At 68.4% G+C, this 111272-nt stretch carries 109 protein-coding genes, 4 tRNA genes and 1 pseudogene (1 of these 114 running past the window's edge); 56 read left to right on the forward strand and 58 right to left on the reverse strand.

Going from position 1 to position 111272, the window contains the following annotated elements; translation table 11 throughout:
• Window positions 1-79: 79 nt before the first annotated feature.
• The 6 genes from AC1DSA_RS19820 to AC1DSA_RS19845 all read right to left on the reverse strand — a co-directional run bounded on the left by AC1DSA_RS19820 (window position 80) and on the right by AC1DSA_RS19845 (window position 6409).
• Window positions 80-889, reverse strand: coding sequence for a substrate-binding domain-containing protein (locus tag AC1DSA_RS19820; RefSeq protein WP_477892366.1), 810 nt, complete (start codon window positions 887-889; stop codon window positions 80-82).
• A gap of 19 nt (window positions 890-908) precedes the next feature.
• Window positions 909-1886: a Bug family tripartite tricarboxylate transporter substrate binding protein gene (locus AC1DSA_RS19825; protein ID WP_477892368.1), complete on the reverse strand. Its 978-nt coding sequence runs from the start codon at window positions 1884-1886 to the stop codon at window positions 909-911.
• Between the two features lie 28 nt (window positions 1887-1914).
• Window positions 1915-3087 carry a tricarballylate utilization 4Fe-4S protein TcuB gene (tcuB, locus tag AC1DSA_RS19830; protein ID WP_477892370.1) on the reverse strand — a complete coding sequence of 391 codons (1173 nt, stop codon included), beginning with the start codon at window positions 3085-3087 and terminating at the stop codon, window positions 1915-1917.
• Entirely contained in the window at window positions 3074-4489 is a 1416-nt protein-coding gene (tcuA, locus tag AC1DSA_RS19835) for an FAD-dependent tricarballylate dehydrogenase TcuA (RefSeq protein WP_477892372.1), read from the reverse strand. Before tcuA ends, tcuB begins: the two co-directional genes overlap by 14 nt.
• Window positions 4490-4594: 105 nt before the next feature.
• Window positions 4595-5488: a LysR family transcriptional regulator gene (locus AC1DSA_RS19840; protein WP_477892373.1), complete on the reverse strand. Its 894-nt coding sequence runs from the start codon at window positions 5486-5488 to the stop codon at window positions 4595-4597.
• Window positions 5489-5497: 9 nt separating this feature from the next.
• Window positions 5498-6409 (reverse strand): LysR family transcriptional regulator, encoded by a 912-nt coding sequence (locus AC1DSA_RS19845; protein WP_477892375.1) that lies wholly within the window; start codon window positions 6407-6409, stop codon window positions 5498-5500.
• A gap of 92 nt (window positions 6410-6501) precedes the next feature.
• Between AC1DSA_RS19845 and AC1DSA_RS19850 the strand changes: the two genes are divergently transcribed.
• From AC1DSA_RS19850 to AC1DSA_RS19910, 13 genes and pseudogenes are all read left to right on the forward strand, one after another.
• A complete protein-coding gene (locus AC1DSA_RS19850) occupies window positions 6502-8559 on the forward strand; it encodes a 4-oxalomesaconate tautomerase (protein WP_477892377.1) in 2058 nt (685 codons plus the stop codon).
• Window positions 8560-8577: 18 nt separating this feature from the next.
• Window positions 8578-9438, forward strand: a complete 861-nt coding sequence (locus AC1DSA_RS19855) for an HTD2 family dehydratase (RefSeq protein ID WP_477892379.1) — start codon at window positions 8578-8580, stop codon at window positions 9436-9438.
• A gap of 34 nt (window positions 9439-9472) precedes the next feature.
• On the forward strand, window positions 9473-10663 hold the full coding sequence (locus tag AC1DSA_RS19860) for a CaiB/BaiF CoA transferase family protein (protein ID WP_477892380.1): 1191 nt from the start codon (window positions 9473-9475) through the stop codon (window positions 10661-10663).
• A gap of 13 nt (window positions 10664-10676) precedes the next feature.
• Window positions 10677-11222 (forward strand): annotated as a pseudogene (locus tag AC1DSA_RS19865) (HpcH/HpaI aldolase/citrate lyase family protein); the annotation flags it as partial.
• A 321-nt stretch (window positions 11223-11543) separates the two neighbouring features.
• Window positions 11544-12890, forward strand: a complete 1347-nt coding sequence (locus tag AC1DSA_RS19870; protein ID WP_477892572.1) for a class-II fumarase/aspartase family protein — start codon at window positions 11544-11546, stop codon at window positions 12888-12890.
• An 82-nt stretch (window positions 12891-12972) separates the two neighbouring features.
• Window positions 12973-14289 carry a C4-dicarboxylate transporter DctA gene (gene dctA / locus AC1DSA_RS19875; RefSeq protein ID WP_477892382.1) on the forward strand — a complete coding sequence of 439 codons (1317 nt, stop codon included), beginning with the start codon at window positions 12973-12975 and terminating at the stop codon, window positions 14287-14289.
• Between the two features lie 178 nt (window positions 14290-14467).
• Window positions 14468-15472: a 1,2-phenylacetyl-CoA epoxidase subunit PaaA gene (gene paaA, locus AC1DSA_RS19880; protein WP_477892384.1), complete on the forward strand. Its 1005-nt coding sequence runs from the start codon at window positions 14468-14470 to the stop codon at window positions 15470-15472.
• 176 nt (window positions 15473-15648) lie between these two features.
• Window positions 15649-15942 (forward strand): 1,2-phenylacetyl-CoA epoxidase subunit PaaB, encoded by a 294-nt coding sequence (gene paaB / locus AC1DSA_RS19885; RefSeq protein ID WP_477892386.1) that lies wholly within the window; start codon window positions 15649-15651, stop codon window positions 15940-15942.
• An 8-nt stretch (window positions 15943-15950) separates the two neighbouring features.
• Window positions 15951-16724, forward strand: coding sequence for a 1,2-phenylacetyl-CoA epoxidase subunit PaaC (gene paaC / locus AC1DSA_RS19890; RefSeq protein ID WP_477892388.1), 774 nt, complete (start codon window positions 15951-15953; stop codon window positions 16722-16724).
• Window positions 16721-17218, forward strand: coding sequence for a 1,2-phenylacetyl-CoA epoxidase subunit PaaD (gene paaD, locus AC1DSA_RS19895; RefSeq protein WP_477892390.1), 498 nt, complete (start codon window positions 16721-16723; stop codon window positions 17216-17218). Before paaC ends, paaD begins: the two co-directional genes overlap by 4 nt.
• Window positions 17219-17276: 58 nt before the next feature.
• Window positions 17277-18362 carry a 1,2-phenylacetyl-CoA epoxidase subunit PaaE gene (gene paaE, locus AC1DSA_RS19900; RefSeq protein WP_477892392.1) on the forward strand — a complete coding sequence of 362 codons (1086 nt, stop codon included), beginning with the start codon at window positions 17277-17279 and terminating at the stop codon, window positions 18360-18362.
• An 88-nt stretch (window positions 18363-18450) separates the two neighbouring features.
• Window positions 18451-19074: a TetR/AcrR family transcriptional regulator gene (locus tag AC1DSA_RS19905; protein WP_477892394.1), complete on the forward strand. Its 624-nt coding sequence runs from the start codon at window positions 18451-18453 to the stop codon at window positions 19072-19074.
• 87 nt (window positions 19075-19161) lie between these two features.
• Complete coding sequence (locus AC1DSA_RS19910; protein WP_477892396.1) at window positions 19162-20289, forward strand: NHL repeat-containing protein; 1128 nt, start codon at window positions 19162-19164, stop codon at window positions 20287-20289.
• Here the strand turns inward: AC1DSA_RS19910 and AC1DSA_RS19915 are convergent, their stop codons facing one another.
• Window positions 20290-21006, reverse strand: a complete 717-nt coding sequence (locus AC1DSA_RS19915) for a pseudouridine synthase (RefSeq protein ID WP_477892398.1) — start codon at window positions 21004-21006, stop codon at window positions 20290-20292.
• 166 nt (window positions 21007-21172) lie between these two features.
• On the opposite strand from AC1DSA_RS19915, the gene AC1DSA_RS19920 reads away from it, so the two are divergent.
• Window positions 21173-21664, forward strand: coding sequence for a c-type cytochrome (locus AC1DSA_RS19920; protein WP_477892399.1), 492 nt, complete (start codon window positions 21173-21175; stop codon window positions 21662-21664).
• Between the two features lie 188 nt (window positions 21665-21852).
• Here the strand turns inward: AC1DSA_RS19920 and AC1DSA_RS19925 are convergent, their stop codons facing one another.
• The 19 genes from AC1DSA_RS19925 to AC1DSA_RS20015 all read right to left on the reverse strand — a co-directional run bounded on the left by AC1DSA_RS19925 (window position 21853) and on the right by AC1DSA_RS20015 (window position 39109).
• On the reverse strand, window positions 21853-23394 hold the full coding sequence (locus tag AC1DSA_RS19925; protein ID WP_477892401.1) for a hypothetical protein: 1542 nt from the start codon (window positions 23392-23394) through the stop codon (window positions 21853-21855).
• 8 nt (window positions 23395-23402) lie between these two features.
• Window positions 23403-24920 (reverse strand): hypothetical protein, encoded by a 1518-nt coding sequence (locus AC1DSA_RS19930; RefSeq protein WP_477892403.1) that lies wholly within the window; start codon window positions 24918-24920, stop codon window positions 23403-23405.
• A gap of 22 nt (window positions 24921-24942) precedes the next feature.
• On the reverse strand, window positions 24943-25851 hold the full coding sequence (locus AC1DSA_RS19935; RefSeq protein WP_477892405.1) for a type II secretion system F family protein: 909 nt from the start codon (window positions 25849-25851) through the stop codon (window positions 24943-24945).
• A 12-nt stretch (window positions 25852-25863) separates the two neighbouring features.
• Window positions 25864-26847 (reverse strand): type II secretion system F family protein, encoded by a 984-nt coding sequence (locus AC1DSA_RS19940; RefSeq protein ID WP_477892407.1) that lies wholly within the window; start codon window positions 26845-26847, stop codon window positions 25864-25866.
• 9 nt (window positions 26848-26856) lie between these two features.
• Window positions 26857-28167, reverse strand: a complete 1311-nt coding sequence (locus AC1DSA_RS19945; protein ID WP_477892574.1) for a CpaF family protein — start codon at window positions 28165-28167, stop codon at window positions 26857-26859.
• 85 nt (window positions 28168-28252) lie between these two features.
• A complete protein-coding gene (locus AC1DSA_RS19950; protein WP_477892409.1) occupies window positions 28253-29404 on the reverse strand; it encodes a CpaE/TadZ family protein in 1152 nt (383 codons plus the stop codon).
• A gap of 16 nt (window positions 29405-29420) precedes the next feature.
• Complete coding sequence (locus AC1DSA_RS19955; RefSeq protein ID WP_477892411.1) at window positions 29421-29849, reverse strand: TadE family protein; 429 nt, start codon at window positions 29847-29849, stop codon at window positions 29421-29423.
• Window positions 29846-30280, reverse strand: coding sequence for a TadE/TadG family type IV pilus assembly protein (locus AC1DSA_RS19960; RefSeq protein WP_477892413.1), 435 nt, complete (start codon window positions 30278-30280; stop codon window positions 29846-29848). Before AC1DSA_RS19960 ends, AC1DSA_RS19955 begins: the two co-directional genes overlap by 4 nt.
• An 11-nt stretch (window positions 30281-30291) precedes the next feature.
• Window positions 30292-31581: a pilus assembly protein TadG-related protein gene (locus tag AC1DSA_RS19965; RefSeq protein ID WP_477892415.1), complete on the reverse strand. Its 1290-nt coding sequence runs from the start codon at window positions 31579-31581 to the stop codon at window positions 30292-30294.
• 62 nt (window positions 31582-31643) lie between these two features.
• Complete coding sequence (locus AC1DSA_RS19970; RefSeq protein WP_477892417.1) at window positions 31644-31832, reverse strand: Flp family type IVb pilin; 189 nt, start codon at window positions 31830-31832, stop codon at window positions 31644-31646.
• A gap of 25 nt (window positions 31833-31857) precedes the next feature.
• Window positions 31858-32046 carry a Flp family type IVb pilin gene (locus tag AC1DSA_RS19975; RefSeq protein ID WP_477892419.1) on the reverse strand — a complete coding sequence of 63 codons (189 nt, stop codon included), beginning with the start codon at window positions 32044-32046 and terminating at the stop codon, window positions 31858-31860.
• A gap of 93 nt (window positions 32047-32139) precedes the next feature.
• On the reverse strand, window positions 32140-32412 hold the full coding sequence (locus AC1DSA_RS19980; RefSeq protein WP_477892421.1) for a hypothetical protein: 273 nt from the start codon (window positions 32410-32412) through the stop codon (window positions 32140-32142).
• A 19-nt stretch (window positions 32413-32431) separates the two neighbouring features.
• Window positions 32432-33841 (reverse strand): type II and III secretion system protein family protein, encoded by a 1410-nt coding sequence (locus AC1DSA_RS19985; protein ID WP_477892423.1) that lies wholly within the window; start codon window positions 33839-33841, stop codon window positions 32432-32434.
• A 241-nt stretch (window positions 33842-34082) separates the two neighbouring features.
• Entirely contained in the window at window positions 34083-34955 is an 873-nt protein-coding gene (gene cpaB / locus AC1DSA_RS19990) for a Flp pilus assembly protein CpaB (RefSeq protein WP_477892425.1), read from the reverse strand.
• A 28-nt stretch (window positions 34956-34983) separates the two neighbouring features.
• Window positions 34984-35565 (reverse strand): A24 family peptidase, encoded by a 582-nt coding sequence (locus AC1DSA_RS19995; RefSeq protein ID WP_477892427.1) that lies wholly within the window; start codon window positions 35563-35565, stop codon window positions 34984-34986.
• A 219-nt stretch (window positions 35566-35784) separates the two neighbouring features.
• Window positions 35785-36060, reverse strand: a complete 276-nt coding sequence (locus AC1DSA_RS20000) for a PilZ domain-containing protein (protein ID WP_477892429.1) — start codon at window positions 36058-36060, stop codon at window positions 35785-35787.
• A gap of 125 nt (window positions 36061-36185) precedes the next feature.
• A complete protein-coding gene (locus AC1DSA_RS20005) occupies window positions 36186-36767 on the reverse strand; it encodes a prepilin peptidase (protein ID WP_477892431.1) in 582 nt (193 codons plus the stop codon).
• Between the two features lie 329 nt (window positions 36768-37096).
• A complete protein-coding gene (locus tag AC1DSA_RS20010) occupies window positions 37097-37798 on the reverse strand; it encodes a LuxR C-terminal-related transcriptional regulator (protein WP_477892433.1) in 702 nt (233 codons plus the stop codon).
• A 324-nt stretch (window positions 37799-38122) separates the two neighbouring features.
• Window positions 38123-39109: a DnaJ domain-containing protein gene (locus AC1DSA_RS20015; RefSeq protein WP_477892435.1), complete on the reverse strand. Its 987-nt coding sequence runs from the start codon at window positions 39107-39109 to the stop codon at window positions 38123-38125.
• Between the two features lie 153 nt (window positions 39110-39262).
• Here AC1DSA_RS20015 and AC1DSA_RS20020 point away from each other — a divergent pair, with 153 nt between their 5' ends.
• The gene (locus AC1DSA_RS20020; protein WP_477892437.1) at window positions 39263-39493 is read left to right on the forward strand and encodes a hypothetical protein; all 231 of its coding nucleotides are present in this window, start codon (window positions 39263-39265) and stop codon (window positions 39491-39493) included.
• Between the two features lie 84 nt (window positions 39494-39577).
• Here the strand turns inward: AC1DSA_RS20020 and AC1DSA_RS20025 are convergent, their stop codons facing one another.
• A complete protein-coding gene (locus AC1DSA_RS20025; protein WP_477892439.1) occupies window positions 39578-40735 on the reverse strand; it encodes an ABC transporter substrate-binding protein in 1158 nt (385 codons plus the stop codon).
• A 358-nt stretch (window positions 40736-41093) separates the two neighbouring features.
• Between AC1DSA_RS20025 and AC1DSA_RS20030 the strand changes: the two genes are divergently transcribed.
• The 7 genes from AC1DSA_RS20030 (at window position 41094) to AC1DSA_RS20060 (ending at window position 47906) form a co-directional block, all read left to right on the forward strand.
• The gene (locus tag AC1DSA_RS20030) at window positions 41094-41873 is read left to right on the forward strand and encodes a 1-deoxy-D-xylulose-5-phosphate synthase N-terminal domain-containing protein (protein WP_477892441.1); all 780 of its coding nucleotides are present in this window, start codon (window positions 41094-41096) and stop codon (window positions 41871-41873) included.
• On the forward strand, window positions 41870-42778 hold the full coding sequence (locus tag AC1DSA_RS20035) for a transketolase family protein (protein ID WP_477892443.1): 909 nt from the start codon (window positions 41870-41872) through the stop codon (window positions 42776-42778). The genes AC1DSA_RS20030 and AC1DSA_RS20035 overlap by 4 nt, the downstream gene beginning before the upstream one ends.
• 1 nt (window position 42779) lies before the next feature.
• Window positions 42780-44744 (forward strand): NAD-dependent epimerase/dehydratase family protein, encoded by a 1965-nt coding sequence (locus AC1DSA_RS20040; RefSeq protein ID WP_477892445.1) that lies wholly within the window; start codon window positions 42780-42782, stop codon window positions 44742-44744.
• A 125-nt stretch (window positions 44745-44869) separates the two neighbouring features.
• A complete protein-coding gene (locus AC1DSA_RS20045) occupies window positions 44870-45679 on the forward strand; it encodes a class I SAM-dependent methyltransferase (protein WP_477892447.1) in 810 nt (269 codons plus the stop codon).
• A complete protein-coding gene (locus AC1DSA_RS20050) occupies window positions 45676-46074 on the forward strand; it encodes a GtrA family protein (RefSeq protein WP_477892449.1) in 399 nt (132 codons plus the stop codon). The genes AC1DSA_RS20045 and AC1DSA_RS20050 overlap by 4 nt, the downstream gene beginning before the upstream one ends.
• Before the next feature lie 9 nt (window positions 46075-46083).
• Window positions 46084-46896: a class I SAM-dependent methyltransferase gene (locus AC1DSA_RS20055; protein ID WP_477892451.1), complete on the forward strand. Its 813-nt coding sequence runs from the start codon at window positions 46084-46086 to the stop codon at window positions 46894-46896.
• A gap of 221 nt (window positions 46897-47117) precedes the next feature.
• Window positions 47118-47906 carry an FkbM family methyltransferase gene (locus AC1DSA_RS20060; protein ID WP_477892453.1) on the forward strand — a complete coding sequence of 263 codons (789 nt, stop codon included), beginning with the start codon at window positions 47118-47120 and terminating at the stop codon, window positions 47904-47906.
• Here AC1DSA_RS20060 and AC1DSA_RS20065 read toward each other — a convergent pair.
• Complete coding sequence (locus tag AC1DSA_RS20065) at window positions 47903-48562, reverse strand: GntR family transcriptional regulator (protein ID WP_477892455.1); 660 nt, start codon at window positions 48560-48562, stop codon at window positions 47903-47905. The genes AC1DSA_RS20060 and AC1DSA_RS20065 overlap by 4 nt on opposite strands.
• Before the next feature lie 152 nt (window positions 48563-48714).
• Here AC1DSA_RS20065 and AC1DSA_RS20070 point away from each other — a divergent pair, with 152 nt between their 5' ends.
• From AC1DSA_RS20070 to AC1DSA_RS20090, 5 genes are all read left to right on the forward strand, one after another.
• Window positions 48715-49929 carry a MalY/PatB family protein gene (locus AC1DSA_RS20070; RefSeq protein WP_477892457.1) on the forward strand — a complete coding sequence of 405 codons (1215 nt, stop codon included), beginning with the start codon at window positions 48715-48717 and terminating at the stop codon, window positions 49927-49929.
• A 34-nt stretch (window positions 49930-49963) separates the two neighbouring features.
• Window positions 49964-50989, forward strand: a complete 1026-nt coding sequence (locus AC1DSA_RS20075) for an amino acid ABC transporter substrate-binding protein (protein WP_477892459.1) — start codon at window positions 49964-49966, stop codon at window positions 50987-50989.
• Window positions 50990-51089: 100 nt separating this feature from the next.
• Window positions 51090-52229, forward strand: coding sequence for an amino acid ABC transporter permease (locus AC1DSA_RS20080; RefSeq protein ID WP_477892461.1), 1140 nt, complete (start codon window positions 51090-51092; stop codon window positions 52227-52229).
• Between the two features lies 1 nt (window position 52230).
• Window positions 52231-53322 carry an amino acid ABC transporter permease gene (locus tag AC1DSA_RS20085; protein WP_477892463.1) on the forward strand — a complete coding sequence of 364 codons (1092 nt, stop codon included), beginning with the start codon at window positions 52231-52233 and terminating at the stop codon, window positions 53320-53322.
• Between the two features lie 8 nt (window positions 53323-53330).
• Window positions 53331-54092 (forward strand): amino acid ABC transporter ATP-binding protein, encoded by a 762-nt coding sequence (locus AC1DSA_RS20090; protein ID WP_477892465.1) that lies wholly within the window; start codon window positions 53331-53333, stop codon window positions 54090-54092.
• A 66-nt stretch (window positions 54093-54158) separates the two neighbouring features.
• Here AC1DSA_RS20090 and AC1DSA_RS20095 read toward each other — a convergent pair.
• The 11 genes from AC1DSA_RS20095 to AC1DSA_RS20145 all read right to left on the reverse strand — a co-directional run bounded on the left by AC1DSA_RS20095 (window position 54159) and on the right by AC1DSA_RS20145 (window position 68005).
• Window positions 54159-54234, reverse strand: a tRNA-Thr gene (locus tag AC1DSA_RS20095).
• Between the two features lie 76 nt (window positions 54235-54310).
• Window positions 54311-55312: a class 1 fructose-bisphosphatase gene (locus AC1DSA_RS20100; protein WP_477892467.1), complete on the reverse strand. Its 1002-nt coding sequence runs from the start codon at window positions 55310-55312 to the stop codon at window positions 54311-54313.
• Window positions 55313-55358: 46 nt separating this feature from the next.
• Window positions 55359-58001, reverse strand: a complete 2643-nt coding sequence (pepN, locus tag AC1DSA_RS20105; RefSeq protein WP_477892469.1) for an aminopeptidase N — start codon at window positions 57999-58001, stop codon at window positions 55359-55361.
• A complete protein-coding gene (locus tag AC1DSA_RS20110) occupies window positions 57994-58659 on the reverse strand; it encodes an HAD family hydrolase (RefSeq protein ID WP_477892471.1) in 666 nt (221 codons plus the stop codon). Before AC1DSA_RS20110 ends, pepN begins: the two co-directional genes overlap by 8 nt.
• Window positions 58659-59763 (reverse strand): peptide chain release factor 2 gene (gene prfB / locus AC1DSA_RS20115; RefSeq protein WP_477892472.1). Its coding sequence is split into 2 segments (ribosomal slippage): window positions 58659-59681 and window positions 59683-59763, totalling 1104 coding nucleotides; the frame shifts between segments, so codons are not numbered across the junction. The genes AC1DSA_RS20110 and prfB overlap by 1 nt, the downstream gene beginning before the upstream one ends.
• 42 nt (window positions 59764-59805) lie before the next feature.
• Window positions 59806-60954 carry a hybrid sensor histidine kinase/response regulator gene (locus AC1DSA_RS20120; protein WP_477892474.1) on the reverse strand — a complete coding sequence of 383 codons (1149 nt, stop codon included), beginning with the start codon at window positions 60952-60954 and terminating at the stop codon, window positions 59806-59808.
• Window positions 60951-61553, reverse strand: coding sequence for a chemotaxis protein CheB (locus AC1DSA_RS20125; RefSeq protein WP_477892476.1), 603 nt, complete (start codon window positions 61551-61553; stop codon window positions 60951-60953). The genes AC1DSA_RS20120 and AC1DSA_RS20125 overlap by 4 nt, the downstream gene beginning before the upstream one ends.
• Window positions 61550-62380 carry a CheR family methyltransferase gene (locus AC1DSA_RS20130; RefSeq protein WP_477892478.1) on the reverse strand — a complete coding sequence of 277 codons (831 nt, stop codon included), beginning with the start codon at window positions 62378-62380 and terminating at the stop codon, window positions 61550-61552. Before AC1DSA_RS20130 ends, AC1DSA_RS20125 begins: the two co-directional genes overlap by 4 nt.
• A gap of 35 nt (window positions 62381-62415) precedes the next feature.
• Window positions 62416-65901, reverse strand: a complete 3486-nt coding sequence (locus tag AC1DSA_RS20135; RefSeq protein WP_477892480.1) for a response regulator — start codon at window positions 65899-65901, stop codon at window positions 62416-62418.
• Window positions 65902-66017: 116 nt separating this feature from the next.
• A complete protein-coding gene (locus tag AC1DSA_RS20140) occupies window positions 66018-66902 on the reverse strand; it encodes a hypothetical protein (RefSeq protein ID WP_477892482.1) in 885 nt (294 codons plus the stop codon).
• Between the two features lie 197 nt (window positions 66903-67099).
• Complete coding sequence (locus tag AC1DSA_RS20145) at window positions 67100-68005, reverse strand: alpha/beta fold hydrolase (RefSeq protein ID WP_477892484.1); 906 nt, start codon at window positions 68003-68005, stop codon at window positions 67100-67102.
• A 25-nt stretch (window positions 68006-68030) separates the two neighbouring features.
• On the opposite strand from AC1DSA_RS20145, the gene AC1DSA_RS20150 reads away from it, so the two are divergent.
• Both AC1DSA_RS20150 and AC1DSA_RS20155 read left to right on the forward strand, forming a co-directional pair.
• Entirely contained in the window at window positions 68031-69788 is a 1758-nt protein-coding gene (locus AC1DSA_RS20150) for an acetate--CoA ligase (protein WP_477892486.1), read from the forward strand.
• A gap of 70 nt (window positions 69789-69858) precedes the next feature.
• Window positions 69859-71370 (forward strand): lysozyme inhibitor LprI family protein, encoded by a 1512-nt coding sequence (locus AC1DSA_RS20155; protein ID WP_477892488.1) that lies wholly within the window; start codon window positions 69859-69861, stop codon window positions 71368-71370.
• A gap of 30 nt (window positions 71371-71400) precedes the next feature.
• Here AC1DSA_RS20155 and AC1DSA_RS20160 read toward each other — a convergent pair whose 3' ends face one another.
• Window positions 71401-72135: a DNA-formamidopyrimidine glycosylase family protein gene (locus AC1DSA_RS20160; RefSeq protein ID WP_477892490.1), complete on the reverse strand. Its 735-nt coding sequence runs from the start codon at window positions 72133-72135 to the stop codon at window positions 71401-71403.
• Between the two features lie 49 nt (window positions 72136-72184).
• On the opposite strand from AC1DSA_RS20160, the gene AC1DSA_RS20165 reads away from it, so the two are divergent.
• Window positions 72185-73243, forward strand: coding sequence for an aldo/keto reductase (locus AC1DSA_RS20165; protein ID WP_477892492.1), 1059 nt, complete (start codon window positions 72185-72187; stop codon window positions 73241-73243).
• A 6-nt stretch (window positions 73244-73249) separates the two neighbouring features.
• Window positions 73250-73744, forward strand: a complete 495-nt coding sequence (locus AC1DSA_RS20170) for an aminoacyl-tRNA deacylase (protein WP_477892494.1) — start codon at window positions 73250-73252, stop codon at window positions 73742-73744.
• A gap of 15 nt (window positions 73745-73759) precedes the next feature.
• Here the strand turns inward: AC1DSA_RS20170 and AC1DSA_RS20175 are convergent, their stop codons facing one another.
• Both AC1DSA_RS20175 and AC1DSA_RS20180 read right to left on the reverse strand, forming a co-directional pair.
• On the reverse strand, window positions 73760-74983 hold the full coding sequence (locus AC1DSA_RS20175) for a DUF5666 domain-containing protein (protein WP_477892496.1): 1224 nt from the start codon (window positions 74981-74983) through the stop codon (window positions 73760-73762).
• Between the two features lie 2 nt (window positions 74984-74985).
• Entirely contained in the window at window positions 74986-75903 is a 918-nt protein-coding gene (locus AC1DSA_RS20180) for a DUF6502 family protein (RefSeq protein WP_477892498.1), read from the reverse strand.
• Between the two features lie 209 nt (window positions 75904-76112).
• Here AC1DSA_RS20180 and AC1DSA_RS20185 point away from each other — a divergent pair, with 209 nt between their 5' ends.
• Window positions 76113-77774 (forward strand): L-lactate permease, encoded by a 1662-nt coding sequence (locus tag AC1DSA_RS20185; protein ID WP_477892500.1) that lies wholly within the window; start codon window positions 76113-76115, stop codon window positions 77772-77774.
• Window positions 77775-77843: 69 nt separating this feature from the next.
• Entirely contained in the window at window positions 77844-78476 is a 633-nt protein-coding gene (plsY, locus tag AC1DSA_RS20190) for a glycerol-3-phosphate 1-O-acyltransferase PlsY (protein ID WP_477892502.1), read from the forward strand.
• Window positions 78477-78479: 3 nt separating this feature from the next.
• Here the strand turns inward: plsY and AC1DSA_RS20195 are convergent, their stop codons facing one another.
• The 3 genes from AC1DSA_RS20195 to AC1DSA_RS20205 all read right to left on the reverse strand — a co-directional run bounded on the left by AC1DSA_RS20195 (window position 78480) and on the right by AC1DSA_RS20205 (window position 81224).
• Window positions 78480-80003 (reverse strand): MFS transporter, encoded by a 1524-nt coding sequence (locus tag AC1DSA_RS20195; RefSeq protein ID WP_477892504.1) that lies wholly within the window; start codon window positions 80001-80003, stop codon window positions 78480-78482.
• Between the two features lie 95 nt (window positions 80004-80098).
• On the reverse strand, window positions 80099-80737 hold the full coding sequence (locus AC1DSA_RS20200) for a retropepsin-like aspartic protease family protein (RefSeq protein ID WP_477892506.1): 639 nt from the start codon (window positions 80735-80737) through the stop codon (window positions 80099-80101).
• A 1-nt stretch (window position 80738) separates the two neighbouring features.
• On the reverse strand, window positions 80739-81224 hold the full coding sequence (locus AC1DSA_RS20205; protein WP_477892508.1) for a YajQ family cyclic di-GMP-binding protein: 486 nt from the start codon (window positions 81222-81224) through the stop codon (window positions 80739-80741).
• A 52-nt stretch (window positions 81225-81276) separates the two neighbouring features.
• On the opposite strand from AC1DSA_RS20205, the gene murB reads away from it, so the two are divergent.
• Entirely contained in the window at window positions 81277-82317 is a 1041-nt protein-coding gene (gene murB, locus AC1DSA_RS20210) for a UDP-N-acetylmuramate dehydrogenase (protein ID WP_477892510.1), read from the forward strand.
• Here murB and AC1DSA_RS20215 read toward each other — a convergent pair.
• From AC1DSA_RS20215 to AC1DSA_RS20245, 7 genes are all read right to left on the reverse strand, one after another.
• Entirely contained in the window at window positions 82314-82679 is a 366-nt protein-coding gene (locus AC1DSA_RS20215) for an SPW repeat domain-containing protein (protein WP_477892512.1), read from the reverse strand. The genes murB and AC1DSA_RS20215 overlap by 4 nt on opposite strands.
• 116 nt (window positions 82680-82795) lie before the next feature.
• Entirely contained in the window at window positions 82796-83614 is an 819-nt protein-coding gene (locus tag AC1DSA_RS20220) for a hypothetical protein (protein ID WP_477892514.1), read from the reverse strand.
• 84 nt (window positions 83615-83698) lie between these two features.
• Entirely contained in the window at window positions 83699-84142 is a 444-nt protein-coding gene (locus AC1DSA_RS20225; protein ID WP_477892516.1) for a hypothetical protein, read from the reverse strand.
• A gap of 100 nt (window positions 84143-84242) precedes the next feature.
• Window positions 84243-85571, reverse strand: coding sequence for an argininosuccinate synthase (argG, locus tag AC1DSA_RS20230; RefSeq protein ID WP_477892518.1), 1329 nt, complete (start codon window positions 85569-85571; stop codon window positions 84243-84245).
• 65 nt (window positions 85572-85636) lie between these two features.
• Window positions 85637-85954, reverse strand: coding sequence for a pyrimidine/purine nucleoside phosphorylase (gene ppnP, locus AC1DSA_RS20235; RefSeq protein WP_477892520.1), 318 nt, complete (start codon window positions 85952-85954; stop codon window positions 85637-85639).
• Between the two features lie 108 nt (window positions 85955-86062).
• The gene (locus AC1DSA_RS20240; protein WP_477892522.1) at window positions 86063-86839 is read right to left on the reverse strand and encodes a glycine zipper 2TM domain-containing protein; all 777 of its coding nucleotides are present in this window, start codon (window positions 86837-86839) and stop codon (window positions 86063-86065) included.
• A gap of 109 nt (window positions 86840-86948) precedes the next feature.
• Window positions 86949-87305 carry an arsenate reductase gene (locus AC1DSA_RS20245; RefSeq protein ID WP_477892524.1) on the reverse strand — a complete coding sequence of 119 codons (357 nt, stop codon included), beginning with the start codon at window positions 87303-87305 and terminating at the stop codon, window positions 86949-86951.
• Between the two features lie 49 nt (window positions 87306-87354).
• On the opposite strand from AC1DSA_RS20245, the gene folC reads away from it, so the two are divergent.
• The 10 genes from folC to AC1DSA_RS20295 all read left to right on the forward strand — a co-directional run bounded on the left by folC (window position 87355) and on the right by AC1DSA_RS20295 (window position 94849).
• Window positions 87355-88641: a bifunctional tetrahydrofolate synthase/dihydrofolate synthase gene (gene folC, locus AC1DSA_RS20250; protein WP_477892526.1), complete on the forward strand. Its 1287-nt coding sequence runs from the start codon at window positions 87355-87357 to the stop codon at window positions 88639-88641.
• 10 nt (window positions 88642-88651) lie between these two features.
• A complete protein-coding gene (locus AC1DSA_RS20255; protein ID WP_477892528.1) occupies window positions 88652-89392 on the forward strand; it encodes an SPOR domain-containing protein in 741 nt (246 codons plus the stop codon).
• Window positions 89393-89881, forward strand: a complete 489-nt coding sequence (locus AC1DSA_RS20260) for a CvpA family protein (RefSeq protein WP_477892530.1) — start codon at window positions 89393-89395, stop codon at window positions 89879-89881.
• 16 nt (window positions 89882-89897) lie between these two features.
• The gene (purF, locus tag AC1DSA_RS20265) at window positions 89898-91406 is read left to right on the forward strand and encodes an amidophosphoribosyltransferase (protein ID WP_477892532.1); all 1509 of its coding nucleotides are present in this window, start codon (window positions 89898-89900) and stop codon (window positions 91404-91406) included.
• Window positions 91407-92621, forward strand: coding sequence for an O-succinylhomoserine sulfhydrylase (locus AC1DSA_RS20270; protein WP_477892534.1), 1215 nt, complete (start codon window positions 91407-91409; stop codon window positions 92619-92621).
• Entirely contained in the window at window positions 92618-94000 is a 1383-nt protein-coding gene (gltX, locus tag AC1DSA_RS20275) for a glutamate--tRNA ligase (RefSeq protein ID WP_477892535.1), read from the forward strand. The genes AC1DSA_RS20270 and gltX overlap by 4 nt, the downstream gene beginning before the upstream one ends.
• Window positions 94001-94035: 35 nt before the next feature.
• Window positions 94036-94111 (forward strand) — tRNA-Ala (locus tag AC1DSA_RS20280).
• A 58-nt stretch (window positions 94112-94169) separates the two neighbouring features.
• Window positions 94170-94245: transfer RNA gene (locus AC1DSA_RS20285), tRNA-Glu, on the forward strand.
• 68 nt (window positions 94246-94313) lie between these two features.
• A tRNA-Asp gene (locus AC1DSA_RS20290) sits at window positions 94314-94390 on the forward strand.
• A 183-nt stretch (window positions 94391-94573) separates the two neighbouring features.
• Entirely contained in the window at window positions 94574-94849 is a 276-nt protein-coding gene (locus AC1DSA_RS20295) for a hypothetical protein (RefSeq protein WP_477892537.1), read from the forward strand.
• A 111-nt stretch (window positions 94850-94960) separates the two neighbouring features.
• Here the strand turns inward: AC1DSA_RS20295 and AC1DSA_RS20300 are convergent, their stop codons facing one another.
• Window positions 94961-95614 (reverse strand): 3'-5' exonuclease, encoded by a 654-nt coding sequence (locus AC1DSA_RS20300; protein WP_477892539.1) that lies wholly within the window; start codon window positions 95612-95614, stop codon window positions 94961-94963.
• A 70-nt stretch (window positions 95615-95684) separates the two neighbouring features.
• A complete protein-coding gene (locus tag AC1DSA_RS20305; RefSeq protein ID WP_477892541.1) occupies window positions 95685-97511 on the reverse strand; it encodes a DUF294 nucleotidyltransferase-like domain-containing protein in 1827 nt (608 codons plus the stop codon).
• A 183-nt stretch (window positions 97512-97694) separates the two neighbouring features.
• Between AC1DSA_RS20305 and AC1DSA_RS20310 the strand changes: the two genes are divergently transcribed.
• Both AC1DSA_RS20310 and AC1DSA_RS20315 read left to right on the forward strand, forming a co-directional pair.
• Window positions 97695-98033 (forward strand): DUF485 domain-containing protein, encoded by a 339-nt coding sequence (locus AC1DSA_RS20310; RefSeq protein WP_477892576.1) that lies wholly within the window; start codon window positions 97695-97697, stop codon window positions 98031-98033.
• Window positions 98030-99757, forward strand: coding sequence for a cation acetate symporter (locus tag AC1DSA_RS20315; protein ID WP_477892542.1), 1728 nt, complete (start codon window positions 98030-98032; stop codon window positions 99755-99757). Before AC1DSA_RS20310 ends, AC1DSA_RS20315 begins: the two co-directional genes overlap by 4 nt.
• 61 nt (window positions 99758-99818) lie before the next feature.
• On the opposite strand, the gene AC1DSA_RS20320 is transcribed toward AC1DSA_RS20315, so the two are convergent.
• Window positions 99819-100232 carry a hypothetical protein gene (locus AC1DSA_RS20320; RefSeq protein WP_477892544.1) on the reverse strand — a complete coding sequence of 138 codons (414 nt, stop codon included), beginning with the start codon at window positions 100230-100232 and terminating at the stop codon, window positions 99819-99821.
• A 271-nt stretch (window positions 100233-100503) separates the two neighbouring features.
• Here AC1DSA_RS20320 and AC1DSA_RS20325 point away from each other — a divergent pair, with 271 nt between their 5' ends.
• The 4 genes from AC1DSA_RS20325 to AC1DSA_RS20340 all read left to right on the forward strand — a co-directional run bounded on the left by AC1DSA_RS20325 (window position 100504) and on the right by AC1DSA_RS20340 (window position 104054).
• Entirely contained in the window at window positions 100504-100998 is a 495-nt protein-coding gene (locus AC1DSA_RS20325) for a hypothetical protein (RefSeq protein ID WP_477892546.1), read from the forward strand.
• Window positions 100999-101156: 158 nt separating this feature from the next.
• On the forward strand, window positions 101157-102665 hold the full coding sequence (gene nirK / locus AC1DSA_RS20330) for a copper-containing nitrite reductase (protein WP_477892548.1): 1509 nt from the start codon (window positions 101157-101159) through the stop codon (window positions 102663-102665).
• A gap of 13 nt (window positions 102666-102678) precedes the next feature.
• Entirely contained in the window at window positions 102679-103461 is a 783-nt protein-coding gene (locus AC1DSA_RS20335) for a formylglycine-generating enzyme family protein (RefSeq protein ID WP_477892550.1), read from the forward strand.
• Complete coding sequence (locus AC1DSA_RS20340) at window positions 103458-104054, forward strand: SCO family protein (protein ID WP_477892552.1); 597 nt, start codon at window positions 103458-103460, stop codon at window positions 104052-104054. Before AC1DSA_RS20335 ends, AC1DSA_RS20340 begins: the two co-directional genes overlap by 4 nt.
• Before the next feature lie 33 nt (window positions 104055-104087).
• On the opposite strand, the gene AC1DSA_RS20345 is transcribed toward AC1DSA_RS20340, so the two are convergent.
• Window positions 104088-105065 carry a Bug family tripartite tricarboxylate transporter substrate binding protein gene (locus AC1DSA_RS20345; protein WP_477892554.1) on the reverse strand — a complete coding sequence of 326 codons (978 nt, stop codon included), beginning with the start codon at window positions 105063-105065 and terminating at the stop codon, window positions 104088-104090.
• 172 nt (window positions 105066-105237) lie between these two features.
• Between AC1DSA_RS20345 and AC1DSA_RS20350 the strand changes: the two genes are divergently transcribed.
• The 3 genes from AC1DSA_RS20350 to AC1DSA_RS20360 are packed head-to-tail and all read left to right on the forward strand — an operon-like array spanning window position 105238 to window position 107814.
• Window positions 105238-105990, forward strand: a complete 753-nt coding sequence (locus AC1DSA_RS20350; RefSeq protein ID WP_477892556.1) for a GntR family transcriptional regulator — start codon at window positions 105238-105240, stop codon at window positions 105988-105990.
• Between the two features lie 13 nt (window positions 105991-106003).
• Window positions 106004-107002, forward strand: a complete 999-nt coding sequence (locus tag AC1DSA_RS20355) for a tripartite tricarboxylate transporter substrate binding protein (RefSeq protein ID WP_477892558.1) — start codon at window positions 106004-106006, stop codon at window positions 107000-107002.
• Window positions 106999-107814, forward strand: coding sequence for an amidohydrolase family protein (locus AC1DSA_RS20360; protein ID WP_477892560.1), 816 nt, complete (start codon window positions 106999-107001; stop codon window positions 107812-107814). Before AC1DSA_RS20355 ends, AC1DSA_RS20360 begins: the two co-directional genes overlap by 4 nt.
• A gap of 45 nt (window positions 107815-107859) precedes the next feature.
• On the opposite strand, the gene AC1DSA_RS20365 is transcribed toward AC1DSA_RS20360, so the two are convergent.
• Entirely contained in the window at window positions 107860-108255 is a 396-nt protein-coding gene (locus AC1DSA_RS20365) for a nuclear transport factor 2 family protein (protein ID WP_477892562.1), read from the reverse strand.
• 318 nt (window positions 108256-108573) lie between these two features.
• Between AC1DSA_RS20365 and AC1DSA_RS20370 the strand changes: the two genes are divergently transcribed.
• Window positions 108574-108972, forward strand: coding sequence for a phage holin family protein (locus AC1DSA_RS20370; RefSeq protein WP_477892564.1), 399 nt, complete (start codon window positions 108574-108576; stop codon window positions 108970-108972).
• A gap of 10 nt (window positions 108973-108982) precedes the next feature.
• Here AC1DSA_RS20370 and AC1DSA_RS20375 read toward each other — a convergent pair whose 3' ends face one another.
• Entirely contained in the window at window positions 108983-109813 is an 831-nt protein-coding gene (locus AC1DSA_RS20375; protein WP_477892566.1) for a hypothetical protein, read from the reverse strand.
• A gap of 330 nt (window positions 109814-110143) precedes the next feature.
• Here AC1DSA_RS20375 and AC1DSA_RS20380 point away from each other — a divergent pair, with 330 nt between their 5' ends.
• On the forward strand, window positions 110144-110824 hold the full coding sequence (locus AC1DSA_RS20380) for a phosphatase PAP2 family protein (RefSeq protein WP_477892568.1): 681 nt from the start codon (window positions 110144-110146) through the stop codon (window positions 110822-110824).
• 91 nt (window positions 110825-110915) lie between these two features.
• Window positions 110916-111272, forward strand: partial view of a 3'-5' exonuclease gene (locus AC1DSA_RS20385; RefSeq protein WP_477892570.1) — the 5' portion only. The gene runs 273 nt beyond the window's last position; only the first 357 of its 630 coding nucleotides appear in the window; the start codon lies at window positions 110916-110918; its stop codon lies beyond the right edge, outside the window.

Genomic DNA, 111272 nt, shown 5'->3' on the forward strand with positions numbered 1-111272 from the left:
CCGGCCGCGCCGCGCGCGCGCCGCACCCGCGCCGGCTAAGGCAGCCGCGCCATCTGACACGGCCGGGGCGGGCGGGGCCTTACTTCGCCTTGGCGTCCGGTGGGGCACCGACCGGGTCGAGCCCGGTGGCGCGCACGATCTCCGCGACGGCGGCCGAGCTGAGGAAGCGCACCAGGTGCCGCGCCGCGTCGTTCTGCGTGGAGCCGGCCACCAGGCCCGCAGAGAAGAAGATCGTCTGCTGCACTTCCTGCGGCAGCGTGCCGATGAAGTCCAGCTCCTTGAAGTAGATCAGCTCGCTCACCTGCTGGAAGCCCAGCTCCGCGTCGCCGCGCGCCACCACGGCGCCCACGCGCTCGCTGAGGATCTTCTTGCCGGTGACCTTCAGGCGCTCCTCCACGCCCAGCTTGGGGAACAGCTCCGTGGACAGGTAGGTGCCGCTGGCGCTGGCCGAATAGGCGACCGACTTCGCGTTGAGCAAGGTCTGCTTCAAGGCTTCGACCGTGCTGATGTCCGGCTTGGGCGTGCCCTTGCGCACGGCCGCTCCGATCTGCGAACGCGCCAGGTCCACCCGCGATCCCTGCACCACCTTGCCGTCGCGCACGAGCGCTTCCAGGCCGCCCTCGGAAAGGATCACCAGGTCGAAGCGTTCGCCGCGCGCGAAGCGGCTGGGGATCGAGTCGGGCGCATTGCCGATGGAGGCGCCGAAGGAACTGACCACGGTGTTGCCGCTTGCCTGTTCGTACAGCGGGATCAGCTGCTTGTAGGCCTCGGTGAAGGCGCCGGAGGTGATGACGCGGATCTCCGCCGCGAAGGCCGACGAGGAGGCGAAGGCCAGTCCGGCGAGGATGGCGAGCGCCCAGCGGCGGGTGGTGCGAGGGATGAAGTTCATGGTGCGGGTTCCTTCCGGCTCACTGCATGGTGATCTTGCGTTCGCGGATCACGCGGCCCCAGGTCGCCGTCTCGCGCTCCATCTCCCTGGCCAGTTCCTCGCGCGTGCCCGGCGCCGGCGCCAGCCCGTGGCCGTTGAGCGCATCGGCCACGGCGGGGGTCTTGAGCACCTTCACCAGTTCCGTGTTCAGGCGGTCCAGCGTGGCCTTGGGCACCTTGGACGACGCGACGAAGGCATACCAGTTGGTGGCGCTGTAGCCCGGGTAGCCGGACTCGGCGATCGTGGGCACGTTGGGCAACTGCGGCAGTCGCTTGGGGCCGGTCACCGCCAGCGGGATGAGCTTGCCGCTTTCGATGTGCGGCTGCGCCGTGGCCAGCGTGGAGTAGTAGGAGGCGACGCGGCCCCCCAGCAGGTCCTGCAGGGCCGGCGCGCCGCCCTTGTATGGCACGTGCACGGTCTGCACCTTGGCCATGTCGTCCAGCAGCTCACCAGCCAGGTGCGAGGCCGAGCCGGGACCGGTGGAGGCGTAGTCCAATTTTCCGGGATTCGCTTTCGCGTAGGCGACGTACTCCTGGAAGCTGCGGATCTTCAGGCCCGAATGCACCACCAGCACGTTGGGGAAATTCACGCCCATGGTGATCGGCGCCAGGTCCTTCACCGGGTCGTAGGGCAGCTTCATCAGGTGCGGCGCGATGGTGAGCGGGCCGACCGATCCGAACAGGATCACGCTGCCGTCGGTGGGCGCCGTCTTGGCGACGTACTGATGGGCGATGTTGCCTCCCGCGCCGGGCCGGTTGTCGATCACCACCGGCACCCCCAGGTTTTCGCCGAGCTTCCTGCCGATGATGCGGGCCGCGGAGTCGGCCGCACCGCCGGCGGCGAAGCCGACCACGATGGTGAGGTTGCCGCGCGGGAAGTCCTGCGCCTGCGCGGGCAGGGCGGACAGCAACGGGACTGCGCACAGCGCGGCGAGGCGCAGCAGGTGGCGCTTGTTCATGGGGAAGTCTCCTTGGGTTTCGGGATGTTCAGTCGGCGCCCAGGCCGACCGGATTCGGTTGCCGCTTCTCCACCGCATGCCGCAGCAGCGACGCCGTGCGGAACACGCCGTGGGCGAACTTGCCGTAGGGCAGCGTCGCGAACAGCGCCATCACCGCGCCCAGGTGCAGGCACAGCAGCAGCGGCAGCGCCGGCGTCGCGCGCGCCAGCCACAAGGCCAGCCCGCTCGCACTGGTGAGGAACAGCAGCGCGATGAAGCCGAGGTCCATGGGCTTCTGCGCCAGGTCGCCTTGCAGCGGATGGCGCCGTCGGTTCAGCCGCCAGAGGCCGATCGTTCCTGCGAGCAGGCTCACGCCGCCCACCGCGCCCAGCAGCTTGGGCAGCGAAGGCAGGTCGTAGGGCGCGGCCCAGCCGAAGGAGTAGTGGTAGACCGTCCCCACCGCGGTCGCGGCGAAGCAAAGGAGGAAGCCGTAGAAGGTCAGGTGGTGCGCACGTCGCCGCGACAGCGTGAACGCGTCGTCCTCGTTGTTGCAGCCTTCGCCGTGGCCACCATCGAGGTACTTCAGACGCAGCACGTCGTGCGTGGCTTCCGCCGCCGCGGGCGTGCTCACCGGCGCGCCGCTGGTGGCCGGCTTGATCTCCCGCCAGAACCGCGACACGCCCAGGCCCAGCGCCAGCACCACGAACAGGAACACGGGCGCGAACAGGCCGACCAGCAGGTTGTGCGGGAAGATGGCGTAGAAGTCGCCGCCCGGAACCGCGCCCCACAGCGTGCCCTTCAGCCCCGCGCCGAGCGCGAGGAAGGCCGCCAGCGCGAGCGCCAGCGCGACCGCCAGCGTGAGGCCGTTGCGCTGGTACAGCGCACCGAGCGGCGCCGGCCAAGCGTAGTCCGCATAGGTCTGGCCGCGCACGGTGGCCATGGCCTGGGGCACGTTCACCGCGAATTCGTGCGGCGGTGCGTACTGGCAGGCATGCAGGCAGGCGCCGCAGTTGTGGCACAGGTTGGCCAGGAAGTGGATGTCGGCCTTGCCGAACTCCAGCCGGCGCGTCATGGCGGGAAACACGGCGCAGAAGCCTTCGCAGTAGCGGCAGGCATTGCAGATCTGCATCTGGCGCGCGACTTCGGTTTCGGGTCCGCTCAGCACCAGCGCGCCGTTGGCCAGCGCCCGTGCCTCGCGCGCAAGGACTTCAAGCGCCTGCATGGTGTTCCTCTCCTTGTCGCAGCGCGGCGCGCGCGGCGTTGCTGCCCGCGATGCGGCCGAAGGCCGTGCCGATCGACATGCCCACGCCCGCGGTGTAGCCCTTGCCCAGCACGTTGCCGGCCATCATCTCGCCGGCGACGAACAGGTTGTCGCTGGGTACGTCGCCAAAGCGCACGGCGGCCGTGTCGTCGGTGCGCAGGCCCAGGTAAGTGAACGTGATGCCTGGCTTGACGGCGTAGCCGTAGAAGGGGGCCGTGTCGATGGGCCGCGCCCAATGCGTCTTGGCCGGCAGCACGCCTTCGGTGTGGCAGTCGTCCAGTTGCGTGTGGTCGAAGGTGCCGGGGCGGCAGGCGGCGTTGTAGTCCCGCAGGGTGCGCATGAAGGTGTCGACGTCGAGCTGCAGCTTGCGCGCGAGGTCCGGGAGCGTGTCCGCCTGCACGCCGGGAAACACCGGTGGCATGAAGCGACCGATGGCCTTGCTGTCGATGATCGAATAGCCGACCTGCCCCGGCTGCTGCGCCACCAGCCGGCCCCAGATCGCGTAGCGCTTGGGCCAGAAGTCTTCTCCCTCGTCGTAGAAGCGCCGGGCCTCGCGGTTGACCACCACGCCCAGCGACACGCAGTCGATGCGGGTGCAGATTCCGCCGTCGTACAGCGGCGCCCGGGCGTCGATCGCCACCATGTGCGCCTGCGTCGGATCGCCGATGCGGTCGGCGCCGTGGTCGTCCAGCAGGTGCTTGAGCAGCACGCCCTGGTTGAACCGCGTGCCGCGGATCAGGAAGTTGTCGGCCGGCCATTCGCCGCGATCGTTCTGCCCCCAGGCTTCGCGCAGCCAGGCGATGTTGGATTCGAAGCCGCCGGCAGTCAGCACGCAGCTGCGCGCTTCGATGCGCTCGCCCTTCGCCCAGGCCGCGACGAAGCGGCCGTCCTCGACCTCGATGCGGTCCACCGGCGCCTCATAGCGGATGCGCACGCCCAGCTTCTCTGCACTGCGGTAGTAGGCGTTGACCAGCGCCTTGCCGCCGCCCATGAAGAAGGCATTGGTGCGCGCGACGTGCAGCGCGCCCGACAGCGGAGGCTGGAAGCGCACGCCGTGTTTGCGCATCCAGTCGCGGCAGGTGGAGGAGGCGCGGATCGTCAGCCGTGCCAGGTGTTCGTCGGTGAGGCCGCCGGTGACCTTCAGAAGGTCCTGCCAGTACTCCTCTTCCGGATAGGCGTCGACCAGCACGTCCTGCGGCGCGTCGTGCATGCAGCGCAGGTTGCGCGTGTGCATGGAATTGCCACCGCGCCATTCGCGCGGCGCCGCTTCCAGCAGCAGCACGCTGGCGCCCGCTTCCGCGGCCATGAGGGCCGCGCAGAGTGCGGCGTTGCCGCCGCCGATGACCAGCACGTCTGTGCGCATGGAGAAAAACACCACCTGGGTTGGGAACCGGCGGATTGTGCTGCGCGGGGATTGTTCTGTGAAATGAAAAGAAAGGTGCGACTATTGCGGTTTGCGCATAAGTGCTCAGACCGCGAGCTTCGCCTTGCGGATCAGGGCATGGAACGCCTCGGCCGCCGGCGACAGGCTGCCGTGCCCCGCGCGCAGCAGCACCACCCGGCGCTTCACGGTCGGGCCGCCCAGGGCGATCTTGCGGATGCCGGGCCGGTCGCCTTCGCGGATGGTGGAGGAGGGCAGGATGGCGCTGGCCACGCCGGCCGCCACCAGGTTGACCGCGGTGGCGTGGTGCTGCACCTCGTATTTCACGTGCACGCGGATGTTGCGCTTGGCCAGCTGGTAGTCCATGGTCAGGCGGGTGGCGACGAAGCTGCTCACGCCCACCAGGTCCGTGTCGCGCATGTCCGACCACGTGACAGCCTTGCGCTCCTGCAGCGGATGCGGCGTGCGGCAGACGAACACCAGCGGGTCCGCGAACAGCACCGTCTCCGCCAGGTCCGGATGCTTTTCGCCCTGCACCGCGATGCCGAGTTCGGCCTGGCCGCCCAACACGGCGTTGCGCACTTCGTCGGAAGAACCATCGAGCAGCCGGATGCGGTTGTCGGGGTGTGCCCTGGCGTACTGGCGGATCACGGCCGGCAGCACGTGCGAGGTCATGGACGGAATGCACGCCAGCGTGAAGTTGCCGGTGGCGCGCTGCGACATGTCTTTCAGGCGTTCCACCGCGGAGGTCATCTCGCCGACGATGGAGCGCGCCTGCGGCAGGAATTCGCGGCCCACCACGGTGAGTTCGACCCGGCGCGTGGTGCGGTCGAGCAGCTTCAGGCCCAAGTAGGCCTCCAGCTTCTGGATGCGGCGCGTCAGCGCCGTCTGCGTGATGTGCAGTTCCCGTGCCGCCTTGCTGAAACCGCCGAGCTCGGCGATGACCACGAAAGCCTGCATGCCGTCGAAATCGATCTTCATGGGAGCTTTCTAGATGGCCCCGTGCTTGCCTGCCTTGACCTGCGCGAACAGGTCGTACAGCTGCTGCGCGGCGGGCGACAGCGTGCGTCCCCTGCGGCGGATGAGACCGACCTTTCGGTGGACGATGGGATCCACCAGCGGCACGCTGACCAGGATCGGATGGTCCTTCCCCGGCATCGCCATGGCCGGGACAGCCGCCACGCCGAGCCCGGCTTCCACCAGGCCCAGTGCCGTTGTGACGTGCTGCGCCTCGTAGATGGCCTGCGGCCGCTTGGCGACGCCCGCCAGGGCCTGGTCCAGGACGACCCGGTTGCCTGAAGAACGTCCCACGGACACGTAGTCGTAGTCGCTCAGCTGCGCCCAGCTCACCCGCCGATGCTTCGCCAGGGGATGGTCTCGGCGACACGCTGCGACGAACCGCTCCTCCACCAGCGGCTTGAACTCGAGCTCTCCCTCCTGGGAGCCGATGAAGTTCAGCCCGAAGTCGGCCTCGCTGCGCGCGACCGCGGCCAGCACTTCGTTGGCGCTCGCGTCCAGCACCTTCACGCGCACACGCGGCGATGCCTGGTGGTACAGGCGGATCACGTGCGAGAGGTAGTAGTACACCGTGGATGGAACGCAGGCGACAGTGACCTCGCCCATGCGCGCGGCCGCGCCCCCGCGGATGCCCACCAGCGTGGCATCGAGCTCGTCCAGCAGCTCACGCACCTTGCGCTCGAAGTCGCGGCCCACCGCCGTGAGCGTGACGCGCCGCGTGTTGCGCTCCAGCAGCTTCACGCCCAGCGCCTGCTCCAGCTTGTCGATGCGGCGGCTGAAGGCGGGCTGCGACAGGTGCACCGCCTCGGCCGCCTTGCGGAAATTGCTCAGCTCCGCGACCGTGCGGAAAGCCACCAGGTCGTTCAGGTCGAAGTTCATTGCCACGGCCGGGTTACTCCTCGGTGATGCGCCTGGAACATCAGTTGATCTTAAAGATGCAATTCCCTTGTGCAATGGGGCCGACGATCATTCCGCCCATGCAACGAGTGATCCCCTGTGTCCTGATGCGAGCCGGTACTTCGCGGGGGCCGTTCTTCCTGCGCGAGTGGCTGCCCGCCGAAGAGACGGCCCGCGACGAGGCCCTGATCGGCGCGATCGGCGCATCCGACCTGCTGCAGGTCGACGGCGTCGGCGGCGGCAGCACGCTGACCAGCAAGGTGGCCATCGTCTCGCGCTCCACGCAAACGGGCTGCGACGTCGACTACCTCTTTGCCCAGGTGGGTGTCGGCCAGAAGTCGGTCGACACGCGGCCGAACTGCGGGAACATGCTGTCGGGCGTCGCTCCCTTCGCCATCGAGCAAGGCCTCGTCCGTGCGCGCGAGGGCGAAACGACCGTCCGCGTGTACAACGTGAACACCCGCTCGCGCATCGATGTCACGGTGCAGACGCCCGGCGGCCGCGTGCGCTACGAGGGCGACACCGGCATCGACGGCGTGGCCGGCACGGCCGCCCCGATCCGGCTGAATTTCCTGGACGCCTGGGGTGCCGTGACGGGCGCGCTCTTTCCGACCGGGCACCGCATCGACGTCATCGAAGGCGTCGAGGTGAGCTGCATCGATGCCGCGATGCCGCTGGTGATCCTGCGCGCCCGTGACCTGGGTCTGAGCGGCCGCGAGTCGCCGCCCGCACTCGACGCCGACACCGCGCTGCTGGCCCGGATCGAAGCGATCCGCTGCGCCGCCGGCGAGGCCATGGACCTCGGCGACGTGTCGGGCAGCGTCGTGCCCAAGCCCGTGATCGCCAGCGACGGCGACGATGCGGACAGCGTCACCTCCCGCTATTTCACGCCGCGCCGCTGCCATGCATCGCATGCGGTCACCGGCGCCATCGGCGTGGCCACTGCCTTCGCGCTGCCGGGCACCGTCATCAGCGGCGCCGCGGGACGCGCCGGCGTGCGATCCATCGCCGTCCTGCACCCGCAGGGACGCATCGAAGTCGAAGTCACCGTCGAGGGCGCCGGCGACGACGCCCGTGTGCAGCGCGCCGCGCTGGTGCGCACCGCGCGCAAGATCCTGCAGGGCGACCTGCACCTCCCACCCTATGTGTTCTCGAGAAGTCCAGAAGGAGACAAACCCATGAAACGCCTGCTCGCCCCCGCCGTGGCTGCCGCCCTGGCCACGGCCGCCCCGTTGGCCCTGGCTTACCCGGACAAGCCGATCACGATCGTCGTCCCCACCGCGCCCGGCGGCGGCAACGACGCCATGGCGCGTGTCATCGGCCAGAAGCTCGGCCCGCTGCTGGGCCAGACGGTGATCGTGGACAACCGCGCCGGCGCGAACGGCGCGATTGCCAGCGAGTTCGCCGCGCGCGCACCGGCCGACGGCCACACGCTGATGTTCGGCTACATCGCGACGCATGCCATGAATCCCGCGCTGCAGAAGCTGCGCTACGACCCCGTCGCCGACTTCGCGCCCGTGGGACTCGTCGGCTACTCCCCCACGCTCATGGTCGCCAACACCAGCGTGCAGGTGAAGGACGTCAAGGACCTCGTGGGCCAGCTCAAGGCCAAGCCGGACAAGTACACCTACGCGTCCGCCGGCAATGGCACGGCGCCCCATTTCGCCGCGGAGCTGTTCAAGCTCAACGCCGGCGTCGTGATGCTGGGGGCGCCGTACAAGGGCTCCGCACCGGCGATCACCGACACCATCGGCGGCCAGACGCAGATCATGTTCCCGAGCCTGTACACGGCCTTGCCCCACGTGAAGGCGGGCAAGCTGCGCGCGTTGGCGGTCGCCGGGCCGCAGCGCTCGCCCCTCTTGCCCGACGTGCCCACGCTGAAGGAGGCCGGGATCGACGGCGTCGACGTGCGCCAGTGGTACGGCTTCTTCGTCCCGGCCAAGACGCCCAAGCCGATCGTGGACCAGCTCAACAAGGCCTTGAACCAGGTGCTCTCGGACAAGGAAGTGGTCAAGCGCCTGGCCGAACACGGCGCGGACGTCGAGACCAGCACGCCGGAGCAGTTCGGGGCGCTGGTCAAGAGCGAACTCGCCAAGTGGAAGAGCGTGGTGCAGCGCGCCAAGCTGACCGCCGAGTGAGCCCCCAGGAGCAAGCCCATGACGAATTCACTGGACGACCTGCAGGCCTGGATCGGCCGTACCGAAACGCTGCACGACAGCATCGTCCCGACGCCGGTCAAGGCACTCGACGCCACCCTGGACCATCCCGCACGCAGCATCGATCACGGAACGCCGCTGCCTCCCCTGTGGCATTGGCTGTATTTCCTGCCGCTGCACCGGCAAAGCGAAATCGGTCCCGACGGGCACGCCAGGCGCGGCGGCTTCCTTCCGCCGGTGCCGCTGCCGCGGCGCATGTGGGCCGGCAGCCAGTTCGAATTCCGCTCCCCGGTGCGCGTGGGCGATTCGGTGGTGCGGACCTCGACCATCGCCGACGTGACGCTGAAGGAAGGCCGGACGGGCAAGCTGGCCTTCGTGAAGGTCCGGCACGAGCTGCGCTGCAACCGCGCCACCGATCCCGCGATCGTGGAGTTCCACGACATCGTCTACCGCGAAGCCAAGCAGCCCACTGACGTCGATCCGCCGCCGCAGAAGGCCGACACCAACGCGAGCTGGCGGCGCCAGATCGTGCCCGACGACGTGCTGCTGTTCCGCTACTCGGCGCTCACCTTCAACGGCCACCGCATCCACTACGACCGCAAGTACGTGACCGAGGTCGAAGGCTATCCGGGATTGATCGTGCATGGCCCGCTGATCGCCACGCTGCTGATGGACCTGCTGCGCCGCCAGGCGCCGGACGCCGAGGTCGCCAGCTTCCGCTTCAAGGCGGTGCGGCCGACCTTCGACCTGCACCCGTTCCACGTGAACGGCGAGCCGGCCGCCGATGGCAAGACCGTGCGCCTGTGGGCATCGGACCACGAAGGCTGGCTGACGATGGACGCGAGCGCCGTCCTGCGCTGACGCGCGCAACCGATTTGGAAAGGACACCTCCGCCATGCAACCGCTCAAGGGCTTGACCGTCGTCACCCTGGAACACGCGATCGCGGCGCCGTTCGCGACCCGCCAGCTTGCCGACCTGGGCGCACGCGTCATCAAGATCGAGCGTCCCGGCTCGGGCGACTTCGCCCGCGGCTACGACCAGCGGGTGCGGGGATTGGCCTCGCACTTCGTCTGGACCAACCGCTCCAAGGAGAGCCTCACGCTGGACGTGAAGCATCCCGAGGCGGCCAAGGTGCTGCAGCGGCTCGTGATCGAGAAGGCCGACGTCGTCGTGCAGAACCTCGCCCCCGGGGCCGCTGCGCGGCTCGGGCTAGGGTACCGGCAACTGTCCGCGCGCAAGCCCGGGCTGGTCGTGTGCGACATCTCGGGCTACGGCGACGACCCCGCGCACCCGGGCCCGTACCGGGACAAGAAGGCCTACGACCTGCTGATCCAGAGCGAAGCCGGGTTCGTGTCCGTCACCGGCACCCCGGAAGAGCCCTGCAAGGCCGGCCCGTCGATCGCGGACATTGCCGCGGGCATGTACGCGTACAGCAACATCCTCGCGGCCTTGTTGCAGCGGGCGCAGACCGGCAAGGGCCAGCGCATCGGCATCTCGATGCTGGAGTCGCTGGCCGAGTGGACCAGCTACCCCCTCTACTACGCCTTCGACGGGGCCGAGCCGCCACCGCGCACCGGCGCCAGCCACGCGACGATCTATCCGTACGGCCCGTTCCCGGCCGGCGACGGGGGCGTGGTGATGCTGGGGCTGCAGAACGAGCGTGAATGGGCTGCCTTCTGCGAAAAGGTGCTGCAGCAGCCCGCGCTCGCCAAGGATCCCCGCTTTACCGCCAACTACAAACGGGTGGCCGAGCGCGACGCGCTGCGCCAGATCATCGTCGATGCGTTCGCGTCCCTGACGGTGGGGCAGGTGCTCGAACGGCTGGAGGCCGCGCAGATCGCCAACGCGCAGGTCAACACGATGCGCGACGTGTGGGCACACCCGCAGCTGAAGGCCAGGGGCCGCTGGGTCGAAATCGGCTCGCCGCAGGGACCGCTGCCCGCCATGCTGCCTCCTGGCAGCTGGGACGTCCCGCCCCGCATGGATCCCGTTCCCGCCCTGGGCGAGCACACGGATGCCATTCTGGCGGAACTGGGTTACGGCACCGCGCAGGTCGAGGCGCTGCACGCCGCCGGCGCCGTCTGAAGGCCAGGACGCCATGAGTGCTCACGACCTGCAGCCGCGCACCTACCTGTTCGTCCCGGGCCATCGCACGGACCGGTTCGCCAAGGCCCTGGCGAGCGGCGCCGATTGCGTGGTGTTCGACCTGGAAGACGCGGTCGCGCCTGAGGACAAGCACCGTGCACGCGACGGCGTGTTCGACTGGTTCTCGACGGCCGCCGCGGCCGATCGTGCCCGCGTCGTGGTGCGCATCAACGATGCTGCTTCGCCTTGCTTCGCCGACGACCTGCGTGCGCTGCAGGCCTGCGCTTGCGCCGCCGTGCTGCTGCCCAAAGCCGAGGAGGCTTCACAAGTCGCCGCGGTGACCGCTGCCGTGCCGGGCGCACGGGTGCTGGCGCTCGTCGAGAGCGCGCGCGGGGTGGACGGCGTCCGCGTGATCGCCGGTGCACCCGGCGTCGCGCGGCTGGTGTTCGGCACGCTGGACTTCGCGCTCGACCTGGGCATCGACATCGCCGATGACGCAGCAGGCCTGGCCTACGCCGCAGGCCGCATTGCCATCGCATCCCGCGTCGCCGGACTGCCAGCCCCCGTGGCCGGCGTGACGCCGCAACTCGACGACGCGCAGCGCCTGCTGGCGGACTTCGCGCTGGAGCGCCGCCAGGGCTTGGCGCCAAGCTGTGCATCCACCCGCGCCAGGTGGCACCCGTGCATGCGGCGCTGCAGCCGGGCGCGGAGGCGCTCACGTGGGCGCGCCGCGTCCTCGAGGCCGACGCGGCCTCGCCTGGCGCTGCCCGCGTCGACGGTCGCATGGTCGACCGGCCCGTCGTCGAACAGGCACGCCGCACGCTGGCCCTGGCCCGCGACTGAAGCTTTCCTTTCCTCCGTTCACAGAGAGACCGACACCATGGCTTCCACCATCATCGATTCACGCATCTTCGGCGACATGTTCAGCGACGCGCGCATGCGTTCCGTGTGGTCCGACGAGAACCGCACCGCCAAGTACCTCGACATCGAGCGTGCCCTGGCCAAGGTGCAGGGCGCCCTCGGGATCATCCCGAAGGAGGCCGCTGCCGAAATCGTCCGCAACTGTGAGCTGTCCCAGATCGACTGGGTCAAGCTCAAGGCGAAGACCGAGCAGATCGGCTACCCGATCATCGCGGTGGTCAACCAGATCAACGCCAACTGCAAGGACGGGCTGGGCGAGTTCTGCCACTGGGGCGCGACCACCCAGGACATCACCGACACCGCGACCGTGCTGCAGATCCGGGAAAGCCTGGAGCTCGTCGAGCAGGACCTGGACGACATCGGCGCCGCCCTGGCTGCGCTGGCGCGCAAGTACCGTGACACGCCCATCATCGGGCGGTCCAACCTGCAGCAGGCCACCCCGATCACCTTCGGCTACAAGATGGCTTCCATCCTGGCCGGCATCGACCGGCACCGCGAGCGGCTGCAGCAGCTGAAGCCGCGGGTCCTCGTGGGCGAGTTCGGCGGCGCTTCGGGCACGCTGTCTTCGCTCGAACGCGGCGCGATGGAGACGCAGGCGGCCCTGATGAAGGAACTGGGCCTGGCCCAACCGCTCATCTCGTGGCACACGGTGCGCGACACCATCGCCGAAGTCGGTGCCTTCCTCGGCCTGGTCGGCGGTTCGCTGGGCAAGATCGCCATGGACGTGAAGCTGATGATGCAGACCGAGGTGGCGGAGGTGTTCGAGCCCTTCGCGCCGGGCCGCGGCTCATCGTCCACGATGCCGCAGAAGCGCAACCCGATCTCCTGCCTGTACATCCACGCGAACATCTCGGTGGTGCGCCAGCACGCCGCGGCGCTCATGGATGCGATGGTGGCCGACCACGAACGCTCCACCGGCCCCTGGGAAATCGAGTGGGTGGTGCTGCCGGAGATCTTCTGCCTGCTCTCGGGCGCGCTCAAGCAGGCGAAGTTTGTCGTGCAGGGACTCGAGGTGGACGCGGTGCGCATGCGCGCGAACATCGACATGACGAACGGCCTCGTGATGTCGGAAGCCGTGATGATGGGCCTGGGTCCCTACATCGGCCGGGAGTACGCCCACGACCTGGTGTACGACCTCTGCCGCCAGGCCATCCAGGAGAACCGTCCGCTGATCGACATCCTGGCGGCGCACCCGGAAATCTCGAAGCACGTCACGCGCGCGCAGCTCGAGGTGTTCTGCGACCCCGGAAAGAACCTGGGCCAGGCGGGCGTGATGGTGGACCGCGTGCTTGCCAACCGCGGCTGACGCCGCCCCACCCCCAGACCGGAAGATGCGCGCCCGCCGCGGGCGTGCCGCCTTCGTGCGTGCAAGACCAAGGAGACAAATCGTGAAAGTCGCAAAGCCTTTCAAGCTGCTGTACGTTCAGGTCCTGATCGGCCTGGTGCTCGGCATCGCCGTCGGCCACTACTGGCCGGAGTTCGGCGCTGCGCTCAAGCCGCTGGGCGACGGTTTCGTCAAGCTGGTGAAGATGATGATCGCGCCCGTCGTGTTCTGCACGATCGTGAGCGGCATCACCGTGCTGGGCGACTCCCGGGAGATCGGCAAGGCGCTGCTGAAGGCCATGGGCCTGTTCTACGCGCTGACGATCCTGGCGCTGGTCACCGGACTGGTCGCGGTGGTCCTGCTGCAGCCCGGGGCCGGCATGCACATCGACCCGAGGCAGCTGGATGCATCGGTGGCGAGCCGATTCGCCAACCAGCTGCACATCCACGGCTTCGCCGACTTCGTGCTGCACATCATCCCGAACGCATTCTTCGGTGCCTTCGCCGAAGGGGAGGTGCTGCCCGTGCTGCTGCTGGCCGTGCTGTGCGGCTTCGGGCTCACGCGCTGCGGCAGTTCGGCCCGGCACGTGCTCGAGTCGGTCGACGCCTTCTCGCACATGCTGTTCGCCGCCTTCGGCATCATCATGCGGCTCGCGCCGATCGGCGCCTTCGGGGCCATGGCGTTCACCGTGGGGCGTTACGGCATCAAGTCCATCGGCTCGCTCGGCCTGCTGATCGGAACCTTCTACATCGCCTGCGTCTTCTTCGTCGTCGTGTTCCTCGGCGTGCTGGCGCGCCTGCACGGCTTCCGCCTGTGGCAGGTCATCCGGTACGTGCGGGAGGAACTGCTCGTCGTGCTGGGTACGTCCTCCAGCGAGCCGGTGCTGCCCAGGCTGTTGCTCAAGCTGGAGCGCCTCGGTTGCAAGAAGGGCATCGTCGGCCTGGTGCTGCCCACGGGCTACTCCTTCAACCTGGATGGCACCGCGATCTACCTGACGCTCGCATCCATGTTCATTGCGCAGGCGTGCGACATCCACCTGACCTGGCTCCAGATCGCCAGCATGCTCGGCGTGATGCTGCTCACCTCCAAGGGCGCGGCGGGCGTGACCGGCAGCGGCTTCGTCGCCCTGGTGGCCACGCTGACCGTGATGCCGGACCTCCCGGTGGCCGGCGTGGCCCTGATCGTGGGCATCGACCGGTTCATGTCGGAAGCGCGTGCGCTCACCAGCACGATCAGCAATGTGGTCTGCTGCATCGTGGTCTCGATCTGGGAGCGCGCGTGTGACCGTGACGTGCTGGCGCGCGAGCTTGCGGTGAACTACGCCGGCACGGAGCGCGAACTGGAGCAGGACGCGCAGGAGCTCGCTCCGTTCGCACACTGACTCGCAAGACGCGTCCCGCTGCGTCGGCGGGGCTCCGCCAGTTGCTCGACCGCCCGTATCCAGGCATCCCACACCCTCGAAGTGACCTGCCGCTGACTTGCGTCAAAGACTGCGAATCGTCTATTATCTACCAAGCGGTCGGGAAAAAGACCCGGCCGATTCGAAGGAGACACGCCGCATGTACACGCAGGCCATGGACACCATGGGCAAGGACGCAGCACGCAAGCCGGTCCGCTCCGCCGAGGAACTGCAGCACGAGGAGAAGTTCGAGGCGCGCATCGCGGCCGGCGAATTCATCGAGCCCAAGGACTGGATGCCCGAGCATTACCGCAAGACGCTGGTGCGGCAGATCAGCCAGCACGCGCATTCGGAGATCGTTGGCATGCTGCCCGAGGGCAACTGGATCACGCGCGCGCCCACGCTCAAGCGCAAGGCGATCCTGCTGGCCAAGGTGCAGGACGAGGGCGGGCACGGCCTCTACCTCTATTCGGCGGCCGAGACGCTGGGCACCTCGCGCGACCAGATGCTGGAGGCGCTGCACACCGGCAAGGCCAAGTACAGCTCGATCTTCAACTACCCGACGCTCACCTGGGCCGACGTGGGCGTGATCGGCTGGCTGGTGGACGGGGCGGCGATCATGAACCAGGTGCCGATCTGCCGCTGCTCGTACGGGCCGTACGCGCGCGCCATGATCCGCATCTGCCGCGAGGAGAGCTTCCACCAGCGCCAGGGCTACGAGAGCCTGCTGACCATGATGGAGAAGGGCACCGAGGCGCAGCGCGCGATGGTGCAGGACGCGGTGAACCGCTGGTGGTGGCCCTCGGTCATGATGTTCGGCCCGCCAGACGACCAGTCGCCCAACACCGCGCAGTCCATGCGCTGGGGCATCAAGCGCGTCTCCAACGACGACCTGCGGCAGCGCTTCGTCGACGCCACGGTCGAACAGGCCAAGGTGCTGGGCGTGACGCTGCCCGACCCCGAACTGAGGTGGAACGAGGAGCGCCAGCACCACGACTTTGGAGCGATTGCCTGGGACGAGTTCTGGAAGGTCGTGAACGGCAACGGCCCCTGCAACCGCGAGCGCCTCGCCGCGCGCGTGCAGGCCTGGGACGACGGCGCCTGGGTACGCGAAGCGGCGCTGGCGCATGCGCGCAAGCAGCAGCCTGAATCGAAAGCGGCCTGACGGTATTCCTCCTTCCCCCGCTGGGGGAAGGCCGGGATGGGGGCGCCCGCGGCCCACCACTGAGGCCCAGCGCCCCCACCCCAACCCTCCCCCAGTGGGGGAGGGAGCAACGCAGCGGGGAGCGCCCCCACCCCAACCCTCCCCCGGAAGGGGAGGGAGAAAGACAAGGAGCAGACATGAGCGACGTGAAGCAGGAGTGGCCCCTCTGGGAAGTGTTCGTGCGCAGCCGCAGCGGCCTGGACCACAAGCACTGCGGCAGCCTGCATGCGGCCGATGACAAGATGGCGATCCAGATGGCGCGCGATGTCTACACGCGCCGGCAGGAAGGCGCCAGCATCTGGGTGGTGCGCAGCGACCAGATCGTCGCCAGCGACCCGGGTGAGAAGGGCATGTACTTCGACCCGGCGGAGGACAAGGTGTACCGCCACCCGACCTTCTACAAGCTGCCCGATTCCGTGGACCACATGTGAGCGCGGCGATGCAGGCATCGATCCAGGTCAGCCAGCAGCCGGACGTGCAGTACCTGCTGCGCATCGGCGACACGGCCCTCATCCTCGGGCAGCGCATCGCCGAATGGACCGGCCACGCGCCGGTGCTGGAAGAGGACATTGCGCTCGCCAACATGGCGCTGGACCTGATCGGCCAGAGTCGCGCGTTGCTGACGCATGCGGGCGCGCTCGAAGGCGCGGGCCACGACGAGGACCAGCTGGCCTTCCTGCGCGACGAGCGCGACTACCGCAACGTCACGCTGGTGGAACTGCCGCGCGGCGACTTCGCCGTCACCACCGTGCGCAATGCCATGATGGCCACCTTCTTCAAGCTGCTGTGGGAGCGGCTCGCGGAGTCGAAGGACGCCGAGCTCGCCGCGATCGCCGGCAAGGCGATCAAGGAGGCGCGCTACCACCAGCAGCATGCGGCCGACTGGCTGGTGCGGCTGGCCGGCGGCACCGACGAATCGCGCCGCCGCACAGAGAAGGCGCTGGCCGACCTGTGGATCTACAGCGCGGAGCTGTTCGCCTCCGACGCCGTCGACTCGCAGGCGCAGGCGAGCGGCCTGGGTCCGCGCTGGGGCGACCTGCACGAAGGCTGGCTCGCCGAGATGACCCAGATCCTGGACGAAGCCGGGCTCGCCATCCCCGCGGCCACGCCCTTCCTCAGCACCGGCAAGACCGGCGTGCACAGCGAGCACATGGGCTTCATCCTCGCGGACCTGCAGCACCTGCAGCGCAGCTATCCGGGGGGCGTGTGGTGACGCGCAGCGAACGCGCCTGGGTGGTGCTGGCCGGCGTGCCGGACCCGGAAGTGCCGGCGTTGTCCGTGCGCGACCTGGGCATCGTGCGCGACGTGATCGACCACGGCGACGAACTGGAAGTCGTGCTGACGCCCACGTACTCCGGTTGCCCGGCCACCGAGGTGATCGAGCAGAGCGTGCTGGCCGCGATCGAGGCGGAAGGACTCGGCCCGGCGCGTGCCACGCTGCGCCGCGCGCCGGCGTGGACCACCGAGTGGATCAGCGAAGAGGGCAAGCGCAAGCTCAACGCCTACGGCATCGCGCCGCCCGGCCCGGTGCCGCCGGACGCGGGGGTGCCGATCCGCATCGTCGGCCGCAAGGCCGACATCGTCGCCTGCCCGCACTGCGGCAGCCGGCACACCGAGCGCACCTCCGCTTTCGGTTCCACGGCCTGCAAGGCGCTGTACCGCTGCCTGGCCTGCCGCGAACCGTTCGAATACTTCAAGCCGCTATGAGCCCCGCACGGCCGCCCGAAGGGGCTCGCACCGCAGCGCCCCGCGCGAAGGTATTGCCATGACGACGATCTTCCATCCGCTGCGCGTGCGCGCGGTGCTGCCCGACACCCCCGAAGCGGTGGTGGTGTCCTTCGACGTGCCCGAGGATCTGCGGCCCGTCTTCGGTTTCACGCAGGGACAGTACCTCACGCTGCGCAAGGAGATCGAGGGGCAGGACCTGCGCCGCTCCTATTCCATCTGCGCGGGCGTCGACGACGGCGAGCTGCGCGTGGGCGTGCGCAAGGTGGCGGGCGGTGTCTTCTCCAACTGGATCAACGAGCACCTGAAGCCGGGCGACACGGTCAGCGTGATGGCGCCGCAGGGGCGCTTCTTCGTGCCGATCGAAGCGCAGGCGCAGCGCCACCACCTGGGCATCGCGGGCGGCAGCGGCATTACGCCGATCCTGTCGATCATGAAGACGGTGCTGGCACGCGAGCCGGCCAGCCGCTTCACGCTGATCTACGGCAACCGCAAGCTGCGCTCCACCATGTTCAAGGAGGAGCTGGATGACCTGAAGGACCGGTACATGGCGCGGCTGGTGGTCCACCACGTGTTCTCGGACGAGCACACGGAGATGGACATCCACACGGGCGTGATGAACCGGCAGAAGATCGCCGAGTTCCTGGGCGCGCTGGTCCCGCCGCAGGGCATAGACCACGCCTACATCTGCGGGCCGTTCCAGATGAACGACGAGGCGGAAGCCGCGCTGCTGGCGGCGGGCGTGCCCGAAGAGCGCATCCACATCGAGCGCTTCGGCATCGCGCAGCAGGCCGGCGGCCAGGTCGGCGCCGTGCTGCACCAGGCGCAGGCCGGCGATGCGGTCAAGGCGCGCATCACCATCATCCGCGACGGACTGCAACGCGAGTTCCCCTTCTCGCGCGAGCAACCCAGCATCCTCGATGCCGCATCCGCCGCGGGCCTGGAAGTTCCCTACTCCTGCACCTCCGGCGTCTGCGGCACCTGCCGCGCCAAGCTGGTGGAAGGCAAGGTGCGCATGGAGCGCAACTTCGCGCTGGACAAGAAGGAGGTCGCGGCCGGCTACGTGCTCACCTGCCAGGCGCATCCCACCACCGAGCGAGTCGTGCTGTCCTTCGACGAGCGATGAACATGTCGACCCCCACGCTGGTCACTTCGTGGACTGCGCTGCCCCCAGGGGGGGCTTCAGCCGCCTTGGGGCGGCCCGGCGGCGGCTGATGGGACGCGGACGCCACGCCGGCTACGACGAACAGCGCGAGATGATCCTGGAGCGCGCGGCGGCGCTGTTCGCGCGCGGCGGCTACCCGGGCACCTCGATGAACCAGGTGGCGAAAGCCTGCGGCCTGTCCAAGGCCACGCTGTACCACTACTACCGCGACAAGTACGAACTGCTGGTGAACATCGCGGACGGCCACGTGACCCGCCTGCAGGGCATCGTCGCCGAGGCCCTGGCCGAGGACCAGTCGCCGCAGGGGCAGCTGCGCGCGCTGGTCCGGCGGCTGGTGGAGGAATACGCCAACGCGCAGAACGAACACCGCGTGCTGACCGAGGACGTCAAGTTCCTGCTGGAAGGGGACCGCGAACGCATCCTGGACAAGGAGCGCGAAGTGGTGGCGGCGTTCGCCAAGGTGGTCGCGACGCTGCGGCCGGACCTGAAGAAGGCGGCGCTGAGCAAGCCCCTGACGATGCTCCTGTTCGGCATGGTCAACTGGATGTTCACCTGGATGCAGCCGCAAGGTGCGCTGTCGTACGAGGCCATGGCCCCGGTGGTCAGCGACCTGTTCCTGGGCGGGCTGCAGGCGGTGCAGGCGCCGGCGAAGGAGTCCGCCTCGGCCTCGTGAGCGCGCGTGCCCGGGTCCGTGCCATTGCGCCGACGCGGCGACTTGTCTATGGTGCCTGCTCCGGGCCGCCCGGAGAGGAGACACCCCTTGAAGCTTGCGCGAAGAATGCCGGCCCTCGCGGCCGTGGCCGCCGTCCTCGTCCTTGCCGCCGCCTGTGCCGGTCCGGCGTCGGCTCCTGCGGGCAACTCGCCGCCCCTGTTCCAGGTCGACGCGGCCTGGCCGCAGCCGCTGCCGAACCGCTGGCTGCTCGGACAGGTCAGCGGCGTCGCCGTGGCACCCGACGACCACGTGTGGGTGCTGCAGCGCCCGCGCAGCCTGTCCGAAGACGAAGCCGGCGCCGCCGCCAAGCCGCCGCACGGCGATTGCTGCCTGCCCGCGCCGCCGGTGCTGGAGTTCGCGGCCGACGGCAGGCTGCTGCGCAGCTGGGGCGGCCCGGGCGCGGGCTACGACTGGCCGGGCAACGAGCACGGCATCCACGTCGATGCCAAGGGATTCGTCTGGGTCACCGGCAACGGCGACAACGACGGCCAGGTTCTCAAGTTCACGCAGGACGGCAAGTTCGTGCTGCAGATCGGCAAGGTCGGCCCGCAGACCGGCAGCGCCGACACCACGCGGCTCGGGCGCCCCGCGGGCGTCGAAGTCGACGCGGCCGCGAACGAGATCTACATCGCCGACGGCTACCACAACCGCCGCGTGATCGTGTTCGACGCCGACACCGGCGCCTACAAGCGCCACTGGGGCGCGTTCGGCAAGGCGCCCAGCGACGCGGTCAAGCCCGAGTCGCGCCGCGCGCTGCCGCCCACCCCGGCGCAGCTGGAGCAGTTCGGCACGCCGGTGCACTGCGTCAAGATCGCCCGGGACGGGCTGGTCTACGTCTGCGATCGCCTGAACAACCGCGTGCAGGTGTTCCGCAAGGACGGCCGCTTCGTCAAGGAGTTCATGGTGGAGCCGCGCACGGCGTCCAACGGCTCGGTGTGGGACATCGTGCTGTCGCGCGACCCGCAGCAGAAGTGGCTGCACCTGGCGGATGGCCGCAACAACCACGTCCTCACCCTGGAGCGCGAGACCGGCGTGGTGGTGCAGACGCTGGGCCGCTCCGGCCGCTACGCCGGCGAATTCCACTGGGTGCACGACCTCGCGATCGATTCGCTGGGCAACCTCTACGCGGGCGAGGTCGACAACGGCAAGAGGGTGCAGAAGTTCACGCGCAAGTGATCAGGCGGCCGCGAGCAGCGGCTGCCATTCCGGCCCGCAGGGCGCCGCGATGCGCAGCGGGCGCGGACCATCCTCCAGCGCCAGCGACTCGGCGTGCAGCCACAGTTGCTGCGTGCCCAGGAAGGCTGCCACCGCGCGGTTGTGCGCGCCCTTGCCGTGGGTGGCATCGCCGACCAGGGGATGCGCGATGTGCTTGAAGTGCCGCCGGATCTGGTGGCGCCGGCCGGTGAGTGGTTCCACGCTCACCAGCGCATAGCGGCTGGTCGGGTGGCGGCCGTCGACGCTGAAGGGCCACTCGAAGCAGGCGAGGCGCCGGTAGCGCGTGCACGCTTCCAGCTGCGGCTGGCCGGCCGACGGCAGCTCGGGATCGCGCGCCAGCGGCTGCGTGATCTCGCCGTGTTCCGGCGGCCAGCCGCGCACCAGGGCCAGGTAGCGCTTGTCGACGCGCCCCTGTTCGAAGGCGAGTCCCCACTCGCGTGCGGCCCCTGCATCCTTCGCGAACAGCAGCACGCCGCTGGTGCCCTTGTCCAGGCGGTGCAGCGGCCAGACCCGGGCGCCGAGCTGGTCGCGCAGCAGCTTCAGGGCGGTGCGCTCCTCGTGGGCGTCCAGCGCGCTGGGATGGACGAGCAGGCCGGCCGGCTTGTCGATGCCGACCAGGTGCTCGTCCTGGTGAACAATGCGAAGGGGTGCGACGGACATGCGATGCGTGTCGTACATCGTAGGATGATTCCCACAGAACCGGTGGAGAAGCCTGTGGAAAACGAGGTGACCAAGTCGCCAAGTCCGCGTCACTGCTTGCTTGCGTTACGGTGAGCATTCGGCAGGCACTGCCTGCCACGCGATCGTGTCCGTACCATGACAAACAGCGAGCGATGATTCGATCATGAACAAATGTCGGGTCCTGGGCGTCCTCGGGGTGCTGGGCGTGGCCGCACTGCTGGCCGCGTGCGATCGCGGCGGCGCCAGTCCCGCCACGGTCCGGCTGGACTCCGGCAACGCGCAACTGCTCGCCAAGGGCCAGGCCGTGTACGTCAAACACTGCGCGAGCTGCCATGGCGCCCAGCTCCAGGGCCAGCCGAACTGGCGCGAACGCGACGCCGGCGGACGGCTGCCGGCGCCGCCGCATGATGCGAGCGGCCACACCTGGCACCACCCCGACGAGGTGCTCTTCAACATCACGAAGTTCGGGGTGGCCAAGGCCGCCAACCTCAAGGACTACCAGTCGGCGATGCCGGTGTACGAAGGCGTGCTGACGGATGCGGAGATCATCGCCGTGCTCTCCTGGATCAAGTCGCGCTGGCCGGCGGGCGTGCGCGACAAGCAGGAGCAGGTGAACGCAGCGGCGGAAAAGAACAAGGCGGCGCAGCAGCGCTAGGGTGCGCGTGCGGACGCAGCGGATTTGGCGCGCGCCACGCAGCTGACGCGGGCGCCGCGGAAAGCGATTTGCGAGGAGCCCGAGTAGCCGGTCGCGATGGCCTGGCGCCTCGCAACTGGGGCTGGTGTTCAATACATGGCGTGCCGTGGCCTGACTGTCAGCCCAACTTCATGGCGGGCTCCTTCAAGTCAGGGCTTGGTCGCCGGAACAAGGGGCTGGATGCGGGCATGGACGACAGCGGTCTGGTCGGCGTAGACCCGTCGCCAGCCGGGAGAGAGGTCCAGCAGCGCAATCCCCCCGACGTGGCGGGGCTCCAGAACCGTCCAGGCAATGCGGTGCTTGTCCAGCACCTTGTGCATCGCCTCGGCAGAGGGCGGCTCGATGACCGTCACGTACTCGCGCACGTGCGCGTCTCCGTAGATGTCGGCACGCCCGTCGATGAAGGGGGCGATACCGACATACGTGAGATAGCCGCCCCAGGCGTAGGAATTGAGGACGGGACCAGACAACTGCGCCGCCTTCGCGGCACGAAGGGCTTCCACCGGGCCGGGGGGCTCAAGCGGGCGCACGCGATCGACCACCGCGGTCGCGATCAGCAGGGCGAGGATGGTCACAGTGGCGGCAGCCCTGCCGGCCGGAGCCGCCAGCCGGCCCAGGATGCGGTCGGCGGGTGCGAGCTGCGCGCCTTCCATCCGAGTGTGCTGGCGATGCCGCGCGAGCGCGGGCGCCAGGATCACGGGGCCAAGCAATCCCAGAAGCTCCACGTTGCGGATGTACTTCAGGGAGAAATGCACCAGCAGCAGCACCAGCGCCACCCGCACCGGCGGGAAGCGGATGCCCTGCATCATTGCGAATCCCAGCGCGCCGAGCAGCCAGACTTCGAGCAGTTGCGGCTGGTGGAAATCGGGCGAGCGCCATTCGCCCACGCGATCCAGCGTATAGCTCATGTTGGCCAGCAGGTACCAGGTGGACAGCGGACCTTCCACGCCGTTCGGCGTGAGCAGCGAGGCCACCCCCGCGAGGGCCACGAAGCGGCCCCAGCGAACGGCCGTCGAACGCCTGGCGCCCGCCGGTGCATGGAGCACCGCCTCGGCGGCGAAGGCGCCCGCCAGAAACAGTCCCAGGGTGACGCTGCCGTGCAGGTTCGCCCAGAGGACCATGACGGGGAGTGCCACCAGGCGTGGGCTGCCTCCGTCCGCACGTGCCCGCACCAGCTCCCACGTCCACCACAGCACCAGGGGCATGGCCAGCATGTGCGGCCGCGCCAGAAGATGTCCTGCGGTCATGAGGGCGCTGAACGTGACGAAAAGCAGCACGTAGATCGGCTCGAGCCAGCGGAGCAGGACACGCGCCAGCAGCCCCATGGTCAGCGCAAAGGCGAGCCCCGTGAGCGCCATCAATGCACCGAAGCCACCGGCGTCGTGGGCGACGGCCAGCGCGACCTGCCCCAGCCACTCGTGGGGGATCCACGGTGAGCCGGGGAAAGGATGGAGGAACGGATCCTGGGTCGGGATGGTGCCGTTTTCCAGCATCCAGCGTCCCGCGGCGACGTGCGTCAGCGTGTCCCCGTCCGCCAGTACGTCGCGGCCACGGGCCAGCGTGTAGGCGTACACGGCCGCGCCGCATCCCAGCGGCAGGGACAACTGCCACGGACTGCGCGCCGAGCCGGCACCCGCAGCACTATGGGCCAGAGCTGCAGGAAATGTCGAAGAGTTGGACGGCTCGAACATGGACACTCCTATGGGTGATTGGGGACAGCCGCCTCCGCGCGCGGGCGGGTCCTGACGTGAACGACGGCCTGTGCATCGGTGTGGACCCGCTTCCACCCGGGCGAGAGATCCAGCGCCGCGATGGCCGCCGTGCGCGGCTCCAGCAGCGTCCACTCGATGCCGTACTTGTCCAGCAGCCGGTGCATGTCGGCCGCCGACTGGGGGGCGATGGCGTCGAGGTAGTCCTTCAGCAGCGCATTGCCGTAAACGTCGGCGCGTCCATCGATGAACGGAGGGATGCCGCTGAAAATCAGGTAGCCGCCCCAGTCATAAGTGTTGAGGACGGGGCCCGAGGCGCCCGCACCCTTCGCGGCGAGGACGGCGGCGGCGGCAGGCAGGGCCGGTTCGATTGGTCGCAGCCTTTGGGCCATCACCGTCGCCACCATCAGCGCGGCGAGCGCGGTTGCGACGGCTGCGGAACCGGCAGGCGGGCAGAGCAGCCGCAGCGCCCGGTCGGCCGCATTCAGCTGCGGCTTGGTGCTGCGCCTGCTGTTCCAGTGGTGCGCCAGTGCCGGCGCCAGCAGGACCGGGCTGAGCAAGCCCAGCAGCGCGACGTGCCGCAGGTGCTTGAGGGACAGGTGAATGAGGATCAGCAACAGGACGGCCCGCATCAGCGGCAGGCGGATCCCCTGCACCACGGCCAGGCCGAACAGCCCGAGCAGCCAGACTTCGAGCGGCTGGGCCTGGTGGAAGTCGGGGGAGCGCCACTCCTCGACGAGGTCGAGCACCGGGCCGCTTTCGACCAGGACCTTCCAGGTGAAGGACACACCCTTCCAGCCATTCGGCGTCAGCAGGGCGGCGACGCAAGCCAGCAACAAGAAGCGCCCCCAGGTCCGGGCCACGGCGCGCCGCTGCGCGGCGGGCGCCTCGACCACCGCCTCCAGCGCAAGGAAGCCGGCGAGCGCGAGGGCGAAGGTGAAGCTGCCGTGCAGGTTGGCCCACACGGCCAGCAGCGGCAGCAGCAGCAGCCGCGGCGCCCTGGAGCCGCACCGCGCTTCCACCAGTTCGATGGCCCACAGCAGCAGCAAGGGCATGACCAGCAGGTGCGGCCTCGCAAGCAGGTGGACCGCGGCCATCTTGACGGCCACCACGACGAACAGCAGCACATACGCCGGCTCGAACCAGCGGAGCAGGAAACGCGTCAGCAGGGCGGCCGTGAGCGCGAACGCCGCGGCGGCCAGGGCCACCACGGCGGCAAATCCGCCGCTGCGGTAGGCAGCGGCGAAGACCACTTCGGAAAGCCACTCCTGCGCCGTCCAGGGCGCTCCTCGCATGGTGTGCGAGAACGGATCTGCGACCGGGACGGCGCCGTGCCGCAGGATCCATTCGCCCGCGGCGAGATGCCACAGGGTGTCGCCGTCCAGGAGAAGGCCCTTCGCGTCCGCCAGGCAGTACAGGTACACCAGGGCGCCAGCCAGCAGCGGCCAGGACAGTCGCCACCGCGAGCGCAACGCCGACCTGGCCGGCGCGTACGCCGGAAGTTCCACGGAGTGCACGCCTGCCATTGCCTCAAAGCCCCCCGGACAGCATCGGCAGGACCGTGCGGATGATCAGGATCACCGCCGGCCCGAGGATCACCATGATGATCGACGGGAAGATGCAGCCCACCAGGGGGATCAGCAGCTTGGTCGGGATCTTCGCCGCGCGTTCCTCGGCCCGCATCTGCCGCTTGTGGCGCAGGTCGTCCGAAAAGACGCGCAGCGATTCGCCGATGCTGGTGCCGAAGCGGTCGGCCTGGGTCAGCATGGTCGCGAAGGTGCCGGTTTCTTCCACGCCGGTGCGCAGGGCGAGGTTGCGAAGGGCGGCCTCCCGGCTGGCGCCCGCGCGCATTTCCAGGTTGGTGAGGTGCAGTTCCTCGGCCAGCGCGACGCTCTTGCGCTTGATCTCGTCGGCCACGCGCGTCAGGCCCGCGTCCAGTCCCAGTCCCGCCTCGACGCAGACCAGCATCAGGTCGGCGGCGTCCGGGAAGTTCTCGAAGATTTCGCGCTGGCGGTGCCGCACCCGGAACGACAGCAGCGCGTTCGGCAGGTAGCAGCCGATCAGCGCCGACATCAGCACGGTGAACAGCAGGGTCAGTTGATCGCTGCTGCCCGCCGCCTGCGACAGGGTGAAGGCGAGGGCGGCCAGCAACAGGGGCAGGATCGTCTTGGCCGCGAAGTAATACAGGCGCATTTCGGGGCCCCGCAGTCCCGCGTTCAGGAAGCGGATCCGCAGCGGCGAGTCCTCCCAGCCTTCCTTGGGCGTAGAGAGGTTGGCCAGCGGGCCGGCCAACTTGACGACGGACTCGGTCCAGTCGCCACGGGGAGCGGTCCCCGTCGCGGCCTCGAGCCGCTGTTCCGCCCGCGTGGGCATGAACCAGATCAGGAGGCCGGCGACCATCAGGGTGACGGCGAAGAAGGTGAGGACGGGAATCAGCATGTTCGCTCTCCTTCAGACCCGGATGCGGATGATCTTGCGCATGATCACGATGCCGATCGCCATCAGGACCAGCATGTACTTCACGATCGAGATGCCGATGGGATCGGTCCACAGCGTGCCGATGAACTCCGGGTTCGTCAGCTGCATCAGCCCGGCGAGCGCGAAGGGCATGATCCCGAGGATCCACGCGGACAGGCGCCCCTCGGAGGACAGCACGCGCACGCGCGCCAGCAGCTTGAGCCGTTCGCGGATCAGCCGGCTGAGGTTGCCCAGGATCTCGGTGAGGTTGCCGCCCGACTCGCGCTGGATCAGCACCGCCACCACGAAGTAGCGCAGGTCCGTGATCGGAACGCGCTCGCTCAGGTTGCCGAGCGCCTGCTGCATCGACACGCCGAAATTGATCTCGTCGTGGGTGGTTCGAAATTCGTTGCGGACTGGTTCGGGCAATTCCTCGCCCGCCATCTTGAGCGTGGAGGAAAAGGCGTGTCCCGCGCGCAGGCCCCGCACCAGCAGGTCCAGGGCATCGGGCAGCTGCTGCTCGATCTTCTGCAGCCGCCGCACGCGCTTGTGGTTGACGTACAGCAACGGCAGGGCGCCGGCCGCCAGCGTGGCGCCCAGGCTCACCAGCCAGGGCTGGTGCAGCGACTCCGCGGTCAGGAACCCGGCGACGCCGGCACCTGCCATCCAAGCCAGAAGCTTGCCGGCGGTCCAGCGCAACCCGGATTGCATCAGCATGGCTTCCAGCACGCGCGCGTGCGGCAGGCGCAGCGCCATCCGCTCCAGCGGCGTGACCTCGGACAGCAGCCTTTCCTTCAGGACCCTGGTGCTCTGGGAGTGGTCGTGCACGGCCGCGAGCGACTGCAGGCGCGACTGGATCTTCTTGACCTCCGGGCTCCTGTTGGATCGCCAAAGGAGGTACAGACCTTCCGCCAGCAGCATGAAGGCCACGAAGGTGAGGACCGCCATGATCACGAAATTGTTTGCGGCGAACGGCATGACGGCTCCTTACTGGTAGCGGCGGTCGGGGTTGAACATGGCGTCGGGCAGCACGATGCCGAAGCTGCGCAGCCGATCCGCGAACTTGGGCCGCACGCCCGAAGCCTGGAAGTAGCCCTGGACGGTGCCGTCTTCCTCGATCCCGGTCTGGCGGAAGGAAAAGATCTCCTGCATGGTGATGACGTCGCCCTCCATGCCCGTGATCTCCTGGATGCTGGTCACCTTGCGCTTGCCGTCGATCATCCGCAACACCTGCACCACCACCGTGATGGCCGAGGCGATCTGCTGGCGCGACGCCTTGTGCGGCAGGTTCAGGTTGGCCATGCCGATCATGTTTTCCAGGCGGGCCATGGCATCGCGGGGGGTGTTCGCGTGGATCGTGGTCAGCGAGCCTTCGTGGCCCGTGTTCATGGCCTGCAGCATGTCGAAGGCCTCGGCGCCCCGCACCTCGCCGATCACGATGCGGTCGGGACGCATGCGTAGCGCGTTGCGCACCAGCGACCGCTGGGTGACCTCGCCGCTGCCCTCGATGTTCGGCGGCCGGGTTTCCATCCGCACCACGTGGGGCTGCTGCATCTGCAGTTCCGCCGCGTCCTCGATGGTGACCACGCGTTCCGCCTCCGGGATGTAGCCGGACAGAATGTTGAGCAGCGTGGTCTTGCCGGCGCCGGTGCCGCCGGAGATCAGCATGTTCACCTTGGCGCGCACCAGCCCGTTCAGCAGCTGCGCCATCTCCGGGGTCAGGGTCTTCAGCTGCTCGACCAGGTTCTCCATCTTCAGGGGAACGTGCGCGAAGCGGCGAATGGACATCATCGGTCCGTCGATGGCCACCGGCGGGATCACCGCGTTCACCCGCGACCCGTCCGGCAGGCGGGCGTCCACCATCGGGCTGGATTCGTCGATGCGGCGCCCGACCAGCGACACGATCTTGTCGATGATCCGCAGCAGGTGCTTCTCGTCGGTGAAGGTGACGTTGCTCAGTTCGAGCTTGCCCCGCCGCTCCACGTAGATCTGGCGCCACGAGTTCACCAGGATGTCGGAGACCAGCGGATCGGCCATCAGCAATTCGAGCGGCCCGAAGCCGAGCATCTCGTGCTGGATGTCGCGGATCAGGGTGCTCCGTTCGGCCTCGTTGATGGCCGCCTGGTCCTCCTGCAGCAGGCGCTCGACCAGCACCGCGATCTCGTGGCGCAGCTTCTCGGGCGACAAGGTCTCCAGGACGGAGAGGTCCAGCCGGTCCAGCAGCTTCAGGTGGATCTGGGTCTTGAGCGCCTGATACCCATCGACGGTCACCGGCTGCGCCGGGGCACGCGTTGCCATTTCCACGGTAAGTGTGTTCAGCCGCTCGCGCAGCGACAGTCCGCTCGGCTCCTTCGTCTGTGCCAATGCAGTGGGTGTCGTCATGTCACGTTCTCCTGAACAGGCGGCCGAAGATGCCCCGCTCGTCCTCGCGGCGCGGCTGGATGGCGGTGGCGAACTCCGTGATCTGCCGCGCGAGCGGCGTGTTCCGGGCCGAGGCCACCAGGGGTTCGCCGTGGTTGATCGACGTGTTGACGTCCTTGTAGGCATCCGGCAGGGTCACGATGTCCTTCGTGCGCAGGGACCGGTGGATGTGCTCCAGGTCGATCTCTGAGCTGCGGTCGAAGCGGTTGACGATCCACTGCATCTTCTCGGCGGGATAGCCGAGCGAGCCGAAGACCTGCTGCAGCTTCGATGCATGCCGGATGGCCGGCAGCATCGGCTGCAGCACCGGGTAGATGCGGGTCGCCCGGTCCAGCGCCTTGATGGTCAGGGTATCGAGCGAGCGACCCAGGTCCAGGACGATGTAGTCGTACTGCGTGGCAGCGGTCGAGAGGATCGCGTCCAAGTGCTGCGGATGCACCTCCAGGGCCTGGCCGGGATCGTCGGGAGCGGCCAGGACGCTGAAGCGGGGCAGCACCTTCACCGCGCTGGCGGCCAGCAGCGAAGGATCGAGCCGGTCCATGTTGCCGGACAGGTCGGCGATGGTCGAAGCCGGCCGGCCGTCATGCACGAACGAGAGCGCGTCGCCGAATTGCAGGTTCAGGTCGATCAGCAAGACATTGGCGGTCTGGGACAGCACCCAGCCCACGTTGGCGGCCAGGAAGGTCGCGCCGCTGCCGCCCTTGCAGGGAAGGAAGGCCAGGACCTGGGCCGAACGGGGACCCGCGCCCGCGGCGAGCTTGGCCACGACGCGCTGCACCGCTGCCTTGAGCGCGTCCAGCCCCACCGGCGAGGGCAGCACTTCGCGCACGCCGGCGCGCATCGCGTTGAGCAGGTAGTCGGGCGACTGCGACGAGCACATCAGAACCACGGCCGTGCGCGGGTAGTGGGTGGTGATGTACTCGACCTGGTGCAGGTCCGCCACGTCGCAGCACATGCCGTCGGTCAGCAGCAGGTCCGGATGCTCGCGCTCGGCGACCCCGCGCAGGTGCGTCTTGCCGCCTTCGACGCAGACGGCCTCGTGACCCCACTCCCGCAGAGCAGCACCGATCTCCTCGAGATGCTTCTTGCTCGGCGACACGATGACGATTTTCATGAGGGCTCCCGGTGATTCACGAACAGATGGTTGCGCTGTTGGGGTCCTGGCGCATCACTTCGCGCGTCAGGTAGGTGGAAAATGTGGGCATCGGAATGTTGCGAGACACAAAGCCCGGCACGGGGGAGATCCAGCGAAAATTTAGGCCTGTGATCGTCACCGTGACGCCTTCGCAGGTGGCCGAGGTGCACCCCGCCGGGTTCCATGCGAGCGCCACGCTGGTGATCTGCGGGACCATCTGCTGCATGCGCGCGCGCACGGCGGCGAGGTTGGTCGTGTCGTCGCACACCACGGCGTACCGCGCGCCCGCGCGCGTCGCTTCGGTCGCGCTGTTCCAGGCGAACAGCATGCGGCTGAAGTCCACCACACCCAGCGTCACCATCAGGAACAGGAGGAGCACGAGTGCGAATTCGACGGCCGTGGCGCCGCGCTGCAGCGTTCTCATAGGTGGCTCCTCATCGTGGCCCGGATCGGCGCGAAGGTGTAGGGGCCCAGGGACATGCCGAACACGCTGGCCATCTGCGGCGTGAAGGTGTAGCCGGAGACCTGCACAGTCACGGTCGTGATGATTGGATCGGTGCCGGCCGCTTGCCACGTGGGGTCCGGCACCAGCCCGGTGTTCAGGCCCGCGAGCAGGGGCGAACCCGAGCCGGCGATATTCCCGTACACCACCAGGTTCCTGGCTTCGGTGAACTTAGTGCCTGGCAGCTGGATCGACAGGTAGCGGCTGGCGTCCCGCACGGACTTGGCGACCGTGTTGTATTCCATGAGGGCGCGCCCGAGTTCGACCGCGATGAACAGCAGCAGGAGGAGCATGGGCAGCAACAGGGCGAACTCGACGATCGCAACGCCTCGCTGGAATTTGCGCTTGTTCATGGTGGTTGTCCTCATCGCACCAGGACCGGGACCAGGGGACCCGCGACGCCGCCGGGAAGGCCGGCCGTCGTGCAGGGGCTCCCGGCCGCCCCGGCGTTGCCGCGGTATTCGAGCTGCACTTCCACCAGCGGGATGCTCAGGGGCTGCAGCATGAACATGCAGGCGTAGTCGATCACGCCCATCGCGCCGTTGACGACGGGAACGATGACGATCCTGCGGCTCATGCCGTACTGGCGGTGCCCTCCCGTGGTCATGCCGGGGTTGGCCAGCTTCTGGAAGCTGTTGAGGTCCAGGCCCGTGATGCCCTCGCAGTTCGGAGAGGAGCCGCGAACCGCCGTCCCCGTGTCGGCGCAGGAGGCGAAGGTGCCGCGCTTGGTCTTGAAGTTCGCCGCGGTGGCATGGGCGCCCGCCGGCGTCGTGCCGTCGTAGGCGTTGGCCGGTGGCGCTCCGGCCACCCCGGGCCAGTTCGCACTGGTGTAGGCATAGCCGCTGAAGTCCGGCCGCATGATGGTGTTGCTCGGATCGGCCGCATTCTTGTAGATGCCGAAGCGGTAGTTCCAGTTGTCGGCGACGGTGGCCTGCACGCCGGGCGTCCCCAGGGTGTCGCCCACCTTGGTTCCGCAGTAGCCGTTCATCTCGGCCACCGTCTCGGCTGCATTGGTGGAGCCGTCCAGGTTGGCCCAGCCGATCTGGCCGGCGGTCCCGCCCCCCGGCGACATGATCAGGGTGACCCATTCGCCCACCACGAAGCCGTAGTCGGGGGCGACGCCGCCCGCCTTGGGCTTGAGTGCCAGCGGAACGGGGCAGGTCGTCTGCGCGCTGCCGCGCTTGGCGACCGCCAGCGCACCGACGTCCTGGGTGGTCGGGATGCCGCCCATGAACGCGTTCATGGCCTTGATCAGCCACAGTTCCATGCTGGGATGGGTATGCGCGCACTGCGCGTACTTGGCGGTGACCGGATTGGTGGTGACGGTGTAGGTGCCGTCCCGGAAAATGATGTCGCCCGTCGTCACCTGGCCCTTGCCGGCCCAGGTCATGGACTGGAAGTTGACGCCGTTCCCGTTGCCGGCCGTCAGGCCCGCGCTGACGGCGCGCGTGATGGCGTCGGCGGCGCCGTCGAGTTCCTGCGCCGCTGACAGGGCGCAGCTGTCCATGGCCGTCTGTAGTTCCGTCTTGACCACGAAGGTCCGCGCGAAATCGAGCGCGAACCCGATGAATCCCAGGAGGAACAGCATCAGCAAGGCCACCGTCACGACCACGGCGCCCCGCTGGCGGCGATGAGGATGTGGGGAGTTCTTCATGCTGGTTCCTTTCCTGCTGGAGGACCGTGACGGACCCGGACGGTCGCCCGGGCCCGTCATGGTCACGTGCAGCTGCTCGTGGTCACGCAATTCACGACACGCTGGATGAAGGTGCCGAAGTTGCCGTCGAGGTCGCGCAGGCTGATCACCATCATCAGGGTGATGATGGCGACGATCAGCGCGTACTCGATGATCTCGGCACCGTCCTCGTCGTGCAGGAACGTGTGGCAGGAGTTCAGCAGACTGTCCATGACGCTTTGCTGGAAAAGCCTCGCGTCAGGTGCAGGTGCTCGTCGTCAGGCAGGTGGCCACGCGCTGAATGAACGTGCTGAAGTTGCCGTTCAGGCCGCGCAGGCCGATGACCAGGATGATCGAGATCACGGCGATGATCAGCGCGTACTCGATGACCTGGGCGCCTTCTTCGTCACGGATGAAGGAGCGCAGCGTGTTGATGAATTTGTCCATTTTTGATTCCTTTGAGGATCGGTTGAGAAAAAGAGGCGAAAGTTTGGAAAGAGAAACGGGTCGGGTTCTGTCGATAACGGGTCTCCTTTCCGGCTAGCGGGTGCCGCCCACTGAGCCGCCGATGTTGATGACGTTCACGACGGGCGGCGGCACCTTGAAGGAGTCGTGGTACAGGCGGATGCCTTCCTGGGCAGCCTTGCCGTCGAGGCCCATGACCGGGTCCGGGTTGGCACTCGCGGTGGGGTTGAGCGTCTGGCGCATGCGCGCCTGGCGCACTGCATCCCCGAACCGCAGGTCGTAGTCGGGTGTCGTGGTGGTCGAGCACGCCGCGAGGAGGACGGCCGACAGTGCAATGCATCGCTTCATTCGTGTTCTCCTGGGGCGTTCAACGGGTGGTGCCGGCGGGTGCAGCAGGTGCCGCAGGCGCAGCCGGTTCAGCAGGCGGGGCAGGCGGAGGGACTCCCTCGCCTCGGCCTTCCCACATCACGCCGGTGCGGGTCGGGGCGACGTGGTTCTGCGTGGGCAGCGTCGTCGGCCCGTTCATGGGCTTCACCAGCCGGGGCGTGACGATGAACATCAGCTCGCTCTGGTCGTTCTGGAATTCGGTGGACCGGAACAGCGCGCCCATGACCGGGACCTCCCCCAGGCCGGGGAACTTGTCCAGCGAGGAGGTGAGGTTGTTCTTGATCAGGCCGGCCACCATGAAGCTCTGTCCGTCGCGCAGCTGCACGGTGGTGTCCACGCGCCGGGTCGTCATGGAAGGCAGGATGGCCGTGACGCCGTTGACGGAGGTGAAGGGAGAGCCCGTCTGCTGCAGTTCGGAGGCTTCGGAGACGAACTTCAGGTTGATGCGCGAGCCGTCCAGCACCGTGGGCGTGAACTTCAGGCCGACGCCGAACTCCTTTTCTTCCAGCGTGATGGTCGTGCCCGTCCCGCCGTTCTGGTTCTGCGAGACCGGGATGAAGATCTTGCCGCCCGAGAGGAAGCTGGCCGACTGGCCGCTGATGGCCATGATGTTCGGCTCCGCCAGCACACGAACCAGGCCGTCGCGCTTCTTGGCGTCCACCCCGAGCAGGGTGGAGCCGCGCGACAGCGAGCTCAGCTGCGAGGTCGCCGCCGCCGTGGCGCCGGTGGTCAGACCCGTGGCGTTGTTCGAGATGGCGCCGCCCGCGAGATTCGGGCTGAACCGGCCCAGGGTCGCGGCGCCGCCACCAAAAATCCCCGAGAAGATCCGCGACACGCTGCCGTCGGCCGTGGTGAGCATGCGCGTGAAATCGATGTCGAGGTTGTCCAGCACGGACTTGCCGACCTCGGCGATCGTCACCTCCAGCATCACCTGCTGGGGCGCCCCGACTGCCATGAGGTTGACCACCCGCTTGTTGTCGCCGGCGTAGGCGTAGGCCAACGTCAGGATCTGGTCCAGGCGGAGGTTGTCCGTCGCTGTTCCCTGGAGCACGATGGTGTCCTGGGAGGCGAGGACGGTGACCTCGCGCTCGCCGGGAAAGATCCGGGAGAGAGTGGACTGCAGCGCCGCGGGGTCCACCGTCACGATGATGTCCTTGACCAGGCAGCGGCCGTCGGCCCCCTGCAGGATCAGGTTCATGGAGCCGGGTTTGCGACCCAGGAAGTAGAGCTCCGTCGGGCTGATCAGCGTGATCTCGGTCTCGGCGACGAAATCCGATGTCGGCGTCGGCGCGACGACGGCAGGCGCACCAGGAGGCGCGTTGGCTGGTGCGGGGGCCGGCTGGCCAACCCGCGCGCCGCCCTGCCCGCCGCCGACCACCAGGCGGGACACGGGAAAGGGCAGGGTGACAACGCGCGACTTGCCGAGCGTGAGGTAGGTCGTCTCATCCGTCGTGACCGACTGGCATGGCCGGAGAGGCGGCGTCGCGGGAGCGCGTGCCGCTGCCCGCGGAGCAGGCTGCGTGGGGGGGGCGGATTGCTGCGCGGGGGAAGTCCCCGCAAGCAAGGCCCCCGCGAGTCCGGCCAGGAGTTTCTTGTTATTGCCAGTCACGATGGTGGTCCTCCTCTGTGGATCAGAAGCAATTCATGGCGCGGGTGCCGTTGCGGATCACCTCCACGCAAAGGGGCTGCGACACCGGCTGGTGGTCCGCGACCTGGATCCGGGTCGGCGCCGGGCGGCGGAGCGCGACGGTCTGCACCGGCTTGGGTGCCGGCGCCTCGACGACAACGGGCGCGGTCTCCTTGAACTTGAAGAGTTCCTGCTTGGAGATGCCGGTGGTCGCCAGCTTCGTCTTGTCCAGCTGGTTACGCAGGACCAGCGACAGCGTGCCGACGCTGCGGGCCAGGTCCAGCTTCTCGGCGTCCGCGAGGGACAGCTCCAGCGTGACCGCGCTCACGACCTTGGGCTTGGTGTCGTCACGGCTGGCTTCTTGCGCGATGGCGAGCACCAGAACGTTCTCCAGCACCGTCAGGCTGACGGGGATGGCGGCCTCTCCCTTGGCCCGCTCCTGCTGCGCGTTCACCATCACGTCGACGTAGTTGCCGGGCAGCGCGAAGCCCGCGACCCCGATCACGTCGTTGACGCGAACGGTCATCGCGCGCTTGCCCTCGGCGATGACGGCCGAGAGGCCGCCCTGCGCGCCGACCGGCATCAACTTGCGTTCCAGCAGGGCTTCGCCGCGCCCGACGCTGGTGCGCACCACGCGGTCCTGCAGCTGCTTCATGTCGGTGAAGGCGCCCTGCGGGACCGAGCCCGTGGGCCAGTCGACGCTGGTGAGCATCTGGGGATTGACCTTGCTGCCCAGTTCGATGTCCATGGCCGCGACGACGACCTTGGACGACGCGATGTTGCCCCGCTCGGCCACCCAGCTGGCCGCAAAGACGGCTGCGCCTAGGCCGGCGAGGACTGCCAGCACCATGAGTGCGATTGCCTTGAGGTTCTTCATCGAAGCTCTCCTGTGGAAAAACGAAAAGTCATGCCATGCCGAGTTGCCGCCCCACCACGTACGCGACGGTTCCGAGGCAGATGCTCACGCCGTAGGGAACGCGCCCCGCCGACTGGAAGCCCGCCAGGCCGTTCGCCTGCACGCCGGTCATCGCGGCAAGGGCGACCGACGTGGTGATCTGCTTGAGGTTCGCAAGCACCTGCCGGCCGATCCGGCGGGACAGGGCATACGCAATGGCGACGAGCCCGCCGGTGATCAACACCAGCGCCAGCGCGTGCAGCGTGCCCGGAAGCCCAAGGAACGCTCCGACCATCGCCATGAGCTTCACGTCGCCGGCGCCCAGCACGCGAACCAGGTAGAGCGGAAGCAGCGCAAACAGGCCCAGGGCGACCCCGCCGAAAGCGAGCATCAGGGCCTGCACGGGGTGCGGCACGTTCCACACCGACAGCAGCAAGCCCGCGAGCAGGCCGAAGCCGGTGAGCCAGTTGGGGATGCGGTACGAGCGCACGTCCGTCCAGGCGGCCGTACCGAGTAGCAGCAGCAGGATGCCAGTGCGTGGATCGGTGAGCAGCATCCAGAGCAGTTCGGCGAGTGAGCGCAGTTCGTTCATTGCGTGCATCGTTCAATTGATGGAAGGAATATAGGAGTCACGCGGCGGACTCGCGTGAGCGACGCCTCCCGATTTGCTGCTCCAAATGTCCCGGTTTGCGCGGGACATTGGCTCCTTTCCGCCTGCGATGGAGCCGCAGGCGGGACCTGCATCGGCCATTGGGATGAGGAGTGGAATGAACACCCGGGTGCTGCAACCCGCGGTGACGGGTGACGCCGGTCAGTCCGCGTCGCGCAGCTGCAGGTCGGTGAAGCGGATGGTCGCGCGCATGCCTTGCTCCTGCGTTTCCACGGTGACCACCGTTCCCGTGGCCACGAACGCGAGCACGGAGCCGGGGGGACGCAGTTCGAAGGTGAGCGAGTCGCCGAGCGCGACCGAGGAACTCGTGTCGACGCACATGCCCGAAGCATCGAGCGTCCGCACGATGGCTTCGGTGCCGTCATCGAACCGCACGGGAAGCCGGATGGACTGCGGATCGGTGGACTTGGAGGCCATGCCGGATGGTGCGCCGCGCCGCCGCGCGACACCACCGGAGGAATGAATCAATTTTGACCGGGAGGTTTGTCCAGGATGCCGGGAAGCCGGTGCAGGTTCCGGCATGCGCCGGAGCGGTGTCAAACCTACCAGACGCCCATGAGCGCGCCGGCCAGGAAGACGGTGGTGCCCACGAAGGTGCACAGCGCATACGGCGGCCGGTCGGACGGCACCGTGCGTGGTTCGCCGCCGCGCTGGCGGGAGAATATGCTGAGGGTCGCGGCTCGCGCGACCAACACGATGTTGGACAGCATGAGGGGCAGGGCGCGTCGCGACAGCGCGGTCACCAGGGAGACCAGGCCGGCGGCGCTAAGCACGCAAAGGAGCACCTGCAGGATTTCGTCGTGCCCCACGAAGGCGCCGACCGCTGCCAGCAGCTTCACGTCTGCGGCGGCCAGCACCCTGAGGCCGTACAGGGGAAACACGCTGGCTGCAGCGAGCAGCAGGCCGCCGATGCTGGAGAGCGGGTTCGGGTTCGGGACGGATGCAGCGTCCGGCATGCTGAACGCGAATCCCAGCACCATGCCTCCATAGGTCAGCACGTTGGGAATGCGGTAGGCGCGGCCATCGAGCATGGCTGCGACAGCGAGCAGCAGCAGCAGGGCTGCCGTGCGCGGAGTCGAGGCGAGCACCATCCATGCGGCGGCGGCGGACGAAAGAGTGTGCATGCTGGCTCGCATTGAAAAGTCGTACAGCAATGTACGGGCTGTGCCACGGGATTTCCTGAGCGATGTGTCCCGACTCGGTGGTCGATTGCTCCCGTTGTCTTCCCGATCTCTGCCTGGGCGCGGGCGTCGTTGAACAGCGCAAGCACGCGGGCCTCAGCGGCAACGAGATCGAAGCATCTCGTGCGGCAACCGCGCACGGCGTGCGTCATGTGGAGATCATTGCGCGTGCGGCGGTCGCTGCAGTGCAGCGATGGGCATGCGCCGAGTCCAGGCCGTCGTTCAGTCCTGGCTTGTTTTCGCGGAACGCGACGCGGCGCTGCCCCGGACCTTCAGGCGACAGGCCGTGCGCCGGAGTTCTTGTCTGCCGGCATCGATCCGGCCAGTCCATGTTCGCTGGCATAGGCATACAGCCCCAGCCGGCCGGACACCCCGAGCTTGGAATAGATGGACGTGAGGTGGTTGCGCAAGGTGTGCTCGCTCACGCACAGGCGGCTGGCGATGACCTTGACGGGAGCGGAGGCGTCGGAGGTGACGGCGGCGACCGTCTGGCGCTCGCGCCACGTCAAGGTGGCGGCCCGGTCGGACCTTGCATCGTGCTGCGGAGGCAGGCCCCGCACGGCGGAGACGAACATGCGCTGCGTGGTCTGCGGCGACGCGAAGATCTGGCCGCCGCCCACGGCCTCGATGGCCTTCAGGAGCGCAGCAGGCGCCTCGCGCTTCTGGAGCACGCCGCGCGCGCCGGCTTCGACGACGGAGGCGGGAAAGCCGTCTTCGAAATGGCTGGTGAGGACCAGGATCTTGGTGCGCATGCCCTCGTACAGGCTCTCGACATCCTGCAGCGTGTAGTTGTCGTCGAAGTCCAGCACGACGACGTCGGGCATGTCGCGTTCGAGCTGGGGCAGCGCTTCTTCCAGGGTCGTGGACCAGCCGCTGAGGACCAGGGGTGCACCTGCGGCCTGGATGAGCCGTTGCAGTCCCCAGCACACCAGCGAAGGCGCGACCAGGTGAACTTGGATCGTCGAACGGTTCATTTCTTCTTCCCCAGGCGGTTGGCGGGCTCGACTTCAGCAGCCTCGGCAGGAGAGCCATCTCGGTGACTCTGGTCCGGCAGCGAACGTGTTCTTTGGATTCGGGCGCATCCTTCCGTGGTGCTCGGCTATTGTTGCAGGCTGCTGAGAAAGCTTTTTAACCTGAGTCAAGTGTCCCGGTACCGGGAGATCTCTCCTGTCTTTCTCCTAGCCGGAGGGCGGCAGCGCGGCCGTAGCGGGGATCGAGCGGCTTGCGACCGGAACGCGGTGGCAACAGGGAGGCGCAGAAAATCGCTGCGCTCGCAGGGCGCAGCGAGGGCGTGTCGACTAGCGCCGCTGCCCGACCTGCCAGGCCGCGACGCGCTGCCGCCATTGCGCAAGCTGCGGATCCGCAGCATTGCTGGCGACCAGCCGGTCCACCAGCGCGGCCTGCTGGCTGCTCAACTCCTCGGGAAACCGCGGATCGACGGTCACGATGCAGTCGGCGCGTTCGTCCCCCGCCGGCAGCGGCCAGCCCTGGCCCTTGATGCGGTAGGTGAGGAAGCCGCGGCGCAGGCGCATCTGCTGCAGGCCGCCGGGCGTGGGCACGTCGATCCACCGATTGGCCATCCACGCGAAGCCGTCCACGGGCAGCTGGCATTTGACGGTGCCGTCGGCATCGAGCGTGAAGAACTCGTGCGGCTGCAGGGCGAGGCGCACCCGCAGTGTTTCGCTGCGATCGCCGCCCGTGCCTTGCAGCCGCACCGACACCTTCAGGACGTCGCCTTCGTGGCTGCCCGCCGGGATGTCCACGCGGCAGCGGTACTTGGTCGGGGCCAGGTGGCCCAGTCCCTTGCACGCGGCGCAAGCTTGGCGCGCGGTGCCCGCGCCGTCGCACGCCTCGCAGCGCGCCGTTGGCGTCAGCCAGCCGAACCAGAGATGCTGCCGCACGCGTCCTGTGCCGCTGCAGGCCTGGCAGTTGCTCGGCTCCAGCTCCACGCCGCTGCCCGCGCAGGCATCGCAGTCCTCCACCAGGGTGCCATGCAGGATGCGCGTGCAGCCCGCCAGGGCATCTTCGAGCGCGAGCTCGACGGCATGCTCGGGAACGGGGCGATCGGGCACGTCGGCTTCGTCGCCGCTGTCGGCGAAGCTGGCGCGGGCGCGCCGGATTTCCTCCACGGCGCGGTTGATCCGCTGGATCTTGCGCAGGGCCTGGGGACTCGCGTTGCGGTCGGGATGCCAGCGGGCGGCGAGCCGCCGCCACGCGGTCTTGATCTCCGCATCGCTGCAGTCCGGGTCCAGGCCCAGTTCGCTGTACGACTCCTCGACGTTCAAGCAGGCTCCGTGTTGCAGTGCGGAATGGTAGCGCTTCCTGGAACCGGCAAGGGCGATGCGTGCACCACGGCGCCGGGGGATGTTGGCATGCAAACGTTCGGTATAGGGCAATGCCGTAGCGCGTTTGCCCACCGCGAAAATAGAATTCCGGCGATGCGGCCGCCTCCTCATTTCGTGCACCCGGCCGGCATCCGCGGCATCTTCATGCCGCCCTGGAAGATGACGCTGAATCAATGCATCCGGATCATGCGACGGTGCCTGTACTGGGCCATCTACGTCCCGATCGCTCCCGCCCTGTTCCTCCTCTGCGCCGTGGAAGACTTCGCCGCGAACGTGATCCTGCCGAAGGAGGACCGATTCACGCAGACGGACGAAGGCTATTAGGTCCGCCCCCGCGCGTCACCGCGCGGGGTGATGGCGGGAAGCCATCCGCAAGCCGCCGCGTCTCCCTCGGGCCGCGCTTGCAACTCACCGAATGAACCTGCCTGCTCCGTCCACCATGGTGATTTCGACGAAGCTGGAGCCGTGGTGCTTTTGGCTGCCATAGGCCAGGCGATAGCCGCCCACGTCCAGCTCCGTCACGCGTTCCAGCGCCGCCTGCACGGTGGCCGGCCTGGGCCGCGGTCCGCTGCGCCGCAGGACTTCCACCAGGATGGTCGCATTGAGGTAACCCCACATGCGGTCGTAGGTCGGGGCCAGGCCCGCCTCCGTCATGGCCGCGCCGAACTTGCGCGTGAGCGGCGTGGTGAGCCGCAGCGGGTAGGGCACCACCTGCGTGAAGGCCATGCCGCGGGCGACCGGCCCCAGCTGCTCCACGAGCGCCGTCGTGCCGGCGAGCGACAGTGCATACACCGGCACCCGCGCCGAGGCCGGCAGCGACTTCATGAAACCCAGCACGGCGGCGCCGCCCGCCAGCAGCAGCACGGCCTGCGGTGATGCCGCGCTCACGGCCAGGCTCGCGTCCTTCGCGTTGGAGCCGTCCGCCTCCAGCGGCACCTTGGCCAGCAGCGTCACCCGGTGCTGCGCGGCGAGGGCCTCCACCTGCGGCAGCATGAAGCGTCCCAGCTCGTTGTTCTGGTAGGCGACGACCAGCTTGCGCGTGTCGAGGGTGGCCAGCGTCTGCACCATGGCGCCGATCTCGTCGCGCAGGCTGGCGGTGGTGGTGAACAGCCAGGGTCGCGCGTCGCTGCGCACGATATCGGCGCCGTTGTAGATGCCCAGGAGCGGGACCCGTCGCTCGTCGAGCAGCGGCAGGGTGCGCACCAAGCCCGGAACGAAGGCATAGCCGAACAGAGCGGCCACGTTGTGCTGGTCCAGGAGCGCGCGGGTGTTCTCCAGGGTGCGCGCCGGATCGGCGCCGTCGTCCAGGGTGATCAGCTCGATCGGCGTCCCGTCGACGCCGCCCTGGGCGTTGACGGATTGCAGCAGGGCCTGCTGCCCTTCAGCGATCGGCTGCACCACGACGCGCAGCGGCCCGGTCATCGGCAAGCTCTGGCCGATGCGCACGGACGTGTGGGGCACGGTCGCCCGGGCCGGGCCCACGGCGGCGAAGGCGCAGGCCGCGGCCAGCAGGCGGCGTCGCGCGATGGACGAATGCGGAGGCTTGCGCCCCTGGGATCCCGACATGGCTCGCTCCTCTTGGTATGAAGCGCGACCGTAAGGAGGGCAGGCTGCGACGGCCCCCCCGCCGGAGAGGGGCTCGGATGAACCCCCAGAGCCGTGATGCAGGAAAAGCCAGCGGGAGTGGCTGGGGTCAGGCCAGGGGGGGGCTGGTCGGGTTGGAACTCGCAGCTCCGTCGCCGAAAACGCGCAGCTTGTCCCGGGGATGGGTCGCAGGTCCCATGCCAAGGCCTCGGAATCGGGACATCCTTCCTATTGCGGCAGCGTTGGGAGGCCCGCACAGTGCAGGGATCCGCTGCTCACCGGCTTCACCGCATGGAATAAAGCTCTGGCGGAGCGGACCGGAGCCGTAAGGGGGAAGAAATTGGGCACGACGCTCACGCGAGAGCAGGTACTTCGGGCGCGCCGCCGTCTGCTCCAGATGCATTTCGAAAGTGGGGTCGGCCACATTGGGGGCAACCTTTCCTCGCTGGACGCGATACTGCTCGTGTTCCACGAGATGCTCCGGCCGGACGACAGTTTCGTGCTCTCCAAAGGTCATTCCGCCGGTGCACTGTACACGGCCTTGTGGAGCGTGGGACGCCTGCAGGACGATGATCTCAAGCGCTTCCACAAGGATGAGACCCTGCTCGCCGGGCATCCCCCCGCCAGCGGCATCCCGGACATCCCATTTGCGACCGGTAGCCTCGGCCACGGGCTGTCGCTTGCGGCGGGCACCGCCCTCGGGTTCAGGTTGCGCAACACGCCCGACCGCGTGTTCTGCCTGACGTCCGATGGTGAGTGGCAAGAGGGCTCGACCTGGGAGGCTCTAATCTTCGCGTGCCACCACAGGTTGTCGAACCTGTGCGTGCTCGTGGACCACAACGGGCTGCAGGGTTTCGGCGCGACCGCCGACGTCGCTTCGATGTCGCCGCTCTGGGAGAGGGTCCGCGGGTTCGACGCCGACCTGGTGGCGATCGACGGTCATGACCTCGACGCGATCCGAAGCGAATTGCTGCGGCCACGGGACCGGCTGGCCATCGTCTTCCTGCAAACCGTCAAGGGCAAGGGAGTCAGGTCCCTGGCAAACCGCATGGAATCGCACTATCTCCCGCTGACCGAGAGCCAGTACGCAGCCGCCGTCCAGGAGCTGGGCGAATCATGAGAAAGCAGCTTTGCGACGCGCTCGTGGCGCGCTCGGCCGACCCCCGCATGGTGTTCCTCACCGGTGACCTCGGCTTCATGGCGCTCGAGCCGCTCCAAGCGGCCATGGGGAACCGCTTCATCAACGCTGGAGTGGCCGAACAGAACATGATCACGGTGGCCGCGGCGCTGGCGCGCCAGGGGCTGGAGATCTGGGCCTACAGCATTGCGCCCTTCCTGTATGCACGGCCCTTCGAGCAGATCCGCAACGACATTGCATTTCATCGCCTGCCGGTCAGGCTGATCGGGAACGGCGGTGGATACGGCTATGGCGTGATGGGACCGACGCACCACGCCATCGAGGACTACGGCGTGCTGCTCACCCTGCCCAACATGGCGGTGTACGCGCCCGTGTTCGACGAGGACGTCCCCGCCGTGATCGAGCGCGCCGGGGCCGCGCCGGGAGTCTGCTACGTGCGGCTCGGGAGAGGTGAGGCGCCCCGAGGCTATGCCGTGCCGGCCTATGCGCCCTGGCGCCAGCTCGTTGACGGCGGTGGGCCGGTGCTCATCGCCGTTGGCCCGCTGGCGGGCACCTACATCCAGGCCTGCCTCGACTTGACCTGGGCGCGGCGGCCCCGGCTGTGGGCTGCTGCCGAAATGCCCCTGGCGGCAAGGCCGATTCCCCCTGAACTGCTGGCGCAGATCCAGGCCGCCGACGTGCTGGCCATAGCCGAAGAGCACGTGGCGCAGGGCGGCTTCGCATCGCAGCTGCTGCTGCACCTCGCCGGCCAGGGAGTGACCACGCACCGCTTCACGCACCTGCATGCGAGGGCCCACCACTACGAGCGCTACGGCTCGCAGCCCTACCTGCGGCGGCAGTCCGGCCTGGAACCGGCGAGCATGCTTGCCGCGCTGGACCTTGCGTGACATGCCGCAGCTGGCCGATTTCATCAAGGCGCTGCGCGGCCCCATCCTGGTGACCGGTGGCTCCGGCTTCATCGGCGCCAACCTGTTCGCAAAGATCGCTGCGGTGCGCGACGATGTGTACGCGGTCGTGCTGCGCGAAAAGACCTGGCGGCTTGCCGGCGCGCGCGACGAGCGCGTGATCATTGCAGACCTCAACGATCCGGCGGCGGTCAGGAACCTCGTCGCTAGCATGGGTCCCGAAACGGTGTTCGACTGCGTGGCGTTCGGGGCCTATTCCTTTGAGACCGACGCCACCCTGATCTACCAGACCAACTTCCTGTCGGTGGTCAACCTGGTGGAGCAGCTGGCGCCGCGCCGCATTGCGGCCTTCGTGCATGCGGGCAGTTCGTCGGAGTACGGACGGAACTGCACGGCGCCGCTGGAAGACAGCGTGTGCGAGCCGAACAGCGCCTATTCCGTTTCGAAGGTGGCTGTCGCCAATTACCTATCGTTCGTCGGCAAGCACAGTGCCTTCCCCTGCGTGAACCTGCGCTTGTACTCGGTCTATGGGCCGCTCGAGGACACCTCCCGCCTGGTCCCGAATGTGCTGCGCAAGGCGCTGCAGGCAACGCTGCCGCCTTTCGTGGACGCGCGCACATCGCGCGACTTCGTGCACGTCGACGACGTCTGTGCCGCCTTCATCCTGGCGGCGGCCAAGATGAACCCCGCCTTCTATGGCGAGCACTTCAACATCGGCACGGGCAAAAAGACCACCATCGCGGAGCTGGCCAACCTGGTGCGCGACGACTTCCAGGTCGCCGAATCGCCCCGCTTCGGCACGATGGAAGGCCGTGCCTGGGACCTGGCCGAATGGTATGCGTGCCCGCGCAAGGCGCAGGAGCAACTGGGCTGGCGCGCGGAGGTGGGCTTGCTCGAAGGCCTGCGTGCCACGGCGCGCTGGGTGGGAACGCTGTCCGATGACGAGATGGCCTCGCGCTCCAAGAAGAACAGCGGAGCCCGCAAGCGCAGCGTCTCGGCGATCATCGCCTGCTACAAGGACGAGCCGGCGATCCCGGTGATGCACAGGCGGCTGACGGAAACCTTCAACAAGCTGCGTATCGACTACGAAATCATCTTCGTGAACGACGGCAGCCCCGACGACAGCGCGCGGGTGATCCGCGAGATCAGCGAGCACGATCCCCACGTGCTGGGCGTCACGCATTCACGCAATTTCGGCTCGCAGATGGCTTTTCGCAGCGGCATGGAGCTGTCCACCAAGGACGCCGTGGTGCTGCTGGACGGTGACCTCCAGGACCCCCCGGAGCTGATCGAGCAGTTCTACGCCAGGTGGGAAGAGGGCTGGGACGTCGTGTATGGGCGCCGGATCAAGCGCGACATGCCCTGGCACTGGGGGCTGATGTACAAGCTGTTCTACCGGATGTTCGCGCTTTTCAGTTATGTTCAGGTCCCGCTGGACGCCGGCGACTTCTCGCTGATCGATCAGCGCGTGGTGGCTTGGCTGTTGAACTGCCCGGAGCGCGACCTGTTCGTGCGCGGGCTGAGGGCGTATGTCGGCTTCCGCCAGACTGGCGTCGACTACGTGCGACCCGAACGGATGTTCGGCGTGACCACCAACAGCTTCCTGAAGAACGTCGACTGGGCCAAGAAGGGCATCTTCTCCTTCAGCAATGCTCCGCTGACCATGCTGACCAGCCTGGGCTTGCTGCTCCTGGGCGTTTCCGCCGTGGCCGCGGTCGCGGTGGCATTGCTGCGCCTGTTCTTCCCCGATATCGCGCCGCGTGGGGCGACGACCCTGCTGATCTTGATCCTGTTCTTCGGCTCGCTGAACCTGTTCGCCGTCGGCCTGGTCGGCGAATACATCGCGAAGATCATGGCGGAGGTCAAGGGTCGCCCCCGCCTAATTCGCGCCGCGCTGATCCGCAATGGAGAGACCACAAACCTACTGCCGGACCGCAAGGCCTGCTGAGCATGCAGAAGCCCATCACGCGCTCCTGTCCGGTCTGCAACACCTCTTCGGCACAAGCCCGCCTGTTCCTGGAAGAAAACCTGGACCGTTCGCGCCTGTCCGAATTCAGTTTCGCCTCGCGCAAGGTGCCCGAGTTCATGTGCCACCGGCTCGTGCAATGCCCGACGTGCGACCTCGTCTACGCGGACCGGCCGCCGGGTGAGGACGAACTGGCGCAGGCCTACCACACGGCCAGCTACGACAGCTCCGAGGAGGCGAACGACGCCGCCGCCGCCTACCTGCGAGCCATCCGGCCGGTGCTGGACGGCATGCGTTCGCGCCAGCGGGCCATGGAAATCGGCACCGGCACCGGCATCTTCCTCGAGCACTTGCACCGGGAGGGTTTCGCCGAATTGGTCGGCGTCGAACCTTCCACGGCCGCCATCGCCGCGGCGCCGGCCCACCGCCAGGCGTGGATCCGGGCCGGCATGTTCGATGCGGCCGGCTTCGAGCCCGGATCGTTCGACCTGATCTGCTGCTTCATGACGATGGAACACGTCCGCGATCCGAATGCGGTGGCAGCTGCGGCGTTCGAGCTGCTGCGCCCGGGCGGCGCGTTCGTGACCGTCACCCACGATTACCATGCGCCAGTCAATCGGCTCCTCGGTCGACGTTCGCCGATCATCGACGTCGAGCACCTGCAATTGTTTTCCAAGGACAGCCTGCGCCATCTGTTCCAGGCGGTCGGCTACGACCAGTTCCGGGTGCAGGCGTTTCGCAACCGATATTCGCTGCGCTACTGGCTGCGGTTGACGCCCGTACCTGCGGCCCTCAAGCGGGCAGGGGACTTCGTCATGCGGAAGACGGGATTCGCGCGGCTCAAGCTGTCCGCCAACGTCGGCAACCTGTTCGCGGCTGGCCGCAAGCCAGGCGCGACCGCGGGCGATCAAGCGTGATCGACAGGCTGCGGCGCCTCCTGGGCCGGCATGCGGCAGCACGCTTCATCGTGGCAGGCGCGGCGAACACGGCGTTCGGGTTTGCCGTCTATGCCGGGGCTGTCCTGGCCCGCGCCCCGGTCTGGGGCGCGCTCATGGCCGGCGTCGTCGCGGGCCTGGTCTTCAACTACGTGACCATCGGGGGTTACGCATTCCGGCAACTTTCGCGGCGAAACTTTCCCTGGTTCGCGCTCTGCTATGGCACCGTCTATCTGGTCAACCTGGGCCTCATCGAGCTGCTGTCGCGCAAGGGGCTCGGCGTGATCCAGGCACAGGCGCTCGTCACGGTTCCCCTCGCGGTCCTGTCGTACCTGATGATGCGATTCCTCGTGTTCACCGACAGCCCAACGCACTAGCCCCCGACGATGCGCCGCGCCGAAACCGAAGGCTTCAAGCCCGTCCCCGTCACCGCTCCCGGCGCCTCGCCCTGGAGGTTCGCGCTGCGCTGCGTCGTGGACCTGCAGTTGGCAACGATCGTCAAGCGGCTTCGCCCCGCGCTCGAGCAACTCCCGCCCGGCGCCGTGCTCGACGTCGGTGCCGGCCAAACCCCTTGGCGCGGGTGGCTGCCCGCCCACTGCCGGTACGTGGGCCTGGACGTGGCGAACGCGGGCGACTTCGGGATGGCACGGGGCGGCGACATCACCTACTACGACGGCAAGACCATTCCGTTCGCGCCGGAGACCTTTGATGCCGCGCTGTGCGTGGAAGTGCTGGAGCACGCGCAGGAGCCGGATGCGCTCATCTCGGAGATCGCGCGCGTCCTCAAGGTCGGCGCGCCGCTGCTGCTGACGGTCCCCTGGTCGGCTCGCCGCCACCACATTCCGTTCGACTTCCACCGGTTTACCCGCGAGCGACTGCAGGCGATTCTCGCGACGCATGGATTCACCGATGTCATCGTGGACGAGCGCGGCGATGACGTGGCCGTGATTGCCAACAAGCTCCTGGTGCTTGCCATACGCCTGCAGAAATCCGTTTCATTGAGAAATTTCGTCGCGACCGTGCCCCTTGGCCTGTTGTTCGGAGCTCTCGCGGGGTTGATGCTGGCCATCGCGCACGTCTCGCTCGCGTGGGGACTCGGAGGGCGGGAGGACCCCTTGGGTTACTTCTGCCGGGCTCGCAAAGGCCGTCCTCCCGGCGCGCCGGAATCGCCAGGTAGGAGGTTGGAACCGCTGTCGTGAGCGGTGGGGCGAGCCGCTCGCGGTGCCTGGGCGGTGGCAACGTAGTCCAGCGCGAGCTTGCCGTCGCGAGGGATCGGCATAAGGGCTCGGGTGGTCGCTCGAACGCAGCCAACGGTGAAGAGCTGCCGATTTCGGCGTCATGCGATGGGCTATCCTGCGTCGATGAACCATGACGCTGGACAGGACTCGGCCCGGGTTCGTCGTCGACCACCTCCCGTTCCGTGAGCGCACCCATCGTTCCACCCACCCTCGCCGAACCTCCGCCGAGGCCCGCACTCGATACGCTCGACATCTTCAGGGCGGTGGTCGCGATCCGCAATCGCCTCGGCGCCGCCGGCCATCCCGACGCCGGCGAGCTCGCCTTCATCGAGTTCTGCGCCGCACATGCGCTTCGTTCGCGGGCCCAGCTGATGCAGGACCTGTTCGTCCTCTACATGCTGGGAAGCAAGCGCGGTGGTTTCTTCGTCGAGTTCGGGGCGACCGATGGCGTGGGCATCAGCAACACCTTGCTGCTCGAGCGAGACTTCGGCTGGACGGGCGTCCTGGCGGAGCCGGCGCGCTATTGGCACGAGCCCCTGCGCGCGAACCGGCGCTGCACGATCAGCACGCATTGTGTATGGCACGCCTCCGGCCAGACACTGCTGTTCAACGAGACGGCGGATCGCGAGCTGTCCACGATCGACAACTTGTCTTCCCGCGACGGCCATGCCCCGAGCCGGGTGAACGGAGACCGGTACGAGGTCCCGACGATCTCGCTTCTCGACCTGCTCGCGCAGTCGAGCGCGCCGCGCACGATCGACTACCTGTCCATCGATACCGAAGGCTCCGAACCCGACATCCTCGCTGCGTTCGACTTCGCCAGGTACGACATCGGGATCATCACGGTCGAACACAACTACACGCCGAATCGCCAGCTGCTTCACCAGCTGCTGGTGGCCAACGGCTACGAGCGCAGGTTCGAAGCGCTTTCGCAGTGGGACGACTGGTACGTGCGGACGCGGCCTGCCTAACCGCCGATGCGGCTGTCCAGCATGGCACTGCTGTTCAGCAAGGCCGCCGTCACCATGTCGCGCGAGGCCGTCACCTGCTCCGCTGCGATGCGTTCCGCAGCGGCGCCGTCGCCCGCCTGCAGCGCCTCCATGAACGCCTGGTGCTCGTGCTCCATCTCGGTGCTGCGATTGCGCAGGCCCAGGCCGACGAACATCACGCGGGTGGTTTCGTCCAGCACCTGCGAGAGCAGCCGCAGGAAGCGCTGGTTGCCGCTGGCGCGCGCGATCTCCAGGTGGAACTCCCGGTTGGCGTCCAGAAAGCGCAGCGTGCTGTCGGCATCGCCCGGCGTGTAGCCCTTGCGGCAGATGGCGTTCAGCTTGGTCAGCTGCTTCATGTCCACGCGCCCCGCAGCCAGCCTGGCGGTGGCCGGTTCGAGCAGCAGCCGCAGCGCATACAGCTCCTGCACGTCGCGCAGCGTGAGCGGGCTGACGACGAAGCTGCGGCGCGGCGACGCGGAGACCAGACCTTCCTGGCGCAGCCGCGACAGCGCGGCGCGGATCGGCGCCTTGCCGAAGTCATAACGCGCGGCCAGGCTGGCTTCGGAAATCGCCTGTCCCGGCGCGAGCTCGCAGGTGAGGATGTCACCGCGCAAGGCCTCGTACACCTGGTCGCTCATCAAGGCGTCCGCGCCGGCACCCTTTCCGGACGGCGTCCGCCTCGCGTCGTTCCTGTTCGCTGCCCGTGCCACTCCGACCTCGCGGGGAATGCTTGACATGTCAGATTATCCCATGAGACATTTCAGTCTTTCGTACCAATTTCCAGTCCTCCTTGAGCCGCCCGTTCGACTTCACCACCCAGCAAGACCGCCTCTCCTGGTCCGCCACCAAATGGGAGAAGTATCGCGGCAGCGACGTCATCCCGCTGTGGATCGCCGACATGGATTTTCCGGTCGCGCCTGCCATCCAGCAGGCCGTGGCGGCGCACGTGGCGCACGGCAACTTCGGCTACATGGCGGCGCCGCGCGAGCTGCCGCAGCAGCTGGTGGAGGACCACCGCCGCCGCTACGGCTGGGACGTGGAGCCGGAATCCATCGTCTGGCTGTCGGGCCTGGTGCTGGGCCTCAACCTCGCCGTGCGCAGCTGCTGCGGGCCCGACGAGAAGGTGATTTCCCTCTCCCCCATCTACCCGCCTTTCCTGAACGCCCCGGGGCTGCAGGGACGCGGCCTGCTCGACGTGCCGCTCGAGCCGGTCGAAGCCGCGCACCTGTCGTTCCAGATCGACTTCGACGCGCTGGAGGAGGCCATGCGCACGCAGGGCGCCCGGCTGCTGCTGCTTTGCCACCCCCACAACCCGATCGGGCGAGCCTTCACCCGCGAAGAGCTGGACCGGCTGGCGGAACTGTGCGAGCGCCATGACGTGCTCGTCTGCTCGGACGAGGTGCACTGCGACCTGATCCTCGACGGCCACACGCCCCACATCCCGTTTGCCAAGGTGATGGCGGAGCGTTCCCCCGCGCTGGCGCGGCGCGTGATCACGCTGCACGGCCCCGGCAAGACCTACAACATCGCCGGCCTGGGCGTGGCCTGGGCCATCATCCCCGATGCGGAGCTGCGCCTGCGCTTTCGCGCCGCGATGCAGAAGCTGGTGCCCGACGCCTGCTGCTTCGGCTTCACCGCGCTGCAGGCGGCCCTGGTGCACGGCGAGCCCTGGCGGCAGGAGCTGCTCGCCCAACTGCGCGCCAACCGGGACCTGGTGGGCGCCGCACTGGAGGGCATGGGCCTGCCGCACACCCGTCCCGAGGTGTCCTACCTCGCCTGGATCGATGCCCGCGGGCTGGCGCAGCGCGTCGGAAACGCGGCGGCGTGGTTCGAAGCGCATGGCGTGGGACTGTCCGACGGCGCCGATTTCGGGCGCCCGGGCTTCCTGCGTCTAAACTTCGCCGCACCGCCCCAGCTGCTGGAACAGGCGCTCGCCCGCATGGCGCAGGCGATGCGCAGCCTGCACGAAGTTCCCAGCCAGGGTCGCAACGCGATGCCGGCCTGAAGAACCTGTCGCAAACAACTTGAAGGAGACCTGCATGTTGAAGAAGTCGTGGATAGGCGGCACCCTGGCCGCGCTCGCCCTGGGCATGGCCGGCGGTTCGGCCTACGCCGGCCAGACGCTCGATGCGATCAAGCAGCGCGGCACGCTGGTGTGCGGCGTGCACACCGGACTCACCGGATTCTCGGCCCCCGACAAGGCGGGCAAGTACGCCGGCATCGACGTCGACTACTGCAAGGCGCTCGCCGCCGCCATCCTGGGCAGCGCCGACAAGGTCAAGTACGTTCCCCTGACCGCGCAGCAGCGCTTCGCCGCGCTGCAGTCCGGCGAGGTCGACATCCTGTCGCGCAACACCACCTGGAATTCCAAGCGCGACACCACCATGGGCGCGATCTTCGCGGGCACCTGGTTCTACGACGGCCAGGCCTTCGTGGTGAACTCGAAGAAGAACGCCAAGGTCAAGAAGCTGGCCGACCTGAACAAGGCCTCGATCTGCGTCGAGACCGGCACCACCACCGAGCGCAACCTGGCCGACTACGCGCGCGCCAACAAACTGAGCTTCAAGCCCGTGGTGTTCGAGGGCCAGGAAGCCACCGAGAAGGCCTTCCAGGCGGGCCGCTGCGACGCCTACACCACCGACGCCTCCGGCATCGCCGCCATGCTGGTCAACATGCCCGACAAGGGCGACTACAGCGTGCTGCCCGAGCTGATCTCGAAGGAGCCGCTGGGCCCCATGCTGCGTCGCAACGACCAGGAATTCTTCGCCATCGCCCGCTGGATGATCTACGCGCTGCAGCAGGCCGAGGAGTCCGGCGTGACCGCGGCCAACGCGGCGCAGATGAAGAAGGACAGCAAGGACCCGACGATCCAGCGACTGACCGGTGCCACCGGCGAGGTGGGCAAGGGCCTGGGCCTGGACGCGGACTGGGCGGTGCGTGCCATCTCCGCCGTCGGCAACTATGGAGAGATCTACGATCGCCACATCAAGCCGCTGGGCTTCGCGCGCGGCCCCAATGCCCTGTGGAACAAGGGCGGCCTGATGTACCCCGTGCCCATGGACTGATGCGCGCCGGCCTGGAAGCCGGCTGGTTCCGCATGACCGGCTTGCCGCGCGCATTGCGGCAAGCCGGTCGTGCTTTGGCGAGGACGCAGGACCCGACACCATGCAGATCACCGAACGACTCCGAAACGTCCTCTACCAGGTCGCCCTGGTCGCCGTCATCCTGGCGGTCGGCGGTTTTGCCGGCTGGCACCTGGTCCACAACCTGGAAAGCCGGTCCATCCGCATCGGCTTCGGCTACCTGCCGCAGGAAGCCGGCTTCGAGATCTCCGAAGCGCTGATCGCCTACGAGCCTTCCTTCTCCTATGGCCGCGCCTTTCTCGTCGGCCTGCTGAACACCCTGTTCGTGTCGGCGGTGGCGATCGTCACCGCCACCGTGCTGGGCCTGGCCGTGGGCGTCGGCCGGCTCTCGCCCAACTGGCTGCTGCGCAAGCTGGCCGGCTTCTACATCGAGACGATCCGCAACGTGCCGCTGATCCTGCAGCTGCTGTTCTGGTACGGGCTGGTCACCGAACTGCTGCCGCCTGCGGCGCAGGCCCTGCAAGTGGGCGACGTGTTCCTCAGCCAGCGGGGGCTGAACCTGCCGTGGCCGGAAGCGCATGCGGGCTGGTGGGCCGCGCTATGGGGCTTGCTGGCCGCGCTGGTGTTCTCTCTGCTCGCGGCCCGGCGGGCCAACCGGCTGCGGGACCGCACGGGCCAGGCGCCCGCCGTGCTGTGGCCGAGCGTGCTGGCCTTCGTCGCCTTGCCCGTGATGGCCTGGGCGGCCTGGGGCGCGCCCACCGCCTTCTCGGTGCCGACGCTGGGCGGATTCAACTTCGAGGGCGGCAAGCACGTCTCGCCCGAGTTCACCGCGCTCTACGTGGGCCTGTCGGTCTACGCCGCCGCCTTCATCGCCGAGATCGTGCGCGGCGGCATCCTGGCCGTGCCCAAGGGCCAGAACGAAGCCTCCCTGGCCCTGAGTCTCACGCGCGGCCAGCAGCTGCGGCTGGTGGTGCTGCCGCAGGCCTTGCGGGTGATGATCCCCCCGCTCACCTCGCAGTACCTGAACCTGACGAAGAACTCCTCGCTTGCGGTGGCCATCGGCTACCCCGACATGGTGAGCGTGTCCAACACCACGCTGAACCAGACCGGCCAGGCGATCGAGGCGATCGCCTTGACGATGGCGGTCTACCTCACGATCTCGCTGGCGATCTCGGGCCTGATGAACTGGACCAACGCCCGCGCCCGGCTGGTGGAGCGCTGACGTGGCGACCCGTCCCGTCATCCAGCGCAGCCTGCCGCGTCGCGCCTCCCTGTGGCTGCGAGCGAACCTGTTCTCTTCGCCGACCAATGCGCTGGTGACGCTGCTGGCGCTCGGGCTGCTCGCCTGGCTGGGCAGCCGCTTCTTCTCCTGGGCGGTGGTCGACGCCGTCTGGGGCCGTGCGCCGGTGGCTGCCTGCAATGCAGCGGCCGGCAAGGGCGCCTGCTGGGCGGTGGTTGCCAACAAGTGGCGGCAGATGCTGTTCGGGATCTACCCGCAGGCCGAGCAGTGGCGCCCGGCGCTGGCGGTGCTGCTGTTCTCCGGCATGCTGGTGGCTTCGGCCATGCGCGCCTTCTGGACCGCAAGCCGGATCGCGCTGCTGTGGGGCGGCGGCACCTTGCTGTGCGGCTGGCTCATGGCCGGCGGCCTGGGCCTCACCCCGGTACCGACCTCCCTGTGGGGCGGCCTGCCGATCACGCTGATGCTGGCGGTCTTCGGCACCTTGCTGGCCTTCCCCCTGGGCGTGCTGCTGGCGCTGGGCCGGCGCTCGGAACTGCCGGTCGTGCGGGCCGTGTGCATCGCCTACATCGAGCTGATCCGCGGGGTGCCGCTGATCACGGTGCTGTTCATGGCCTCCATCATGTTCGCGCTGTTCCTGCCCGAGGGCCTGACCTTCGACAAGCTGCTGCGCGCGCAGATCGCCATCATCCTGTTCAACGCCGCCTACATCGCCGAGGTGGTGCGCGCCGGCCTGCAGGCCTTGCCCCGCGGCCAGTACGAGGCGGCCAGCGCGCTGAGCCTGGGCTACTGGCAGACGCAACGGCTGGTCGTCCTGCCGCAGGCCCTGCGCATCACCATCCCGGCGCAGGTCAACAGCTTCATCGACAACTTCAAGGACACTTCGCTGGTGATCATCGTGTCCATCTTCGACTTCCTCTATGCCGTCAAGCAGTCGGTGGTCAGCGACCTGGACTGGCGGCACTACTTCGTCGAAGGCTACCTGTTCGCGATGGCCGTCTACTGGATCTTCTGCTTCGCCATGAGCCGCTACAGCCAGTGGCTGGAAGTGCACCTGCGCCGCGAGCACCGACCGTGAACACCGCCATGAACCCAGCGCGCCCGGACGGGGCCGACGACATCATCCGCATCGAGGCCCTCAACAAGTGGTTCGGTGACTTCCACGTGCTGCGCGACATCTCGCTGAACGTGCGCCGCGGCGAGCGCATCGTCATCTGCGGCCCCTCGGGGTCGGGCAAGTCCACCCTGATCCGCTGCCTGAACAGCCTGGAAACGCACCAGAGCGGCAGCGTGGTGGTGGACGGCATCCCGCTGGACGGGACGATCCGCAACACCGAGGCGGTGCGCAAGGACATCGGCATGGTGTTCCAGCACTTCAACCTCTTTCCGCACCTGAGCGTGCTGGACAACTGCACGCTGGCGCCGATCTGGGTGCGCAAGCAGCCGCGCGCCGAGGCGGAGGCCAAGGCAATGCAGTTGCTGCAGCGCGTGCGGATCGCCGACCAGGCGCGCAAGTACCCGGGCCAGATCTCGGGCGGCCAGCAGCAGCGCGTCGCGATCGCGCGCGCGCTGTGCATGGAACCGAACGTGATGCTGTTCGACGAACCCACCTCCGCGCTCGACCCCGAGATGGTCAAGGAAGTGCTGGACACCATGATGGACCTGGCGCGCGACGGCATGACCATGTTGTGCGTCACGCACGAAATGGGCTTCGCGCGCGCCGTGGCCGACCGGGTGATCTTCATGGACACCGGCGAGATCGTGGAGCAGGCGCCGCCCGAGAGCTTCTTCACCAATCCCCAGTCGCCCCGGACCCGGCAGTTCCTCGACCAGATCCTGCATCGCTGAGCGCGATGCGACACGCCAAAAAAACGAAGCCCCGCCATGATGGCGGGGCCTGGTCGTCGACGTGTCTGGTGCCGGAGAGAGGAATCGAACCCCCGACCTTCTCATTACGAATGAGCTGCTCTACCGACTGAGCTACTCCGGCGAAGCCCGCAATTATAGCGGAGGCGCAGACCCCGGCGGGCTCGCCCGGCTGCGCCGGATTCAAGGGGCAGCCAGCGTCACTGCGCGTGGTAGGCCGTGACCCGCTCGACTTCGTTCTTCGAGCCCAGGATCACCGACACGCGCTCGTGCAGCTTCTTCGGCTGGATGTCCAGGATGCGCTGCTTGCCGTTGGTGGCGGCGCCGCCGGCCTGCTCCACCAGCCAGGACATGGGGTTGGCCTCGTACATCAGGCGCAGCTTGCCGGGCTTCTCGGGTTCGCGCTGGTCCCAGGGGTACATGAAGATGCCGCCGCGCGTGAGGATGCGGTGCACGTCGGCCACCATCGAGGCGACCCAGCGCATGTTGAAGTCCTTGCCGCGCGGGCCTTCCGTGCCGGCCAGGCATTCGTCGATGTAGCGGCGCACCGGCGGCGCCCAGTGCCGCATGTTCGACATGTTGATCGCGAACTCGCGGGTGTCGTCCGGGATCGTCACGTCCTCCTGCGTCAGCACGAACGAGCCCTGTTCCCGGTCCAGCGTGAACATGGCCACGCCGTCGCCGACGGTGAGCACCAGGGTGGTCTGCGGCCCGTAGACGCAGTAGCCGGCGGCGACCTGCCGGTTGCCGCACTGCAGGAAGTCGCCCTCGTCGACGCCACGGTCGTCCTCGGGCATGCGCAGCACGCTGAAGATGGTGCCGATGCTCACGTTGACGTCGATGTTCGAGGAGCCGTCCAGCGGATCGAACAGCAGCAGGTATTCGCCGCGTGGATAGCGGTTGGGCACCACGTGGATGCCTTCCATCTCCTCGCTGGCCATGCCCGCCAGGTGGCCGCCCCATTCGTTGGCCTCGATCAGCACCTCGTTGGCGATGATGTCCAGCTTCTTCTGGATCTCGCCCTGCACGTTGCCGGTGCCGGCGGAGCCGAGCACGTCGCCCAGCGCGCCCTTGTTCACGGCATGGCTGATGCGCTTGCAGGCGCGCGCCACCACCTCGATCAGCAACCGCAGCTGCCCGGGGATGTGGCCATGGGTGCGCTGCTGCTCGACAAGGTAGCGGGTGAGGGAAGTCGTGCTCATGGATGAACTTTAACTCTGAAAAAACGCGAGGGCGATGCCCCGGCGATCAATCCGCCAGGGCGCGGGTGACCACCTCGCGCACGTCGTTACTCAGGTCCGGCTTGGCCGCCACGCGGGCGATCGCCTCGCGGGCGGCGCTGCGCAGGGGCTCGGCCAGCTTCTTCCAGCGGTCCAGCGCGCGCGCCAGGCGGGCGGCGACCTGCGGGTTGATCGCATCCAGTTCGACCACGCGCTCGCTCCAGTACACGTAGCCGGCGGCGTCGCTGCGGTGGAAGCCGCCCGGGTTGCCGCTGCAGTAGCTGAAGATCACGCTGCGCGCGCGATTGGGGTTGCGGATGTTGAAGTCCGGGTGGTGCATCAGCTGCTTGACGATCGGCAGGATGTTGCCGCCGTGGTCCGGCGCGCCGGCCTGCAGGGCGAACCACTTGTCCAGCACCAGCGCCTCGTTCTTGAACAGGGCGTGGAAGCGCTGCAACGCCTGCACGCCCAGCGCGTTGCCGCTCACCACCAGCGCCGCCAGGGCGTTGAAGCGGTCGGTCATGTTCGACGCGTCCTTGAAGCGCTGGTAGACCTTGCCGGGCCAGACCGTGTCGCCGCTCGTGCGCGCGGCCAGGCACAGGTGCGTGAGCGCCAGGCCGGCGAGCGCGCGGCGGCCGCTGGACACCGGGTCCGGCTGGTAGGCGCCGCTGTCCTTGTGCGCCTCGAAGGCCCATTCCCAGTCGGCGAACAATGCCTGCGCCAGCTGCTGGCGCATCTCCTCGCGCACCTGGTGGATGCGCTGCGGATCGACCACGTCCAGCTGTTCGGCGATGAAGGTTTCCGCCGGCAGCGTCAGCACCAGGTCCTTGAAGGCGGCGTCCAGCGCCGGGTGGCGCAGCACGGCGCGCATGGCCTCGACGTAGGGCGCATCCAGCCGAACCGGCATGTCGCCGCGGATGAAGGCGAGCGCGCGGCCGGTCGCCAGGCGCTGCGCGGCCTCCCACCGGTTGAAGGGATCCGTGTCGTGCGCCAGCAGCGCCAGCAGCTGCTGGTCGCTGTAGTCGTACTCCAGCACCACCGGCGCGCTGAAGCCGCGCAGCACGGAGGGCACCGGTTCGCTCGTGTAGCCGGGGAAGGTGAGCGTCTCGCTCGCCTGCGTCAGCACGTGCATGCCGCTGGTGAGCTCGCGGCCTTCGGCATCGATCAGGCCCAGCGCCACCGGGATCACGAACGGCTGCTTGTCCGGCTGGCCCGGCGTGGAGGGGCAGGACTGCGACAGCGACAGTGTGTAGATGCCGGACACTGCGTCGAAATGGGTCTGCACGCGCACGCGGGGCGTGCCGGCCTGGCTGTACCAGCGCTTGAACTGGTCCAGCCGCTGCGCCAGCTGCGAGTCCGGGTTGGCGTCGGCGATCGCCTGCGCGAAGTCGTCGCAGGTGACGGCCTGGCCGTCGTGCCGCTGGAAGTACAGCGTGAGGCCCTTGGCGAAGCCTTCGCGGCCCACCAGCGTCTGCATCATGCGCACGACCTCGGCGCCCTTTTCGTACACCGTGACGGTGTAGAAGTTGTTGATCTCCAGGTACTGGTCGGGGCGCACCGGGTGCGCCATCGGGCCCGCGTCCTCGGGGAACTGGGCGGTGCGCAGCACCCGCACGTCCTCGATGCGCTTGACCGCGCGGGCCGAGGCGTCGCCCGCGAGGTCCTGGCTGAACTCCTGGTCGCGGAACACCGTGAGGCCTTCCTTCAGCGACAGCTGGAACCAGTCGCGGCAGGTGACGCGGTTGCCGGTCCAGTTGTGGAAGTACTCGTGGCCCACCACCGATTCGATGTTGGCGTAGTCGGTGTCGGTGGCCGTCGCCTGGTTGGCCAGGACGTACTTCGTATTGAAGATGTTCAGGCCCTTGTTCTCCATCGCGCCCATGTTGAAGTCACTGGTGGCGACGATCATGAAGCGCTCCAGGTCCAGCGGCAGGCCGAAGCGTGCCTCGTCCCAGGCCACGGAGGCCATCAGCGAGTTCATCGCGTGCTCGGTCTTGTCCAGGTCGCCGGGGCGCACGAAGACCTGCAGCAGGTGCTGCTGGCCGCTGCGCGTGGTGATGCGCTGTTCACGGCACACCAGCTGGCCCGCGACCAGCGCGAACAGGTAGCTGGGCTTGCGGAAGGGATCGACCCACTTGGCGAAGTGGCGGCCGTCGTCCAGCGTGCCTTGCTCCACCAGGTTGCCGTTGGACAGCAGCACGGGGTACTTGCGCTTGTCCGCGCGCAGGGTGACCGTGTAGCTGGCCATCACGTCGGGACGGTCCAGGAAGTAGGTGATGCGGCGGAAGCCCTCGGCCTCGCACTGGGTGAAGAAGGAGTCGTTGCTGACGTACAGGCCCATCAGCTTGGTGTTCTTGGCCGGCGCGCAGGTGGTGAAGATCTCCAGTTCGAAGGGCTCGTTGCCCTCGGGCAGGTTCTCCAGCACCAGCTGGCCTTCCTCCATCTTGAAGGAGGTGCCCTGTCCGCCCACCAGCACGCGCGCGAGGTTGAGCTCTTCCCCGTCCAGCCGCAGCGGCTGCGGCATGACCTCCGGGTTGCGGCGCAGGCGCATGCGGTTGAGCACGCGCGTCTTCACCGGGTCGAGGTCGAAGCACAGTTCGACGGTGTCGATCCAGAAGGCCGGCGGCTGGTAGTCCGCGCGGTGGATGACCTTGGACGTTCCTTCACGCATGGAGGGTCTCCAGAAATTTTGTTTTCATGAGTTCTTCGTAGTCGTTCGCCTGGGCGATGACATGGGGGCCGGCGAGTTCTTCGGGTCCGTGGGTCGAGCAGATGGCCACGGCACGCATGCCGGCGCGCCGCGCCGCCTCGATGCCGAAAGGCGCGTCCTCGAACACGATGCATTCCGCTGCGGGCACCTGCACGCGCCGCGCCGCTTCGAGGAACAGGTCGGGCTGCGGCTTGCCGGCGATGCCTTCGTCGCCGCCGACGATCGCGTCGGGCGCATGGGCGAGCTTCAGGTGCTCCAGCACGAAGGCGATGTTGTTGCGGTCGCCCGCGGTGGCCACGGCGAGCTTCAGGCCGCGCTGCACCACCTGCCGCGCGAATTCGCGGAAGCCACGGACCTCGCGGAAGTCCCGCGAGAAGAAGTCGCGGTACAGCGCTTCCTTTTCGTTGATCAGCGCCACGGCTTCGTCGTCCGGGATGGCTTCGCCCATCAGGATGCGGATGCATTCGACGCCGGTGCGGCCGGTGGTCTTGCGCAGCACTTCCGCCACCGGCATGCGGATGCCGTGGCGCTGCGTGAAGACCTCCCAGCTGCGCGCATGGGCGGGCATGGAATCCACCATGGTCCCGTCCATGTCGAACACCAGCGCGCGGGGGGCCATCACACCCCCTGCTTCAGGGACGCCTCGATGAAGGTGTCGAGGTCGCCGTCCAGCACCTTCTGCGTGTTGGAGATTTCCACGCCGGTGCGCAGGTCCTTGATGCGGCTCTGGTCCAGCACGTAGCTGCGGATCTGGTGGCCCCAGCCCACGTCGGTCTTGCTGTCTTCCAGCTTCTGCTGCGCCTCCATTCGCTTGCGCATCTCGAAGTCGTACAGGCGCGAGCGCAGGCGCCGCCAGGCGACGTCGCGGTTGCTGTGCTGGCTGCGGCTGTCCTGGCACTGCACGACGATGCCGGTGGGCACGTGCGTCAGGCGCACCGCCGAATCGGTCTTGTTGATGTGCTGGCCCCCGGCGCCCGAGGCGCGGTAGGTGTCCGTGCGCACGTCCGCCGGGTTGATGTCGATCTCGATCGAGTCGTCGATCTCGGGATAGACGAACACGCTGGCGAAGCTGGTGTGCCGGCCGCCCGAGGAGTCGAACGGCGACTTGCGCACCAGCCGGTGCACGCCGGTTTCGGTGCGCAGCAGGCCGAAGGCGTAGTCGCCCTCGATCTTCAGCGTGGCGCCCTTGATGCCGGCCGTGTCGCCCGGCGTCTCGTCTTCCACCGTGGCCTTGAAGCCCTTGCGCTCCGCGTACTTGAGGTACTGGCGCATCAGCATGCTCGCCCAGTCGCAGGCCTCGGTGCCGCCGGCGCCGGCCTGCAGGTCGAGGAAGCAGTTGCTGGGGTCGGCCGGCTGGTTGAACATGCGGCGGAACTCGAGGTCCTTGACGATCTCCTGCAGCTTGTCGCCTTCCGCCTCGATCGTGGCCAGCCCGGCCTCGTCGCCCTCCTCCTTGCTCATCTCGTAGAGCTCGAGGTTGTCGGAGAGCTCACGCTCCAGCGACTGGATGGTCAGCACGACGCCATCCAGCTGCTTCTTTTCGCGGCCCAGTTCCTGGGCCTTCTTGGGGTCGTTCCAGACCGCGGGGTCTTCGAGGGCGGCGGTGACGGTCCTCAGGCGCTCCGATTTGGCATCGTAGTCAAAGATACCTCCGGAGATCCGCGGTGCGCGCCTGCAGGTCAGCCAGGGTGGTACCGATCAGGTTGATGCGTTCTGCGTCCATGATGTTGTTCTCGCGATGCCTTTGAAGGAACCGGTCATTTTCTCATGCCGCACCTGCGGCGCCCGCCAGGGGCAGTGACAGGATGAATTCCGCGCCTTCGCCGGGCGCGCTGCGCACCTCCAGCCGCCCCTGGTGGGCCTGGGCGATCTGGCGCGCGATGTACAGGCCCAGGCCCAGCCCCGCGACCTGCGCGGCGCCCTCGGTGCGCTCGAACTGCTCGAAGATGCGCTCCTGGTCTTCGGGCGCGATGCCCATGCCCTGGTCCCGCACCGAAACGAAGGCCTCGGGCTCCTGCTCGCGGGTGCCAACGGTCACCGCCACCGGCTTGCCCTGCCCGTAGCGCAGCGCATTGGTCAGCAGGTTGGTGATCACCTGCTCGATGCGGAACTCGTCGCCCACGTAGGGCAGGGTGTCGGGCGCGGCCAGCGTGACGGTCACGCCCTGGTTGTGCGCCAGGTCCTGGATGGCGTCGACCACCGCGGTGACCGATGCCGCCAGGTCGAAGGACGCGGGAACGATCGTGAGCTTGCCGGTGCGGGCCCGCGACACGTCCAGCATGTCGTCCAGCAGGCGCACCATGCTGCGGATCTGGCGCTCGTCGCGCTCCACCATCTTCAGCATGGTCTGCGAATCGGGCGGCTTGGGTGCGGCGAGCATCCGGCGCCGCAGCTGCGCCTGCAGGTACACCGAGTTGAGCGGATTGCGCAGCTCGTGCGCGATCATGGACATGAAGTCGTCGCGCATGCCAACGGCGCGCTGCAGCTGCGCCTGGGCTTCCTGCAGCTCCTTGCGCTGGCGGTACAGCTCCACGAACACGTTGACCTTGCTGCGCACGGTGTGCGGGTCGAGCGGCTTGTAGAGGAAATCCACCGCGCCGGATTCGTAGCCGCGGAAGGCATAGTTCAGTTCGCGCCCCCCGGCACTGACGAACACGATGGGGATGCCGCGCGTGCGCTCGGTGCCGCGCATCAGCTCGGCGAGCTCGAAGCCGTTCATGGCGGGCATCTGCACGTCGAGGATCGCGAGCGCGAACGGATGCTCCAGCATCAGCGACAGGGCCTGCTCGCCGGAGCGTGCGGTGAAGATGCGGCGTCCGGGCTGGCGGATCAGCGCCTCCAGGGCGACCAGGTTCTCCTGCAGGTCGTCCACCAGCAGCACGTTGACGTCGTCGGTTTCGGGCAGGGTGGTCATGGGCGCACCACAGTGTGCAGCAGGCGCCGCAGGCCCGCCAAAGGCAGCACGAAATCGGGCTGGGCCAGGGCGGCGGCGGCCGCGGGCATCGCGGCGTGCGCGGCTTCCGATGGATCCTGCACGGCGGTGAGCCCACCCAGGGCACGGACGCGGGCGAGCCCGCGGGCGCCGTCCTCGCTGGCGCCGGTCAGGATCATGCCCGCCAGTCCCTCGCCATAGGCGTCGGCGGACGACTCCAGCATCAGGTCGATGGAGGGCCGCGAGAACAGCACGGGCGGGTCGCAGCTGAGCGAAAAGGTATGGTCCGCCTCCAGCAGCAGGTGGTAGCCGGGTGGCGCGAAGTACAGCGTGCCGCCCTCCACCGGAGCGTGCGGTTGGGCCTCGCGCACCGGCACTCCCACCCGGGCCTGGAACACCGGCACCAGCTGGCTTTCGTGGTTCTCCGGCAGGTGCAGCACGACCACGATCGGCGCGGCCACCGGCGGCTGCAGGCCGTCCAGCAAGGTGAAGAGCGCATCGATGCCGCCCGCCGAGGCGCCGATGGCGACGGCCTTTGCGCGCCACGCGAAGGGCTCCGGCAGTCGGGTGCTGGTGCTCATGGCCGCTCCCCCAGCTTGCGGTAGATGCGGTCGGGCCGGCTGACCGGCTCGAAGCGCTGGGCATAGGCGGAGAAGTCCAGCGTCTCCTTCGAGCCGATCCCCAGGAAGCCGCGCCGCGACAGCGATTCGTGGAACAGGCCGAGCGCGCGGTCCTGCAGGGAGCGGTTGAAATAGATCAGCACGTTGCGACAGGACACCAGCTGCGTCTCCGAGAACACCGAATCGGTGGCCAGGCTGTGGTCGGCGAAGGTGATGCTGTCGCGCAGCCGGCGGTCGAACAGCGCGCCGCCATAGGCCGCGCTGTAGTAGTCGCTGAAGCTGCGCAGCCCGCCGGCGCGCTGGTAGTTGCGGGTGAAGGCCTGCATCGGCTCCAGCGGAAAGATGCCCTTGCGCGCCTTGTCGAGCGAGGCGTGGTTGATGTCGGTGGCGTAGAGGATGGTGCGTTCCAGCAGCCCTTCCTCGTGCAGCAGGATGGCCAGGGAATAGGGTTCCTCGCCCGTGCTGCAGCCCGCCACCCAGACCTTGAGCGACGGATAGGTGCGCAGCACCGGCACCACGTGCCGCCGCAGCGCCAGGAAGTAGGCCGGGTCGCGGAACATCTCGCTCACCGGCACGGTGAGGTACTGCAGCAGCTGCGCGAAAGCGTCGGGATCGTGCAGCACGCGTTCCTGCAGCGCGGAGATGGACGGCGCGTCCATGCGCTGCTGCGCCTGCAGCACGCGGCGCTTGAGCGACGCCTGGGCGTAGTCGCGAAAGTCGTGGCCGTAGCGCAGGAAGATCGCCTGCACCAGCAGCCGGATCTCGATGTCCGCCACCGGCAGGTTCATCGGGCCTCCCCCGGGCTCGGGCGGCCGGGCGGCGCTCACAGCATGCGCTCCAGCTTGGGCATCCAGACGCGCATGAGGGAGAACAGGCGCTCCAGCTCGATGGGCTTGGCCAGGTAGTCGTTGGCGCCCGCGGCCAGGCACTTCTCCTGGTCTTCCTTCATCGCCTTGGCGGTCACGGCGATGACGGGCAGCTTCTGCCAGCGCGGGTTCTTGCGGATCTCGCGCGTGGCGGTCAGCCCGTCCATCTCCGGCATCATGATGTCCATCAACACGAGATCGATGCCGTCGGGGTTTTGTTCCAGCTTCTGCAGGGCCTCGACCCCGTTGCGCGCCACTTCCACCTCGGCGCCCTTCTGCTCCAGGGCGCTGGTCAGCGCGAAGATGTTGCGCATGTCGTCGTCCACCACCAGGATGCGGCGCGCCTCGAAGGCCTTGTCGCGGCTGCGCGCCGTGCGCAGCATCTTCTGGCGCTCGCTGGACAGCTGCGTCTCCACCTTGTGCAGGAACAGTGTCACCTCGTCGAGCAACCGCTCCGGCGAACGGGCGCCCTTGATGATGATCGAGCGCGAATAGCGCAGCAGCTCCGCCTCCTCGTCGCGCGTGAGGTTGCGGCCGGTGTAGACGATCACCGGCGGGAAGGACCGGCTCTCGCCCGCGGCCATGCGGTGCAGCAGTTCCTGGCCCGTCATGTCGGGCAGCTTGAGGTCGATGATCATCACGTCGAACACGGAGTCGGCCAGCGCCTGCAGCGCCTCGCTGCCGCGCTCGACGGCGACGATCTCCACGTCCCCGTCGCCGATCAGCGCCGTGACGCTTTCGCGCTGGCGGCGGTCGTCCTCCACCAGCAGCACCCGCTTGAGCTTCTGGCTCAATTTGCCTTCCAGCCGGCGGAACACGGCCTGCAGTTCCTCGCGCGAGGCCGGCTTGCGCGCATAGCCGATGGCGCCCATCTGCAGCGCCGGTTCCGAGCGGTCCTCGGCCGACAGCGCGTGCACGGGGATGTGGCGCGTGCGCGGGTCCTCCTTGAGGCGCTGCAGCACGGCCAGGCCGGTGTCGTCCGGCAGCAGGATGTCCAGCAGCACGGCGTCCGGCACGTGCTGCAGCGCAAGTTCGCAGCCTTCGCGCGCGTCGTGCGCCACCAGGCAGCGGTAGCCCATCTCGTGCGCCAGGTCGAACAGGATGCTGGCGAAGCTCGCGTCGTCCTCCACCACCAGTACCGTGCGGCGCCCGTTGGCGGGCAGCTCGCGGTCGTCGGGGAAAGAGGGCGCTGCCGTCGGCGCGGGTGCGGGCGCGGGCGAAGACACCGGTGCCGCGGCCGGCGCTGCCTGCACGGGCGGCGTGTCCGTCGGTGGCACCATCGCCACCGGCCGTTGCGCGAGGTCGGCGTGGTATTCCAGCGGCAGCACGAGGGTAAACGTGCTGCCCTGGCCGGGCGCGCTGTCCACCGTGATGTCGCCGCCCAGCAGGCGCGCGAGGTCGCGCGAGATCGACAAGCCGAGCCCGGTGCCGCCGAAGCGGCGGCTGACCGTGCCGTCGGCCTGGCGGAAGGCCTCGAAGATCAGGTCCTGCTGGGCCGGATCGATGCCGATGCCGCTGTCGCGCACGTCGAAGCGGATGCGGCCGCCGTCGCAGGGGGCCGCGTGCAGCGTCACGCTGCCGTGCTCGGTGAACTTCACCGCGTTGGACAGCAGGTTGCGCAGGATCTGTTCCAGCCGGTGCCGGTCGGTGTACACGCTGGCCGGCACGCCGTCGTCGAGCTCCACCTCGAAGTGCAGTCCCTTGCGCTCGGCCAGCGGCTCGAACATGGAGCGCAGCCCATGGGCCACCGAGGCGACGGCGGCCACCTCGGGCCGCATCTCCAGCTTGCCGGCCTCGACCTTGGCGATGTCGAGGATGTCGTTGATCAGGTTGAGCAGATCGTTGCCCGCCGTGTGGATGGACTCGGCGAACTTCACCTGTTCCTCGCTCAGGTTGCCCTGCGCGTTGTCCGCGAGCAGGCGCGCGAGGATCAGGGAGCTGTTGAGCGGCGTGCGCAGCTCGTGCGACATGTTGGCGAGGAATTCGGACTTGTAGCGGCTGGCCCGCGTCAGCTCGCCCGCCCGCTCTTCCAGCTGCACCTGCGCCTCGCGCAGCTGGTCGCGTTGCTGCTCCAGGCGATCGGTCTGTTCGGACAGCTGGACGTTGGACTGCTCCAGTTCCGCCTGCTGGCTTTCCAGGTGCGCCTGCGATTCCTTCAGCGCGCGCGACTGCTCTTCCAGCTCCTCGTTGGCGGTGCGCAGTTCCTCCTGCTGCACCTGCAGCTCCTCGTTGAGCTGCTGCGTCTCCTCCAGCACGTCCTGCAGCCGCTTGCGGTAGCGCGCGGCTTCCAGCGAGGCCCCGAGGATGCTGCTGCAGTACGCGAGCAGTTCCCCGTCGCGCGGCTGCAGCGGCCGCAGCAGGCCGATCTCCAGCAAGCCGGCCAAGCGTCCTTCGTGTTCGACCGGGGCGACCAGCACGGACTGGGCCGTCGCTTCGCCCAGCCCGGAACTCACCTGCAGGTAGCCGGGCGGCACGGGGTCCAGCGCGATCTGGCGGCGCTGCACCGCGCTCTCGGCGAGCAGCGTGCGGTCCGCGGCCAGGCGTTCCCCGGTTCCCTGCGCGCGCGGCGACCAGCCCCAGGTCGCCGCGCGCACGAATCCCGGCGCTTCCGGCAGGTAGAGCGCGCCGACGGCGATGCCCAGGTACTTCGACAGGAATTCCAGCGCGCCATGGCCGACAGCGGCGACGTCCTGTTCCCGGCCCAGGCGCTCGGACAGAAGGGATTGCCCTTCGCGCAGCCAGGCCAGGCCCTGCAGCGCTTCCGCCTGCCGCTGCTGTTCCAGCAAGGCGGTTTCGTAGCTGGCGGACAGGCCCATCAGGTCCCTGCGGCCGCGCCAGGCGATCAGCCCGCCCGTTCCCAGCATGAACAGCACGAAGGCGAGGGCAGTGAACAGCGCGTTGCGGTTGGTGCGCTCGATCCGGTCGGCGCGGTCGCGTCGCTCGACCCGGAAGAACTCGTCGAACTCCTCGCGCACCTCGTCCTTCAGCTCGCGGCCGGTCGAGGCTTCCACCTGTCCGGACGGGTCCTTGCGCTTGCTGGCAATGCGGCTGTCTGCGAATCCGCGCCACTTCGCCTGCAGCTCCTCGATGCGGTCCAGCCGCTGCAGCTGCGCGCCGTTCCCTGCCAGTTGCTGCCTCAGCAGGGCCGCCATCGCGGGCATGCGGCCCTTCGCATCGTCGACCTGCTTGAGGTAGCGTTCGTCCCCGTTGAGCAGGAACCCGCGCACCCCGGACTCCATCTCCAGGTCGAGCTTCTGCACGGCGGACGCCTGCGACAGCAGCTCGTCGCTGCGCTGCACGCTGGTGATCGCGGCGGCCAGGTAGGCCAGCAGGGACAGGAAGGCCACGGCGCTCACCACGCCCAGCACCAGCGGGAGCGTGAGGTTGCGCGTGAGAATGCGGCGGAACGACGCGGAAGGGTCGACGGAGTGGGTCAGGGGCATGGGTCCGGTGCCTCTACGGGGCAACCGGCCAGTGTGCCCGGAAACGCGGCCGTCGTGGGCTGAGGGCCCAGGCAAACGCGGGGCCTCGGCCCCGCTTCAGCGCGACAGTAGCGCTGTCAGCGCGCGGTGGCGCCCAGCCGTGCCTGCGCCGTGCGGCTGCCCAGGGTGGCAGCGCGTTGCAGCCAGCGCACGGCCTGTGACGGATCCTGCGGCACGGTCGCGCCCTCGAGGTAGGCGACGCCCAGGAAGTAGCTCATCTCCATGCGGCCGAAGCGGATGCCCTCGTCGGTGGATTTGCCCGAGCGCTTCACGATCATCGGCACATCGCCCTTGCCGTCGGCGAAGGCCTGCATCTGGTCGATCGTGCTGCGGAAGAAGCGGTCGCGCGCGGCGAGCGCCTTGTCCTTGTCGGGCAGGGTGGCCACCAGCTCGTCGGCCAGCACCGGCAGTGCCTCGAAGGGGGTCATGCCGCCGCGCATGCGCGGCGAATACCAGGCATGCAGCATCGCGCGGTCCAGCGGCAGCAGGCCGTCGACCTTGGTCGGGAAGTAGCTGAGCACCGTCTTGCCGGCGGGATGACCGCGCACGCCCATCACGTGCATCGCCTCGTGGTAGGCGCAGCGCCAGGCATCGCGGCTGCGCATCTGCATGGCGGCCGAGTCGATGCGGGTCTCGGTCTGGAAGTTCAGGAAGGTCACGCAGGGCTGGTTTTCTTCCAGCATGTTGTCGGGCGTGATTTCGATGCTGACGTTGGCGACCTGGGCCGCGTCGGGACGGTCGCTGACGTCCACCAGGCGCACGCCGGATTCGGCGGCGACGTCGGCCATGGCCTTCAGGGTGTGCTGCTTGTGGGCGGAGAGGTTGACGCCGAAGACGCGAACGCGGATGTCCTGCTCCCAGCGGACCAGCCGGGTCGGCGTGCCGCTCTGGTGCCACAGCACTTCCCACATCGTGCCCATGCCCTGCTCGAACTCATCCGATTGAGCGAGGGCCGGACTCATCGCCGCCGCCGCCATCAGGGCGGTTACACCTGACTTCCACAACATTGGAGGGTCCCCTTGTCGAACAAGGATGACTATCAGGTAGGACGGCTCCTACGGCAAGACTTGTTACGTTCGTAGCTTTGCACAGCAGGCTGTGACAAGAAAATTTCACGGTCCAACCCGGCCGTGATGCCGGAAGACTGCAGCCTTCGCCACTAGCGCGGGAGAAAGTCCTCGATGAGGTGTGCCAGTTGTTGCGGCTGGTCGTGGTGCAGCATGTGCCCCGCGTCATCGATCCTGCCCATCCGCAGGTCGGACACCGCCTTCAAACGTTCGTGGTATTCGGCCAGCGTGAAGCGGCCTTGCCACCAGTGGGCCAGGCTGTCGTCGCTGGCTTCCACCGCGAGCACGGGCGCGCGGATCGCCCGATAGACCGCCAGCACCTCGTCCACGCGGAACAGGCTGGCGTTGATGATCTTGTGGGCCGCATCGCCCAGGATGCGCCAGCGGCCCTCGGCGTCCGGCCGGGCCCAGTACTGCGCCAGCCACTCGGCCTTGTCCTTCGTCAGGCGCTTGTTGGTCTTCATCAGCCGACCCGCGACGCTCTCGACGCTGTCGTAGCTCTTGAGGTTCAGCTCGTCGCGGTGGTAGGCCTTCAGCTGGTCGATCCATTTGGCGTAGCGGCCCGGTGCCTGCTCGGGTTTGCTGGCCGGCATGCCGAAGCCTTCCAGGTTGACCAGCGCGCGGATGCGTTCCGGCCGCGCGCCCGCATAGAGCATCGCGATGTTGCCGCCCATGCTGTGGCCCACCAGGTCCACGGGCGTGCCGGGCGCGTAGTGATCGAGCAGGAAGTCCAGGTCCGCGAGGTAGTCGGGGAACCAGTAGTTGTCGGTGCCGGGCAGCTCGGTCAGGCCGTAGCCGCGCCAGTCCGGCGCGATCACGTAGCGGTCGCGGGCCATGGCGTCCACCACGAACTGGTAGGACGCCGCGACGTCCATCCACCCGTGCACCATCACCAGCGGGGGCTCGCCTGTCCGCGGCTCGCCCCACAGCCGCACGTGATAGCGCAGATTGCGGATCGGGACAAACTCGCTGCGGGAGGGACGCCGGGGTTGGTACATTCGTCCGATCATAGGAGGGCGGACGATGGACCGCAGTCAAGGCAGGGACAACTGGGCGGCGATGCATGCGGCTTTCCGCTGGCAGGTGCCGCCGCAGTTCAACATCGCGCAGGTGTGCTGCGCGCGGTGGGCGCAGGGTGCGGATGCGGAGCAGCGCGTGGCGATCCGCGCGCACGCGACGGAGCCGTCCACGCTGTCGTATGCGCAGTTGCAGCGCGAGGCCAATGCGATGAGCAACCTGCTGCTGGCGCTGGGCGTGCAGCGCGGCGACCGCGTCGCCATCGTGATGCCGCAGCGCTTCGAAACGGCGATCGCCTACATGGCGGTGTTCCAGCTGGGCGCGGTCGCGATGCCGCTGTCCATGCTGTTCGGGCCGGAGGCGCTGGAGTACCGGTTGCAAGACAGCGAGGCCGTGGTGGCCCTGTGCGACGAGAGTTCGATCGCCAACGTGGCGCAGGTGCGCGCGCAATGCCCGTTGCTGCGCACGGTGGTGGGTGTCGGCGGCGCGGAGGCGCAGGCCGACCTCTCCTGGGAGGCGCAGCGCAACGCGCTTGATCCGCACTTCACTCCGGCGGCCACGCATGCCGACGACGGCGCGATCCTGATCTACACCAGCGGCACGACCGGTCCGCCCAAGGGCGCGCTGCTGCCGCACCGTGCGCTGATCGGCAACCTGCCGGGCTTCGTGTGCAGCCAGAACTGGTTCGGCTTCGATCCCCGCGATCCCGCTAGCGGCACGCAAGCCGTGTTCTGGTCGCCCGCGGACTGGGCCTGGACCGGCGGCCTCATGGATGCGCTGCTGCCCTCGCTGTACTTCGGCCGGCCCATCGTGGCCTTCAACGGCCGCTTCGGACCCGACCTGGCCTTCTCGCTGATGCAGGAGCATGGGGTCACGCACAGCTTCCTGTTCCCGACGGCGCTCAAGGCGATGATGAAGGCCTATCCCGAGCCGCGCGGCAAGTTCGAGCTGCGGCTGCAGGCGCTGATGAGCGCGGGTGAAGCCGTGGGGGACGCCGTCTTCGCCTATTGCCGCGACCAGCTGGGCGTGGTCGTCAACGAGATGTTCGGCCAGACCGAGATCAACTACGTGGTGGGCAACTGCGCCATGAACGGCGACACCGAAGCCGGCGCAGGCTGGCCGGCACGCGCCGGCAGCATGGGACGACCGTATCCCGGCCACCGCGTCGCGGTGATCGACGAGGCCGGCCAGGAGGTGCCTCCGGGCGTGCCGGGCGACGTCGCCGTGAACCGCCATGACGTGCACGGCGACCCGGACCCGATCTTCTTCCTCGGTTACTGGAAGAACGCGGACGCGACGCAGCGCAAGTTCACCGGCGACTGGTGCCGCACCGGCGACCTCGCGACCCGCGACGCGGACGGTTATCTCTGGTACCAGGGCCGTGCCGACGACGTCTTCAAGGCGGCGGGCTACCGCATCGGCCCGAGCGAAATCGAGAACTGCCTGGTCAAGCATCCGGCGGTGGTCAATGCGGCGGTGGTGCCGAAGCCGGATTCCGAGCGTGGCGCGCTGGTGAAGGCTTATGTCGTACTCGCTCCCAACGTGCTGGAGGCGCGGGCGGTCACCAGCCGCGGGCAGCACGACTTCGACGCCGAGCTGATCGCCGACCTGCAGCTGCATGTGAAGGGCAAGCTCGCTCCCTACGAGTACCCGAAGGAGATCGAATTCATCGAGGCGCTGCCCATGACCACCACGGGCAAGGTGCAGCGGCGCGTGCTGCGGCTGCAGGAAGAGGAGCGGGCGCGCTTGCGGCTCTCGGCGTAGGAAGGGTCTGTCCGCGCCTGTTCCCGCTGTCCCGCCTGCGCTGGGCTGCCGGGTCGTTAACTTGTCGCCCATGGCGATCCATTGGCGCAAAGCTTCCCTGATCGGCGGTGTCCTGGTGGCCGGCGTGGCCGCCGGAGCCATCGGCATGATGAGTTTGCGCGGCGGCGACGGCCCTTATGCCGGGTCCGCGGCACCCGCGACGCGTTCCATGGGCTCGGCGCCGGCCACCACTGCTTTCATCAAGGCGGTGGCCGGCAACTGCGAGATGGTGCCCATGCTGCCCAGCGCCGGCAATGGAGACGGCCGCGCGATCCTGCAGGCCAACCCCGCGTCGGCGACGGCCGCCGAGGTCGGCTCGCTGATCCTCGACGGCAAGGAGGCCTCGGCCTCCGGCCACCAGCGCGATGCGGAAATCGATTTCCTGAATGCGTGCCGCAATGCCGCGGCGCTGCCGGACAGCGACGGCATCCCGCTGGCGGATGCGATGTACCAGCTCGGCCGCCATTACGCCAACGTCGCGGCCTTCGGCGCCCCGAAGTCCCAGGACCTGTTCCAGCGCGCCGAGCGCCTCTACAGCGCGAGCCTCGAGGCCTATCGCGCGCGCTACGGCGAAGGACACGAGAAGACCAAGTTTGCGCTGGCAGGCCTGGCGACGGTGCAGCAGGTCACCGGCGGCAAGCCACCGACGGTCGTGGCCAAGGCGCCGCCGTCGTCCGCTGCGCCGGTGCCCGATCCGGCTGCCAAGGCCTCCGCAGGCTCGGCCGCCCCGGAACCCGTGACGGCAGCCGCTTCCGCTCCGGCACCGCAGATGGCGCAGGCACCCGTGCGCGCCCCTGCACTGCCCGCGGCCAGGACGGCCGCGCCGGCCCCCATGCCGCCGGTGGCCGCTGCGCCAGGGCCCGCACCTGCTCCCCAGGCCGGCAAGGCCACCAGCGTGGCCGCTGCACCCGTGCCGGTCCGGCCCCCGCCAGCTGCGGCGCGCGAGCAGGTGGTCGCGGCCGCGCCCTTGGGCGAGCCTCCCGCGCAACCGCGTCGCACTTCGCCCTCGTTCAACTGCGCACAGGCGCGCTCCGCGAGCGAAAAACTGATCTGCGGCGACGAGGAACTGGCGCGCATGGACCGCGAGCTTGGCGCTCTTCACCAGCGCGCCAAGCAGGCGGCCGCCGATCGCCGCGCCTTCCAGCGCAACAGCGACGCCGAATGGCAGCGGCGCGAAGCCACCTGCCGCGACCGCGACTGCCTGCTGCGCTGGTACGCGCAGCGCCGGGCGGAACTGAGTGCCGCTGCCTCCGCATCTGCGCCGCAGCCGCCCGCCGTGGCAACGAGAACGGATGCGGCGGACGCCAGGCCGCCCATTGCGGACGAACAGAAGCCCCGGGTGCAGGTGCGCCGGGCGCCGCAGCGTCCTGCCACCATGGAAGCCGAGGACGAAGCCCAGTACGTGCCGCCGCCCATGCGGCCGCCGCGGCCCATGCGGATGCCGTCTTCCGGGCCGGAAATGGTGGCGCCGCCGCCGCCCTCCATGGGGATGGGCGCGGGCAGCGGCGTGCCCACGGCGGAAGGCTCCGCCGGCCAGCCCTGAGCGCCTGCTCGGCAACACTGCGCGGACCTTCTAGAGATAGAGCCGCTGGCAGTTCTCGCAGTAGAAGCTGCGCCGGTGGGTGCGCCCCAGGTGCGCCTTCTGGAACGGGATGTGGCAGCGCGGGCAGGTCCGCTTGGTGTGCGCGAGCCAGTGCTTCTTCAGCACGAACTGCTTCTTCCACTCGTAGAAGTCGAAGCTGTACTGGCGCGCCTCGCGGACCAGCTCGCGCAGCTTGGCCGCGGGCAGGGCGCCCACCTTGGACAGAGGGTGGACGCGGATGCGGAACAGCACTTCGTTCTTGATGATGTTGCCGACGCCGGCAAACAGGTCCTGGTTCAACAGCGCATCGCACACCAGCATCTCCGGCTGCGCGCGCAGGCGCTGCAGCGCCAGCTTGTCGTCCCAGTGCTCCGACATGACGTCGGCCCACCAGTCGTACACCAGGTCGATCGGCTCTTCGATGAACCGCACCGAGCACGCGTAGAAGTTGATCTCGCCCTGGTCGAATCCGAGCGACAGCCGAGGCACTGCCCAGCTCTTGTTCTCGTTGATGCGGTAGCTGCCGAACAGCATGAAGTGCACGCGCAGGCTGAAGTCCGGCAACTCCACCAGGAAATGCTTGCCCCAGCTGCGGAAGGCTTCGATGCGCTGGTGCAGCAGCCGCTCCTTCTCGATCGTGGTGTTGCCCGAGACCCGCTCGATCGTCTTGCCGAGGAAGGGAGTGACCTGCTCTTTCAGGATGACGATCGAAGGGCCTTCGGGCATGCCGCTAATATGCTCGACCGACCCTTCCCAGCGAGACCTCTGTAACGCCATGCAAACCATCCAGCTCGGCCAGAGCGACCTGCGCGTGACCCCCATCTGCCTGGGCACCATGACCTTCGGCGAGCAGGTGAACGAGCACGACGCGCACGCCATCCTCGATCGCGCGCTGGAGCGCGGCATCAACTTCATCGACACCGCGGAGATGTATTCGGTGCCTCCGCGCGCGGAGACCTTCGGCGCCACGGAGACCATCCTGGGCCACTGGCTGGCCGCGCGTCCGGGCCTGCGGCAGATGATCGTGCTCGCCACCAAGGTGGCGGGCCCGTCCCGCGGGATGCCCTGGGTGCGCGCGAACAGCGGCCTGGCGGCGGCGGACATCGTCGACTCCTGCGAGGGCTCGCTGCGCCGGCTGAAGGTCGACGTCATCGACCTGTACCAGATCCACTGGCCGGAGCGGCACGTGCCCAGCTTCGGCGAGATCTACTACGACCCGAAGAAGGAGCAGTCCCGGACTTCCATCTACGAACAGCTGGAAGCCCTGCAGAAGCTGGTGCGTGCCGGCAAGGTGCGCTTCATCGGCCTGTCGAACGAGACGCCGTACGGCGTCCACGAATTCGTGCGGGTGGCGGAACAGTTCGACCTGCCGCGCATCGCGACCGTGCAGAACCCGTATGCCCTGTCCAGCCGTGGCCTGGACAACGGCCTCGACGAAACCATGCACCGCCTGGGGGTCTCCCTGCTCGCGTACTCGCCGCTCGCGTTTGGCGCGCTCACGGGCAAGTACGACCAGGGCGGGCTGGACGCCCCCGAAGTGCGGCAGGGACGGCTTTCGAAGTTCGAGCGCATGCGCGGCCAGCGCTGGGCGCGCCCCGCCGCATTGGCTGCCGCCCGGCGCTACAACGCGCTGGCGCGCGAACACGGCCTGACGCCCACCCGCATGGCGCTTGCCTGGTGCTATGGGAACTGGCGCGTGGCCAGCACCATCATCGGCGTCACGTCGCTCGCGCAGCTGGAAGAGGACGTGGACGCCTGGGACACCAAGCTGTCGCCCGAGCTCCTGGCCGCGATCGACCAGGTGCGCTGGGAGATGAGGGACCCGGCGGCCTGACCCGGCATGGCGAAGAAGGCGCACGTCAGCGAGACGCCGGCCACGGCCTTCCTGAAGGCGCACGGCGTCCCCTTCACGGAACATCCTTACGAGTACGTCGAGCACGGCGGCGCGCAGCACAGCGCGCAGGTGCTCGGACTCGATCCGTTCACCGTGGTGAAGACGCTGGTGATGGAGGACGAGAAGGCACGGCCGCTGCTCGTGCTGATGCACGGCAACCGCACCGTGTCCACCAAGAACCTCGCGCGCCAGATCGGCGCCAAGTCCGTGCAGCCCTGCAAGCCGGAAGTGGCCAACCGCCACAGCGGCTACCTGGTGGGAGGCACGTCGCCCTTCGGGACGCGCAAGCAGATGCCGGTGTACATCGAGGACAGCATCCTGGCGCTGCCCGCCATCGTTCTCAATGGCGGGCGGCGCGGCTACCTGGTCGGCATCGCCCCGGAAGTTTGCGTTCGCCTTCTCGGCGCGCAGCCGGTCCGCTGCGCGCTGGAAGACGAGTAGGGCGTTCGCCCGCCCTCAGGGCTTGAAGTCGATCTCGTTGGCTTCCACGCTGCCGGTGCCGCCGATGGGCAGCGTGCCCTTCACGCGGATGTTCGCGCCTTCGACCAGGTCGGCAGCGACCGTGCCGTCCTTCTGCTGCGTGCTGCCGCTGTAGTGGAAGCTCACGCCGCGCACGACGAAGGTCTGCGCCGTCTTGTTGACCAGCGAGGCGGTGCCGCGCACGTCGACCTTGGCTTCCTCGGCTTCGTTCTCGACCTCGATCTTGCGCGCGACGAGCACGCCGTTGCTGAGCGAACCCTCGATCTCGACGCGTTGGCCGACGGGCATCACCGTGCCGCTGGGCAGTGCCGACGTGTTGATGGTGATGCCGTTGACCGACAGCACCGTGCCGTTCTGGACCAGGATGCCTTCCACCTCGGCCTCGCTGCGGTCTTCGACAGCCTGGCGCAGGTCGATCCGGTTGACCACCCATTGGCCGCTGCTGTTCGCCACGGTCTGGGTGCGCACGCGCACGAACAGGCCGTTCGCGAGCGCCGTGGTGGGCAGGCGGGTGGCCGACGCGTAATTGAAGGTCGCCGCCCCGATCTGGAAGGTCTTCGCCGTCGTGTTGAGGCCGGCGATGAATCCGCGCACCTTGAACTCCGTCACCCCGACCTCGCGTTCGATGCGCGAAGCCGTCACCACGCCCGCGGAGTCGGCGAAGCCATGCACCTCCAGCACGTCGGCCGGTGCGATCGCGGAGAAAGTCGTGCCCGCGAATACCGTGGCGGCGGTGACCCGCACCGTCTGGCCGAACACGACCAGCGTGTCGGGCGCCGTCTTCGAGAGCACCGGTCCCTTGATCTGGCTTTCGATGGTGATGCTGGAGGCCGTCGTGTTGGGAAGCACGTCGCCGCTGCCGGCCGTGATCGCGCCGCCTTGCACCCGCACCACCATGCCCAGCTTCAGGTCCTGCGTGGTGAGCACCTTGGCCTCGTCGTCGTCATCGGCGATGCGGGCCGCGTTGTCCTCGAAGCGCACGCCGTTGACGATCACCGAGCCGAAGCCGCTGATGCGGCCGGTGGAGAACGAGCCGGTGCCGCCGGTGTCGACCCCCGCGATGGAGCCACCCCCACCCCCACCCCCGCCACCGCCGCCGCAAGCGGGCAGGACGACCAGGCCGGCCGCGCCGAGCAGGGTGACGAGCGCACGCCGGCGCGGCATGCGCGGCGATGCAGGGGAAGTGGGCAGGTCGGACATGGCTAGTTCTCCTTGGGGGGTGAGACGGGCGTTGCAGGCGCCGCATCGGGCGCAGGCGTCATGGCGTCGGTGTAGGCAAACAGGCCGATGCGCAGCCGCTGTTCGGCGGGGCGGCCGGCGGACTTGTCGGCATCGATCAAGGCCTGCAGCGCCGGCGCGAGCGTGTTCAGCAGGCGCTGCCATTCCGTGCTGACCAGTTCGCGGACTTCGGCCAGCGAGGCATCCGACAGTTCGTCGGCGAAAAGGGCCTGCTCGAAATGGCGGCTGCCGTCGGACAGCACGTTGTCCACCGCGGCGGCGAGATGGTCGCCCACGTTGGCGCCGAGGAAGGCGAGCATCCGGTCCAGGTCCGCGCGCGGGACGAAGGCGCTGTGCAGCAGGTGCACCCGGCCGTCCGCTTCGTCCACGCGGGCGAGGCCGAGGCGGGTGAGTTCCTCCAGCAGCGTGCGGGGATGCACGTCGCGGGTGACCGAGTTCGCCAGGCTCTCGAAGCTGGGCGAAGCGCCCTGCGGAGGCAGCGCCATCGGGTTGCCATCCGCATCACGCAACGCGGGGTCGGAGAGCCACCGGGTGAAGACCTGCGTGGCGGGCGAGGGGCGGGCGGCGGCGGCTTCACCCGCGCCGCGTTGCATCAGGCGGGTCACTTCGCGCCGGTTCAGGCCCGTCGTGGCGCTGACGCGGCTGACAGCGCGATTGGGCACCACACCGGGGTGGGCGGCTCGCGCAGCTTCGACGAAGCATTGCTTCAACGCTTCCTCCAGCTCTCCGAAGGGCAGCCCGCGGCCCACCGCAAGCCGCGCGATCGGCCGCAGCACTGCGCGGAAGGCGCGCAGCAGCGCGCGCTGTTCGAGCGGCGAATGGGAGCCACCCGCCAGTGCGGCCTCGAGTTCGGCGGGGTCTGGAGAGACGCGGAAGTCCATGGAAGGTTCTCAGTGCGTGCAGTTTGAAATGGGCAAACTGCACAGTCAAGAGGAAATGTGCAACTTGCACAGTTACATATTGCGGGAAGGTTGCATGCTAACGACGACATCGGCGCTCCTCCGCTGCTGATCGCACGGCGGACAGGCAGGGGTCAGCTTCGCAGTGCTACACCCGCTTCCAAGATCAAGACAACACAACAGGAGACGACATGGCTTGGCAGCAGGTTTACGACCCGATGGGCAGCATGGTGCTTTCCACGTTCCTGGCCGCGATCCCCGTGGTCGTGATGCTGGTCGGACTCGGTTTTCTCCACTTGAAGGCGCACGTCGCCGCGTTGGCGGGGCTGGTCGCCGCGCTGGTGATTGCCGTGGCGGCCTTCGGCATGCCCGCCGCGATGGCGGGCCAGGCGGCCTGGCTGGGCGCGCTGACCGGGTTGCTGCCGATCGGATGGATCGTGCTCAACATCATCTTCCTGCACCAGCTCACCGAGCGAAACGGGTCGTTCAAGGTGCTGCAGGACTCGATCGCCGGCGTGACCGAGGACCGGCGCCTTCAATTGCTGCTGATCGCGTTCTCCTTCGGCGCGTTCTTCGAAGGCGCTGCCGGCTTCGGCACGCCGGTCGCCGTGACCGCCGCCATGCTGATCGGGCTCGGCTTCTCGCCACTGGCGGCCTCCGGCCTGTCCCTGATCGCGAACACGGCCCCGGTGGCGTACGGTGCGCTCGGCACGCCCATCCTCACGCTGGCGAAAGTGCATGGCTACGACGTCAACGCGATCTCCGCGATGGTCGGCCGGCAGCTGCCGTTCTTCTCGCTGCTGGTTCCGTTCTGGCTGATCTGGGCCTTCGCCGGCCGCCGCGGCATGCTGCAGATCTGGCCGGCCATCCTGGTCACCGGCGTGTCGTTCGCGATCCCGCAGTTCCTGGTGTCCAACTACATCGGCCCGGAACTGGTCGACGTGATTTCGGCCGCCGTGTCGATGCTCGCGCTGGTGGCTTTCCTGCGCGTGTGGAAGCCGCGCGAGATCTGGACCTCGGTGGTGCCGCGCGGCCACGAGGCAGATGCCGGCGCCGCCGGCGCCGTGACACCGCGCACCGTGCACCCCACCGGCGACGTGCTGCGCGCGTGGCTGCCCTGGGTGCTGCTGGCCGTGTTCGTCTTCCTCTGGGGCCTGCCGCCCATGAAGGCCTGGCTGAACGGAATCTTCGCGCCCAACTATCCGATCGAGGGCCTGCACAACATGATCGAGCGCGTGCCCCCGGTCGTGCCCAAGGTCACGAAGGAGGGCGCGGTCTACGCGTTCACCCTGCTGTCCGCGACCGGCACCGGCATCCTGCTGGCGGCGGTCGTCGGCGGCCTGCTCGCGCGCTACAACCCGGTGGAGATCGTCCGCATCTACGGCGCCACCTTCTGGAAGGTGCGCTATTCGCTCGCCACCATCGCGCTGATGCTGGCGCTGGGTACCGTCACGCGCTATTCCGGGCTCGACACCACGCTGGGCCTGGCGTTCGCCGCGAGCGGCGTGTTCTATCCCTTCTTCGGCACCCTGATGGGATGGCTGGGCGTGGCGCTGACCGGTTCCGACACCGCCTCCAACGTGCTGTTCGGCGGCATGCAGAAGGTTGCCGCGGACCAGCTGAACCTGCCGGTGAACCTGATGGGCGCGGCCAACAGTTCCGGCGGCGTGATGGGCAAGATGATCGACGCGCAGTCGATCGTCGTGGCCTCCACCGCCACCGGCTGGTTGAACAAGGAAGGCGAGATCCTGCGCTACGTGTTCTTCCACTCCATCGCGCTGGCCGCCCTGGTGGGCATCCTGGTGACGCTGCAGGCCTACGTGCCGCCGTTCACCGGCATGGTCGTGCGCTAGCACGCTGGCACGGCTGGCCGCGTGTGGCCCGCTGGCAGAATAGCGGGCCACACGAAGGAGAAGCCCGGCATGCAAGCGATCTACCCCTTGGTGGCCGTCGTGGCCGCCTACCTGCTCGGCTCGCTCGCCTTCGCGGTGATCGTGAGCAGGGTGATGGGGTTGTCGGATCCGCGCACCTTCGGCAGCAAGAACCCGGGCGCCACCAACGTGCTGCGCTCGGGGAGCAAGCCGGCCGCGGTCGTCACCCTGCTGCTCGATGGCCTGAAGGGCTTCGTGCCCGTGCTGCTGGTCCAGCGCTTCGGCCATCCGTACGGGCTGGAGGAAGGCACGATGGCCATGGTGGGCCTGGCCGCCTTCCTGGGCCACCTCTATCCGGTGTTCTTCCGCTTCGAGGGCGGCAAGGGCGTCGCCACCTTCATCGGCGTCGTGTTCGGCATCCACTGGGTGCTCGGGCTGGCCACGGCCCTGACCTGGCTGATCATCGCCTTCTTCTTCCGCTATTCCTCGCTCGCTTCGCTGGTCTCGGCGGTGTTCGCCCCGGTGTATTACCTGCTGGGCGATCGCCTGCAGTGGTACGCGGAACGGCCGGTCGCGGTGGCGCTGTTCGCGATGGCGCTGCTGCTCGCATGGCGCCATCGCGCCAACATCCAGCGGCTGATGCAGGGCAAGGAATCGCGGCTCGGCGCCAGGAAGGCGGGCTGACGCCTACTCCTGCTCGATCAGGTAGCGCGTCACCCGCGGCGGCTCCTCGCCGACGTGGAACGCCAGGCGCCGGTCGCGCAGCGCCACGTCGGCGCCGCTGATGCGGTCGAAGCGCCGCAGGTGCTCGGTCCACGACGCATCGATGATCTGCTCGACGTAGTGCGCCGGCTCGTACAGGTCGTGCAGCAGCTGCCAGTCCAGCGCACCCTGGCGCAGGCGGCTGCGCCGGCTCTCGTCCATCAGCGCCAGGAATTCGGCGGCGCGGGCGGGATCGATGCGGTACTCGACCCGGACCTGGACCCGGCCTGCGCGCGGCGGCTCCTGCATCTCCGGCACCTTGAGCACGCGCGAGGGCGTCAGGTCCTCCTCGGTGCCGCGATCGATCACGGTGCGCTGCGCGAGAATCATCAGCACCACGCTCGTGAAGGCGGAGATCGCCAGGGCATGGGGGATCGAGGTCCAGGTGGCGACCTGGCCCCACAGCGCCGCACCCGCGGCGGTCGAGCCCATGAGCGCCATCTGGTAGATCGACATGCCGCGCGCGCGCACCCAGTCGGGCAGCGCCATCTGGGCGGCGACGGTGAGCGAGTTCGCGACCGTGATCCAGGCGGCGCCGGCAAACACCATCGCCGGGGCCGCCAGGTAGATGCTGGGCGAAAAGGCGACCACCACCGCGGCCACCGACTGCACCGCCGTGCCCACCAGCACCCGCGGCTGCAGCGGCAGCCAGTCGCGGATCTGCGGCATCAGCAAGGCAGCAACGATGGCACCGGCGCCCATCGAAGCCAGCAGCACCGTGAAGGTCCCGGCCGCGCCGCCGGGAAAGCCGCGCGCCACCAGCGGCAGCAGCGCCAGCAGCGCGGTCGAATGCAGGAAGAACAGCGCGATGCGCAGCAGCACCGCGCGCATGCGGCTGGACTGGCGCACGTACTGCAGGCCGACGCGCATCGCACTGGCGAGCGGCTCGCGTCCCAGCGGGCTTTCCTGGTGGACGCGCCGCCAGCGCATGATGGTCAGGCCGGCGATGATGGACAGCGCGGCGTTGAGCACGAACACGTAGGCGCTGCCGAAGCTGGCGATCAGGGCGCCGGCCACCAGCGGGCCGATGATGCGCGAGGCGTTCATGGCGATGCCGTTCAGGGCGAGCGCCTGCGCCAGTTGCGGGCGCGGGACCACCTCCGGGATGATGGCGGCGAACACCGGCCAGCGCATCGCGAGGCCCACCCCGTTGGCGAAGGTCAGTGCCAGCAGCAGCGGCGCCGTCAGCTTGTCCATCAGGATGACCACGCACAGGATGGTGGCCACGCCCGCGACCCAGAACTGCGTGGTCATGAAGTAGCGCCGGCGGTCCACCGTGTCCGCGAGCGCGCCGCTGGGAAGTCCCAGCAGGAAGACCGGCAGGGTGGAGGCGCTTTGCACCAGCGCGACCCACAGCGGCGAAGGCCCGATCGAAGTCATCAGCCATGCGGAGGCGACGTCGTTCATCCACATGGTGGTGTTCGCGGCCATCCACGTGAACCACAGCATGCGGAACACCGGGGCCTTCAGCGGCCCCAGCGCGCTGTCTGGCGGAAGCGGTTCGCGCGGCGGGGGAGGGAACTCGGAGTCCGGCAAGCCTGGGCCTAGTACCTGCGTTCGAGGACCAGCTGGTCGTTCTGGCGCGTCATCTGGAATCGGGTCAGGAAGCTGTTGCCCAGGAGGATGTAGGGCATGCCGGCCGGGACCACGTTGCCGTCCACGTCGTAGATCTCCACGTCGCCGATGCGCACCGACGCCAGCTTGACCATGTAGGTGGTGACGGTGCCGTTGGCGGTGCTGCTGCGTCCCAGCTGGCCCTTGCGGTAGTCGATGCCCAGCCGCTCGGCCTCCTGCACGCTCATGGACACCGAGGTCGCCCCGGTGTCGACCATGAACTGGGTCGGCCGGCCGTTGATCGCGCCCGTCGTGAGGAAGTGGCCGCCCGTGCCGGCGGTCAGCACGATCTTGCTGCCGCGCGCAGCGGTCATTGCGCCGCCGACGCTGGCCGGCGCGTCGCCCACGCGCAGGGTGTGGCGCCGCCCTTCGATTTCCACCACGGCCTGGTCCCCCAGCGTGGAAAGCACCTTGACGCCCTTGTGCGTCTCGCCGGGGGCGACGCTCCTGGGCGGCGCGCCGTCGACGATCAGCAGCGCCTTGCTGCCGAGCATGCCCTGCAGGGCCACGGATTGCGCGAAGGCGGTCCCCGCCGCCAGTGCCAGGGAGACCGCGATCAGGCGCCTCATGTCAGTCCCGGAAGTTGGTGAACGACAAGGGTAGCTCGGCCATTTCCTTGCGCACAAGGGCCATCGTTGCCTGCAGGTCGTCTTTCTTCGTGCCCGAGACACGAACGACGTCGCCCTGGATGGCCGCCTGGACCTTCAGCTTGCTGTCCTTGATCAGCCGCTGGAGCTTCTTGGACGCTTCGGACTCGATGCCGCTGCGCACCTTGATCACCTGCTTGACCTTGTCGCCGCCGGCCTTCTGCACCTCGCCCTTGTCGAGGAAGCGCACATCGACGTTGCGCTTGGCCATCTTGTTCACCAGGATGTCCAGCACCTGCTGCAGCTGGAAGTCGGCATCCCCGGCGAGCGTGATTTCCTTGTCCTTGAGGTCGATGGCGGCCGCCGTGCCCTTGAAGTCGAAGCGGGTGCCGATCTCCTTGGCGGTGTTTTCCACGGCGTTCTTCACTTCCACCATGTTCGGCTCGCACACGGTATCGAATGACGGCATATTGGGTTTCCTCCTGCACCTGTAACGCGGCTGCTTGGTCCACAATTCTCCCATGATCGTGGAGTCCAACGCCCCGCTGCAGCCGTACAACACCTTCGGGATCGTCGCGCGCGCCCGCAAGCTGGTCCGGGTGAGGGGCGCTGCTGACGTCCACGCGGTGCTGGCTCATCCGGAATTGCAGGACGAGCCCAAGTTCGTCCTGGGCGGCGGCAGCAACATCGTGCTGACCGGCGACGTGAAGGCGGTGGTGCTGCGGGTGGAAGTCCCGGGCCGACGGATCCTGGAGGACGGCCCCCGGGCCACGATCGTCGAGTTCGGCGCCGGCGAGAACTGGCACGAAGCGGTGGCCTGGACCGTCGAACAGGGCCTGGGCGGGCTGGAGAACCTGGCGCTGATCCCCGGGACCGTGGGCGCTTCGCCCGTGCAGAACATCGGCGCTTACGGAATCGAGCTGCAGGATCGCTTCGAGTCCCTGGACGCCGTCGACCTGATGACCGGCCGCGAGTTCACGCTGGACGCGACCCAGTGCGCCTTCGGCTACCGCGACTCGGTGTTCAAGCATTCACCGGCGCGTGACAGCGATTTCGGGCTCGCCGGACGGGCGCTCATCCTGCGCGTGCGCATGCGCCTGCCCAAGCCGTGGAAGCCGGTCCTGGGCTACCTGGACCTGCACCGCAAGGTGACGGAGACCGGCATCACCGACCCGAGCGCGCGCCAGATCTTCGACTGGGTGTGCGCGATCCGCAGCGCCAAGCTGCCGGACCCCCGGGTGATCGGCAATGCGGGCAGCTTCTTCAAGAACCCCACCGTGACCCCGGAGCAGTGCCAGGACATCATCGCGCGCGACCCCGGGATCGTTCATTACCCAATGCCCGATGGCTCGGTGAAGCTGGCGGCGGGCTGGCTGATCGATGCCTGCGGCTGGAAGGGCAAGTCCGTGGGGCAGGCGGGCGTCTACGAGAAGCAGGCGCTGGTGCTGGTCAACCGGGGCGGCGCCACCGGCGGGGAGGTCGTCACCCTCGCGCGGGCCATCCAGACCAGCGTGTACGAGCGCTTCGGCATCCGGCTCGAGCCGGAGCCGGTGGTCGTCTAGGAACTCTCCTGCTGCTCCCAGGAGGCGGCGAACTCGTCGTCGGTGAGCAGCACCCACAGGGCGAGGGCTGTGACGGCGCCGCCGGTCACGATGCCGTTGAGCAGGGCGGGCCAGACGGAATCGAAGCCGAGCAGCGCCGGCAGCAGCATGAGGACGACGCCCAGGAAGACGTCGAGCCATTCCTCCCAGGCCTGCGGCACCTGCATGGCGCCTGCGCTCGATGCGATCAGCAGGGCCCCCACGGCCATGGTGCTGACGGTGGCGACCACCACCCCCTGGAAGCCGAGCACCCAGGGCGACAGCAGCAGCCATCCGCCCATCAGTGCGTTGACGGGATCCTGCCAGTGCTTGACGCGCTTCATGACGGACTCCTCGGGCCGCGACGGGGCGGCCCCGTACGGCGCATGTTAGACCTGCGGCAGGGGACTGTCACCTCGCGTTCCCGGGACCCGCCGGCGAGCGTGATTCCGGCTTGGGCCTAGCGGCCGAAATAGCCCTGCACGGTGTCCCACGCCACGGTCTGCAGGTGGCGCGCGACGGCGGGGTCCAGCCCGGCGGTGTACGACGAACCCACGGGTGAACGCTTGAAGAGCGCCGCGTAGCTGGTGGCCGCGGCCAGGTAGGTGCCGGCCAGGCTGGGATGGCGCTTGTCGGCCACGTACAGGTTGATGTCCGGGCGCTGCGCTACCGAGCGGGCGAACGCCAGCCCGGCGGGGATCACGAAGGCATCGTTGTTGTTCGCCTCGCGCGTGTACGCGTCCGCCAGCTGCGCGGTCATCTCCGGCTTGTCCTGGTAGGCCCACGACATGAAGTACACCGGGCGAGCCCCGTGCTTGCGGACCGTGTCGGCATTGCTCTTCGCGTACTTGACGAACACCGGCGCCAGCTGGGGATGCAGGGGGCACTGGCTGCAGTCCATCATGATGGCCACGTCGAACAGCCGGTCCAGCTTGTTGAACACCACGTTGTTGCCGGCGTCGAAGGAATAGGCGCCGACCGCATTGGGGCGGAAGTAGGAATCGACGTCGTGCCAGTCGAAACCCGAGCCGCTGATCGTCACCGACGTGCCGCGGTGGCGGAAGCCCGGCATGCCGGCCGCGATGAACTGGCCCACGTGACCGTGCATGCTGTTGTTGTAGTAGAAGAAGCTGTTGCCGATCCAGATCGCGGAGGCCGGATCGGTGATGCCCACGTCGGCCAGCTTGGGTCGCAAGGGAGCCTGCGCGCAGGCGGTGGCGCATGCGACGAGCAGCAGGGTGGACAGCAGGCGCGCGAGGCGCTGGAGCAGGTGGGGCATCGTGTCTCCGCGGGTTGGAAGCGGAGGCGAGGATAAGGCCGCCGTCGCCCGGCGAAGGGCGGGGAAATCCTAAGGAGTGCGCGACTAGTTCGCCGTCGGTGCGGTCGGTGCGGACGATGCCGAGGAACCGCCCATCTTGCTGGAAGCCTGGTTCAGGGCACGGGTCGTGGCCTGCGCTCCGCGCTGGATGCCCTTGGCGGTCGCCTGCACGCCGCGGTCAACGCCTCTCGCGGTGGCCTTGGCCCCGCGCTCGATGCCACTGGCTGCCGCCTTCGCTCCGTGCTCGACGCCGTGCGCCGCGGCCTTGGCGCCATGCTCCACACCACCGGCTGCGGCCTTGGCGCCGTGCTCGACGCCGCCTGCAGCCGCATGCGCACCGCGGGTGACCGCATGTTCCGCGCGCGCCGCCGTCCCGGGCGCACCGCCGGAGCCGGCAGCCGGAGACTCGGCGAAGGCCGGCAAGGCATGGCATGCGAGGACCAGAGCCGTCGGCAACGCGGCGAGCGTTCTTGCAAGGTGGATCTTCATGCGGTTCCTGCGATGGAGGCTCCAGGCCTGACCAAGTCTATCCGGCACCGGATCGGCGCGGGTGGCCGGACCCGGCCCGTCGGTCGTCGGACCTCCGCCGTCAGTCGCTGCCCAGCGAGGGCAAGGGCGCATCGCCGTCGTTGCTCAACAAGCCGGTCCGCGCGTAGATGCCCAGCTTGCCGCGCGTGTCCGTGATGTCCAGGTTGCGCATGGTCAGCTGGCCGATGCGGTCCCGCGGGGAGAAGGCGGACTCGCCCTTTTCCATCGTCAGGCGCTCGGGGTGGTAGGTGAGGTTGGGCGACTCGGTGTTGAGCAGCGAGTAGTCGTTGCCGCGGCGCAGCTCCAGCGTCACTTCGCCGGTCACCGCGCGGGCCACCCAGCGCTGCGCCGTCTCGCGCAGCATGATGGCCTGCGGATCGAACCAGCGGCCCTGGTACAGCAGGCGGCCAAGTCGCCGGCCGTTGTCGCGGTACTGCTCGATGGTGTCCTCGTTGTGGATGCCGGTCACGAGGCGCTCGTAGGCGATGAACAGCAGCGCCAGGCCGGGGGCTTCGTAGATGCCGCGGCTCTTGGCCTCGATGATGCGGTTCTCGATCTGGTCGCTCATGCCCAGGCCGTGGCGGCCGCCGATGCGGTTGGCTTCCAGGATCAGCTCCACCGGGTCGTCGAAGGTCCTGCCGTTCAGCGCCACGGGCTGGCCTTCCTCGAAGCGCACGCGCACTTCCTCGGCCTTCACCGGCACTTCGTCCTTCCAGAAGGCCACGCCCATGATCGGATTGACGATCTTGATGCCGGAGTTCAGGTGCTCCAGGTCCTTGGCCTCGTGGGTGGCGCCGAGCATGTTGCTGTCGGTGGAATAGGCCTTCTCGGCGGACATCTTGTAGCCGAAGCCGGCCGCCGTCATGAAGGCGGACATTTCGGCGCGGCCGCCGAGTTCGTCGATGAAGGCCTGGTCCAGCCAGGGCTTGTAGATGCGCAGGTGCGGATTGGTCAGCAGGCCGTAGCGGTAGAAGCGCTCGATGTCGTTGCCCTTGAAGGTGCTGCCGTCGCCCCAGATGTGGACGTCGTCCTCCTTCATCGCGGCCACCAGCATCGTGCCGGTCACGGCGCGGCCGAGCGGCGTCGTGTTGAAGTAGGTGACGCCCGCGGTGCTGATGTGGAAGGCGCCGCACTGCAGCGCGGCAATGCCCTCGTGCGCGAGCTGCTTGCGGCAGTCGATCAGCCGCGCCTTCTCGGCGCCGTACTCCATGGCCTTGCGCGGGATCTCGTCGTAGTCCGGCTCGTCCGGCTGGCCCAGGTTGGCGGTGTAGGCGTAGGGGACCGCGCCCTTCTTGCGCATCCAGTGCAGCGCGGCGCTGGTGTCCAGGCCGCCGGAAAAGGCGATGCCGACCTTCTGGCCCAGGGGCAGGTTCTCGAGGATGGTGCTCATTGGAAATCTCTCCGCGCTACGCGCTCGATGCAGTTCGCCTGACGGCGGCGGGGCGACGGACCCGCTCAGCCGAAGTGGCAGATGTAGTGGTAGGCGTCCGCCACGCGGATCTCGAAGCTGGAGTTGCCCGGCACGGAGAACTTTTCGCCGGCGGCCGATTGCTTCCACTCGTTGCTGCCCGCGAGCTTGTACTCGCAGGAGCCGGCCACGCATTCCATGATTTCCGGCGCGCCCGTGTTGAACGTGAGGCTGGCCGGCAGGATCACGCCCACCGATTTCTTCGTGCCGTCCGCCAGCGTGATGGCGTGGCTGATGCACTTGCCGTCGAAATACACGTTGGCCTTGGTCGTGACGGCCACGCCGTCGAATGTCTCGGTGGTCATGATGGAAGGCTTCGGGGAAACCCGCAATTTTAGGCGAGAGGACGCGAGTCCCCTTCGGGCATGAAAAAGGGCGCCTCGCGGCGCCCCGGGAACCTGGCCCTGCGGCGCTCAGCGGTGCCGATGGCCGCCGAACACGAAGCCGAGCGACACGCCGACCGGGAAATACGGGCGGTAGTACGGGTAGCCGTAGCCATAGGCGGGATAGGGCGGGTAGGCCGGATACGCCGGATACGCGGGGGGATAGGCCGCCGGGTAAGCGGGGGGGTATCCCGAGTACACCACCGGCGCCGCCGCCGGCACGACGACCGCGCCGGACTGCACCACCGCACCCGACTGGACCACGGCGCCTCCGGGGGCCGTGTTGCCGCCCTGCACGGGCGGGGCGACCACCACGTTGCCGCTGGGAGCGGACTGCGCGACCGGGCTGACCTGCAGGCGCACCGTCGGGCCCGGGTCGTAGGGCATCTGCACGGTGTTCTGGCGGCCGGCGTAGTCGTAGGTGACGTTGTAGCCGACGATGCGGTTCTCCAGCGTCATTTCGGTCATGCACTGGGGCATGCTTTGCGCGGCGGCCTGCGCCTGCAGGTTGCCGGCTTCCACGTTGTTGCCGGCGATCGCGCCGATCACGGTGCCGGCGAGGATGGCCGCCGCGTTGCCGGTGCCGTGGCCGATGGTGCTGCCGATGCCGCCACCCACCAGGGCGCCGACGATGCCGCCGCCGCCGGAAGTCGGGGGCGCCATCACGGGGGCCGGCTGGTTGCAGACCTGCCGGGGCACCTGCACCTGCTGGACCACCGGGACACTGGAAATCACGTTACCGACTTCCTGCGCGGCTGCGCCGAGGCCGACCAGGCCCAGCGCGGCGAAAAGAAGGGTTTGTTTCATGGCGAGGACTGCTCGTTGGACTGCTGATGCTGAAAGTTTAGACAGCGTGCCCCGAGCCCGCTGAGGTTTCCGGTAAAGCCAGCGTAAATGCCCTGGAAAAAGTACCGCCTCAGGGGTGCGATCGCAACGTCCATTGCGCCGGATCGAAGCCGACGGTGATGCTGCCGTCCGGCCATTCGACCACCGGTCGCTTGATGACGCTGGGCTGTTCCAGCATGAGCGCGCGTGCGCCCTCGGCATTCGCACTGCCTGTCTGAACCGCTGGATCGAGCTTGCGCCAGGTCGTGCCCTGGCGGTTGAGCAGCCGGTCGGGCCCTACCGCGCGCAGCCAGGCGTCCAGCCGCGCAGGGGGAACGCCCTGTTTCTTGAAGTCGTGGAAGGCGTGCGCCGTGCCGTTCTCGGTGAGCCAGGCGCGGGCCTTCTTCACCGTGTCGCAGTTGGGGATGCCATAGAGGATCAAGGCCATGCGGCCATGATAGTCAGGCCCGCTGCGCGCACGCGGGACAATGGCGGGCATGAACGAACTCAACGAGTGGCTGGCGCACTGCGAACGGCTGCATCCGAAGACCATCGACATGGGGCTGGAGCGCGTGCAGGCCGTGGCGCAACGCATGGGCCTGCGCTTCGAGTGTCCGGTCGTCACGGTGGCCGGCACCAACGGCAAGGGTTCCACCTGCGCGATGCTGGAGGCAATCGCATTGCAGGCGGGCTGGCGCACGGGCGTGTACACCTCGCCGCACCTGGTCCATTTCGAGGAACGCTGCCGCATCGGTGGCGAGATCGTGCAGGGCGCGTCGCTGGTGCCGCACTTCGCGCGGGTGGAAGCGGCGCGCGAGGGCACCACGCTCACCTATTTCGAATTCACGACGCTGGCGATCCTGAGCCTGATGGCGGCGAGCGCGCTGGACGTGGCGATCCTCGAAGTCGGCCTCGGCGGCCGCCTCGACGCCGTCAATGCGATCGACACCGACTGCGCGATCCTCACCAGCATCGACCTGGACCACATGGACTACCTCGGTCCCGATCGCGAGAGCATCGGCCGCGAGAAGGCGGGCATCCTGCGCGCGGGCAAGCCGGCGATCGTGAGCGATCCCGTGCCGCCGCACAGCGTGGTGCAGTACGCCCAGGCGATCGGCGCCGACCTGTGGCTGCTCGGGCGGGATTTCAATTTTTCCGGCGACAAGCAGCAGTGGGCGTGGGCCGGGCGCGGCCGCCGCTATCCAGGGCTGGCCTATCCCGCGTTGCGCGGCGCCAACCAGTTACTCAATGCCTCCGGCGTGCTGGCCGCCCTGGAGGCGCTGCGCGCGCGTCTGCCGGTGACCGCCCAGGCGATCCGCAACGGGCTGGCGATGGTGGAACTGCCGGGCCGCTTCCAGATCGTTCCCGGCCAACCCTCCCTGGTGCTGGACGTCGCCCACAACCCGCACGCGGTCGCGGCGCTCGGCGCGAACCTGGATGCGATGGGCTTCTTCCCGACCACCCATGCCGTGTTCGGTGCCATGGCGGACAAGGACCTCGCCCCGATGTTCGCGAAGATCGGGCCGCTGGTGGACCGCTGGTACTTCACGGACCTGCCCACGCCGCGCGCCGCGTCGGCGCAGGCGCTGCTGGAAAAATGGCAGGCGCAGCCGGGCCGGCGCGACGTGCCGGCGAGCACCCACCCGGACCCCGAGCAAGCACTGCGCGCCGCCGTGGCCGCTGCAGAGCCCGCTGATAGAATTCTCGTGTTCGGATCCTTCTACACCGTGGGTGGCGTGCTGAGGCAGGGAGTGCCCCGCCTGGCCGCCAAACACCTCGGCTGACCCTCACCCCATGGCCTTGTTCAAGTTGCGCAAGAAAAAGGTCGACGAGCCGGTGGCCGCGTCCTCCCCAGCAGAAAGCGTCGAAGTCATGCGGCGGCGTGCCCGCCACCGCCTGATCGGCGCGGTGGTGCTGGTGCTCGCCGGCGTCATCGGCTTTCCCCTGCTTTTCGACACGCAGCCGCGGCCCGTCGCCGTCGACATTCCCATCGAGATTCCCGACCGCAACAAGGTCAAGCCCTTGCCTGCGGCGCCGCAGGCCGCCGGCAAGGTGGCGCAGGCGCCTGCGCCGGTGCCGGCTCCCGCCCGAGCCGCGTCGATGATCACGGAGAGCAGGCCCGAACCGGCGCCCGCGCCGGTGGAAAAGGCCGAAAGCAAGCCGGCGCCCCCGGAGAAGGTCGCGAAGGCCGAGCCCGCCCCCGAAAAAAAGCCCGAACCGAAGGTCGAAAGCAAGCCCGAGCCGAAGGCCACCGAAACGGCCAAGGCGCAGGCGCTGCTGGAGGGCAAGTCGGTGGACGCCGGCAGCGCGCGCTACGTGGTGCAGGTCGGCGCGTTCGCCGAAAAGGACAAGGCGCGCCGCGCGCAGCAGAAGCTGGAGCGCGCGGGCTTCAAGAATTACACCAATGTGGCCGAGACGAAGGATGGCACCCGCATCCGCGTGCGCGCGGGTCCGTTCGCGTCGCGGGCCGAGGCCGACAAGGCGGCCGAGAAGATCAAGGGCCTGGATTTGCCGGCCGCTGTCCTCACGTTGTAAGTGGCCGTCCTGGACTGGGTGGTGGTGGCCCTGCTGGCGGCCTCGGTGCTGCTGGGCTTGTGGCGGGGCCTTGTGTACGAGGTGCTCTCCGTGCTGAACTGGATCGCGGCCTTCGTGCTGGCACAGTGGCTGGCGCCGCGGGCCGCGGCGATGATGCCGCTGAGCCGCGCGGGCGAGTCCGTCCAGTACGCTGCGGGTTTTGCCGTGGTGTTCATCGCCGCGCTGTTCGTCGGCGGCCTGCTGGCCTGGCTGACGAAGAAGGCGGTGGAGGCGGTGGGCCTGCGGCCGATCGACCGGGTGCTGGGCGGCGTGTTCGGGATGGTGCGCGGCGCGGTGGCCGTGCTGGCGATGGCGGTGCTGGTGCACCTGGCGAAGCTGCAGGACGGCGTGTGGTGGACGGAATCAGTGACGGCCGGCGTGGCGACGGTGGCCTTGCGCAGTTTGAAGCCGGTGGTGCCCGAGCGGTTCGGCGCCTATTTCCCGGCCTGAAGGAAAGCGAAAACTTATGTGCGGAATCGTCGGGGTCGTGAGCCCGGGCCCGGTCAACCAGCTGATCTACGACGCGCTGCTGCTGTTGCAGCACCGCGGCCAGGATGCGGCGGGCATCGTCACGCTGCAGGGCCGCAAGGTCTTCATGCACAAGGCCAAGGGCATGGTGCGCGACGTGTTCCGCACCCGCAACATGCGCGCGCTGCCGGGCACCGCGGGCCTGGGCCAGGTGCGCTACCCGACGGCAGGCAATGCGTACAGTGAAGAGGAGGCGCAGCCCTTCTACGTGAACGCGCCGTTCGGCATCACGCTGGCGCACAACGGCAACCTCACCAATGCCCAGCTGCTGAAGGCGGAGCTGTTCTCCGCCGACCACCGCCACATCAACACCGAGAGCGACACCGAGGTGCTGGTGAACGTGCTCGCCCACGAACTGGAGCGCACCACCCGCGGCCTGCCGCTGACGCCGCAGGACGTGTTCTCGGCGGTGGGCAACGTGCACCGGCGCATCAAGGGCTCCTATGCGGTGGTGGCGCTGATCGCCGGGCACGGACTGCTCGCTTTCCGCGATCCCTACGGCATCCGACCGCTGTGCATGGGCCGCGGGGCCGATGGCACCGTCATGATCGCCAGCGAATCCGTGACGCTGGAAGGCACCGGCCACAAGTTCGAACGCAACATCGCGCCGGGCGAAGCGGTGTTCGTCGACATGAAGGGCAACGTGCACGTGCGGCAGTGCGCGGACAACCCGCAGCTGTCGCCCTGCATCTTCGAATTCGTCTACCTGGCGCGGCCGGACTCCGAGCTGGACGGCATCTCCGTCTACCAGGCGCGGCTCAACCTCGGCGAAACGCTGGCCAAGCGCGTGATCTCGACGGTGCCCCCCAACGAGATCGACGTGGTGATCCCGATCCCGGAATCGAGCCGGCCGAGCGCGATGCAGCTCGCGCAGTTGCTGGGGCTGCCCTACCGCGAGGGCTTCGTGAAGAACCGCTACGTGGGCCGCACCTTCATCATGCCGGGGCAGGCGGTGCGCAAGAAGAGCGTGCGGCAAAAGCTCAACGTGATCACCAGCGAGTTCAAGGGCCGCAACGTCCTGCTGGTGGACGACTCGATCGTGCGCGGCACCACCAGCCGCGAGATCGTGCAGATGGCGCGCGATGCCGGCGCCCGCCGGGTGTACATGGCCAGCGCAGCGCCGCCCGTGCGCTTCCCGAACGTCTACGGCATCGACATGCCGACGGCCTCCGAGCTGGTGGCCCACGGCCGCACGGTCGAGGAAGTCCGCGCGATCATCGGAGCCGACGCGCTGATCTACCAGGACGTCGAGGGCATGAAGAACGCCATCGGCAAGCTGAATCCGCAGCTCAAGGGCTTCGATGCGTCCTGCTTCGACGGTGTCTATGTCACCGGCGACATCAATCCCGAGGACATCGCGCGCATCAACGAAGCACGCATCGGCCAGGAAGATCCGCTGGAAGAAAACACCACGCGCCTCGCCATCCCGAATCCCCAGGAAGCCTGAGTGACCGAGAAGAAGAAACTGCCCCCAGGCCTGCACCGCGACACGCTGGCCGTGCGCGTGGCGCTGCCCGCGAGCCAGTGGGGCGAGAACTCCGAGGCGCTGTACCTGACCAGCGGTTTCGTGCAGCCCGACGCCGAGACGTCCGCGCACCGCTTTGCCAATCCGCAGGAGGGCTACACCTACGGCCGCACATCCAATCCGACAGTCACCAGCTTCGAGCAACGGCTGGCGGCGATGGAGGGCACCGAGGCCGCGATCGGCACGGCCACCGGCATGGCGGCCATCCTGCTGCTCGGCATGGGGCTGCTGCGCGCCGGCGACCACGTGATCTGCTCGCGCTCGGTGTTCGGCTCCACGATGAACCTGTTCGCCAAGGAGTTCGGCAAGTTCGGCGTGGAGTCCACCTTCGTCTCCCAGACCGACATGAAGGAATGGAAGGCGGCGCTGCGTCCCAACACCAAGCTGCTGTTCGCCGAGACCCCGACCAACCCGCTGACGGACGTGTGCGACATCCGTGCGCTGGCGGACCTCGCACACGGTGCGGGCGCCATGCTGACCGTGGACAACTGCTTTTGCTCGCCGGCGCTGCAGCGGCCGACCGAACTGGGCGCCGACCTGGTCATCCATTCCGGCACCAAGTACCTCGACGGCCAGGGGCGCGTGATGGCAGGTGCCATCTGCGGACCGGAGAAGCTGGTGGTCGACGTGTTCGCGCCCATCGTGCGAACGGCCGGCATGACGCTGGCGCCGTTCAACGCCTGGGTGGTGCTCAAGGGCCTGGAGACGCTGGCCATCCGCATGCAGGCGCAGTGCGCCAATGCGCTGGCCGTCGCGAAATTCCTGGAAGCCCATCCCAAGGTGACGCGCGTGTACTACCCCGGCCTGGAGTCGCATCCGCAGCACGCGCTGGCAATGCGCCAGCAGTCGGGGCTGGGCGGTGCCGTGCTGTCGTTCGACGTGGTCGGCGACGATCCGGCATCGCTGCGGCGCAATGCCTTCACCGTGATCGACAGCGCCGAGGTGATGAGCATCGCCACCAACCTGGGCGACACCAAGACCATCATCAGCCACTCCGCGACGACTTCGCATGGACGGCTGACGGAGGAGCAGCGCCAGGCGGCCGGCATCGGCCAGGGCCTGATCCGGCTGGCTGTCGGCCTGGAGCACGTGGAAGACATCAAGGCCGACCTCCTGCGCGGCCTGGACAAGCTGTGAAAATCAAGACCCGCTTTGCCCCGTCGCCGACGGGCTTCATCCACCTGGGCAACATCCGCTCGGCCTTGTACCCGTGGGCCTTCGCCCGCTCGCAGGGCGGCACCTTCGTTCTGCGCATCGAGGACACCGACACCGAGCGTTCTTCGCAGGAGGCGGTGGACGTCATCCTGGAAGGCCTGCAGTGGCTGGGGCTCGACCACGACGAAGGTCCCTACTATCAGATGCAGCGCATGGACCGCTACCGCGAGGTGCTGGCGGAGATGCGCGAGAAGGACCTCGTCTATCCCTGCTACATGAGCGTGGCCGAACTCGACGCCTTGCGCGAGCGGCAGATGGCCAACAAGGAAAAGCCGCGCTACGACGGCACCTGGCGGCCCGAGCCGGGCAAGACGCTTCCTCCGATACCGGATGGCGTGCACCCGGTGCTGCGCTTTCGCAACCCGCTGGGCGGCTCGGTGGTGTGGGACGACAAGGTCAAGGGCCGCATCGAGATCCGCAACGACGAACTCGACGACCTGGTGATCGCGCGCCCCGACGGCACGCCTACGTACAACTTCTGCGTGGTGGTGGACGACGTCGACATGCAGATCACGCACGTGATCCGCGGCGACGACCACGTGAACAACACGCCGCGCCAGATCAATATCTTCCGCGCGCTCGGCCACGAACCGCCGGTGTTCGCGCACCTGCCCACCGTGCTGAACGAGCAGGGCGAGAAGATGTCCAAGCGACGCGGCGCGAAGCCGGTCACCTGGTACCGCGACGAAGGCTTCCTGCCCGACGCCATGGTGAACTACCTCGCGCGCCTGGGCTGGTCCCACGGCGACGAGGAGATCTTCAGCCGCGAGCAGTTCCTGCAATGGTTCGATCTCGACCACCTGGGCCGCAGCGCGGCGCAGTTCGACGAGGCGAAGCTGCGCTGGGTGAATGCCCAGCACATGAAAGCGACCGGGGACGAGGTGCTCGCGCAGCTGGTGGAGGCGCGCCTGAAGCAGCTCGGCATCGCGGCCGACGCGCGCCTGCCCGCGATCTGCGGCCTGTTCAAGGACCGCTGCGACACGACGGTGGTGCTGGCGGACTGGGCGCAGCGCTTCTATGCCGACATCACGCCCAACGTGGACGAACTGGCCAAGCACGTCACCGAGGGCGTGCGTCCCGCGATCAGCATGCTGGCGAAGATGCTGGAAGGCTCCCCCTGGACGAGGGAAGCGATCGCGGAGGCCGTGAAGGAAACCCTGCGCGCCACCGGCCTGAAAATGCCGCAGCTGGCCATGCCGGTGCGGGTGCTGGTGATGGGCACGGCCCAGACGCCGGCGCTCGATGCTGTCCTGAGCCTGTCGGTCCGCGAGAAAGTTTTAGAGCGCCTGCGGGCCGCCTGAAAAACGACATATAATGCGAGGCTCGACACCTGCAAGGGGGTATAGCTCAGCTGGGAGAGCGCTTGCATGGCATGCAAGAGGTCAGCGGTTCGATCCCGCTTACCTCCACCAAAGCGGATGTCGGAAAATATGTAGGTGCGCGTCTTCCGGGGCGCGCGTCCCAGGTTTTGACCCTATCGTCTAGAGGCCTAGGACATCACCCTTTCACGGTGAGTACCGGGGTTCGAATCCCCGTAGGGTCGCCAAACAACGCAAGTTGCACAGGCACAAGGCCGCAGCCCTTGGCTCGCAAGAGCAGACGCTGCACAGACGCGGAGTGGTAGTTCAGTTGGTTAGAATACCGGCCTGTCACGCCGGGGGTCGCGGGTTCGAGTCCCGTCCACTCCGCCAAGAAATCAAGGGGTCAGCTCTCACGGGCTGACCCCTTTTGTCTTTCGGCGCGTGTTCGCACGGCGACGACCTGCCGTGAATTTTGTGGCGATTGGAAAGAACGCGCCGCCACTCCATCGTCGCGCTGGCCCTTCCATCAGTTGACGCATCCCGGGGTCCGCAGCGCGGAATAGTCTCCGGGGCATGAGAAGGCCCTTTGTCCACCACGTCGAGAGTGCGAGCCAGCACCTGCAGGTGGCCATGGACAACCTGATGATGCAGGACTGGAAAGAGGCCGTCGTCTCGCTGCGCTGCTTCGCGGAACAACTCCAGCTGGCGCAGCGCCTGGCCGGCACGCCGGACTGCCAGCTGGTCGTGGCGGAGCTTGGCAACGCAGCGCGCCTGAGCGAGGCCTTCATCAGGCGCACCACATCCGGCCTTCGCACCTCGTCCTCCCGGGGAGAAGAAGGCAGCCGCTAGTCCGGTCCTGTCGGCAGCCTCGCCGCCAGATCCAGTGATTTCCCGGTAACCACATCGCCGCGAGCGTCGCGGCGCCCCGCGAGCATCCACGCAGGCACTCCGTCGCGCCGATCAGGCCGCGCCCAGCAAGTGCCGCAGCTTGATGAACGCAAGCGCCGCCATCACGGCGTCGCTCAACGCGTCATGCACCGCATCCATCGGCAGCTCCAGTGCGCGCATCATGGTCGCGAAGCGCAGGTCGATCTGGGCCGGTTCGTAGTACGGCGGCAGCTGGCGTCGCTGCCAGTCGTAGAACATCGCGGACACCTCGATCTTCGGCTGCGGCAACCCCATGCCCAGGCGCGGAAAGATGGCGCGGTCGATCATGGCCACGTCGAACTCCAGGTAGTAGCCCACCAGCGGCCGGCTGCCGATGAAGCGCATCAGCGCCATCAGGGCTTCGTCCGGGTCCATGCCCTGCTGCACGTCGCGCTCGCGCAGGCCGTGGACGCGCACGCTGTCGGGGGACACCCGGCGCTTGTTCGGGCGCACCAGCAGCTCCAGCCGCTGGCTGGTGAGGATGCGGTCGCCCACGATGCGCACCGCGCCGATGGAGACGATCTCGTCCCGGTGCACGTTGAGCCCGGTCGTCTCGCAGTCGAGCGCCACCCATTCGCCGGGGGGTGGCGGGTCCCACATGAACCGGAAGCGCTCGTCGCCCAGGTGGTAGAGCAGCCATTCGCGCTTCAGCGCCTCGAGCCAGTGCAGGGGCGACCAGGTGGTCATGGCGCGCTCCCTGTCCTTGCCGCCGACCCCGTCGCGCGCGTGGGAACACCCGGAAGCCACCACCACAGGCTCACAGCATGTCCAGGTGGTAGCGGTGCCGCAGCAGCGCCTTGAAGCGCTTGACCACGGCCAGAGCGTCCTTCAGCAGGTCGCGCTGCAGGCCGCTAAGTGACTCGAGGTGGATGGCGCGGCCGTTGCCTTCGCCGCCGGCGTGCAGCGCGTCCAATCCCGCCTGCAGTTTCAGGCCCATGAGGAAGTGCAGGCTGTCCACCAGTTCCGCCGCAACGTCGGGCGGCAGCCGGCCCATCGCGCGCAGCGCCTCGATGCGCTCCACGGTGTTCGTACAGGCGAGCCGCGCCTCCAGGGCGAGGCTGCGCACGCCATGCACCAGCGGGAAGATGCCGGCCTTCTTCAGGTCCAGGCCGGCCTTGTCGCCGTCGCCGAGCGTGAACAGGCGGATCCACCAGCCACTGCCCTGCTCGAAGGCATCGATGGCCGCGGCGAAGCGCGCGATGAGGGCGTCGCTGTCGACCAGCATCCGGTCGACCTCGCCGCGCACCTGCGCGAGCAGCGCCTCGTCGCCGCAGACGGCACGCGCATCGATGAAGATGGCCAGCGCCATCAGGCTCTCCGCCTCGGGCATCAGCAGCCAGCGGCGCACCGTCTCCCCGAAGGCCTGCGCGGACTGGCGCCACTGCGGGTTGCTCACCATGATGCGGCCCGGGCACTCGGGGTAGCCGAAGTCCGTGAGCGCGTCGGAGAAGCGCTGGCAGATCGCCGCGAGGTCGGGACACTCGTAGCCGTCGCGCAGGACGAGGCCGTTGTCCTGGTCCGTCTTCAGGACCTGTTCGCCGCGGCCTTCGCTGCCCATCACGAACAGGCAGCTGTTGGCGACGAGCTCGGGCGGTGCGATCAGCTGCCACGCGCGCTCGAAGAGCTTGGCGTTGAGCTCGCCTACCAGCCGCGCGATCGCGCCCACCTTGGCGCCACCGCGCCACAGCAGCTCGGTGAGCCGGGTGACCTGAGCGGCGGCGCTTGCCAGCGCCGGGATGTCTTCCGCCTGGACGATCTGCACGGTGATCAGGTACGAGTGGTTCGACAGGAAACTGAGCAGGTCCAGCTGCTCCAGGAATCCGAGCACCTGCTCTCCATCCACCACCACGAGGCGGTGCACCTGGTGGCGGATCATCAGCGCAAGTGCCTCCACCAGAGAGTCCTGCGGCCGCACGGTCACCAGCTCGAAGGTCGCGAATCCGCGCACCGCCAGCCGGTCCAGCGGCGTGCCGTCCAGCGCCGCCTGCTGCAGCCCGGTGGTGGTGAACACGCCCGTGCGCGGCGGCTGCGTGCGCGTGTCACGCACCAGCACGTTGCCGGTGCGGCGGGCCTGGAACACCTTGACCACTTTCACGATGTCGTCGTCCGCGTCCACCACGTGCGCCGTGCGCAGGTAGGCCTCGCCGACGCGCCCGAGCGCCAGCGACTGCCGTTCCTGCGCGCCGGCTTGCTGGGCGAGCGCATTGAGCTTTTGCGAGAGGTCGGCGAACAAGAGCGCGCCAAACGTGGCATTGCGCGAGATCAACTCGGTCACCGCCTGCCGCGCGACCAGGTGCGCGAGGACTTCCTCCTGCGCGACGAAGCGGCTGCTCGCCTTGCCGGCCACCAGGGCGCGGCCGTCGAAGCAGTCGCCGGGTCCGTAGTTCGCCACCGCCTCGTCGCCGTCGAACTGCTGCACGCGCCCCTTGATGACGACGAACAGGTGTTCCGGTTCCACGCCGGGCGCGAGCAGCGTTGCGCCTTCGCGGTAGTAGCCGACGTCGACGTGGTCGCGCACGAGCCGCTGCTCGTCTGACGTCAGGCAGTCGAAGGGCGAGACGGAAAAGTCGAAGGTCGCGGTCACGTGCGCCGATCATCGCGGCTCGCGGCGCCCACCGCTTGCGCTGGCTCAAGCGCCGCCACCTGCCGCCGTCAGTTCCGGGTCAGGAGTTGCAGCGGGTCAGAATCGGGTCAGTCTGCCTCACCACACTCGCGCCTTCGCAAAGCACCGGAGACAAACGTGAGTGATGCAGCAGCAGCGGAGCGAATCCGCAATGCCCGAAAGGGCCAGTCGACACGGGCCGACGACGTGACCGAGCGCATCCGGGTCCATCCGAAGTACCTGGAACTCCGGCGCAAGCGCAATGTCTTCGGGTGGTCGCTGACCGTGGCGATGATGGTCGTGTACTACGGCTACATCGCACTGATCGCGTGGAACAAGCCGTTCCTGTCGCAGCCCATCGGCGCCGGCGTCACCACGCTCGGCATCCCGATCGGCATGGGCGTGATCGTGTTCACCATTCTCATCACCGGCTACTACGTGCGCCGGGCCAACAGCGAATTCGACGCACTCACGCGTGCCATCCTCGAGGAAGCAGTGAAATGAACTCCACCCGACGCATCCTCGCGGCAATGGCCGCAATGGCCGCACCGCTCGCCGCGCTGGCCGCGGGCGACGGCCCCGGCCTGGCGGCCAAGCAGGCGACCAACTGGACGGCGATCAGCATGTTCGGCGCATTCGTGCTGTTGACCCTCTGGATCACCAAGTGGGCGGCGGCGCGCACCCGCTCGGCGGCCGACTTCTACACGGCCGGCGGCGGCATCACCGGCTTCCAGAACGGCCTGGCCATCGCGGGCGACTACATGTCGGCGGCGTCCTTCCTCGGCATCTCGGCGGCCGTGATGGCCACCGGCTACGACGGCCTGATCTACTCCATCGGCTTCCTGGTGGGCTGGCCGGTCATCACGTTCCTGATGGCGGAGCGGCTGCGCAATCTCGGCAAGTTCACCTTCGCCGACGTGGCCGGCTACCGCTTCCAGCAGACGCCCATCCGCGCCTTCGCCGCCTCCGGCACGCTGGTGGTCGTGGCCTTCTACCTGATCGCGCAGATGGTGGGCGCGGGGCAACTGATCAAGCTGCTGTTCGGCCTCGACTACTGGATCGCCGTGGTGCTGGTGGGCGGGCTGATGATGGTGTACGTGCTGTTCGGCGGCATGACGGCCACCACCTGGGTGCAGATCATCAAGGCCTGCATGCTGCTGGCGGGCGTGAGCTTCATGGCCTTCATGGTGCTCGCGCAGTTCGGCTTCAGCCCCGAGGCGTTGTTCGCCAAGGGCGTGGAGGTCAAGACCTTCATCGCGGCGGCCGCCGGCAAGAGCGCGGCCGAGGCGGGTGACGTGGGCGGCTCCATCATGCGGCCCGGGGGCTTCGTGAAGGACCCGATCTCGGCGATCAGCTTCGGCATGGCGCTGATGTTCGGCACCGCCGGCCTGCCGCACATCCTGATGCGCTTCTTCACCGTGCCCGATGCCAAGCAGGCGCGCAAGTCGGTGTTCTGGGCGACCACCTGGATCGGCTACTTCTATGTGCTGATCTTCATCATCGGCTTCGGCGCCATCGCGCTGGTGCTGACCAATCCCGAGTTCTCCGATGTGTCCAAGGGCATCATCAAGGGCGGGGCGGGCACTGCCAACATGGCGGCCGTGCTGGTGGCCAAGAGCGTGGGCGGCGACGTGTTCTTCGGCTTCATCTCGGCGGTGGCCTTCGCGACCATCCTCGCGGTGGTGGCCGGCCTCACCTTGTCGGGCGCGTCGGCCGTCTCGCACGACCTGTACGCCACCGTGTTCAAGAAGGGCAAGGCCGACAGCGCCAAGGAACTGAAGGTCTCGCGCATCACCACCGTGGCGCTGGGCATCGTCGCCGTGGTGCTGGGCATCGTCTTCGAGAAGCAGAACATCGCCTTCATGGTGTCGCTGGCCTTCGCGATCGCGGCCTCGGCCAACTTCCCGGTGCTGTTCATGTCGGTGCTCTGGAAGGACTGCACGACCAAGGGCGCCGTGATCGGCGGCTTCCTGGGTTTGATCTCCTCCGTGGCGCTCACCGTGGTGTCGCCGTCGGTGTGGGAAGTGACGCTGGGCAACCCCAAGGGCAGCGCCTGGTTCCCCTACACCTCGCCGGCCCTGTTCTCGATGACCATCGGCTTCGTCGGCATCTGGCTGTTCTCGATCCTGGACCGCAGTGCGCAGGCGGCGACCGAGCGCGGCGCCTTCGCGGCGCAGCAGGTGCGATCGGAAACGGGCTTCGGCGCTTCCGGAGCTTCGGGACACTGAAACCCTGGTTTCAGCCTCAGGAGAAGGGGACAGCGCTCGCGCGCTGCCCCCTTTTTGCACTTCAGGCGGCGGATCGCGGCCGGGGTGCGGCGATGCCGGCGGGGGCCGGGGCCAAGTCGGTCAGGGACGGGGCGGAGGCCCTGCGGGCCAGCAGGAAAGTGCTCACGCGCCCCAGAAGGTAGCGAACATCCTGGAGGCGATGCGCGAACGAATCGGCCGACGCTGACAGCTGTTCGCGGGTGAACGACTCGAAGCTCATTTCCGGGGAGAGCAGGTCCAGTGCCACGCGGCGGTGCTCCCAGCCGGCGCGCTCGAACTCCCGGGCCAGAGGGTGCCTGCTGAAACGCGCGAGATCCTCGTGCATGAGCGCCGTGAGAACGGCGATTTCGCAGGCCAGCTCCACCAGCCGCAGGCGCGCGCGTTCGCGCGCGTCGCGCCCGAGCCCTCGCCACGGAAATGGAGACCTGCTTCGCATGTTGTCGGACCCATGTGGTGAACGCTGCCGCAGTTCGCGGCGGACCTCGCGATGAGGTCGAAAGTAACAATGTGTCACAGACGGGCACGGGCATCGGCGAATGCGTAAGCCTGCTCCAAGACCCAGTGGCATTTCAACCCGGAACCCGCACCACGACCTGCTCCAAAAGGAGGAGGCGACGCCCGTGAATCTCGGGCATCTGATACATTTGGTTTCATGATGGCCGAAGCTTCCCGGGAGGCGGTTCGCCCCTTACCAGAGTCGACGCGCGATGACCCGATCTCCTGCTCCCAAAGACGCTGACGTCCGCAAGGCGTTGCTTCGCCTGGCGCTCAAGAACGTGATGCACCGCAACTGCATTCCCTCCGAGTTCGTGGCCGCGGAGATCGGCCGGAGCCTGAACGAGGGCGATGCCGTGATGCACGTCCGCCTGGTCGCGCGCTCCACCGAACCCGGCCTGCTGGCCAACCTCTACGACATCCAGCGAGCTTTCGAACTGGAGGTGCACGGCGTCGATCCCTCGGCGGAGGATTGGCTCCAGGGCGTCTCCTGGCGGATCCAGTTCCACGAACTGGACGAGGACACGGCGCTGCCGCCTCCGGACTTCTGGCAGCAGCTGCATGCCGAGAGGCGCCTGCGCGGCATGGCCAGCGGGCAGTTGAAGCGCACGCGCGAGGAACTCGATTCCGAATTCAGCGTGTTCGGCCGGACCAGCGCCTTCCACCACGGCGACGACTTCCAGGACACCGAGCCCACGCGCTGGTAAGTCCTCCTCCGGAGTCCGCTGCAGTGCCGGTGTGAGCGTCGTTCGGGACGCGGTGCGTGATGCTTCCATCGCGCGCCCGGATCACCATTGGTGTCCCCGTTGATGCACGTCAAGGCCAACCCTCCCGCGAAGCCATAAGGTGCGTTACCGATACACCTTTGACAAAAACACCGGAGGGTCCCTTGAGAACATCCAACCTGTCCCGCTGCGTCCGCGCGCTCCTCACCGCGGCCGCGTTCTGCGCACCCCTGCTCACGCTGGCCGCACCGAAGGAGCCCGGCGACTTCGGCCCGCCCCAGGGCCCGGCGATCCGTGCCGTGCTCACCAGCCCGCCGCACGTGCCGCCGCCGACCAACCGCAAGTACCCCGCGAAAGTGATCGTGGACCTGGAGGTGGTCGAGAAGACGATGCAGATCTCCGAAGGCGTGAACTACACCTTCTGGACCTTCGGCGGCTCGGTGCCGGGCAGCTTCATCCGCGTCCGGCAGGGCGACACGGTCGAGTTCCACCTGAAGAACCATCCCGGCAGCAAGATGCCGCACAACATCGACCTGCACGGCGTGACGGGTCCCGGCGGCGGCGCGGCCTCGAGCTTCACCGCGCCCGGCCATGAATCGCAATTCACCTTCAAGGCGCTCAACGAAGGCATCTACGTGTACCACTGCGCCACGGCGCCGGTGGGCATGCACGTGGCCAACGGCATGTACGGCCTGATCCTGGTCGAACCGCCCCAGGGCCTGCCGAAGGTGGACCGCGAGTACTACGTGATGCAGGGCGACTTCTACACCACGGGCAAGTACCGGCAGAAGGGCGACCAGCCCTTCGACATGGAGAAGGCGATCGACGAAAAGCCCACCTACGTGCTGTTCAACGGCGCCGAGGGTGCGCTCACGGGCGACAAGGCCATGACCGCCAAGGTCGGCGAAACGGTGCGCCTGTTCGTGGGCAACGGCGGGCCGAACCTGGTCTCCAGCTTCCACGTGATCGGGGCGATCTTCGACCAGGTCCGCTTCGAAGGCGGGACCAACGTGCAGAAGAACGTGCAGACCACCCTGATCCCGGCCGGCGGCGCCGTGATCGCGACCTTCAAGGCCCGCGTGCCCGGCAGCTACGTGATGGTGGACCATTCCATCTTCCGTGCCTTCAACAAGGGCGCGCTCGCCATCCTGAGGATCGACGGCAACGACAACAAGTCCATCTACTCGGGCAAGGAATTGGACGCCGTGTACCTCGGTGACCGCGCCGGCCCCAACCTGGCTGCCGTCACGACCGCGACGCAGAGCGCCGCCGCCGGCAAGCTGACGCAGGACGAGCAGATCAAGGCCGGCCAGGCGCTGTTCGCAGGGACCTGCTCGGTGTGCCACCAGGCCAACGGAGCGGGCATGCCCGGCGTGTTCCCGCCGCTCGCCAAGTCCGACTTCCTGTCGGGCGACATCAAGCGCGCCATCGACGTCGTGCTGCACGGCCTGACCGGCAAGGTGACCGTGAACGCCCAGGAATACAACTCGGTGATGCCGCCGATGAACCAGCTGAACGACGACGAGGTGGCCAACATCCTCACCTACGTGATGAACAGCTGGGGCAATCCGGGCGGGACGATCTCCAACGAGGACGTGAAGAAGCAGCGCGCGGCCACGCCTCCTGCCAAGCCCGTCGCGGCGCACTGACCGATCGGCTGCAATGCGCCTCCTGACCGCCACCTTGCTCGCTGCGACCCTTGCGCTCCCGGCGCACGCAGCGGGGTACGTGGACGTCCCGGGCGGCCGCTTCGACAGCGTGCTGCCGCAGGGACCGGTCGCGACCCAGTCCGCGCCGGTCGACGTGCAGCCGTTCGCGATGCGCGCGACGCCCGTGACGGTCGGCGAATACGCCAGCTTCCTGCGCACGCATCCCGACTGGCAGCGCGGCCGGGCCCCCGCGGTCCTGGCCGATGCGCGCTACCTCCTGCAATGGCGCGCGCCGCTGGATCCGGGCGCCGCCTTGCGCGCGGACGCACCGGTGACGGAAGTCAGCTGGTTCGCCGCGAGCGCGTTCTGCGAGGAGGAGGGCGGCCGCTTGCCGACCTGGATCGAATGGGAGTACGCCGCTGCCGCCGACGCCACGCGGGTGGACGCGCGCCGCGACCCCGCATGGGCCCGGCGGATCCTGGCCTGGTACGAAAAGCCCGGCGGTGCCGCCCTGGCCGCGGTCGGTGGCGAGTCCAACCTCTGGGGCGTGCGCGACCTGCACGGCCTGGTCTGGGAATGGGTGGACGACTTCAACGCCCTCTTCATCGCCGGCGACAGCCGGACCCAGGGCGACCCCGACCTGCTGAAGTTCTGCGGTGCGGGCGCCATCAACATCATCGACCGCGACAGCTACGCCGTGCTGATGCGCATCGCGCTGCTGTCGTCGCTGAACGCGGCCGACAGCACCAGCACGCTGGGCTTCCGCTGCGTGAAACCCGTGAAGAAGACACCATGACCGACTTGTCCCTCACGCGGCGCTCGGCGCTGCTTTCCTTCGGGGCCGTGGCGGCGGCCGTCGCCATGCCGCGCCTTGCCCGCGCGGCCCAGGCCACGCCGCCGTCCGACTCCATCTACCGGCTGCAGGCCACCCTCGTCGACCAGGACGGCAAGGAGTTCCAGCTGGCCTCCCTGCAGGGAACGCCCGTGCTGGCGAGCATGTTCTACACGTCCTGCGAGATGGTCTGCCCGATGATCTTCGAGACGGTGCACTCGACGCTGCGGGCGCTGCCGCCCGCGGAGCGAAGCGCCATGCGCATGCTCATGGTGAGCTTCGACCCCCCGCGCGATTCGCCCGCGGTGCTGAAGAAGTACGCCGAAGCGCACGGCTGCGACGGCCAGTGGCTGCTGGCGCGCGGCGACGAGGCGACCGCGCGCAAGGTGGCGGCGGTGCTCAACATCCAGTACCGGCGCCTCACCAACGGGGAGTTCAACCATTCGACCAAGATCGCCGTGCTGGACCGGCAGGGACGCATCGCGGCGCAGTCCGGCAAGCTGGCGGCCGCCGATCCGGTCCTGCTGAACGCGGTGCACAAGCTCTTCCCCGCCTGACCCGCGCAGCAGCGCCCCCGCGAACGGGCCGGCTCACTCCGGCTTGATCTTCGCGCGCTCCACCACCTGCTTCCAGCGCTTCTGTTCCAGTGCGATGAACTGCGCGAACTGCGCAGGCGTGCCGCCGATCGCCTGGGCCGCGTCGGCGTTCAGGCGCTCCAGCGAGCCCTGCGACTTCACCGCCTTCTGCGTTTCGGCGGCGAGCTTGTCGATGTTCGCTTGCGCCATGGAGGCCGGCGCCAGCATCCCGTACCACTGCGTCATCTCGAAGCCGGGGAAGCCCTGTTCGGCGACGGTGGGCACGTCGGGCAGTTGCGGCAGCCGCTGGGTCGATCCGGTGGCGATGCAGCGCAGCTTGCCGGCCTTGATGTGCTGCAGGATCGCCGACGCGCCGACCGAAGCGGCGTCCAGGCGCCCGGCGAGCAGGTCCGTCAGCTGCGGGCCCGTGCCCTTGTATGGAATGTGCGTGATGAAGAGGTTGGCCGTCATCTTCAGGTACTCCATGGCCAGGTGGCCGGCGCTGCCGTTGCCCGCCGACCCGTAGTTCATCTGGCCGGGCTTGCTCTTCACCAGCGCGATGAAGTCCTTCAGGTCCTTCACCGGCAGGTTCGGGTTGACGACGTAGAGGCTCGGCACCTTGGCGAGCAGGCTCACCGGCTTGAAGTCCTTGTTGGGGTCGTACGGCAGCTTGTCGTACATGTAGGGGTTCACGGCCAGCGTACCGATGTGGCCCAGGATGAGCGTGTGCTGGTCGTCGGCGCGCGCGACTTCCGCCATCGCGATGTTGCCGGAGGCGCCCGGCTTGTTGTCCACGAAGACGCTTTGTCCCAGGGTCTTGGACAGCTCGCCCGCGGTGGAGCGCGCGACGATCTCGGAACTGCCGCCGGGCGCGAAGGGCACGACGAAGCGCACCGGCTTGGCGGGCCAGGCCTGCGCGAAGGACTGCGCCGGCAGCAGGCCGGCGAGGGGGAGGCCGGCGCCGGCGGCAAGGAAGGAACGTCTCGTGGGCATGGTGGGATCCTCTGGAAGGTGGGTGGTGAGGCCGGGCCCGGCCCGATGGGCCCGACCGCGGCGTGCAGGTGGCATTCTGTGCCGTGCGGGCGGTCCCTGGTCGAACGGTTCGACCCAGGGTTGCGCATCCCGGCCTTTCGGCTATTATAGATCTAGTCCTCTAAAGGTCTAGATGTCTCCGAGAAACATTCCCCCACGGCTGGAACTGGTCGGCGACGATCCTGGCGTGAGCCGCTACGCGGCCCTGGCCACCGCGTTGCGCACGCGGCTGCTGCAGGGCGAATGGCCCCCCGGTTCGGCGATGCCGGCCGAGCAGGTTCTGGCGGCCGAGCACGGCGTCGCCCTGGGCACGATGCGCCGGGCCCTGTCCGTGCTGGCGGACGAGGGACTCATCGAACGTGTCCACGGCCGCGGCACCTTCGTGCGGCAAGGGCTGAGCGGCGCGCCGATGCTGCGCTTCTTCCGCTTCGGGCAGGGCACGGGGCAGGTGCCCCAGTCGCGCATCCTGTCGCGGGACCAGGTCGGGGCGACGCGCCAGGTCGCCCGGCTGCTCGGCGTGGCGCCCGGCGAGCCCTGCATCCGCATCCAGCGCCTGCGCCTGATCGATGGGCAGCCCTGCCTGCACGAGGACATGTTCCTGCCGCTGCCGCTGTTCGAGCCGCTGCTGCAGGTGCCCACCGCCGACTGGCCCGACCTCCTCTATCCCTTCTTCGCCACGCGCTGCCAGGTGCACGTGCACCGCGCCGTCGACGAGATCGGCTTCGGCCAGCTCACCGCGGGCCAGGCCCGCCATCTCGCGCTGTCGCCGGGCCATCCCTGCGCCGTCGTCACGCGCACCGCGTTCGACCTGCAGGGACGTCCGGTGGAAGCCCGCACGAGCCGCGGCGACGCCAACGCCTTCCACTACACCGTCACGATCACCTGACAGGAGACAGCACATGCCCGCCCCTTCCTTCCTGCCGCCGCGCCGCCGCAAGGTGCTGCTCCTGGGCGCGGCCGCCGTCGCCGCGCCCGCCCTTGCCTTCGCGCAGCAGCCGATCGCCGGCGGGCGACCGATCAGCCTCGTCGTCTCTTATCCGCCCGGCGGCGGCGCCGACCTGGTGGCGCGCCTCATCGCCCAGCCCATGTCCAGGTTCCTCGGTCAGTCGGTCGTCGTGGACAACCGCCCGGGCGCCAGCGGGCAGATCGCCGCCGGCTACGTGGCGCGGGGCAACGCGGACGGGAGCACGCTCCTGCTGGACGCTTCTTCGTTCGCGGTGAACCCGTCGCTGTTTCCCAAGCTGCCCTACGACAGCCAGAAGGACTTCGCGCCCATCGGCGTGGTGGCGCTCTTTCCGAACGTGCTGGTCTGCACGCCCGGCTTCCCGGCGCAGAGCGTGAAGGACCTGGTGCGCATGGCCAAGGCCGAGCCGGGCAAGATCGCCTTCGCCTCGTCCGGCAACGGCTCGGCGCAGCACCTGGCCGGCGCGCTGTTCGAAAGCCGCGCCGGCGTGCAACTGGTGCACGTCCCGTACAAGGGGGGCGGGCCGGCCCTGAACGACGTGATGGCCGGACAGGTGCCGCTGTTCTTCGCCAACGTCGCTTCCTCGCTGGGCCACATCTCGGCGGGCAAGCTGCGCCCGCTGGCCGTGACGACCCGGCTGCGCGCCAGGGCGCTGCCCGAAGTGCCTTCCATGGAGGAATCCGGCGTCCCCGGATACGAAGTGCTGGAATGGAATCCGGTGCTCGCCCCCGCGGCCACGCCGGCTGCCGTGCAGGCGCGCCTGCGCGATGCCTTGCGCGTGGCAATTGAGGACCCGGAGGTGCTGGCCCGCATCCGCAGCCTGAGCGGCGAAGTCTTTCCGCACCGCGATCCCGCCAAGGTGGCCGCGTTCCTGCAGGCGCAGCAGGAACAATGGGGCAAGCTGGTGCGCGAACGCCGGATCGTCGCCGGATGACCCAGCCAGAGGCGCGCGATGCCGTCCCACCGGGCTGGGATTGCCATGTCCATGTGTTCGACGCGGACGCGCCGCGGCTCTCGGGCCATTACGCGCCGGCCCCCGCGCCGCTCGCAGAGATCGAACGGCTCGCGGCGAAGCACGGCGTGGGCCATCTCGTGCTGGTGCAGCCCAGCGTCTACGGAATCGACAATTCGCTGCTCGTGCGCGCCTTGCAGCGATCCGGTGGGCGCCACCGTGGGGTGGCCGTCGTGGGCCGCGACACCAGCGAAGCGGAGATGGATCGGCTGCACGAAGCGGGCGTGCGCGGCGTGCGCTTCAACCTGGTCTCGCCGGTCGGCAACGACGACGAGGCCCTGGCCGTGCTCGCGCCGGCCCTGCGCCGCCGTGGCTGGCACGTGCAGTGGTATGCGCACCCGGCGCAGCTGCCGAGGATCGCCGACCTTCAGGCCCGCACCGGGCTGGTGTTCGTGCTGGACCACCTGGCCGGTCTGCGCGCCGACCCCCCCGCTACGCCTCAGGTTTGGCGCGCGCTCGAGCAACTGGCCCGGGCCGGCAGCTGGATCAAGCTGAGCGGTTGGTACCGGCTGGGCGCCGATGCGCCGTACGAGGTCCTCCTGCCCGTGATCCGGCAGGTCTCGGAGAACTTCGGACGGCACAAGGTGTGGGGCTCCGATTGGCCGCACACCTCCTTGCCTGCGGGCGGCGGCTCGCGCATGCAGGCGCTGCTGGAGCCCGTCCGCGCCGCGCTGGGAGCGGAGGAACTGGGCCGCTGCCTGCAGGACGATCCTCGGGCCTTGTACGCCGGTTGACGAAGCACGCCGAGCGCCGCTGCGGAGCTCGCGTGATCGCTCCAGTCAGGCGGGCGGCTGGGCAGGCAGCGCAGGCCGGTTCTTGCGGTACGAGTTCTTGACGACGATCCGGTCGCCGCGGAACGTGAACACGTCGCATCCGTTCACTTCCACCCGGGCGCCGTCCTGCCGAGTTCCCGTGAAGATCCACTCGGAAACGCCGCGGTCCCCGCACACGAAGTGGCGCGGCGCGTTCCATTGCGCGTCCGGGTAGGTCATCCAAACCTCCTGGAAGGCGCGTCGCACGGCGTCCCGGCCGACCGCGGACGCCCCGCAGACCTGCGGCCCAGCGGAGGCCTCGAACACGCAGTCGTCGGTCATGAAGGTCATGAGCGCTTCGATGTCGTGGCGGTTCCACGCATCGGCGAAGGCCTGCAGCAATTCCACGGTCATGGTCGGCATGGTCGGCTCCGCGAAATGCAGCGACTTTGCGGCACGGGCCGCCGAAGGTCCATAGGAGGGATGTCCCGCGCCCGCCCAGCATCGCCGGCGTCACACGGCTGCCACAGGCCGGCTGGATCATCGCGCCCAGATGCCCGGCCAATCAGCCGCGGCCGCGTGGAGGACTGCCGAAATGACCTGCATGAACACCGTCGGGAAACTGCTCAGGACCAGCTCCATTTACCTGGGGCTCGCGGCGAGGCCTGCCTCCCCGTGGCTGTCTCCACGGAGCCCGGCGAACTCGCGCACGGACGAAACCGGTATGCTCGACCGCATCCCATGTCCCAACTCGTTCCCTTCCTCCTCCACTGGGGCATCACGGCCCTGTCGCTGTGGGCGGCCAGCCATGTGTTCAAGGGCCTGCATTTCGACAGCGGCCGCTCCCTGCTGATCGCCGCCCTGGTGCTCGGGCTGGCCAACGCGATCGTCCGGCCCATCCTCGTGGTGCTGACGCTTCCGCTCACGCTGGTCACGTTCGGCATCTTCCTGCTGGTGATCAACGCCCTCATGATGATGCTGGCCTCGCGGCTGGTGCGCGGGTTCAGCGTCAGCGGTTTCGGCACCGCGTTCTTCGCGAGCATCTTCGTCGCGCTGCTGAGCCTGTTCATCGGTTCGCTGGTGAGCCAGGGCGATCCGGGATCCGAGATCCAGCTGCCCCGCGGCACCGTCTGGCTCTGAGCCTGCGGCCTCAGGCCGCCCCTGCTTTCCGCCCGGCATGGGCAGGGTTGTCATGCCGGGTCGCCGCGACCTGTGCCGGATCGGTGACGTCGTAGGCGCCGAACACTTCCTGCACCGTCTTCATTTCGGGCAGCACGTAGACGACCGCGCCATAGGTCGCCACCGCGGGCCTGGCGACGGTGTCGTAGAAGGCGGCCGGCAGGTTGATGCACCCGAAGGAAATCCGGTTGTCCTCGGTGCCCGGGCTGGCCAGGCGCTCCAGCCGGTGCTCGCGGGCCACCGCGGTGCGCACGCGGTGCATGGAGATGGCGTCGCGGTAGTCCACCCAGATCACGTCTTCCTTGTTGGCGTTCACGCCCGGCTCGGCCACGAACCGGCCCGCCGGCGTCGTCTTTTCTTCGGGCCTCAGCTGGGAAGGCGACTTCTCGCCCGCGCCGGGCAGGATGTCGTCGCCGGGTGCCGCCCCCAGCAGGATCGGGGCACTCCCCTGCAGCCGGCCATCGGGGGCCAGCACGTGCACGCGCGCGTCTTTCTTGTCCACGATCAGCAGGGCGTGGTTCGCGTTGTCGTGGGTCGCCAGCGCCCAGTTCGCGACCAGCCGGGCGTCGGGCGAGGGCACTGCCTGCCCGAAATCCGCCAAGGCCACCGGGACGTGCTGCACCTCCGGCGAGGTAGCGCCGGAGGCCGCGGGCTGTGAAGGCGGCGTCGTCCCGTGGTGGTGTTTCCAGACGGCCGGCACCCCCAGCACCAGCAGCGCCAGCCCCAGGAGCAAGGCTTTCGTTCGGTGTCTCTGGACGAAGTGGATGCCTTGTTGCGGCTCCCTGGGTTCCTGGTTCTGCATGCGGCCCTCCTGCGGCTGGATCCAGTGTGGTGCAGGTGCGCGGCGCCGGCTGTGCGCGGACGAGGGCATCTTGCGTAGGCGCGCGGCAGGACCCCCGTGGGCAGGAGGCGAAGGCCGCGTCCACTGGGGGCGAAGGGGCTTGTGCGGCGGCGCCCTACACGCGCGCAACATCCGGGCTTGCACCTGACGGCCAGCTCAGCGATGAAGGTTCCCTGCCTTCCCGCACGAAGGCGGCGCAACCTTGCCACAATGCAGGGGCAGAGAGTCCGTGATCAACCCACCGGAGTTGCGATGAAGTCGAGGTCCGCGAGTCCAGTGGCAGGCACATGGGTGCAGTCCCTCTCCCGGCGCGTTCGCACGCTCTGGGTGACCAAGATGGTCGGCACCACGCTCGGGATCTCGGGGTTCTTCGTCCTGTACTTCTGGGTCATGCGCAGCATGGCCGCCGAGGCGGTCACGGTGCCGATGACGCCGGTCGATGCCTGGATCCAGGTCAGCGAGCTCGCGTTGCTGCCCTACGTGTCCCTGTGGCTCTATGTCTCGCTGGCGCCCGCGCTGGCCGCCAACATGGCGGCGCTGCGCATGTACATCGCCGGCGCCCTGATCATCTCGGGACTGGGCCTCGCCACGTACTGGCTCTTCCCCACGACCACGCCGGGGTTCGGCGTCGACTGGGCGGACTATCCGGCGCTGCAGATCCTGAAGGCCTCGGACCTGGGCGGCAATGCCTTTCCTTCGCTGCACGTGGCGTTCGCCGCGTATTCCGCCGTCGTCATCGCGAGCGAACTGCGGACGCTCGGTGCTCCCTCCTGGGTCCGCGGCGGCAACTGGTTCTGGTGCACGGCCATCGTCTATTCGACGCTCGCGACCCGCCAGCACGTGGTGCTGGACGTGCTCGGTGGCCTGTTGCTGACCTACGTCGCCGTGCGCATGTGCCGCAGCCGCGCCATGGAGCAGTTGTTCCGGGGCCGCTTCCACGCGCGTGCGGTGCGCGAACCCGGCGCCGAATAGCAGCGCGCTTCCGCAGCACCGGAGCGTGCTGCCACGGCCTCCGCCCTCGGCGGTCCGGTAGCATCCGGGCTTCACGAACTCCGGGCCCCGGATGCACCCGATTGCCGTCATCGACTTCGAGACCACCGGCCTGTCCCCCGCCATGGGAGACCGCGCCACCGAAATCGCCATCGTGCTGCTGGAGGGAACCCGCGTCGTCGCGCGCTTCCAGTCGCTCATGAATGCGGGCATGCGCATCTCCCCGTTCATCGAGGCCTACACCGGCATCAGCAACGAGATGGTGCGCAGCGCGCCACCCGCCGCCGAAGTGATGGCGGAGGCCGCCCGGTTCGTGCAGGACGCGCCCCTGGTCGCCCACAACGCGTCGTTCGACCAGCGCTTCTGGGCGGCGGAACTGGGGCGGCTGGGCGGCGCCGCGCGCGCGGACCATGCCTTCGCCTGCACCATG

It is taken from the genome of Ramlibacter sp. P4_H7 (assembly GCF_056400765.1).

What these genes read in the sequence shown, in the direction of transcription:
- argG (WP_477892518.1), bottom strand. Translation starts at nt 85,571, where the DNA reads ATGAGCACCATCCTCGAGAACCTGCCCCTGGGCCAGAAGGTCGGCATC.
- AC1DSA_RS20100 (WP_477892467.1), bottom strand. Translation starts at nt 55,312, where the DNA reads ATGAGCACGACTTCCCTCACCCGCTACCTTGTCGAGCAGCAGCGCACC.
- AC1DSA_RS19840 (WP_477892373.1), bottom strand. Translation starts at nt 5,488, where the DNA reads ATGAAGATCGATTTCGACGGCATGCAGGCTTTCGTGGTCATCGCCGAG.
- pepN (WP_477892469.1), bottom strand. Translation starts at nt 58,001, where the DNA reads ATGCGTGAAGGAACGTCCAAGGTCATCCACCGCGCGGACTACCAGCCG.
- AC1DSA_RS19940 (WP_477892407.1), bottom strand. Translation starts at nt 26,847, where the DNA reads ATGCCGTTCGCCGCAAACAATTTCGTGATCATGGCGGTCCTCACCTTC.
- AC1DSA_RS20165 (WP_477892492.1), top strand. Translation starts at nt 72,185, where the DNA reads ATGCAAACCATCCAGCTCGGCCAGAGCGACCTGCGCGTGACCCCCATC.
- AC1DSA_RS20245 (WP_477892524.1), bottom strand. Translation starts at nt 87,305, where the DNA reads ATGGCCTTGATCCTCTATGGCATCCCCAACTGCGACACGGTGAAGAAG.
- AC1DSA_RS20360 (WP_477892560.1), top strand. Translation starts at nt 106,999, where the DNA reads ATGACCCAGCCAGAGGCGCGCGATGCCGTCCCACCGGGCTGGGATTGC.
- AC1DSA_RS19920 (WP_477892399.1), top strand. Translation starts at nt 21,173, where the DNA reads ATGAACAAATGTCGGGTCCTGGGCGTCCTCGGGGTGCTGGGCGTGGCC.
- AC1DSA_RS20205 (WP_477892508.1), bottom strand. Translation starts at nt 81,224, where the DNA reads ATGCCGTCATTCGATACCGTGTGCGAGCCGAACATGGTGGAAGTGAAG.
- AC1DSA_RS20340 (WP_477892552.1), top strand. Translation starts at nt 103,458, where the DNA reads ATGACCGACTTGTCCCTCACGCGGCGCTCGGCGCTGCTTTCCTTCGGG.
- AC1DSA_RS19860 (WP_477892380.1), top strand. Translation starts at nt 9,473, where the DNA reads ATGCAACCGCTCAAGGGCTTGACCGTCGTCACCCTGGAACACGCGATC.
- AC1DSA_RS20130 (WP_477892478.1), bottom strand. Translation starts at nt 62,380, where the DNA reads ATGAACCTGCCGGTGGCGGACATCGAGATCCGGCTGCTGGTGCAGGCG.
- AC1DSA_RS20215 (WP_477892512.1), bottom strand. Translation starts at nt 82,679, where the DNA reads ATGAAGCGCGTCAAGCACTGGCAGGATCCCGTCAACGCACTGATGGGC.
- AC1DSA_RS19915 (WP_477892398.1), bottom strand. Translation starts at nt 21,006, where the DNA reads ATGTACGACACGCATCGCATGTCCGTCGCACCCCTTCGCATTGTTCAC.
- AC1DSA_RS20145 (WP_477892484.1), bottom strand. Translation starts at nt 68,005, where the DNA reads ATGTACCAACCCCGGCGTCCCTCCCGCAGCGAGTTTGTCCCGATCCGC.
- AC1DSA_RS20040 (WP_477892445.1), top strand. Translation starts at nt 42,780, where the DNA reads ATGCCGCAGCTGGCCGATTTCATCAAGGCGCTGCGCGGCCCCATCCTG.
- AC1DSA_RS19995 (WP_477892427.1), bottom strand. Translation starts at nt 35,565, where the DNA reads ATGAACGAACTGCGCTCACTCGCCGAACTGCTCTGGATGCTGCTCACC.
- AC1DSA_RS19870 (WP_477892572.1), top strand. Translation starts at nt 11,544, where the DNA reads ATGGCTTCCACCATCATCGATTCACGCATCTTCGGCGACATGTTCAGC.
- AC1DSA_RS19850 (WP_477892377.1), top strand. Translation starts at nt 6,502, where the DNA reads ATGCAACGAGTGATCCCCTGTGTCCTGATGCGAGCCGGTACTTCGCGG.
- paaC (WP_477892388.1), top strand. Translation starts at nt 15,951, where the DNA reads ATGCAGGCATCGATCCAGGTCAGCCAGCAGCCGGACGTGCAGTACCTG.
- AC1DSA_RS19965 (WP_477892415.1), bottom strand. Translation starts at nt 31,581, where the DNA reads ATGAAGAACTCCCCACATCCTCATCGCCGCCAGCGGGGCGCCGTGGTC.
- AC1DSA_RS20000 (WP_477892429.1), bottom strand. Translation starts at nt 36,060, where the DNA reads ATGGCCTCCAAGTCCACCGATCCGCAGTCCATCCGGCTTCCCGTGCGG.
- plsY (WP_477892502.1), top strand. Translation starts at nt 77,844, where the DNA reads ATGCAAGCGATCTACCCCTTGGTGGCCGTCGTGGCCGCCTACCTGCTC.
- AC1DSA_RS20300 (WP_477892539.1), bottom strand. Translation starts at nt 95,614, where the DNA reads ATGACCACCTGGTCGCCCCTGCACTGGCTCGAGGCGCTGAAGCGCGAA.
- AC1DSA_RS19970 (WP_477892417.1), bottom strand. Translation starts at nt 31,832, where the DNA reads ATGGACAGTCTGCTGAACTCCTGCCACACGTTCCTGCACGACGAGGAC.
- AC1DSA_RS20295 (WP_477892537.1), top strand. Translation starts at nt 94,574, where the DNA reads ATGAGAAGGCCCTTTGTCCACCACGTCGAGAGTGCGAGCCAGCACCTG.
- AC1DSA_RS20365 (WP_477892562.1), bottom strand. Translation starts at nt 108,255, where the DNA reads ATGCCGACCATGACCGTGGAATTGCTGCAGGCCTTCGCCGATGCGTGG.
- AC1DSA_RS20020 (WP_477892437.1), top strand. Translation starts at nt 39,263, where the DNA reads ATGCGGCCGCCTCCTCATTTCGTGCACCCGGCCGGCATCCGCGGCATC.
- AC1DSA_RS20175 (WP_477892496.1), bottom strand. Translation starts at nt 74,983, where the DNA reads ATGTCCGACCTGCCCACTTCCCCTGCATCGCCGCGCATGCCGCGCCGG.
- AC1DSA_RS20065 (WP_477892455.1), bottom strand. Translation starts at nt 48,562, where the DNA reads ATGAGCGACCAGGTGTACGAGGCCTTGCGCGGTGACATCCTCACCTGC.
- folC (WP_477892526.1), top strand. Translation starts at nt 87,355, where the DNA reads ATGAACGAACTCAACGAGTGGCTGGCGCACTGCGAACGGCTGCATCCG.
- AC1DSA_RS20185 (WP_477892500.1), top strand. Translation starts at nt 76,113, where the DNA reads ATGGCTTGGCAGCAGGTTTACGACCCGATGGGCAGCATGGTGCTTTCC.
- cpaB (WP_477892425.1), bottom strand. Translation starts at nt 34,955, where the DNA reads ATGAAGAACCTCAAGGCAATCGCACTCATGGTGCTGGCAGTCCTCGCC.
- AC1DSA_RS19950 (WP_477892409.1), bottom strand. Translation starts at nt 29,404, where the DNA reads ATGAAAATCGTCATCGTGTCGCCGAGCAAGAAGCATCTCGAGGAGATC.
- AC1DSA_RS19980 (WP_477892421.1), bottom strand. Translation starts at nt 32,412, where the DNA reads ATGAAGCGATGCATTGCACTGTCGGCCGTCCTCCTCGCGGCGTGCTCG.
- AC1DSA_RS20180 (WP_477892498.1), bottom strand. Translation starts at nt 75,903, where the DNA reads ATGGACTTCCGCGTCTCTCCAGACCCCGCCGAACTCGAGGCCGCACTG.
- AC1DSA_RS20080 (WP_477892461.1), top strand. Translation starts at nt 51,090, where the DNA reads ATGCAGATCACCGAACGACTCCGAAACGTCCTCTACCAGGTCGCCCTG.
- AC1DSA_RS20335 (WP_477892550.1), top strand. Translation starts at nt 102,679, where the DNA reads ATGCGCCTCCTGACCGCCACCTTGCTCGCTGCGACCCTTGCGCTCCCG.
- AC1DSA_RS19960 (WP_477892413.1), bottom strand. Translation starts at nt 30,280, where the DNA reads ATGAACAAGCGCAAATTCCAGCGAGGCGTTGCGATCGTCGAGTTCGCC.
- murB (WP_477892510.1), top strand. Translation starts at nt 81,277, where the DNA reads ATGATCGTGGAGTCCAACGCCCCGCTGCAGCCGTACAACACCTTCGGG.
- purF (WP_477892532.1), top strand. Translation starts at nt 89,898, where the DNA reads ATGTGCGGAATCGTCGGGGTCGTGAGCCCGGGCCCGGTCAACCAGCTG.
- paaB (WP_477892386.1), top strand. Translation starts at nt 15,649, where the DNA reads ATGAGCGACGTGAAGCAGGAGTGGCCCCTCTGGGAAGTGTTCGTGCGC.
- AC1DSA_RS20090 (WP_477892465.1), top strand. Translation starts at nt 53,331, where the DNA reads ATGAACCCAGCGCGCCCGGACGGGGCCGACGACATCATCCGCATCGAG.
- AC1DSA_RS20195 (WP_477892504.1), bottom strand. Translation starts at nt 80,003, where the DNA reads ATGCTGTGGTTCACGTGGATGGCCGCGAACACCACCATGTGGATGAAC.
- ppnP (WP_477892520.1), bottom strand. Translation starts at nt 85,954, where the DNA reads ATGACCACCGAGACATTCGACGGCGTGGCCGTCACGACCAAGGCCAAC.
- AC1DSA_RS19855 (WP_477892379.1), top strand. Translation starts at nt 8,578, where the DNA reads ATGACGAATTCACTGGACGACCTGCAGGCCTGGATCGGCCGTACCGAA.
- AC1DSA_RS20150 (WP_477892486.1), top strand. Translation starts at nt 68,031, where the DNA reads ATGGACCGCAGTCAAGGCAGGGACAACTGGGCGGCGATGCATGCGGCT.
- AC1DSA_RS20055 (WP_477892451.1), top strand. Translation starts at nt 46,084, where the DNA reads ATGCGCCGCGCCGAAACCGAAGGCTTCAAGCCCGTCCCCGTCACCGCT.
- AC1DSA_RS19975 (WP_477892419.1), bottom strand. Translation starts at nt 32,046, where the DNA reads ATGGACAAATTCATCAACACGCTGCGCTCCTTCATCCGTGACGAAGAA.
- AC1DSA_RS20170 (WP_477892494.1), top strand. Translation starts at nt 73,250, where the DNA reads ATGGCGAAGAAGGCGCACGTCAGCGAGACGCCGGCCACGGCCTTCCTG.
- AC1DSA_RS19945 (WP_477892574.1), bottom strand. Translation starts at nt 28,167, where the DNA reads ATGGCAACGCGTGCCCCGGCGCAGCCGGTGACCGTCGATGGGTATCAG.
- AC1DSA_RS20315 (WP_477892542.1), top strand. Translation starts at nt 98,030, where the DNA reads ATGAACTCCACCCGACGCATCCTCGCGGCAATGGCCGCAATGGCCGCA.
- tcuA (WP_477892372.1), bottom strand. Translation starts at nt 4,489, where the DNA reads ATGCGCACAGACGTGCTGGTCATCGGCGGCGGCAACGCCGCACTCTGC.
- AC1DSA_RS20240 (WP_477892522.1), bottom strand. Translation starts at nt 86,839, where the DNA reads ATGAAACAAACCCTTCTTTTCGCCGCGCTGGGCCTGGTCGGCCTCGGC.
- AC1DSA_RS20200 (WP_477892506.1), bottom strand. Translation starts at nt 80,737, where the DNA reads ATGAGGCGCCTGATCGCGGTCTCCCTGGCACTGGCGGCGGGGACCGCC.
- AC1DSA_RS20035 (WP_477892443.1), top strand. Translation starts at nt 41,870, where the DNA reads ATGAGAAAGCAGCTTTGCGACGCGCTCGTGGCGCGCTCGGCCGACCCC.
- paaE (WP_477892392.1), top strand. Translation starts at nt 17,277, where the DNA reads ATGACGACGATCTTCCATCCGCTGCGCGTGCGCGCGGTGCTGCCCGAC.
- AC1DSA_RS20370 (WP_477892564.1), top strand. Translation starts at nt 108,574, where the DNA reads ATGTCCCAACTCGTTCCCTTCCTCCTCCACTGGGGCATCACGGCCCTG.
- AC1DSA_RS20355 (WP_477892558.1), top strand. Translation starts at nt 106,004, where the DNA reads ATGCCCGCCCCTTCCTTCCTGCCGCCGCGCCGCCGCAAGGTGCTGCTC.
- AC1DSA_RS20325 (WP_477892546.1), top strand. Translation starts at nt 100,504, where the DNA reads ATGACCCGATCTCCTGCTCCCAAAGACGCTGACGTCCGCAAGGCGTTG.
- AC1DSA_RS19905 (WP_477892394.1), top strand. Translation starts at nt 18,451, where the DNA reads ATGGGACGCGGACGCCACGCCGGCTACGACGAACAGCGCGAGATGATC.
- AC1DSA_RS20110 (WP_477892471.1), bottom strand. Translation starts at nt 58,659, where the DNA reads ATGGCCCCCCGCGCGCTGGTGTTCGACATGGACGGGACCATGGTGGAT.
- AC1DSA_RS19925 (WP_477892401.1), bottom strand. Translation starts at nt 23,394, where the DNA reads ATGTTCGAGCCGTCCAACTCTTCGACATTTCCTGCAGCTCTGGCCCAT.
- AC1DSA_RS20220 (WP_477892514.1), bottom strand. Translation starts at nt 83,614, where the DNA reads ATGCCCCACCTGCTCCAGCGCCTCGCGCGCCTGCTGTCCACCCTGCTG.
- AC1DSA_RS20345 (WP_477892554.1), bottom strand. Translation starts at nt 105,065, where the DNA reads ATGCCCACGAGACGTTCCTTCCTTGCCGCCGGCGCCGGCCTCCCCCTC.
- AC1DSA_RS20125 (WP_477892476.1), bottom strand. Translation starts at nt 61,553, where the DNA reads ATGAGCACCAGCACCCGACTGCCGGAGCCCTTCGCGTGGCGCGCAAAG.
- AC1DSA_RS20155 (WP_477892488.1), top strand. Translation starts at nt 69,859, where the DNA reads ATGGCGATCCATTGGCGCAAAGCTTCCCTGATCGGCGGTGTCCTGGTG.
- AC1DSA_RS20375 (WP_477892566.1), bottom strand. Translation starts at nt 109,813, where the DNA reads ATGCAGAACCAGGAACCCAGGGAGCCGCAACAAGGCATCCACTTCGTC.
- tcuB (WP_477892370.1), bottom strand. Translation starts at nt 3,087, where the DNA reads ATGCAGGCGCTTGAAGTCCTTGCGCGCGAGGCACGGGCGCTGGCCAAC.
- AC1DSA_RS20350 (WP_477892556.1), top strand. Translation starts at nt 105,238, where the DNA reads ATGTCTCCGAGAAACATTCCCCCACGGCTGGAACTGGTCGGCGACGAT.
- AC1DSA_RS20140 (WP_477892482.1), bottom strand. Translation starts at nt 66,902, where the DNA reads ATGAGTCCGGCCCTCGCTCAATCGGATGAGTTCGAGCAGGGCATGGGC.
- AC1DSA_RS20120 (WP_477892474.1), bottom strand. Translation starts at nt 60,954, where the DNA reads ATGACCACCCTGCCCGAAACCGACGACGTCAACGTGCTGCTGGTGGAC.
- AC1DSA_RS20025 (WP_477892439.1), bottom strand. Translation starts at nt 40,735, where the DNA reads ATGTCGGGATCCCAGGGGCGCAAGCCTCCGCATTCGTCCATCGCGCGA.
- AC1DSA_RS19825 (WP_477892368.1), bottom strand. Translation starts at nt 1,886, where the DNA reads ATGAACAAGCGCCACCTGCTGCGCCTCGCCGCGCTGTGCGCAGTCCCG.
- AC1DSA_RS20160 (WP_477892490.1), bottom strand. Translation starts at nt 72,135, where the DNA reads ATGCCCGAAGGCCCTTCGATCGTCATCCTGAAAGAGCAGGTCACTCCC.
- AC1DSA_RS19935 (WP_477892405.1), bottom strand. Translation starts at nt 25,851, where the DNA reads ATGCTGATTCCCGTCCTCACCTTCTTCGCCGTCACCCTGATGGTCGCC.
- AC1DSA_RS20075 (WP_477892459.1), top strand. Translation starts at nt 49,964, where the DNA reads ATGTTGAAGAAGTCGTGGATAGGCGGCACCCTGGCCGCGCTCGCCCTG.
- AC1DSA_RS20255 (WP_477892528.1), top strand. Translation starts at nt 88,652, where the DNA reads ATGGCCTTGTTCAAGTTGCGCAAGAAAAAGGTCGACGAGCCGGTGGCC.
- paaA (WP_477892384.1), top strand. Translation starts at nt 14,468, where the DNA reads ATGTACACGCAGGCCATGGACACCATGGGCAAGGACGCAGCACGCAAG.
- AC1DSA_RS20225 (WP_477892516.1), bottom strand. Translation starts at nt 84,142, where the DNA reads ATGAAGATCCACCTTGCAAGAACGCTCGCCGCGTTGCCGACGGCTCTG.
- AC1DSA_RS20005 (WP_477892431.1), bottom strand. Translation starts at nt 36,767, where the DNA reads ATGCACACTCTTTCGTCCGCCGCCGCCGCATGGATGGTGCTCGCCTCG.
- AC1DSA_RS20320 (WP_477892544.1), bottom strand. Translation starts at nt 100,232, where the DNA reads ATGCGAAGCAGGTCTCCATTTCCGTGGCGAGGGCTCGGGCGCGACGCG.
- AC1DSA_RS20135 (WP_477892480.1), bottom strand. Translation starts at nt 65,901, where the DNA reads ATGCCCCTGACCCACTCCGTCGACCCTTCCGCGTCGTTCCGCCGCATT.
- AC1DSA_RS20010 (WP_477892433.1), bottom strand. Translation starts at nt 37,798, where the DNA reads ATGAACCGTTCGACGATCCAAGTTCACCTGGTCGCGCCTTCGCTGGTG.
- AC1DSA_RS19955 (WP_477892411.1), bottom strand. Translation starts at nt 29,849, where the DNA reads ATGAGAACGCTGCAGCGCGGCGCCACGGCCGTCGAATTCGCACTCGTG.
- AC1DSA_RS19820 (WP_477892366.1), bottom strand. Translation starts at nt 889, where the DNA reads ATGAACTTCATCCCTCGCACCACCCGCCGCTGGGCGCTCGCCATCCTC.